The following is a 113,265-nucleotide window of genomic DNA, read 5'->3' as shown; positions in this document are numbered from 1 at the left end:
ATTTCGCGGCGGTAGCCGCCACCTGGACTGCCGGTCACCTGGTCACGACGCGCATCTTCGGCCGTGATGCCCGCGCCGGCATCGTCGGCGGCGTTTCCTCGGCCTATTCCAATGTCGTGCTGCTGGGCGCCCCTTTCATCCTCGGCATATTCGGCCCGGGCGGCTTCGAGGTGCTGTCGCTGCTGGTCTCGGTCCATCTGCCGATCATGATGATGGCCTCGATCGTGCTGTTCGAGATGTTCGGGCGCGGCCATGGGAAGACCGTCCATCCGCTGCGTATCGTGAAGAGTTTCCTGCGTCGGCTGTTCGTCAATCCGCTGATCATCGGCATTCTTGCCGGGCTTGCCTGGCGCGTCACCGGCGCTCCGCTTCCGAATTTTGTCGAACGGCTGGTCGACGCGCTGGCAGGTACGGCGGGACCGGTGGCGTTGTTTGCCATGGGTCTTAGCCTGCGCCGCTTCGGAATCTCCGGCAACGTCCGACCGGCCCTGGCGCTGTCGGCGCTGAAACTCTTCGTGATGCCGGCGCTGGTGCTGGCATTTGTGTGGCTGCTCGGCCTGCCGCCACTTACGGCGAAAGTCGCCGTGGTCGCAGCTGCGCTGCCTTCGGGCATCAATTCCTATCTCATAGCTGTCCAGTTCAACACCGGCCAGGCGCTTGCATCAAACCAGATGACCATCGCCACGGCCAGCGCGGTGCTCACCACGTCCATCTGGCTGACCGTGGTCGTTCATGTGTTTGGATAGGACCCGACAGCCAGGCGCGCTCGTTTTTGCTGGCCCAACCCCTATATGCCATCTTATGATTGCTTGCCGGGCTTTCCCTAGGTAAGAGCATGCGCCAGCGTGCGGCCCTGCACGCTCACCGAATATCGAGAAAGAACGGCCCGATCAGCGCGCCGAACGGAGGCCAGATCATGCTTCAGAAAACCAGCCATTTCATGCGCCAGGCCAACCTCATCAACGGCGCATGGGTGCAGGCCGACAGCGGCCAGACCGTCGACGTCATCAACCCGGCCACTGGGCTCAAGATCGGCACCGTGCCGAAAGCCGGCAAGGCTGAAACCCGCCGCGCCATCGAGGCGGCGGACGAAGCCTTCAAGAGCTGGCGCAAGACGACCGCGCTCGAGCGCTCGAAGCTCCTGCGCAAACTGCACGACGCGATGATGGACAATCAGGATGTGCTTGCCGAGCTGCTGACCATCGAGCAGGGCAAGTCGCTGTTCGAGTCCAAGGGCGAGATCGGCTCTGCCGCATCCTATATCCTGTGGTTCGCCGAGGAAGGCCGCCGGACTTATGGCGACATCGTGCCGTCGCCGTGGGGCGACCGCCGCATCCTGGTGACCAAGGAGCCGGTCGGCGTCATTGCCGCCATCACGCCGTGGAATTTTCCGTCCTCGATGCTGGCCCGCAAGCTCGGCCCGGCGCTGGCCGCCGGCTGCACGGCAGTGGTCAAGCCCGCCTCCCAGACGCCTTACTCGGGCCTTGCCTGGGGCGCGCTCGCAGAGGAGGTCGGCTTCCCGAAGGGCGTCATCAACATCCTGACCGGCTCGGCCGGCGAGATCGGCGACGAGATCTGCGCCAATCCGCTGGTGTCGAAGATCACCTTCACCGGGTCGACCGAGATCGGCAAAATGCTGATCCAGAAGTCGTCGGTGACCGTCAAGAAAGTGTCGATGGAACTCGGCGGCAATGCGCCGTTCATCGTCTTCGACGATGCCGACATCGACCGCGCCGTGACCGGCGCCATCACCGCGAAATACCGCAATTCCGGCCAGACCTGCGTCTGCACCAACCGCTTCCTGGTCCAGGCCGGCGTCTATGACAAGTTTGTCGAGAAGCTGGTCGCCGCCAGCAACAATCTGAAGGTCGGGTCCGGCCTCGAGGAGGGCGTGCAGCAAGGGCCGCTGATCGACGAGAAAGCGGTCGAGAAGGTCGAGGAACTGATCGCCGACGCGACGTCGAAGGGTGGCAAGGTCGTTGCCGGCGGCAAGCGCCATGCGCTCGGGGGCTCGTTCTTCCAGCCGACCGTCATCGCCAATGCAACGCCGAAGATGCGATTCATGAAGGAAGAGATCTTTGGGCCGGTCGCTCCGGTGTTCAAGTTCGAGACCGAGGAAGAGGCGATCGCGCTCGCCAACGAAACCGAATTCGGCCTGGCCTGCTATTTCTACACCGGCGATCTCGGCCGCGCCTTCCGGGTCATGGAAGGGCTGAAATACGGCATGGTCGGCGTCAATGAAGGCCTGATCACCACGCCCGAGGCACCGTTCGGCGGCGTCAAGGAATCGGGCCTCGGCAAGGAAGGCGGGCATCAGGGCATCGAGGACTATCTCGACACCAAGTATGTCTGCATCGGCGGCCTCGGGCTCTGACATTAGCCAGGGGCGGGGCAGGCGCTTGGCCTGCCCTCCTCGGACAGCCGGCGCAGAGCGGCTCAGCTTTTGGTAGAAACGCCGACCCGTTGCGCGTATTTCTGCTTACGTAACTCCGGACGGAAAACTGCCGCGCATTTTTCGGACGGATCAACGAACTGACATTTCGGGCATGGCGATGAAGGACGGCGAGGTCTTCGGCACGACGCAGACTGGCGAGGACGTACGCCGCTTTGCCATTCGCGGCGGCGGGCTGACCGCCAACATCATCGGGCTCGGCGCGATCATCCAGGATCTGCGGCTCGCCGGCCATGACGCGCCGCTGGTTCTGGGCTACGACCGTTTCGAGCCCTACGAAACCGACCGCGCCTTCTTCGGCGCGGTGGTCGGCCGCTACGCCAACCGCATCCGCGACGGCCGCTTCACCATCGCCGGCAACCGCTATCAGACCGAGCCCAACTTCCTCGGCAAGCACACGTTGCATGGTGGCTCGGAGGGATATTTCCGGCGCCCATGGACCGTCTCGCTGCATGGCCGCGATTTCGTGACGCTGACGCTGCACGACCCGGACGGCACGATGGGATTTCCCGGCGCTCTGGATGTCACCTGCACCTACCGGCTGAAGATTCCCGGCACGCTCAGCATGGAACTGACCGCGACCTGCGAGGAACCGACGCTCTGCAACCTTGCGCAGCACTCCTACTTCAATCTCGACGATGGCGGGGCCGGGGACATCCTCGACCATCGGCTGATGCTCAATGCCGGAGCCTACACTCCCGTCGATGGCGAGATGATCCCGACCGGCGTGGTGAAGCCTGTCGACGGCACGCCCTACGACTTCCGCCAGGCGCGGCCGTTGCGCATGGAAACGGAAGGCGAGCAGCTTCCCTATGATGTGAATTTCTGCCTCGCCTCCAGCCGTGGACCACTCCACCAGGCGGCCTGGGCGCAAGGCGCCAATTCCGGTGTCGAGATGGAGGTCTGGACCACCGAGCCCGGCCTGCAGCTCTATATCGGCCAGTATGTGGCCCCCGCATCGCCAGGGCTCGATGGACGCCGCTACAAACCGTTTTCGGGCTTCTGCCTCGAAGCGCAGGCCTGGCCTGACGCGCCGAACCGGCCTTATTTCCCGCAGGCCACGCTGTGGCCGGGGCAGATCTATCATCAGGTGACGGAGTTTCGTTTCCGCCTGCCTTGAGGCCTATTGAAGTCGGCCTGCGAATGGCGGCTTCCTGCGCTTCCGGTGTTGACGTGCGCTAAGTACGCTCCGCTTCGGTTCCAACAGATATCAGTGCTCAAAGGCAGCTGTCAGCGTCTCGAACGGCGCCAGCGCACCGCGCACCTGAACGACAGCGGCAGCTACCTGGTGTGCGCGTCGAGCCGCGCCGGTCGGCGCAACGCCGGCCAGCCGCGCGGCGAGATAGCCACCGTTGAAGGAATCGCCGGCGCCGGTCGTGTCGATCGGCGCCGCGACATGGACTGCCTCAACCGATTGCGATGCTTTGTTCACGGCAACCAACGCCGGCTGCTCGCCATTCTTGACGACAACCTCATTGACCAGCTTCTCGAGACGCTCGGCGGTGGCTTGCGGCGTCTCGTCTCCGAACAGCATCTGCTCGTCAGGGAAAGTCGGGAGCGCGATGTCGGTGACGGCGAGCGCTTCCAGGACTGCGGCCTGAGCCGCCTCGCGGCTTTGCCACAGCCGGGGGCGATAGTTGGGATCGAAAGCAACGAGCGAGCCAGCCGCGCGAGCCGTTGCAATAGCCGCGAGCAAAGTCTTGCGCGCCGCATCGTCCAGAATTCCCAAAGTGATTCCGGAAAAATATACAAGAGCCTGGTTTGCAAGACTTTTCGTCAATGCGGCCGGGTCGGAGGCGAGCCGCCGCGCCGCCGCATCGCTTCGCCAGTAAGTGAAGGCACGCTCGGCTCCGGTGAGGGTGATGGCGTAGAGGCCCGGCCTTGCACCGGCAATGACCGGGCTGTCGCCGATGCCGATGCCGTTTTGAGCGAAAAATTCAATCTGCTCTTTGGAGAAGGGATCATCGCCGAAGGCCGAGACATAGTTCGCGGGGCGCTCTGGAGTGAGCGCATGCAGCGCCCACAATGTGTTGAAGGTGTCACCGGCAAAGCCCATGCGCCAATTCGGGCCTGCCTGTCCCGACAGTTCAAGCATGCATTCGCCGATCGACGCGACACCTCTGGCAGCCATGTGACTCTTTTCTCCTGATGCCTTGTTGCTGTAGCTTTTTGCAATCGGCAGCGCCATGCTTGGCTGAGGCCGATTTTTGCGCCACAAGCGATTTCCCACAGGCAGGGGCGGGACGCAGCATGCGGCCCGTGACGTTATCAGCCGAAGAGGAACCGGTTTGGCATCACTATGGCGTTACACTCTCGCAGGCCTCGGTCTGGCCGCCTTGCTCGTTGGCATCCTGGCCGTGGTCTATCTGACGGCGCCGCGACCCGCGCCTGGACCGGAGACGGCGCGTTCGAAGAAGACGGCGAGCGGCCTGTTCGTCGCGAGCTTCGAACCGGAGCGTGGGGTGATCCGGCAGGGCGAGTTGCAGTCGTGGCTGCTGACGCTGAAGACCGCCGCCGGCGCGCCGGTCGAGGGTGCCGCCATCACCGTTTCCGGCGGCATGCCGCAGCACAATCACGGCCTGCCGACCAGTCCGCAGGCGACCGACTATCTGGGAGCTGGCCGATATCGCATCGACGGCGTCAAATTCTCCATGAGCGGCTGGTGGCAGCTGCGCTTCGCCATCTCGGCGGCGGCGGGATCTGATTCCGTCGTCTTCAACATCGTGTTGTGAGCGGCCGATGAGGCGTCTCGCCCGCGTCGCAAGCCTGGCCGCCCTGGCTGCGCTCGCCTTGCTTGGCGGCTGCAAGGAACCTCAGTTCAGCGATGCCGAGAAGAAGACCATCACATCGCTGGCGCTGAACACGCTGCCGGCGCCTAAGCCCGACAGCACGAACCAATATGCCGACGTGCCGGCGGCGGCCGCGCTCGGGTCGACCCTGTTCTTCGATGTCGGCATGAGCCGCGACGGCACGGTGTCCTGCTCGACATGCCACAAGATCGACCGCCAATTTCAGGACGACCTGCCGCGGGCGGTCGGCGTCGGCCACACCAACCGGCGCACCATGCCGCTCGCCGGCGTGGCGCGCGATCCATGGTTCTTCTGGGACGGACGGCGCGACAGCCTGTGGGCACAAGCGCTGACGCCGCTCGAAAACCCGCTGGAGCAGGCCGGAAACCGCGCCGCCTTCGCGCATTACATCAAGAACCGGTTCGGCGAGCGCTACGAGCGGATCTTCGGGCCGCTTCCCGATCTTTCCACCGTGCCGGCCAATGCCAGCCCGCTCGGCACTGAGGCGGAGAAGGCGGCGTGGAATGCCATGCCCGCCAACCAGGCCGACGACGTCAACCGCGTCTTTGCCAATATCGGCAAGGCGATCGCGGCCTTCGAGCGGTCGATCGAGCCTGCGCAGACGCGTTTCGACCGCTTCGCCATCGATGTCGCGACCGGCACCGAACCGCAGGGCGATGCCGCGTTTTCGCCGGAGGAAATCCTCGGGCTGAAGCTGTTCATCGGCAAGGCGAATTGCGTCACCTGCCACAACGGGCCGCGCTTCACCGATAACTCTTTCCACAATACGGGTGTGGCGCCGGTGAAGGACCTGCCTCCGGATCGCGGCCGGGTCGATGCGGTCGCGCAGGTCGCGGCCGATCCGTTCAACTGCTTCGGCAAGTTCCGTGACGGCGACGCCAGCGCCTGCCGCGAGCTGCGTTTCATGGTCAAGGATGGGCCTCAACTCGTGCGCGCCTATAAGACGCCGTCGCTGCGCGGAGCAGCCACCCGTCCACCCTACATGCATGCCGGACAGCTTGCGTCGCTCGACGAGGTGGTCGCGCACTACTCGAAGGCGCCGACGAGTGTCGAGGGGACATCTGAGATACATCCCCTTGAGCTCTCGGACCGCGAGCTGGCGGCGCTGGTGGCGTTCCTTAAGACCCTCTCGCAGTAGCCTAGCGATCCTTCACCGTCTCCATCGCCACGAAGGTCGAGGTCTGGGCGACGTGGGGCAGCGCCGAGATGCGTTCGCCGAGCACGCGGCGATAGGCGGCTATGTCGGTAGTGCGAACCTTCAGCAGATAGTCGAAGCTCGACGCCATCATGTGGCATTGCTCGATCTCCGGCACCGACTGCACCGCGCGATTGAAAGCGTCCAGCGCTGCCGAACGGGTGTCCGACAGCTTCACTTGGACAAAGGCGACGTGGCCTTCACCCATGCGCTCGCGATCGATGACCGCGCGATAGCCCTTTATGTAGCCGTCCTTCTCCAGCCGCTTCACCCGTGCCTGCACCGGCGTCTTCGACAGCCCGACCTTGCCCGCCAGCTCCGACATGGAAAGCCGGCCGTCGCGTCCGAGCGCCGACAGTATGTTGCGATCGATGCGGTCCAATTGATCTGCAGTCATCAATGTCGTGGCCGAACTGAAGGGAATTGAACGCTCATGATAGTTCAAACGGACTGCCATGTCGACTTCTTTGGACCGGCTGAAATTTCCAATTGTGCTAGCTTGCGCCATTCGGTCCGGCGCCCGCCAGATCGACCCCCAACGCTCGCCCTATGGACCCGACATGCCGCTCGATGCCATCCGCCAGCAGATCCGTTCCAACTACCTTCCCGACGAAGACGAGGCCGTGAAACGGCTCTCCGAGGCGGCAGAACTGTCGGCGGCCGACCGGAAGGCGATCTCGGCCCGGGCCGCCGATCTGGTGCGCGCGGTGCGCGGCTCTACCGATCCGAGGCTGATGGAGGTGTTCCTGTCGGCCTATGGCCTTTCGACCAAGGAAGGCGTGGCGCTGATGTGCCTGGCCGAGGCGCTGCTGCGCGTCCCCGACGCCGAGACGATGGACGATCTTATCGCCGACAAGATCGCGCCGCATGACTGGTCGTCGCATTCCGGCAGCTCGAGCTCGATCTTCGTCAACGCCTCGACCTGGGCATTGATGCTGACCGGCCGCGTGCTCGACGAAGGCGAGGGCGGTATCGAGGGCACGCTGCGCGCCATGGTGCGCAGGCTGGGCGAGCCGGTTATCCGCAAGGCAGTGGCGGCGGCGATGCGCGAGATGGGCGAGCAGTTCGTGCTCGGGCGCACCATCGCCGAGGCGGTCAAGCGCGGCCGGTCGATGACGCAGAAGGGTTATCTCTATTCCTTCGACATGCTGGGCGAGGCGGCCCGCACCGAGGCAGACGCGCTGCGCTATCACAAGGCCTATGCGGATGCGATCTCCTCGCTGGACGCCGGTTCGAACGGGCCCGACATCCGTTACAACCACGGCATTTCGGTCAAGCTCTCCGCGCTGCATCCGCGCTACGAGGTGGCGCAGAAAGAGAAGATGCTGCCGGTCATGGCCGAGCGGCTGCTTTCGCTGGCGTTGGCGGCGCGGCATTCGCGCATGGGCCTGAACATCGACGCCGAAGAAGCCGACCGCCTCGATCTGTCGCTCGACGTGATCGAACGCGTGCTGGCCGAGCCGGAACTCGCCGGCTGGGATGGCTTCGGCGTCGTCGTCCAGGCTTACGGGCCGCGCGCGGCATTCGTCATCGACTGGCTCCATGCGCTGGCGAAAAAGCATGACCGCAAGATCATGGTGCGGCTGGTCAAGGGCGCCTATTGGGACACCGAGATCAAGCGCGCGCAGACGCTTGGCCTTGCCGGCTATCCCGTCTTCACACGCAAGGCCAACACCGACGTTTCCTATCTCGCCTGTGCGAGGAAGCTGCTGTCGATGACCGACCGCATCTATCCGCAATTCGCTACCCATAATGCGCACACGGTCGCCGCCATTCTTTCGATGGCAAAGGATCGCGATTCCTTCGAATTCCAGCGCCTGCACGGCATGGGCGAGGCGCTGCACGAGACGGTGCGACAGGCCGAAAGGACCCGCTGCCGTATCTACGCGCCAGTCGGCGCGCATTCGGACCTGCTCGCCTATCTGGTGCGGCGGCTGTTGGAAAACGGCGCCAACTCGTCTTTCGTGCATCAACTGACCGATGAGGAGGTCGAGCCGGAGGAGATCGCCCGCGATCCGCTGGAGACGGTGGAAAGCCAGGGCGCGGCCGCGAATCCCGCGATCGCCCGACCGGCCGCAATCTTCGGCGGTGGACGACGCAATTCCAAGGGATACGATATCACCGATATCGTCACGCTCGCCGCGATCGAGAAGGCCAGAGCCGAGTTTGCCGGACCGGATCGCTGGCATGCCAAGCCGGTTACACGCGCTGCAGGCTATGGCGAGCAGCGGAAGATCATCAATCCGGCCAAGCCGGACGAGATCGTCGGCACGGTGCACGAGGCAGCAGCCAAGCAGGTGACGACCGCCGTGCGCATCGCGGTCGAAGCGCAGCCGGCCTGGGCAAAGCGTCCGGTCGCCGAGCGCGCCGCGATTCTCAACCGCGCCGCCGACCTTTACGAGGCCAATGCCGCCGAGTTCTTCGCGCTCGCCACCCGCGAGGCCGGCAAGTCGCTCGCCGACGGCGTCGCCGAGGTGCGCGAGGCGGTCGACTTCCTGCGCTATTACGCGGCCGAGGCGGCCGGTGCCGAGGCGGGTACCGAGGCGCGCGGGGCAATCGTCTGCATCTCGCCGTGGAATTTCCCGCTGGCGATCTTCACCGGCCAGATCGCGGCTGCGCTCGTGACCGGCAACTCGGTGATTGCCAAGCCCGCCGAGCAGACGCCGCTGATCGCCTTCCGCGCCGTGGAGATGCTGCGCCAGGCCGGCGTGCCGGAGGATGTCATCCAACTGCTGCCGGGCGATGGCCCGACGGTCGGCGCGCCGCTCACCGCTGACCCGCGCATTGCCGGCGTGTGCTTCACCGGCTCGACCGAGGTCGCCAAGCTGATCGAGAAGCAACTGGCCGACACCGCCGCGCACGACGCCATGCTGATCGCCGAGACCGGTGGTTTGAACGCCATGATCGTCGATTCCACCGCACTGCCCGAGCAGGCGGTGCGCGACATCCTGGCGTCGTCCTTCCAGAGCGCCGGCCAGCGTTGCTCGGCGTTGCGCATCCTCTATGTCCAGAAGGACGTCGAGAAGAAGATGCTGGAAATGCTGAAGGGCGCGATGGAGGCGCTGAATGTCGGCGATCCCTGGCTGATCTCGACCGATGTCGGTCCAGTCATCGACGAGGAGGCGCAAGGCTCGATCCGCGACTATTGCATCAAGAAGGGGCTGGAAGGCCGCCTCGTCGCCAAGCTGGAAGCGCCGAAGAGCGGCCGCTTCGTCGCGCCGCATGTTTTGCGGGTCAAAGGCATCGAGGAGATGGAGCGCGAGGTGTTCGGCCCGGTGCTGCACGTCGCCACATTCGATGCCGACGAGATCGATGCGGTCATTGCCGCCATCAACCGCAAGGGCTACGGCCTGACCTTCGGCCTGCACACCCGCATTGAAGGCCGTGTCCAGCACTTCGTCGACGGCATCCATGCCGGCAACATCTATGTCAACCGCAACCAGATCGGCGCCGTCGTCGGGTCGCAGCCGTTCGGCGGCGAGGGGCTGTCGGGCACCGGGCCGAAGGCCGGCGGCCCGCACTATCTGCGGCGCTTCCGCAAAGGACCGGAGGCCGGCACCGAGCTTGGCGAAGGCCACAAGGTCACTGCCACCGAGCTCGCCGACAATCTGCCGGATCCGACGCTGGGCGGCTGGTCGGCGCGGCCCGACCGCGTTGCGATCCTGCGGAAGCATTTACGTGGCAAGGGCGCCGCGGCCATCGCCGCTGCCGCCAGCCTCGATTTCGGCCAGGTCGATCTGCCGGGTCCAACCGGTGAGGCCAACACGCTGTCGCTGTCGCCGCGCGGCCGGGTGCTCTGCCTCGGTCCGGATGCCGACACCTTGCTTGCGCAAACAATCCAGGCCTTAGCCGCCGGCAATGCGGTGCTGGCGGTTGCCCCAGGCGCACCGGCGGCACTGTCGGCGCTGACCGGCAAGGGCCTGCCGCTCGCCGCGATCGACGGCCGTCCCGATCCGGTCGAGGCGCGATCGCTGAAGGTCGATGTCGTGGCCTTCTCCGGCACGCCGGAAACATCGCGCGTCGTGCGCAAGGTCATTGCCGAGCGCGCCGGCCCGATCGTGCCGGTGGTCACGGAGGTGCTCAACCCGGCCGCCTATGCGCATGAGCGCGCGGTCTGCGTCGATACGACGGCGGCTGGCGGCAATGCCAGCCTGCTTGCGGCCGCATAGCCAACTCGAACGATCTCGTTTGTCGGAGGCGCGTATCAGGCGCCTTCGACGACCGAAAAGCCCTCGAACTGGGGATGGCCGAGATAGTGCACCTTGGTGGTGCCGGCGTTGCGATGGGCGGCGCGGAAGTTCTCCGACTTGGTCCAGGCGACGAAATCTTCCTGGCTCGCCCAGACGGTGTGCGAGGCGAACAACGTATAGCCTTCGGTCTCGTTGACCGGGCCGCGCAGCAGGTGGAACTCCTTGAAGCCTTTCATTTCGGAGAGGCTGGAGTCCCGGCTTTTCCAGACATCCTCGAAGGCTTCCTCCGAGCCGTTCTGGACCTTGAAGCGGTTCATGGCGATGTACATTGAATGTTCCTTGGCGATGTTTACTGATCGGCCGTTCCGTACGGGCCTATTGGGGCTCTGAAGCGCCAGCTTGAAATCCCAATCTCCGGCGGGATGGGCGGAAAGGGGGCCTGCTGACGCACCAGGTTCAAGGCGAATTGATCGAGTTCGGGCGAGCCCGAGCTCTTGGCGAGTTGCAACTCCGTGACGCTGCCGTTGGCGAGAACCACGAAACTCACGGTGGCGTTGTTCCGGGCCTTGGTTTGCGCCGCTTTCGAAACCCGACGATTTGCCCGAGCAAGCTTGTTCGCGACCTCGCCGCTGTATCGCGACTTGGCCGCGTCGCCAGTCGCAGTGCTTGCCTTGCCTTTGCTGGCGATCGACGCTTTGACTTCTTTGCCGTCCGCAGTGCCGCGCGCGTCGGCTGTCCTGCTTGCGGAGCCGGATCCTTGTGATGCGCTCGGCCTTGCCGTTGGGATGGGCGGCTGACCCGTGTAGTCGGGTTCAGCGCTTTCCGATTGCTGGTTGGAGGCACTGCCGCCGCGCTTGTCGGAGCGGGGCTTTGAAGATCACTTCGCGTCGTTCCGGCAGCCAATATGTCAGTGGCCGCACGTGGCTGTTTGAGGGGTTGCGCTGCCGGCTGAGAGACAACGGCCGTCGATGGTCGTAGCTGAGAAGCGTTGACTGACGGTGCAGGCGGCTGAGGTCTAGCCGGTTGCGGAGGCACCAGGGAAACGTTGACCGAGCCCGGCAATTGCCCATCCGTGGCGCTGCCGACTACGCTCGAGCCCGCTCGATCGGCGCCTTCCGCGTTCATGGCGTCCTGGAAGTCCAACGTTGCGGCAGGCGCAATCAAGAACGCGGCCGCCAATGCCGCATGGAGCGAGCCCGACGCGCCGATCGCAGCACCCCATTTGAAGCTCCTCTCCGGCGCGCTTGGTCGCGCTAGAGGCTCGCCCGGAGCTGCCGTCAATTCGCTGCTGGTGTCGGAAGTTTCGGTGGTGTCCTGCATGGCGCGGGCCGAAAGCTGCCGCGACCAGTCACAAATTGTCAAATCAAGATCGCTTGCCGCAAGCGGCGGAAAGCCTCTGCCGGCCAGAGGCCAGGCGATGGCGTCGCGCGCGAATGCCGGCTCGATCCCCACCGCTTGTCAGACCCCGAAAGCGATGCCGGTCTTGGTCGAGGTCTTCAGCCTGCGCAAACAGGCTGCCGGGTCGATGCCCGAGCCGGCGCATTCGGCCGCGCTGTTGATCAGCACGCGGCTGAGCTTGCCGCAATCGGCGCTGGCAAGGTCGAAGCGCGTGACCTTTGTCTTGCCGGCGGGCAGGTCCTTGAAGTCGAGCACGGTGAGGCGGTCGACGACGCCGGCCTCGTTGAACAGCGCGATCTCGAAAGCAGCCTTGGACAGGTCGGAGCCGAGGGCGTTGTTGACCACGAAGGTCAGCCGGCAGCCCTTGTCCGAGGGCTGCGCGGCATTGAGTTCCAAGCTCAATGTCTGCACTGGGGCCGCCGCCGGCGTGGATTGGGTCCACGCCGGCGCCGGGCCAAGCGACATCGCCAGCACCGAGATCAGGAGACGAAGCGATGTCGTTGAACGTGGCATTTCCGGTCAGCCTCCAAAACGCATGGTTGCCGCCAGCTTCAGCGTGACGCCGGGTTCGTAAAGGACGGCAGTCGTGCTTCCGTTGAGCGGGTTGGTGTATTTGACGTCGAACAGATTGTCGGCGCGGAAGTCGAGCTTGAGATTGTCCGTCGCCTGGTAGCTGGCGAAGGCATTGACCAGCGTGTAGTCCTTGGCGACCGGATTGCCCTTGGGCTTGCCATTGTACTGCACTTCGCCGCCGACGGTCAGCTTGTCTTCCAGGAAGCGAAGGCCAAGCTGGCCAGTGACCTGCGAAGACGGAATCGTGGCGAGGTCGGCCCGCTCGCCTTCATACGAAATCGTGTAGCCGTCGATGATCGAGGCGGAGAGGCCGGCATAGCCCCAGCCGGCGTCGTAGACGCTTTCCAGTTCGAAACCGTCGATCTTGGCCTTGGCAAAGTTCTGATACTGGAAGCAGATCGGAATGCCGGGTCCGAATGGGCAGCCGCTGGTCGGATCGAACGCCGACAGCACGACCCCATCGATGTAGTCGTCGACATTGTTGCGGAAGTAGGCGGCCTTCAGCCTCAGCGCATCGCTGGCCTCAAGGATATCATCCTGCTTGTAATTGACGCCGAATTCGATGGTCTTGCCGGTCTCGGGCCGCAAATTGGGATTGGGAAGGAACGGGAAGGTGACACCGGCCGGATGATTGCCGCTGATGAGCGTCTCCGTGAGCGAGGGCGAGCGATAGCCTTCCGCGTAGGTGCCGTAGAACTGCAGGCCGGCCAGGCTGGGGCTTTCGAAAGGGGAGACGCCGACGGTGATGCGCGGCGACAGCCGGTCGCCGGATGTCTCGCTGTCGGAATCTTTCAGGCTGTAGCTGTCGTAACGCAGGCCGGTGATGACCTCGAGCCAGTCCCAGGTCAGCTTGTCCTGGACGTAGGCGCCGGAGACGTTGCGCTTGCCCGATGGCGTGTAGAAGCTGTCGCCGCCGGCCGTGCCGCCTGTCTCGACATCGTCGCCGACCCAGTCGCCGCCGTAGGTCAGCTCATGCGCGATGCCGGCGGTGTCGAAGCGCGACGTGTTCCAGATGTCGATGCCAGTCGTGCCGACATCGAATGTCGACAACGAGCCGGCCGGCAGCACCACGGGAAGGCCGGTAATTGGGTCGAACCGGTTCTGCGGGATCAGCGTCGTCAGGTCGAGGTCGGTCTTGTTGTAAGAGGCGTTGATGTGGAGATCGAGCCAGCTCCTGGCATCGTCGGTGATGTTGTAGCGGGCCGTGAATGTGTTGGATTTCAGGTCGACATCGTTCGCCGGAACGCCGCCGCTGGTCTCCGTCCAGCCATCGCTGGAGCCGACCCAGCCGAGCTTCAGCTCGCTGTTCTCGCTTGGGCGGATGGTGGTCTTGAGAAGCCCGCTCAGCACATCGAAGCCGGTGCCGGCGACAGTGTCGCCGCCGCCGTCCTTGTAGTCGTCGTAGTTGCGGTAGACGATGTTGCCGAGAACATCCCAGTTTTCGTTGAAGCGGTAGGCGCCGCTGGCACTGGTGGTCCAGCCGTTGCCGTTGCTCTCGTAGCGCCCGGTGACGGAGGCGGCCCAGGTCTCATCCGGCTTCAGGAAATCCTCGGCGTCCTTGGTGTCGAAGAAGACGACGCCGCCGATGGCGCCGGAGCCGTAGGTGTTGGCGACGGGACCGCGGATCACGTCGACCGATTTGACGAGTTCGGGATCGATATAGAAGGTCGATTGGGTGCCGTGGTCTGAGCGCTGAAAATCCTGCCTCGCACCGTCGACGATCACCGCGACGCGGCCGAAATCCTGCAGGCCGCGGATGTTGATGCTGGAGCTGACGCGCCGCGCGTCGGCCTGCACGGTGACGCCGGGCACACCGAGCAGCATCTCGTTCGGCGTGGTCGCCATGCGGCGCTCGAGCTGCTCCTGGTCGACGTGGCTGGCCGAAGCCAGCGACTGGATCGCGGTTTCGCCGGTGCGGCTGATGACCAGGATCTTGTCGAGCAGCGTCGTGTCGTCGGCGGCCTGCTGGTCGGCATTCTTCGTTTCAGCGGCCGGCTGGTCGGTCGCCGGCTGCGCCGCTTGTTGCGCTTTCGCAGCCGGCATGATGAGCGCGACTGCCGCTGCTCCGGCCATCAATATGGCGGTTGTCTTTGCACTCGATCGGTAGCCTGCGCCTGCGTTCGCCTGGCCCGTCCGTCCCCAATTCCCCAGCCCCATGCCCCAGCTCCAATATTCAGGCTCGCTGCTGGCTGGCACGGCGCTCGCTCGCATTTTTGATCATGTCCGGCGTCATAAATGTTGACTCATTCACTCCGGTAATGCACTGACTAATAAACATGAGTTTTATAGTCAAGAATTGAATCACCATTTTACGAGGCCGCCGCAGAAGGGGCCGGCAGAGGAAAGGGACCGACCATGAACACGCACAATCCGCATGACTTCCGCTATCGCGCGCGCCGTTCCGACGACGCGCGGGCGCGCTTCGAGCGCGTACCGATGGCGGTGCGCACCCTCTCCAGCAACACGCTGTTTCAGGGCGAACATGAGATCGGCATCGAGCATCACGGCGCGCTCTACCGATTGAAGATCACCCGCCAGGGCAAGCTGATCCTCAACAACTAGATCAGCCGGCCAAGGACGAGCAGACAACAGCAGGCAGGTGGAGACATGGATCAGCGCGTGACACTCTCGCCGGACGAGATCCGGCGGGCGCGGGAAGACAATCCGAAGATGCGCGAGCGCGATCTTGCAGCCCAACTCGGCATTTCGGAAGCCGAACTGGTCGCGGCTCATTGCGGGCATGGCGCGGTGCGCATCGAGCCGCGTGTCAGCGATCTGCTGACCGGCCTTGACGCAGTGGGCGAGGTGATGGCGCTGACCCGCAACGAAGGCGCCGTCCACGAAAAGATCGGGGTCTACGACAAGGTCGTCACCGGCAACCACAATGCCATGGTGCTCGGCGAGAACATCGACCTGCGCATCTTCCCGAAAGTGTGGGCGCATGGCTTCGCCGTCGACAAGCGGGACAGTGGTGAGATCCGCCGCAGCCTGCAGTTCTTCGACGCATCTGGCGAGGCGGTGCACAAGGTGCATCTGCGCCCCGCGTCCAATCTCTATGCCTATCAAAAATTGGTGGCGAGCCTGGAATCATCGAACCAGGAACCGACGATCGCGATTGCCGAAAGCGCTGCGGAAGGCGAGGGGGAGGCCCAAGGCCCGCTGGCCAGCATCGATGATCTGCGCGATCGCTGGAGCCGGCTGACGGACGTGCATCAGTTCTTCGGCATGCTGAAGACCCTCAAACTCAGCCGCCGCGAGGCGGTGCGTATGGTCGGCCAGGACTATGCATGGCTGCTCGACAATGACGCCGTCAGCGCCATGTTCCACCACGCAGCGGAAGGCGAGATGCCGATCATGTGCTTCGTTGGCAACCGCGGCTGCATCCAGATCCATTCCGGCCCGGTCAGGTCGGTCAAGCCGATGGGGCCATGGATCAATGTGCTCGACGACAGCTTCCACCTGCATCTCAGGACCGATCACATCCATGAAGTCTGGGCGGTGCGCAAGCCGACCAACGACGGTCATGTCACCTCGCTCGAGGCATATGACGCCAATGGCGGCATGATCATCCAGTTCTTCGGCAAGCGGCACGAAGGCGAGGGCGAGCGGGAGGACTGGCGCTTCCTCGCCGAAAACCTGCCGCGCGTTCCCAGCCCGACCGCGGCATGAGGCAGAACCCAATGCGCGTTGCTTCTCGTTCCCGCCTGACACTGGCGCCCGTACTCAGCGTGCTTCTGGCTTTCGCGGCTTTGCCGGCCAGAGCCAACGACGGTACAACAGTGTTCTCCGATCCCTCGCGGATCGCATCGATCGGCGGCTCGGTCACTGAGATCGTCTATGCGCTCGGCGAGGAGGGCCATCTCGTCGCCCGCGATTCGACCAGCTATTACCCCAAGGCCGCGCTGAAACTGCCCGATGTCGGCTATATGCGTGCGCTGTCGCCGGAGGGCGTTCTGTCGGTCAATCCGAGCGGCATCCTGGCGCTCCATGGCAGCGGGCCGAAGGAAGCGGTCGACGTGCTGAAGAAATCGAGCGTGCCCTTCATCGAAGTGCCCGAGCACTACAGCCATGACGGCATTCTCGAAAAGATCCGCATTGTCGGCAGGGCGCTCGGCGCCGACGCCAAGGCCGAGAAACTGGCGGCCGACATGGACGCGAAGCTGAAGGCCGCCGAGAAGCAGACGGCTTCAATCAAGGAGCGCAAGCGCATCCTGTTCGTGCTGTCGACTCAGGGCGGCAAGATACTGGCCGCGGGCAGCGACACGGCGGGCGCCGGCATTATCAAGCTTGCCGGCGCGATCAACGCCGTCGAGGGGTTCTCCGGCTACAAGCAGATGTCGGACGAGGCCATCGTTACCGCCCGGCCGGACGTGATCCTGGCCATGAAGAACGCCGGACGGCCGATTTCGGAAGACGAGCTGTTCGCCAACCCCTCGATCGCTTCGACACCGGCGGGTGCTGGCCGCAAGGTGATCAGCATGGATGGCGGCTATCTCCTGGGTTTCGGGCCGCGCACGGCCGAAGCCATTCATGACCTTGCGGTCGCGCTCTACGGCGATCAGGTCACGGATTGACCGGCCGTCATGGCGGACCAGTCGATCGCGGGCGCGGCGGGCAGGGTGGCGATGGCAGCCGATGGCGACCGCTCCGCGCGGGCCAGGACGGTCATCCTGCTTTTGACGCTTGCCCTTGCACTGTCCATGCTCCTGTCGTTGATATCGGGCGCTTCCGACGCGTCCGGCTTGGGTGTTGTCCTTTATTGGCTCACCGGGACCGTGCCCGCCGATCCGGCACTCGCGGCTCGTGATCAGCTGATCGTCTACGACATCCGCTTGCCGCGCATCCTCCTCGGCGTGCTGATCGGCGCCGCGCTCGCCGTCTCCGGGGCTGTGATGCAGGGATTGTTCCGCAACCCGCTTGCCGATCCCGGCCTGATCGGCGTCTCGGCCGGGTCCAGCCTCGGCGCGGTGGCGATCATCGTGCTCGGCACGACATGGTTCGCGCCCGTCACCATGGCCCTCGGCACGCTCGCCTTACCGCTGGCCGCGTTCCTCGGCGGGATGACTGTCACCTTGCTGCTTTATGCCGTCGCCACGCGTCAGGGCAGGACATCGGTTGCCACGATGCTGCTTGCCGGGCTGGCGATTGCAGCCCTCGCCATGGCGCTCACCGGCGTCATGATTTTCATGGCTGATGACCGGCAGTTGCGCGACCTGACGTTCTGGCAGCTCGGCTCGCTCGCCGGGGCGACATGGCCGAAGATCGGCACCGTCGGGCCGGCGATAGTGCTCGCGTTGGCGACGATGCCGTTCCTGTCGCGCGGTCTCAACGCGCTGGCGCTCGGCGAGGCGACCGCAGGCCATCTCGGCATTCCGGTGCAGCGGCTGAAATACACGGCAATCGTCGCCGTTTCGGCGGCGGTCGGCGCTTCGGTTGCGGTGAGCGGCGGTATCGGCTTCATCGGCATCGTCGTGCCGCATCTGTTGCGCCTCGCGATCGGTCCGGACAACCGCTACCTGCTGCCGGCTTCGGCCTTGCTCGGCGCCTCGCTGCTTCTGCTCGCCGATGCGGTCGCCCGCACCATTGTCGCACCGGCCGAACTGCCGATCGGCATCGTCACGGCCGTCGCCGGCGCGCCGTTCTTCCTATGGATCCTGCTGCGCAAGCGCGGCATCGTCGATCTGTGAGCCGCCGATGATGGAAGCACGCGGCATTTCGGTGGCACTTGGCGGCAAGCGCATCGTGTCTCATGTCGATTTCGACGCGCGGCCGGGCGAGGTGACGGCAATCGTCGGGCCGAACGGATCTGGCAAGACGACCCTGCTCAAGGCGCTGACAGGCGAGCTTGCCTATACCGGCACGGTCACGCTCAATGGCTATAGCGTGTCCGCAATGACGCCGGCGGAGGCAGCGACGCTTCGCGCCGTGCTGCCGCAATCCACGACGCTATCTTTCCCGTTCACCGTGCGCGAGATCGTTCGCCTCGGCCTGATCGGCGGGTGCCCGGGCGTGCTGCCAGGCGAGCATGCGCGCCTGCCGGAACGGGCGCTGGCGCGCGTCGATCTCGACGGCTTTGCCGGGCGCTTCTACCAGGAGCTTTCCGGCGGAGAGCAGCAACGGGTGCAGCTTGCCCGCGTGCTCTGCCAGGTGTGGGCGCCGGTGCTGGCGGGCAGGCCACGCTATCTGTTCCTCGACGAGCCAGTCTCCAGCCTCGACGTCAAGCACCAGCTCATCATCATGAACATCGCCCGCGATTTCGCCCGGCGGGGCGGCGGCGTAGTGGCCATCCTGCACGACCTCAACCTGACCGCCATGTATGCCGACCGCATGTTCGTGCTGCATCGCGGCCAACTGGCAGCCGCCGGTTCGCCCAAGGACGTGCTCAACGACGCCCTGATCGAGAAGGTGTTCGACTGCCGATTGAAGGTCGGCGCGCTGCCCGAGGCAAGCGTGCCTTTCGTGCTGCCACAATCAGCCGCGTAGGCTTGGCGGCGAGGGACGGTTTCCTGCCTTCGTCATCCACCGGCGGAGCGGCAGCGAAGCGGACGCGGAGATCGCGGGCGCGTTCCGGTTCAAGCGGCCGGGGCGCGCTGCTCCAGGAGGTCGATGCCAAGCAGGCTGCGCACGTTCGGGCGCGCCGCGATGAGGTCGGCGATCGTGTAGCGGGAGAGCACGGCGAAGAAGGCGTTGAGCGCCTCACGCAGCGCCGAATTCAAGGCGCAGCTGTCGACCAAAGGGCATTCGGCGGCGTCGTTCTCGAAGCATTCGGCCATGGCGAAGCTTTCTTCGGTGACGCGCACGACATCGAACAGCGTGATCTGTTCGGCCGGGCGGCCGAGCCTGACGCCGCCGTTCCTGCCACGCACGGTCTCGACCAGGCCGGCCTCGACCAGCGGCTGGAGGATCTTGAACAGGAACAGTTCCGACACCGAGTAGGCGGTGGCAATCTCGGGGATTCGGCTCAGCCGGTCCGTGTTGGCTGCGCAATACATCAGGATGCGCATGGCATAGTTGGTCTGGCGGGTCAGCCGCATTTCGTCCTCATGAAAGCAATCGCTTAACCGCGAATATGGCCCATAGTTTGGAATAATTCCAGACAAGCCTCGCATAATAGGTGAATTCGCTCGTCAACTTTATGTGCGTGGACACGGGAATGTTGAATACCGGGCATTTTGCGGCACGCCACCCTAGATATGGCGCAAGACTGATCAGGAGCGGCTCGACCATGTCACAATCGGTTCAGGCCAGCGTTGCCTTCGGCGGCGATACCGCCAAGCTTACCGCGCTCAGGCGCACCAAATCCGTTGCCGCAGCGGCGCTGGCGCTTTGCATCGCCGTCTTCGCGCTCGCCAAGTCCTTCCAGGGCAGCCAACCATGGCTCGGTTTCGTCGCTGCCTTCGCGGAAGCGGCGACCATTGGCGGGCTGGCCGACTGGTATGCCGTCGTTGCACTGTTCAGGCGGCCGCTCGGGCTGCCGATCCCGCATACCGCCATCATTCCTGAGAATCAGCACCGCATCGCCGACAATCTCGGCCGCTTCATCGAAGCCAATTTCCTGGCGCCGGAACCAGTGCGGGAAAAGCTCGCCGAGGTCGACTTCGCCGCTTTGGTCGCCGATTGGCTGGCCGACGCCGAACGCGCCGCCGGCCTGTCGCGGTTCGTCGCCCGGCTGGTGCCGCAAACCCTTGCGGCGGTCGAGCAGTCCGGGTTACGTGACTTCGTCACCAGCCGCATGCTTGAGCAGATCGAAAAGGTGCCTCTGGCGCCGCTCGCCGCAGAGCTTCTGTCGGCGATGACCGAGGACCGCCGCCACCAGAAGCTCTTCGACGAATTCACCAGGGTGGTCGGACGTTTCCTGAACGACGAGCAGGCCTTGGCGACGATGCGCGAAAAAATCCGCGAGGAACTGCCTTCGCTGTTCAACCTGTTTCGTGCCGATGCCTATCTCTTGAAGAAGATCGTCGCGTCCGCCGGATCGCTGCTCGAGGAGGTGCGCACCGATCCCGACCATCCGATGCGATCCGAGTTCGACCGTTTTACAACAGGATTTATCGAGCGGCTGCGAACGTCCAAGCAATATGCCAGACGCGCCGAGAAGATGAAGCGCGATTTCCTGGTCCGGCCGGAGATGAAGGCGCTGGCGGGCGACATGTGGACAAGCCTGCGGCTCTTGATCGAGCAGGACGCCAACGCGCCCAATTCGGCGATCCGCGCGCATCTCGCCAATATGTTTGTCGAGATCGGCCGCCAACTGGCCGACGATGCCCGGATCAGGGCGGACATGAACCGGGGCTTCGTCGTGGCGCTGGCATCCTTCGTGGAGAACCAGAAGAGCGGCGTGTCGAAATTCATAGCCGACCAGGTCAAGCGCTGGGACCTGGGTCAACTGACGCGGCTGATCGAGATGAACATCGGCAAGGACCTGCAATATATCCGCTTCAACGGCATGGTGATTGGCGGACTGGCCGGCCTGGTGCTGTACACGGCGGAGCGGCTCTTTCTCCTCGATTGACGCGGGCTGGGCGCGCACTATTCTCCCTTGAAGCGCATCGCGCTGACACGGATTCAGGCAATGCGCTTCAAGGCCTTGTTTTGATGCAAAACCGCTGCACACTTCTGGGCGACATGCATTGAGGCAGCGCAAGGCGGATCGGGAGGAAGTGAGATGGCCAAGCGACCGGAATCCGACTCTTTTCTGGACATGTTCAGCAGGTTCGGCCGCGACCTCAAGGTACCGAATGTCGATGTCGAGGCGATCATCAGCCATCACCGCAAGAATCTCGAAGCGCTTGAGAAATCGGTGAAAGCAGGGGCCGCCGGCGCATCTTCGATGATGTCCAGGCAGCGCGAAATGGTGCAGGAGGCGCTGCACGAGATCGCCGATATGGCGCAAAACTACAAGGTTCCTGGCAATCCACAGGACCTGGTCGCAAGGCAGGCGGAGTTTGCCAGGAAGTCTTTCGATGCGGCGTTGAGGAATGCCGGCGAGGTGGCTGAGATGGCCAGGAAATCCGGCGCCGAATCGGTCGAGATCCTGCGCGAGCGGATCAAGGAAGCAATGGCGGAAATCCGCGCCGGCTACGACAAGAAGTAGGCTGCCCCAATTTCCTGCAGGCCTCGGGATCGCCTCTGTGTGGCGGCGTTGCCGTCGCACGACCGCAAACGTCCGGTGCGGGCTAACCAAAACCCGAAGGATGAATTGACAGAGGCGGCCGGTTCGTGGACCGGGAGACGGGCAGAGCCACGGGAAGCAGGAATGACGGAAGCACGGCCGAAGACGCCGCCGACCTTCGAGCAGTTGAGGACGATGGCCGGACAGGAGATCGGCGTATCGGACTGGACGACTGTCGATCAGCACCGCATCGACCAGTTTGCCGAATGCACCGGCGACCATCAGTGGATCCATGTCGATCCGGAGCGCGCGAAACGGCAGAGCCCGTTCCGGACCACCATCGCGCACGGCTATCTGACGCTGTCGATGATCGGCGCGCTGGCGCTGGAGATGGGCATCGTGCCCGAGAACACGCAGGCCGCCTTCAACTACGGCTTCGATAAGGTGCGCTTCCTGGCGCCGGTGAAGGTGGGCGCGCGCATCAGGCTGCGCACCACGCTGCTATCCATGGAAGACCGCGGACCCGGCCAGTATCTGATGAAGGCCGCCAACACCGTCGAGATCGAAGGCGAGCAGAAGCCGGCGTTGACCGCCGAAACGCTGGTCATGATGTATGAGCGCCGCAAGCGGGCAGGGACTTAGGATCTGCTGATATTCAGGTGAAGCCGGTCTGCAAACGGCGTCTTCCTGCGCTTCCGGTGCTCACGCGCCGGCCTTCGCCGGCCGAAGCCGTCACAAGTGTCTCCGCTCTATGAAGGCTACGGCCGGCGTAGAGAAACCACCATTTTCGACTCGGCCTGACCTGAACCTCACCCGATCGACAATCCGCCAACTCTATGCAGCTTTGCGATGAGATGCTGCCATCGACTTTTCGAGCGTGCTGAAGATGCGCTGATCTCCGCATTGGGCGACGTTGAAACGCATGAAGCGGCCGGCGGTGTGCGACAGGCTGAAGGCATTGCCCGGAGCCAGGACGACATTGTCCGACAGGGCGTGGCGGGCGACGTCGGCGGCGTCGATGCCCTCGGGCAGGCGGCACCACAAGAACATGCCGGCTGGCTGGTCGATCCAGGGCGCGATACCTAACGCCTTAAGCCTGGCGGCGGTTTCGGCCGTGGCGCGCGCCAGCCGCGCGCGCAGCTGTTCGACATGTTTGCGGTAGCTCCCGTCCTTGAGCAGCGTCAGTATCAGATTCGCCGACAGTCGCCCGCCGCCGAACGTGGTGGCGATCTTGAGATCGATCAGCCCTTCTATCCAGTCGCGGGGTGCGGCGATGAAGCCGCAACGGATCGAAGCCGACAGTGTCTTGGAAAAAGAACCGATCTGCACGATGCGGCCGAGGCCGTCGAACGCCGCCAGGCGCGGCGCCGGCGTGTGCTCGAAATCGGCGAAGATGTCGTCCTCGATGATGGCGAGGTCCGCTTGATCGGCAAGCTTCAACAGCCGATGCGCCACGACCGGCGACAGGACGGCGCCGGTCGGATTGTGAAGGGCGGAATTGGTGATGTAGAGGCGCGGCCGATGCTCGGTCAGCGCCTGCGCGAACAGGTCGATATCGGGCCCGGACGGCGTCATGGGAACGCCGACGACCTTGGCCCGGTGTGCACGCAGAAGCGCATGGAAGTTGAAATAGCAGGGGTCGTCGACCAGCACGGCGTCGCCCGGCTCGAGCAGGAAACGGCACAGGAGATCGATCGCCTGTGTCCCGGATTCGGTGAGCATGATCTGGTCGGGCGAAGCCTCGAGCCCATGCGCCGAAAGGCGGCGGGCGAGCAGCTGCCGCAGCGCCGGCAGGCCGAGCGGCGTGCCGTAGTCGGCAAGCGTCGCATCGTCGGCGCGCGCCGCTCCTCGCAATGCCCGGCGCAACGCGGCCTGCGGCATCCAGGAGGCCGGCAGCCAGCCGCAGCCGGGTTTCAGCATCTCGCCGCCTGCTTCAAGCGACTGGCGCGAAACCCAGAGCGGATCGACGGCACGGTCCAGTCGCGGGCCGATCTCGGCCAGCGACAGCGGCGCGAGAGGACCGGCGGCGTAGAAGCCGGAGCCCGGCCGCGAGCGGATCGTGCCCTCGGCGGCAAGACGCTCATAGGCTTCGACCACGGTCGACTTCGACACCTGCATCATGCCGGCGAAGGCGCGGATCGAAGGCAAGCGCGCGCCAGGGGTGAGAATGCGCGCAGCAATCCGCTGCCGGATCGCTGACATGACGGTCTCGACGAGCGTTCCGCCGCCGGCATTGGGGTCGGGCGTGTCCATCTGTACTTCCCTGCATGCCATTACAGTTTTGCGCAATTGTACCCTATTGTCTCTGGCGGCACCATGGCCAGCACCGCTACGCAAGCGCAAACGGAGCGGATCATGGACAAGAGTTTGGCGGGCTGGATCAACGGCTTCATCGGCGTGCTGATCTTCAGCGGCTCGCTGCCGGCGACGCGCGTGGCGGTGACTGATTTCGATCCGACCTTCCTGACATCGGCACGCGCGGCGATTGCCGGACTGCTTGGCATCGCCCTGCTGCTGCTGTTCCGCGAGAAACGTCCGCAGCGCGGAGACCTCATCTCGCTGGTCGTTGTCGCGCTGGGTGTGGTGGTGGGCTTTCCGCTGCTGACAGCGCTGGCGCTGAAGCACGTCACCACGGCTCATTCCATCATCTTCGTCGGCCTGCTGCCGCTGGCCACCGCGATCTTCGGCGTGCTGCGCGGCGGCGATCGTCCGCGCCCGGCCTTCTGGCTGTTTTCATGCCTCGGCAGCGCCCTGGTCGCGGGTTTTGCCCTCTCCCAAGGCGTCACCGCCTCACCGATCGGTGATGGCTTGATGCTCGCCGCCATCATCGCCTGCGGGCTGGGCTATGCGGAAGGTGCGGCACTGTCGCGCCGGCTCGGCGGCTGGCAGGTGATCTGCTGGGCGCTTGCTCTGTCGCTGCCGGTCATGCTGGCACTGAGTTTTGCGACGCTGCCGCCATCCTTCGCCGGCGTCGGGTCGGGCGCATGGATCGGTCTGGCCTATGTCTCGCTGTTCAGCATGCTGATCGGCTTCGTGTTCTGGTATCGCGGGCTGGCGCAGGGCGGCATCGCCGCCGTGGGACAATTGCAGTTGCTGCAGCCCTTCTTCGGCCTGGCGCTGGCGGCGACGCTGCTGCACGAGCAGGTCAGCCCGCTGATGGTGGTCGTCACGCTCGGCGTCGTGGCCTGCGTGTTCGGCGCCAAGAAGTTTGCGAAGTAGGGGTACTGCTGTTGTTGATGCTCACTGAGGCGGCTTGCCTATGTACGCTAAACCAGGACACTCGGAAGAATCGACGACCTTCTCGCGATCCTCGTAGCGCTTGACGAATTTGCGCCCCGTCCATTCAAAATCTTGACGCACGCACACCGGATTTTCGGAAGGCTCCACCCAAGCAACTCTCATCAACCGGCTTCGCACGTAGTATTCCAAATCCAGTTGGTAGCCTCCGGGAATCCAAAAGAGTTGACCGGTGCGCAAGTCGATCATGCGAGCCGCAATGCAAGCGTTACCGCAATTGACCAGAACAACGGAGAAGTGGCCGCCGAAATCGGCACCGTGTTTCATTGCTTCGCGAATATCCGGCTTAACTGCCTGTGCCCAAGAATCATTAGGGTGAATTTGGATGTTCTTGGCAGCCTTCTTTTGAAAAATTTTCGCCGGAAAATCCTCGAACCGCAGAGTGGATTCCTTTCCCGTCCCTGGTTCATCGGAGGTCGAGGCGCTCTGACTTGGCGCTTGGGCTCCAGTGGCAAGTCCACTGTCTTGCGCCCAGGCACTGAGCGTAGGCCACAGCAACAAAAGACAAAGTAGAAAAAGTCTCATTTCCGGTCCCAGCCACGAGAATGGATGTTGTCTATCTATGCGTGCGCTTTTAGTGTAGTCAACTTAAAATTGTGTATGGGCTGACGCCGGTCGTAAAGTGATCGCGGAAAAGTTTTAATCGGATAACTACCCGAACTTCGTCACCACGCCGATGCCGATGCCTTCAAAACCGCCCATCGCCATAAGGGCTGCCGGCGCTTCCTCGAGGCTGATCCTCTTGCCGACCAACAGTTCGGGCTTCAGCTTGCCGGTGCGGATCATCTCCATCATTGCTGAATACCGATAGGCCTGCATGCCGTGGCTGCCGCGGATTTCGAGTTCGAAGGCGATCACCTTGTCCATCGGCACCTGCGGGCGAGCGTGCTCGCCGAGCATCAGCCCGACCTGAACGTGACGGCCGCGCCGGCGCAGGTTGGCGATCGAGTTGAACGAGGTGGTGGGATGGCCAAGCGCGTCCATCGACATATGCGCGCCGCCATTGGTGATCTGCTTGACCGCTTTGACCACATTGGGCGTCGTCGAGGCGTTGATCGTCGCCACCGCTCCGATCTTTCCGGCGAATTCCAGCTTCTCGTCGGTGAGGTCGATGGCGATGACATTTGCGCCCATGGCGCTGGCGATCATGATCGCCGACAGGCCGACGCCGCCGCAGCCATGCACCGCCACCCATTCTCCCGGCGTTACCCGGCCCTGATCGACGATGGCGCGGAACGAAGTGACGAAACGGCAGCCGAGACTGGCGGCGGTGGCGAACTCCATCTCGTCGGGCAGGCGCACGAGATTGGTGTCGGCATGCTCGATGCCGACATATTCGGCGTACGAGCCCCAGCCGGTGAAGCCCGGCTGGGTCTGGTGCTCGCAGACCTGATGGTTGCCCGAAGTGCATTCGAAACAACTTCCGCAGCCGACGGCGAAGGGAACGGTGACGCGGTCGCCCGCCTTCCAGCGGCTCACCTGCTTGCCGGCAGCGACGACGACGCCCGCCAGCTCATGTCCAGGAACATGCGGCAGCGTGATGCTGTCATCGTGTCCCATCCAGCCATGCCAGTCGCTGCGGCAAAGGCCGGTCGCCTCGACCTTGATGACGACGCCGTCCGCCGCCGGCTTCGGGTCGGGGACGGTCTGGATCGTCGGCACCTCGCCGAATTTCTCGTAGACGACAGCTTTCATGGAAGTGCTTTCATATGTTCAGTTCAACAAGTCTAAGTTGACGATGGGGCTTGGTCGAGAAGTGGCTGCCGCTTGCGAAACCACTCGTCGGCCTCGGCGTCCCACGGCCAGATGCCGGAGGTATTCGGATAGACGAGTTGCATGACCTGGAAATCCAGACCGTCGTAGAACCAGATGTCCCAGCCGAAATGTTCTGGATACTGGTCCGGATGAACCGAGCCGAACTGGCACTCGAAACCGCCGCCCAGGAAACCTGACGCCCTCTGTCCGATCTGGAACCTTTCGCCGTTTCTCACCCTTCGGCAATACTCGTTGATGATACTTTGGGAAAGCTCCGGTTTCAGCCCGACGACGACCAGTTCCGGAACTTCGAAATTGTGCTCAATCCCGACGGAGTAGGCGAAAGGCGGAAGCTCGTCTTCTTCCAGCACGCACAGAATGTGGCAGCCATACGCTTCGATATCGGCGAGCGTCTTCGCCTCCTTCGCGTCCTTGGCTTCTCTATTCCGCATCGATCTGGTTCTGCGGAGCCGCCTTCTGGAAGGCGGGGAGCGCCATGCAGGCGGCGTGGATGCGCGAGATCATCGGGTAGGGCGCCATGTCGACGCCGAAGCGGGCGTTGTTGGTGACCTGCGCGGCAAGGCAGATGTCGGCCAGACCGGGCTCATCGCCATGACAGAATGTGCCGGTCTCAGGCGACGAAGCCAGAATCTTCTCAAGCGGCTGGAACCCTTCGTTCACCCAGTGCCTGAACCAGTTGACGACATCCTCGTCGCCGGCGCCGAACAAGGTCCGCAGCGAGGTGAGCACGCGCAGATTGTTCACCGGATGGATGTCGCAGGCGATCATCTGCGCCAGCATCCTGACCCGCGCCCGGCCCAGCGCATCCTTCGGCAGCAGCGGCGGCTCGGGCGCGATCTCGTCGAGATATTCGATGATCGCCAGCGACTGCGTCAGAAGCCTGCCGTCGTCCAGAACCAGCGCCGGCACCAGTCCTTGCGGATTGACCGCGAGATAGGCCGGCTCGAGATGCTCGCCATGGCGCAAATGATGCGGCACATAGGTGTAGCTCAGCCCCTTCATCTCGAGCGCGATCCGCACCCGGTAGGAGGTCGAGGAGCGGTAGTAGTTGTGCAGGACAAGGTCGCTCATCGCTTCGGCTGCCCGATGGTCATCTCGATCTTGCCGATGCCGTCGACACCGCCGGTGACAGGCGGGTAGGGAATCTCGACGCCGCTATCGACGACGGCGTCGGCCGGCTTGGTGAAGGAGAAGGGCGGGTCGCGCTCGTCATTGCCGGACTCGCGCGCATGAGCGGCGTAGTTGCGGCCGACGCAGAAGATGCGCCGCACAGCAAACCGCTCGGCCGAGCCGGCGACGGCAACCGAAGCCATCGCGGGCGGCGGAAGGACGAAGTCGATCATCGGCGAGCTCTGTGTTGGCATGGATCTGTCCGCACATTCGGCCGATTTGGCCAGCCGGGCAAGGCATTAGCACGCGAAACCATATGACCCTGTCCTTTTGCCGGCAGGCGGCTTCGGGCGATGTACTGATTGGCAATAATCTGGCCATGGTGACGGGGCTATCCTGTGCCCGACGAAACCGAACCGGTGCCCGAACCCCAGCAATGACCGCCGTCAACGATCGCGCCCGCTTCCTGATCATCGACGACCACCCGCTGTTTCGCGAGGCGCTGCACAGCGCCGTGCAGATGGCCTATCCGGATGTCGACACGGTCGAGGCGCGTTCGATCGCCGAGGCGATCGATCTGCTGGCCGGCGCAAAACCGTTCGACCTGGCGCTGCTCGACTTGAGCATGCCCGATGTGCACGGCTTCGAAGGGCTGCTGCAACTCAGGACCCGCTATCCGCGCCTGCCGGTGGTGATCGTATCAGGCCATGAAGAACCGAAGATCATCTCCGAAGCGCTGTCTTATGGCGCCGCCGGCTTCATCCCGAAATCGGCGCGCAAGAGCGATCTCGCCGCCGCCATCCGCTCGGTGATGGACGGCGCTGTCTATGTGCCGGAAAACTACGAGGGGCAGCCGCCGGACCCCGACAGCACCGACCGCGCCGACATGGTGCAACGGCTGGCCAAGCTGACGCCGCAGCAATTGCGCGTGCTGCAGATGCTGCGCCAAGGCATGCTCAACAAGCAGATCGCCTATGAGCTGCAGGTGGACGAGACCACCGTGAAAGCCCATGTCTCGGAGATTTTGCGCAAGCTCAACGTCTACAGCCGAACGCAAGCGGTGATCGAGGTCTCGAAGCTGGACAATGCGGAGCTGTTTCGGGATCAGGCGGGGTTTTAGAGGTGGTTCGAAGGTGTGATGGTACCACAATTCCCCGGTAAGTTCCGGCCAAAAAGTGCACTGTCACAGTAATTCTTATTCATTACCAATTCGATTCATGACGATAACGGCTGGCTCCAGCGGTCAACAACGGATTGTCCATTCAGGTTGTGCAAAATCATCTGATGAAAAGCAGATGTATTGGCGACTACATTAAAGTACCGTTCAAATTCTTCGTCGACCTCGCTTCTAAATACATCGGCCTCCAAGATGGCATCATCGATATCGAGCCGGATTTTCGAAATAGACATTAAGTCTTGTATAAAGTAGTCGACAGTATCAACAAGATTGGCAAGGCAGTTTTTCAAGCAAATGTCATCAAAATGTTCTGCGTACTCACAAAAATTTAAAGCGCAAAATGCAGCATTCTGCGCAAAGACGCAGTCTCTTCCTGGATAAACTTCGCAATCTGGGACAGATAAAGAAATATTTTTGGATGCTTCCATCACATCGGCATTTGATGGGAAAGCTGTCGAAAGTTTGTATACTATGTTCCAAATAAGTTTCTCGTCTACCAAATTTTCCTCCTTGCAGAATCGCGCATACTCAGGAGTTATCCTTGACGAGACTAGTGCACAAAATCTGTACTTATGCTCTATCGACATCAATTTGGCTTTGCCAAAAAAGTCTTCAATCTTTTGCGAAACATTCGGCATGGATCACTACCTACTCAATTCAACAAGGCTACGCCCCGGCGCGTGGCCTCTGCGGCACATCCGCCGCAAAATGGGCGGCTTGCAGCCACGCCTAGCGGGGTCAAACCCATGCTGTCAGCTGCGTTTGGTGCATTGATCTCAGCGTGCGTTCCCGGAACTCCAACCCCCTCGACTTCATTGGCGTTCAACGCAGCTCTTTGAGCAGGTGTGAGTCTGCCTGTGCTTGATGACACGACAAATGTGCCTTCTTTCGTGGGCACAACCGCGGTTGTTCTTTTGTCTGAGAGAATTTATCAAGTTGATTCTGAATCGTGATAGACCTCTCAATGGCAATTTCTTGCGGTGAGCTAGCTGGGGTGGTGAACGCTCCAAGGAATCCGATAGTCTTACCTACAAGACCACCAGCCATCAAGGGAAACTTTCCGGGATCTAATTTCGGCAGAGATTTTTTCTTATCCAACGCCTCATCAGGTGGTTGGTTATCTTTGGTCGTCGTAACTCCATCAGCGGTTGGAACTGTTTTCCCGCTCCCTTCGCCGGTGTGAGAGGATGCCTCTAACCCTTTTCCTCCAAAGGCGTTGCTAATGGCCTCGCCGATTTTTCCAAGTGCATCACCCAGCCAGCTATGCCCATTCGGGTCGCTCTTATTGATGGGGTCGTTCTGGGCATACGCATATCGGTTGGTGCCAACACCAGGCAGCGTCGGATCCCAATCATCGGGCGAGATGAACCTTCCGAGCACCGGATCCATATACCTGGCATTGAGGTAGAGCAGTCCGGTCTCGGGATCGAAGCGCTCGCCGATGTAGCTCTTCTGCGTCTGGAAGCCTGAGTTGAGGCGCTCGCCATAGGTGGCGTAGTTGGTGGCTTCGGCGATGGCGCCTGAGTTGTCGGTGACCATGCGCACCGAGGCCAGATGATCGCGGTGCAGGAAGAACTTGGTCGCGCCGACAACCTTCATGTCCGGGTGCGGATAGCGGGTGTGGACCTCCGAGCCCGGGATTGCTGGATCGATCTCGACCGAAGCATCGGCATAGAGCGTGGTGGCGAATGAAGAGGCTTTTTTCGCTCGCGCGCCGTCAGGTCCGTAGCTCAGGTTGACGGTGTTGGATGAGAGCGTGACGGTCTTGAGCCGGTTGGCCTCGTCCCAGGTCAGCGTGCGGGTGCCGTCCGAGGTCAGATTGCCGTTGGCGCTTGCCAAGAACTTTGCAGCTTCGGCGCTCGAGAGCGTGCCAAGGACCTGATGAGCGATCTTCATGCCTCGGCCGAGTATCATGCCAACCTGATCACAGTGATGGCCAAGCGCGCGGTGGCCGCGGCGAGCGCCTGAAAGGGCGTAGCTTCGGAAAGGAAAAGGGGCGGCCGCGGCCCCTTTTCCTTTGCAGTGGGCGGCTTGGCGGGTGAGGGCGATCCAAATCACGGACTTCGCACTTGCACAAAATTATCCCGCACTGCAAAATGACCCTGGCGGGAATACAAAGGGTCCGAAGCACGCGGTCATCTGCATCGCATTCGGATCCGCAGTTGCGAAGGGATGGGCATGACCGACATCTCCGCAGCGTCTGTTGTCCTGCCACGGGCCACAGCCGACAGCGCGGCACGAACCAGGCTAGCCTATCTCGACGGCTGGCGCGGCCTGTCGATCGCGCTCGTGCTGATCGGGCATTTCTTTCCGGTACCGGGAATCAATCTCGGCGTGCTTGGCGTCGAGTTCTTCTTCGTGCTCAGCGGGCGGCTGATGGCCGAGATCCTGTTCATCGAGCGCTTCCCGCTGAAAAAGTTCTTCAAGCGGCGCTTCTCGCGCATCTATCCCGCGCTGCTGGTGTTCGTGATTGTCGCCATGATCGGGCTTGCGGGCACCTTCGTCGCCTTCAAGTGGAAGGCGGCGCTCACGGCGCTGACATTCACCTACAACTATGCCGGTATCTTGCTCAATCGGGCCGGCGCGCTCGACCATATCTGGTCGCTTTGCGTCGAGGAGCATGCCTACATCATCCTGGCGCTGGTCAGCGTCGCGGTTTCGGGACGCGCCAATGTGGTGCGGCTGCTGGTAGTGCTGTCGGCGCTTGCCATGGCCAACGGCGCCGTCTCCTACTGGGTTCTCGGCATGGACTACGAGACCAGCTACTGGCGAACGGACGTGCATATCGCCTCGATCCTGCTTTCGGCGGCGATCTGCCTGCTGAAGGCTGATGGACGGCTGCCGGCATTCCTGAAGAACCAGCATGCGGCACTGGCGGCGGCCGCGGGTGCGATCTTGCTGTTCCTCGATCCGGTGCCGACGCCGGTGCATTACCTGCTGGGCGTGCCGCTGCTCGCGCTCGCCGTCAACGTGCTCGACTTCGCAAACGGATATGTGACCGGGTTGCTGTCGTCGCGGCCGATGGTGATGCTCGGACTGTGGTCCTATTCGCTCTATCTGTGGCAGCAGCCCTTCTACAAATTCGTCTATGATCGGAACGTCGCGTCCCTCCCGATGCTGGCTGCTGTCTTCGCCTGCGCGCTCTGCAGCTATTACATCGTCGAGAAACCATCGCGCAGCTGGCTCAACCGCAACTGGTAAGCCACGGGTCAGGGTTTGCTTTGCCTCTGCGCGGCCAGATAGCGCCGCAGCCCGGCTTCGCCGCGCGGCGTGGTCCAGCGGTGATTCCAGGCGAAGGCGGGCCTGAGCAGCGGCGCCAGGAGCTTGAGGATCGGCCTCTCCACGATTACCTCCCAGGTCAGCTTCACATGTGTGCCGCTTCCCGACGGTGACAATTCAGCCCGCCACAGCCCGTCGAAATCGCCGAAAGTCTTCACCACGACCAGACGGCCCGGCTCGAGTTCGGCCGCCTCAATGATGAAGTTCAGCTCATAGGGCAGGGCGCCCCGGGCTCTGGCCCGCGCCCGCGAGCCGACGACGCCTTTGCCCTTCTTGTCGAGCGGCTCGACTTCCTTGTAGGCGTCGCCCCACCAGAGCGGCAGAAGCTCGGCATCCGAGAGGACGTCCCATACTTCCCGGGGCGTCGCTTCCGGGATGTCCCAGCTTTCGTCGAAACGGAAGACATTGCTTGGCATGATCTAGCGCCCCCAGCCAGCGGAGCAGCGAGATTAGCCCTGGCTTGTTTTGGTGGCCAGTGGCCGCTCTTCAAACCACTGGCCTGGCGTAATAGCGCACCGACTTCATGCCACCATGGATGACGGCGTCGCCGACCTCGACAAAACCGAGTGCGGCGTGGAAGGCGTCGGAAGCCGGGTTCGGGGGGTCGGCATTGACCTCACAGGTGACGATCGTGTGGCCGGCGCGCCGGGCATGCTCGAACAGATCCTCATAGAGCCGACGCGCATGGCCGCGGCCTCGCGCTTCCGCCGCCACCACCACGCGGTCGACATAGACGAAACGCGGATAGCGCTCGCGAAACCACAGGAAGTTCGGGCTGTCGTAGCCGGCATCCTGGTCGAAGCACATGATGAAGGCTTCGAGCCCGCCAATGCGACGCATGTAGAAAGCTTGCCCGAGCAGGAACGACAGCCGCTCCGGCTCCAGCCAGGACAATTCGGCGGCGTGCTCGTTGTTGAGAGCCAAAATGGCAGCCTCATCATCGGGCGAGAGGCGTTCGATCGGCTGCCGATCTGTCGATATCGTCAGTTCCGGCATCAGGCCCTCGCTGCCGCGATCGTTGCCGCAACCAGGGTCCCATCGGTCACCGTGGTGCGATACTCGCGGTCGAGATCGGTGCCGCCCATGCCGACATGCGGGTTGCGGTAGCGCATGGCGCTCGGGACGTCGGCGAGCGCGGCGAAATGCATCTCGGTCAGGCCGGTTCGCCTCAGGACCTCGCCGATGTTGCCGGGCGCCAGTCCGCCGCAGCCGAGAATGATGATGCGCTCGCCGGCCAGGCGGACGAGCTGCGCCAAGAGGTCGGCGCCTTCGAGCGCCGTGTCGCGCTGGCCGCTGGTCAGCACGCGGCCGACCTTGCAGCGGATCAGCGCCTCAAGCGCTTCGAGGGGGTCACGCGTCATGTCGAAGGCGCGGTGGCAGGTGACGTTGAGCGGGCCGGCGGCCTCGACCAGTTCGCTCATGCGCCTCTCCTCGATGGCGCCGTCCGCCGTCAGGCACCCGACAACGACACCGGCAACGCCAAGGTCGCGAAGCGTGCCGACATCGGCGAGCATCGAGCGGTATTCGGCATCGCTGTAAAGAAAATCGCCGCCGCGCGGGCGCACGATGACATGGAAGGGAATGGTCGCGGCCTGGAGGGCGGCGCGCACCGTGCCGAGGCTCGGCGTGATGCCGCCTTCCACGAGGCTGGCACAGAGTTCGACCCGGTCAGCGCCGGCCGCCTGCGCAACGAGCAGTCCGTCTATGCCTTCGACGCAAAGTTCAATCAGGGGCTTTTGGGCGTCGGTCACCAGCGTCCGTCCATGCTGCAGGGATGACCAGCCCTAGCATCGGCGTGTTGGCCGTGAAAGCCGCAACGATCGGTCCAGAATGAAACGCCCACGATGACTGTGAGCCTATTGCTGCAGGATGGTGTTCTTGGCGCCCTGCTCGACCTGGTCGATCACCAGCAGCTTGACCGGATCGGCACCGACATTGATGGCCTGGTGCCATTGTCCGATCATCTCGACAATGAAATCGCCTGTCTTGTAGGTGTTGCTGGCGCCGGTCTCGACATTGGTGACCTTAAGCGTGCCGGCTCCGACATAGGCATAGCGCGGGAAGGGGTGCTTGTGCACCGGCAGGGTCGCGCCAGGTGCGATCTGGTAGGCCGATACCTGAACCTCGACATTCTTCTGCGGCAGCGTGATCGGCTGGCCGGAGGCCGTGGTCGTCTTCGAGGCCAGCGGCGTCACCACGACCGGGGTGCCGCTGCTGTCAAGCGCAAGCGCCGAAGGTGCAAATGACGCAGCCGCCAGCAGCAGAATTGTCGATGCCAAAATTTTTCGCATGATGTCCTCCAAACGGCGGCAAGATCGCGCGGGCGGCGTTCGCACGCAAGCCTCGCGCCCGTCTTGCCGAGCTCGGCGACCCCTGATCAACGCTTGTGATGTTTCCGCGTCTGGCGCTCGGCAGTTGAGATGGATCAAGGCCAGATCGCCCCTTGCCGGATAGACCCTGGCGGCAACTTCATCGTGACCATCGATGAACCGGCGCCGACGTCGAAGCGTTGTGCCTGCGACTGGCACCTACCCGGACCCAGCGAAGGAGCCAAGCAATGACCGAACTTTCGAGCCCCAACCGCTTGTCCGAACAGGAATTGCGGGACATCGACGCCTATTGGCGTGCGGCGAACTACCTGACGGTCGGGCAGATCTACCTGCTCGACAATCCGTTGCTGCGCGAACCGCTTCGGCTGGAGCACGTCAAACCCAGGCTGCTCGGCCATTGGGGGACCTCGCCAGGCCTCAGCTTCATCTATACGCATCTGAACCGCGCCATCCGGCTGCGCGATGCCAACGTCATCTACATCTGCGGCCCCGGCCACGGCGGCCCCGCCATGGTGGCCAACACCTACCTCGAGGGAACCTACAGCGAGATCAATCCCGACATCTCGATGGACGAGGCCGGAATGAGGAAGCTCTTCCGGCAGTTCTCCTTTCCCGGCGGCATCCCCAGCCATGCGGCGCCTGATGTGCCCGGCTCGATCCATGAAGGCGGCGAGCTTGGCTATGCGCTCTCGCATGCCTATGGCGCCGCCTTCGACAATCCGGACCTCGTCGTCGCCTGCGTCGTCGGCGACGGCGAGGCGGAAACCGGGCCGCTCGCCACCGCCTGGCATTCCAACAAGTTTCTCAATCCGGCGAATGACGGCGCGGTGCTGCCGATTCTCCACCTCAACGGCTACAAGATCGCCAATCCCACGATTCTGGCCCGCATTCCGGGGGAAGAATTGCGCGCCCTGTTCGTCGGCTACGGCTATGATCCGCTGTTCGTCGAAGGCGACGATCCGGTCCTGATGCATGAACGGATGGCGGTGGTGCTCGATGATGCGCTGGACCGCATCGGCGCGATCCAGCAGGCGGCACGCAGCGGCGCGGAGGCAGTGCAGTCGCGGCCGAAGTGGCCGATGATCGTGCTGCGAAGCCCGAAGGGCTGGACCGGGCCCAAGCAGGTCGATGGACTGAAGACCGAGGGCTTCTGGCGCGCCCATCAGGTGCCGCTGTCGGGCCTGGCGGACAACCCGGCGCATCTGAAGGTGCTCGAGGAGTGGATGAGAAGCTATCGGCCCGAAGAGCTATTCGATGCCGCTGGCGCACCGGTGTCCACGATCCGCGCCACAGCGCCGCAGGGCGTCAGGCGCATGAGCGCCAACCCGCATGCCAATGGCGGCCGGCTGCGCCGGTCGCTCGAGCTGCCGAAGCTGCATCAGCATGCCGTCCCGGTCGAGCGGCCGGGCGGAGTCAAGGCAGAGGCAACCCGGGTGATGGGCTGCTTCCTGCGTGACGTGGTGGCACTGAACCAGGACGCGGCGAATTTCCGCATCGTCGGTCCGGACGAAACGGCTTCGAACCGGCTGCAGGATGTCTTCGAGGTGACGGAACGCGCCTGGATGGAAGAAATCCTGCCCGAGGATGTGCATCTCGGCAGCCGGGGCAGGGTTCTGGAGATTCTGTCGGAGCATACATGCCAAGGCTGGCTGGAAGGCTACCTGCTTACCGGGCGGCATGGCTTGTTCTCCTGCTACGAAGCCTTCACCCACATCGTCGATTCCATGTTCAACCAGCATGCGAAGTGGCTGGACGCCTGCCGCAAGCTGCCCTGGCGAAGCCCGATCGCGTCGTTGAACTACCTGTTGTCCAGCCATGTCTGGCAACAGGAGCACAATGGCTTCAGCCACCAGGATCCCGGTTTCATCGATGTGGCCCTGAACAAGAAGGCCGATGTGGTTCGCGTCTATCTGCCCGCCGATGCCAACAGCCTGCTCTGCGTGACGGATCACGTGCTGCAGACATGGAACCGCATCAACGTCATCGTTGCCGGCAAGGCCCTGTCCTGGCAATGGCTGTCGATCGAGGAAGCGAAAGTTCACTGCAGCGCCGGCGTGGGCATCTGGCAGTGGGCGTCGACCGACCGCGGAGCCGAGCCGGACGTGGTCATGGCCTGCGCCGGCGACGTGCCGACGCTCGAGACGCTGGCCGCCGTCCAGATTCTGAAGAACCACATTCCCGAGCTTAGGGTAAGGGTGGTCAACATCGTCGATCTGATGACCCTGCAGCCGAAGGAAAACCACCCGCACGGCCTGTCGGATCGCGAGTTCGACGCGCTGTTCACCCGCGATAAGCCGGTCATCTTCGCCTATCATGGCTATCCATGGACCATCCATCGCCTGACCTACCGGCGCACCAATCACGACAACATCCATGTGCGCGGCTACAATGAAGAAGGGACGACCACCACGCCCTTCGACATGACCGTTCTGAATGGTCTGGACCGCTTTCATCTCGTGCTCGGCGTGCTCGACCGCCTCTCGAAGCCGAGCGGCGCGCAGATCGCGCTCAGGCAGATGATGGACGGCAAGCTGCTCGAACACCGCGCTTACATCCGAGCGCATGGGCAGGATATGCCGGAGATCGTTGGCTGGAAGTGGCAACAGTAGCCGTCAAACGGCGCATTGAGGCGCGCTGCGGGCGTCCACGGGCAGGTGCGGGATAGAAAATGAAGGATGCGATCCTTGCCCTCAATGGGGGCTCATCGAGCCTGAAGTTCGCCGTGTTTCGACAGCGCGACGAACTTCCCCTGCTGGCGCGCGGCGGCGTGTCGTCCATCCAACACCAGCCGCGGCTGCATATCGAACAGACTGCGTCTTCGCCCGAAATCGACAGGAGCTTGGGGCAGGGACCGATCGACATCGCCAAGGCCTTCGGAGCCGTCGCTGCCTTCCTCGCCGATTACGGCATTGTGCGCCAGATCGGCAAGGTCGGGCATCGCATCGTTCATGGCGGGCTGGAATTCACCAGCGCCACGCGGCTCGACGAAGCCACGCTCGCGGCCTTGCACAAGCTTGAGCGGCTCGCGCCGATCCATCAGGCGATCAATCTCGAAATCGTCGAGCTGGCACGCCGCCTTCTGCCTGAAGCAAAACAGGTCGGCTGCTTCGACACGGCCTTCCATACGGCGCGGCCGGAACTCGCCAAACTCTACGGCCTGCCGCGTGAGATGTCGGAACAAGGCATCGTTTCCTATGGCTTCCATGGGCTGTCCTATGCCCATGTCGCCGCGAAGCTGCGCGATCGCTACGGCGCGGCCGCCGGCGGGCGGACCATCGTCGCTCATCTCGGCAGCGGAGCGAGCCTGTGCGCGATGCAAGCAGGGGTCAGCCGCGCCACCTCCATGGGCTTCTCGACGCTCGATGGGCTTGTCATGAGCACGCGTTGCGGATCGATCGATCCAGGCGTCCTCCTGCACCTGCTGCAGGAACGCAAGCTGCCGACTGATGAATTGACCACCTTGCTCTACGAGCGATCGGGCCTGCTGGGTGTCTCCGGCATTTCCGGCGACATGCAGACCCTGCTTGCCTCGAAGGAGCCCGCGGCGGCCCACGCCATCGATCTTTTCGTCTATCGCGTCGGGCGTGAGATCGGCTCGCTTGCGGCCGCGCTCGGAGGGCTCGACACGCTGGTGTTCACCGCCGGCATCGGGGAGCACGCACCCGTCATCCGGCGGAGGATCTGCGAGGCTGCCGGATGGCTTGGAGTGGCTCTCGAGGGCCAACTGAACGCGAACCGCGAAGGGATTGTCAGCGCTCCCGCTTCCCGCGTCGACATCCATGTCATTTCGGCCGACGAGGAACGTGCGGTGGCGACAGAACTGCTCAACCTTGAGGCGGTCTGAGTGTCTGCTGGCCGGTTGGCAGGAGTTATCTGCCAAGCTGGCTCAAAAATGAGCAGTCATTCACCCATTGCCTGTAGATATCCGATGCGAGGATCTCGATGCGCGGGCTGAGCAGGCGAGACGACGCCCTTCGTCTTCAGCAGGGTGAAGACCCGCGACACGGTTTCGATGGTCAGCCCGAGATAGTCGCCGATGCCGATGCGCGACATCGGCAGTTCCACCTGGCGCAGGCCGCCCTGCGGCTCTGCCATGTCGAGCAGGAGGGCCGCGACGCGCTCGATGGCGTTCTGGCGGCACGAGAAGGTGCTCCTGCGCCCGCGTCAGCCCTTCCAGGGCAAGCGGCCAAGCTGGCGTGACATGTCGGCGGCAGCGGCGATGCGGTGAACGCGGACACCGGTCGCATTGATCGCCTCGGCGAAGAAACGGTGGGTGGCGTCGGCCTCGAAGTCTCTCCGGCCAGACGGAAGGCGCTGATCTGCCTACGGCCGTCGGCGAGCAGGCGGCAGGCGCCGAATTCGACCTGGTAGACAGCACTGGCCTTTTCGCCGTCGGCGTAAATCTCGGCGCAGGCCGGGAAGAAGCTGACCGGCCGCATCGCCGTGCCTTCGAAGGCGGATCGCCCCCGACTGCCCGATCCTGCGCGATTTAATTGGAAAACTTGGCTCCCCGGGCCGGGCTATAGGAGCCAAATCGAACTGGGGAAAAAGCCTGATTATCTCAATGAAACCAACGCCTTGCGCGATGACCCTCTGCTGACCGCATTCCGCTGTTGTGGACCTCTTGCGGTGCGAATGTGTACCGCGCGGCCATAATAGTCGAGCGGCAGACAGGCGCAAGCCTCACTCGAAAGGCCCGACTGGGTCGGCCTTGGCGCTTCCCGTGAATAGCTTCATGCGAGCATTCACATCGAACAGGTAGTCCGAGCTCGTTCCCAGCACGATCCCGCAGAGCCAGAATTGATACTCGGATGGATCGCTGAACGATATTCCTTGTTCGTCAGCCCGTATGAAGCTGACCGGATAGGAGTGGACCCAGTTGGACAGGTAGGACTGATGGAACTCAAATTCCTGTACGTTCCATCCGGCCTCGCGAGCAGCACCCCGAGAGCCCTCAATGAACACCTTTTGGCCGCTACCGATTTCCTTGGCTTGCTCCGGCTGGTATCCAAGTTTGGTGGCGAGGCGCTCGATTTTGTTTTGAATGTCCTCCTTAACCGTGGCGTAGTTCTCAAAGAAGGCCTCGTCCCTCGGCTGACCAGCACGCTCTAGGGCCGTCAGAAACCGCTTCCGGTTCGTTAGGTCGTGGAGGAAAAGGATTTGTCGTCGGAGGTCCCATTGATCGGCGGTCAGCGACGGCTCGGAGATGTACTTCGTCATTAGTGAGGCATCGATAATCGCGCGGCCGAGGGTGGCGACGGAGAAGTGATCCAAGAGTGACCGGCCCTTGGGTGCAGATCGGTAATTTTCAATGAGCGAGGCCACCGACATGCAGTGCGCTATGAGCTTGGCGAACACAAAGAGCGCCCTGTTCTGGCGGCCTGTGTGGACGGTGCCAATTGCTCCGTCTGATATAGCTACGGCTTCCTGCGTCGTCGCGTAGAGCTTATCGAGGGCACCCGCCATCGACTTGAGCGCCGCCGATCGGGCCTCGTTTTTCTTGTTCATGTCCGCTCCGTCGCATCACCCAAGGGGGCGGCCCGGCCTGTTTATCCCCGGAGGAGGACTAGAGACAGGCCGAGCCCCGCCCCGCTGTTGGGAGCGAGGCGCGACAATTTTGCCCTAGCAGATGAGCACGGCCAAGCGTTGAACAAAAAAGCGGACAGCCACGGGCGCCCGGCCTGTCGCGGGGGAAGTGCGGGGGGCACAGGGCAACAGGCCGGGCCTCTACCCCGTTCGGGATGAGCGAGGCGAGCTCGTATGATGCGCCTTGTTTAGAGGGCCCGCAATAATGTACGTTAGAACTCGCTAATAGAAGGCCCGCTGCCGTGAGCGAGCGGCAACGGGCTGTCGAAACGCGGCGGCTGCATCCTGAGAGATCAACCGCCTGTCCTTACAATGAGGCGCACAAATTATGTTCCGTGATGATGGAACCTTGCCCTACGTGCATCGTTGCGGCGCCTTAGAGACCAGCTGATGACCAAGAACGACCGTAACCCTGCCCTGGAAGAGTATGTCCGGCTGCTGGTGGAAAAGACCGGCATTACGGAAGCGCAGGCGGTTGAGCTTATCTACCTACTCGGCACGAATTGGCCGTCCCTCGTTCGGGAAGCGAAGGCGATCAAGAAGGGTCGATAGGCAGTCGTCCCGGCGTTCGTATCGACGCCGCAGTGTGGCCGGTGCGGGACTGACTGGATCATCGGCGGCCCGGCCCGCTTACCATGATGGTGACACAGGATTTCGCAGGTCGGGCCATACCCAGCCTTTCAAAGGCCGAGCACATGCATTCTGCCCCGATGGCGCAACGCCTGCGAGTGCGACCATGGTCCAATAGCTGGACGCATTGGTCCCCCGATGCACAAACCGACTACTGGTGAAGGTTGAACTCCACAAACAGCTCCTTGGCGGATGCTGCTGTGACGATAAGTTCCGTGAGCTCGTCGTCGGTCTCGGTTAGGTGATGGCCTTCGTCCCGGACCCTTGCCAGAACGGCCTTGACGGATGCGATGTCGCCAGGACGGAAGCCCTCAAGGGCCGCCCACACAAGTTCCTTAGCCGAACGCTCGGGCCGATTGTCGTCGTCGTCAGTGCCCACTGCCTTCCCTCAAAGGCTCAAGAACCGATGCGCCTATCGTGTTGCGAAGTGGGCCGAATGTCAAATTGGAGGCGTTTCAAACTGACGGAAAAATCCGAGGGGTCGCACTGGATAGTTTCAGCAGCGCGGCACCCCCCGGCGGGGTCGCGGCCATGGTCACGCTTGCACCCGTGCCGATCTTCGCGGAGACAGGCCGCCCGGATGCCTCTCACGTATGTCGCGTTTTCAGTGGCTTCGAGGGTGCCGGAGGTGCCGACGCGAACGCCTCTCCACGGACGGTTTCATGTCATTTGTCAGGCACAACGAACGTTGACATTAGACAAATGAGGCTGTAGGTCGTTTGTCAGGCACAACGCCATGCAGGACAAAGTCATGAAGCACTACGTCATCTACAAGCGCGTCTCGACCGAGGACCAAGGCCGGAGCGGTCTCGGTCTGGAGGCCCAACAGCGGGACATAGACATCTTCCTGGCGAACTTCTCCGAGGTGCCCTTCGAGGTGGCCGGCACATTCACCGATGTCCTCTCGGGTGCCAGTGAGAGCCGGCCGGAGCTTGACAAGGCGCTTGCCCTCGTCCGTAGGACCGGAGCGGAGCTACTCGTGGCGAAGCTTGATCGCTTGGGCCGCAAGGTGGCCCACATTGCCAACATCATGGAAGACCGGAGGGTGCGCCTTCGGGTCGCCCAAATGCCCCATGCGGACAAGTTCCAGCTCCACATCTACGCCGCCCTGGCCGAGCAAGAGCGGGAGTTCATCTCGAAGCGCACCAAGGATGCTCTGCGGGCTGCAAAGGCTCGTGGAACGAAGCTCGGCGGCCTCCGAGACAAGACCATGGCCCGCAACGCAGCCATCCAAGAGAAGGCACGGCAAGAGGCTGGTCCGGCGATGGCTGTCATCGGTCCTATGCGAGCCGGCGGGGAGACGCTTATGGCTATCGCCGAGGCCCTGAACAGGACCGGCGTGGCGACTTCACGGGGCGGCCGGTGGACGGCCAAGCAGGTTTCCCGTGTAATTGACCGTGCCTCGTTAGGCCACACGGCAGAATAACCATGTATCAGTTCCGCCCGGATGCGGGACACTCTACCAAGCACCCGGTTTTTCCTCTGGCAAGCTTCCGGCTTTTCCTCTGGATTGCTGAATGACTTTGTTTGGCCCGTATGCGGGACAACTCAATTATTGGGTCGATTTGTGGGCACTTTATTCTCATTGATTGATGGCAGGCCGTGCGGCATCCAGTGACCGTCTCATTCAACACACGAGGACCGCAGACATGACTGACCAGACCACTACCGCCACCACTCCAGCCCACTCCAGGCAAGCAATCGTCCACCTAGCGAGAGCCATGGGCGGCCTCACGACCACCATCCGCGCCGTAGGGGCCGGCCGAGAGCTTGAAGCGCCGCGTACGCTGGAGCCGCTCGGGTGGACCAAAGACGCCCTGGCTGACTTTGATCGGCTGTCGAAGGCTTCACGCGAGGCGGCCGATGGTGACGAAGGCGGCAGCGTTGACTTGCCCGGAGCGTTGGTCTCCCGCCTCGCCCATGTCGCCGAGACTGTTTCGCAGGCCATAGAGGGGCTCGCAGCGGGAGCAGGCATCGCAGAGGCTCTCCGATACGCCATCATGGCGGACGCGCATCTCACCCAGTTCGTCCGCATGATCCCCGAGGATGAGTACGCGGGAGCCATCCGGGACGTGTGGGGCAGGGAGGCGATGCCCGTTCGGCTCCGATAGGCTTTCTTTCGTGTCCCGTTGGGGCGTTTCAGTGGCTTCGAGGGTTCGGGAGGTAGAATGTACCGTCCGGACCCTGAAGGCGATTTTTGGGGCTGACGGGACACGAAACCAATTAGCCCGTACTTTAGGAATGGCGGCCCCGGTTGTGGGTCTTACGTGATTAGGCCGCATCTTAGGAATGGTGGCCCAGTTTCAATTACGACCCACCCTAGGAATGGCGGCCCCGTTCAATTACGACTTACCCTAGGAATGCTCGTCTCCTCACGTGGTTTGAACGTATTGAGAGGGGCCGAGCCAATTACCCCTCACCCTAGGAATGGCGGCCCCGATTGTGGGTCGTAGGTGATTAGGACACACCCCAGGAATGGGCTCCGGTTCAATTACCACCTAACTTAGGAACGGTGGCCCGGTTCAATTACCCCTCACCTCAGGAATGGCGGCTCCGATTGCCCCTGATGTGATTAGGGCCTGCCTCAGGAATGGTGGGCCGGATCAATTACCCCTCCACTCAGGAATGCCCGTCTCCCTCACGTGGTTATGAACGTGTTTGAGGGAGGTCGTATCGATTGCGACTTACCTCAGGAATGGGGGCCGGTTCAATTACCACCCAACTTAGGAATGCTCGCCTCCCTCACGTGGCTATGAACGTGTTTGAGGGGCCGCCGGGTGATTACCCCCCACTCCAGGAATGCTCCCCGGTTGCACTTCACGTTATAGGCGTTCGATGTGGTGGGGTTCCGAGCGCGTTCACAAACGCTGCCTCCTCCACTCATTCTCTCTCCCCTTTCAAGCAAGGCTCCCCTCAAGGGTAGCAGCCTTCGCTCCCCCTTCAGAGACGTAGGACGCCACTCCAGGCTTCATCCAGACCACCCAATGCCACCTCCAGGCGACCTTCAGTGTCTCCATAGGTCTCCCGAGGGCGTGGCGCGGGTCGGGCAGGCTCATTCGTTCCACTCGGAGCGTCGTCCTGCGTCTCTCTTTTTTGCTTCTCGTAGTCGTCGGGGTGCTGGCCAGTCTCTCGGCCGATGCCACCGCAAGAATGCGTCTGCGTGAGGCTCTCTGTTTCATACCGTCGCGTAACACCCCAAGGCCCACTTCAGGCCCCCACGAGCGCACCTTGCTCGCCACCCTTCTCGCTAATTTTTTGGACCTCGTATCGACATGACAACCACTGCAAATGCCGGTGGCCCGACCCCGGGTCGCCCCGAGACTTACCAGACGATCCCGAATGACCACCGCCGTTGGGGAGCCCTAAGCGAGGTCGTTCTGGTTCCGATCAATGACCCCAAGCGTGGTCGAGTGCTTTTCGCAAAGGTGGAGAGGAAGTCCTTCGACAGCCTCCCGCAGCGGATCAAGAACACGCCATGGGTGATCGTCCTCGACGGCACCGCCACGGACGCCTCGCAGTTTTCAGTCCGGGCGAGGGTAGGCGCAACGCTTGTGACCATCTCTCGCGTCATCATGAACGCGAAGGCTGGCGAGTACGTCCGCAACATCAACGGCAACCGCCTTGACCTCCGCACGACCAACCTCCGGCTTCAGGGCAAGAGGGCAGGAGATCGGTACAGCAAGCGACACGACCTCGCTCTAATTCAGGAGACCCCAGCAGAATGAGCTTACTCGAAACATGTGAATGGTCGGACGACTACCGCGCCGTCGTCGCCACCATAGGCCCCCGTTACCGCGTCATAGTCGACCGTAGGGGCTTCGGATGGAACCTACAGCAGCGCCGAGCGCGAGGTGGTGGACACGGGCGCTGGTTCTCAGTCGCTTCCTTCATCATGCACCGTGAGGACCTCTCCAGACGTGCCATCCCACTCATGCACTCGGGCTACGTCAAAGACCAGGGGATTACACAGGAGATTGTGGACGCCGCCTTGGCGACCCTGCCCGAGCGGTTCTCTCCCGAGCCCACCTACGCACAGCTAACGGTCCACACCCGGCCTTACGTGACAGTGGCTCCAACTTCCTACAAGACGGCCCACAGCCGCGCTTAACCTTCCACCCCTCACACACTCTCAAACTCAACAAAGGAGCAAAGGTATCTCCACGCATACTCACGGCATCCCTGCCGCGACCCTGACCGTTGAACTGTTCGGCTCATATGCCGCTCGGCACGACGGCTACGTCCAAGACTTCAACACCCGCAAATCCCCCAAGGACCCGTTAGGCCCACTTGCCCGCCTATTGATCCGCGAAGGGTTCGACCCGTCCTCCCGAATGCATGTCGTCCGCGACGGCGTTCCGGTCTTCAAGCGAGACCGAAAGCTGTCCACGTGGGCCGGAGAGGATTGGACCGACACGCAGACCAGCGTGGCAATACGCAGGACATACGTCCCGTTCATGTCGCGTGAGGCCGTTTCAGAGGCTTCGACCACCTTGGACGAGGAAAGCACCGTCCTCGACTGAACGCCGCTCCACGACCCGTTTTTCCATCAACCACAAACCATCAGAAAAGTGAGACACACCCCTATGGCAAACTACGCCGACTTCACCGTCAACTCGGACACGGCCGCCGAGACGATCGCCACCGCCGCACAGGCCCGCAACACTCCAGCCGCCGCTCCTACCGTCCAGACCAGCCGCAAGGTACAGGTGGACACCCACGGCGACGGCCGACAGGTCACGAAAGACCTCAGCCCCCGCACCGTGGACGCCCCGCGACAGGTGCGCCCTGGCAACGTCCTCATCGGAGGCGTTGAGACCTCTATCGCGGCTGCACGAGCCGCAGGGCTGCTCCCGCCGGGTTTTGATGGGCCTGTCGGGAACACGGCCACCCCGGCAGGCACCGCACAGGCCACTTCCGCTAACGCCGCAGACAACGCTAGGGGCGCTGAAGGTGACCAGAAGGCCGCCGATGGTGCCGCGTCCGGTGACGCAACGGACCTCGCCGCGATGGTGATGGACACGCTTGCGGACGCCTTGGGCGCTGACGCTGTAGAGACCGGTATCTGGCAAGCCGCCGAGACCGGCGACTATGAGGGCAGCGTCCCGCAGGGCGTGACCGAGGACGCCGTGTCCGCGATTGTCGAGGGCTTCACTGCCCAGGCCAACGCTGTCCTTCGCAGCCTCCCCGCCGGTTCCGCCTCCGTTGGCATGTTGGAGGAGACCCTGAACGACGCGGAGCTTAGGGAAGCCCGCATGGCAACCATCCACAACGATAGGGAGAAGCTTGCCCACCTTGGCAGGACCGCTCTCGGCCGGATGGAAACCATGCCCTACCAGGACCCGCAAGGCTTCGAGGCTCTCCTGGCCGACATGCCTGCCGCCGAGCGCAAGGCTCTGTCCTTCAACGAGCAGCGGGGCCAGTGGATGGTCAAGCTTCCGGGCAAGCAGGCCATGTCCTTCGGCTCTGCCGTCCGCGCTGGCATCGTCCGGGTCGGCTAGTGCCACACAAGGACCCTCAAGCCCGCAAGGCCGCCCGCCGTCGCCACTACCTCGCCAACCGTGATCGGCTGTTGGCGGAACAGCAGGCCCGAAGGGATGCCGACAGGCAAGGCCATAGGGAGGCCGCTAGGCGACATGCGGCGGCCCACAGGGCGAGGCGCAAAGGCGGTGTCGGATGACCTCTTCCATTCGATATCCCCGCGCCCTGCTTGAGTGGCTGGCAAAGCAGCCTGCACACCTCGCCCGCCTCACGCATGATGGGCGTGGCAATTATACAGCCTTTAGGATCGACTGGCCCGACCGGCGTCACTACTTCCCCGCCGACGACCACGTTACCCCCAGCCCTGACATGGGCGGAAACGATGCCCAAGGTATGCAGCCTGCACCCCTAAAGGATGCACAGGCGCCAGCGGCGGCCGAAATGACACCGGCAGAGAAACACGCTGCTGAAGTCCGTGGCAGCTATCCCGACCTAAGCGCCTAACAAGGCAACCACAACAACCGACGAGGGCTCCGGCGCAGCGATGCACCGGGGCCTTTTTCTCGTCATCAACACCCCAATGGAGACACCATGAGTTCCAGCCTCGCCGAGGCCATCAAAAACGAAAGTCAGCGGATCGGCGCTGACCCCGAGGACTTCGCCACCGTCATGTCCTACGAAACGGGCGGCACCTTTGACATCTGGCAGAAGGGTCCGACGACCAAGTGGGGCCAGCATCGCGGCCTCATTCAGATGGGCGAGCCCCAGCGCCAGAAGTACGGCTACTACAAGGGCATGTCTGCCGAAGATGCCGTCCGCGCCTCTGCGAACTACCTGGTGGACAACGGTTTCAAGCCGGGTATGCGCCTGCTCGACATGTACTCAATCGTCAATGCCGGCGGACCCGGCCGCTACGACGCCTCTGACGAGGCCGCAGGGGGCGCTCCGGGCACCGTAAGGGACAAGGTTGAGCAGCAGATGGAAGGCCATAAGGCCAAGGCCGTGGCTCTGCTCGGGGGCGACTATGCGCCTGCCGTCGCCAATCCTTACGCGGAGACTGTCGCCCCGCAGAACACCACCGGCATCTACGACAACAGCCGAACCCCGCCGGCCCCTACGCAGGTCGAAGTCACACAGGAGAAGGCAGACGAGGCCGCCGCTGGTCCGAAGCCCTACGGCTCGTTCATTGATCAAGTGGCCGACGACATGACCGCCGACAACTACACGTCCCGGATATACCGATGGGCCACCCAAGGTGCCTACGATCCCCAGGACAAAGGCTGGTCAGAGGACGAGTGGAAGCACATCACCGAGACGCTCCCCGAGCGGTATCATGACTACGTGCTAACCGGCTCCTCGAAGTACAACCGGGACCTCCGGCTTAGGTACGCAACGGAGATGGCCGAGATCGATGCCCGCAGGACCACCGTAGGCACCGCGAGCTCGCTTACGTCCGGCTTGATCGCTGGCGTTCTGGACCCTGTTCTCCTCCCCACGCTTGTCGGCGGCCCGCTGGTTTCCGTGGGCAAGACAAGCCTCGGGTTTGCCGGAAAGGTGTTGCTGGGTGCTGCTGTCGGCGGGACGAGCAACGCCGCTCTTGAGCTGGGGGCCAAGTACGGCCTGGACGACCCCCGCGCCGATGCCGTGACCGCGTTTGGTGTCGGGGCTCTGCTGGGTGGCCTCACGGGACCGCTGGCTCACAACGCGGCCACGGTGATCGAACGGGACATGATGACCAAGACCGGGCTGGATGCCCTGGAGGCGGTCAAGCAGCGCAAGCTGTCGCAGATGCCATCCCACGAGGCACCGATGCTTGCCGACCACACAGGTTCGGCCGGCGCGGCTCGCAACACCGAACTGATCAAGCCCTTCGACCCGAACGACTGGGGTATTGACGACGAGGCGGTTGACCGGGGCTTCGGCGGTAAGGCCCGTTTCGACGTGGCCGGACAGCTCACCACAAGCGAGAACCCACGAGCCCGTCTTGCCGGCTTCGCCTTCTTCGAGGAGAGCGCCGGGACCAAGAACCACTCCGTCCTCGACGCTCCGGCCTCCGTCCGCGCAGTGGCGCTGGAAAGGAAGCTAATGGGCAACCGCAACTCGGTCTATCAGGTCGCATTGCGAGAGTATGTGACCGAGGGCTCCTCGCTGTTGAACCCCATCGCCCGAGCCCGCAAGGCCGACGAGTTCAACCGTCTCGTCAACGCCTACATGGCCGATCCCCACCCGTCACCCGACGTGAGCCCCTCTGTCATCAAAGCGGCCGGCGCTCGCAAGGCGTTCTATGACGCTTGGGCCGACGAGCTGGAGCGAGCCTTCCCCGGCCTCCAGGTCAAGCAAAAAGGCTTCTACTCGCCGAAGGTCGCGGACCACAATCGGATCTCGGAAATCGACCGAATGGTGGACGAGGAGACCATGCACAAGTTCATCGGCGAGAGCATCCGCCGGGCGCATGGGGAGATTGAGGAAAGCCTTCTGCGGAAGATGGCGAAGGGCTACTGGGCCAACATGCGAAAGGCTGGCTATGGCATCGAAGACAGCATCGCCGGGGCTCTTGGCCTCGGGGATAAGCAGGGCTTCAAAGACGCCTTCAAGCGGTCCCTGAACGAGGCCGAGGGGCTGTCGGACGAGGACTTGGACAAGGTGTACGACCTGTTCTCCGGTGTCGTGGACGAGGCTAAGAAGACCCCTGACAACTCCAAGGGTGTCGGCTACCTGAAGCGCCGGACTGTCATGGACTATGCCTACTCGGCCAACGTCCGCACCCGCGACGGCGGCTCACTGCCCCTGAAGATGGACGACGTGTTCATCCAGGACGCGGAGTTCCTGGACCACCGCTACGCCCGCACCATGTCCGGCCGCGTTGCGTTCGCGGACACCAAGATACGCGACCCCAAGACGGACCAGCTCATCTTCGACGGCATCCGCTCTGAGGCCGATCTGGAGAAGGTCAAGAACTGGGTCCGTGAGGGCTTCCATCAGATGGGTAAGCCTCTCGCCCAAGTCAGGGGCCAGATGGACAACGCCATCGAAAACCTCGACTTCGGATGGAAGCGTATCAACGGCATCCCCGTCTATGGGCAGGAGAAGGCTTACGCCCAGTGGGTTCGGCGAATGAAAGCCGTCCAGTTCATCCGCCTCATGTCCAACATGGGCCTCAATCAGGTCCAGGAGAGTTGGAAGGTCGCGGCCATGACAGGCTTCCGCGCGTCGATGCAACAGCTCCCCGCAATCCGCCGCATGGTGGACGAAAGCGGCCGTTCGGTGCCCAAGCGGGACGCTCTCCTCGCTGAGCTGGAGCACATGACGGGCATTGGCCTGGACGGCTTGGTCGGCAAGTTCGACTTCCGCCTAGCTGACGACCGGATAGGAGCAGGGGCATCCTCCAAGCTCGCTAATGGCTTAGACGTGGCGCTGGACTGGGGGCAGCGGATGACCGCCGAAGTGTCGCTTATGCGCGGCATCCACGACTATCAGCAGAAGTGGGCTGCGAAGGCCGTGGCACAGCACCTCTTGGACATGGCCCGTGATACGGCTGTGGAGGGAGGCGGGTTCGACCTTTCCCGGCTGGCCGGCAAGGGTCGGGAACGACTGGCAACCGCTGGCATCGGCGACAAGCAAGCCGAGCTGATCTTCGGCAACCTCTTGGCCCACGCCGAGCGGGACGGAGGCAAGCTCGTGTCCCTCGGGTCGAACAAGTGGGACCCGAAGGCGGTGACGGAGTTCTCCTACCTCATCAACCGCTACACCGACCGTCTCGTCCAGGCAAACGACGTGGGCGGACTGGCCCGGTGGATGAGCCACCCAGTCGCACAGCTCTTTACCCAGTTCCGAAGCTTCGTACTCGGGGCATGGGCGAAGTCCACGCTTTACAGCATCAACCACATGGACCCCCGCATGGCGGTCCTCTTGGTCGGGGAGCTGGCCTTCGGAGCCGCCACGTTCGCAGTGCGGCAGGCCCCGCAGCTTGCGACGGACGAAGGGTACGACAAGTACTTCGAGGAGACCTTGGACCCGGTGAACCTCGCAAAGAACGCCTTCGCTCGTTCAGCCACGGCTTCGGTGCTCCCGATGCTGATGGACAGTGCCTTGCTCATGACCCCGATTGGCCCGCAGTTCGGGTCCGCTCGGGCTAGTGGTGCGCCGCAGGATGCCCTGTTCGGGGCTCCGGTCCTCGACCAAGTAAGCAAGGCGCAAACGTTCGTGAGGGGTGCGGCGAATGCGGCCCTGAACGGCGAGGACATGACGCAGGCACAGGCGCGGGCCGGCTGGAATGCCTTTGTCCCGCTTGGCAACTTCCTGCCGTTCGCGGCGCTGTTCTCGCGTCTCATTGAGGATAGGCCGACCAAGTAAGAACTGACCGGGAGATGGGTTGGGGCCGCGCAAATGCGGCTCGGGCCTTCCCTCAGCGGCGGCACCCGTCTATCTTCTCCCTCACATTTTGTCGGGGAGCTTTTTTCTATGCTGTTCACTTACTCGGCGCGGATCGTATCCGTGCTCGCCTTGGTGCTTGGTGTCCTCCAGCTCGTGCTGGTTTTCGCGCTCGCAGATGAGCCCGATGGATGGGCAGACTATCTAGGCCGCGCCTCACCCGCCGCTGTTTTCGAACGGGGCATCTACGCCATACTGCTTTCTATTGCTCTCGGCACACTGTCAGAGATTAGCCTGTCGCTGCGGCGCCGGTTGAACGGGGAGAGCGTTCCGACCGATCGTGCTTGACCGGTGTCCGGCGGGGCGTTTCAGGGGCGTTTAGGTGCGACTGGTAGCTTGTACCATCTCGAACCTCGAAGCCGCTGAAACGCCCCACCAGACATAGCGCAGGGCCTATTTGCTCTCGCTCTCGACACCCAGCGCCGCCTTGAGCGCCCGTTCGGCCACCTTTAGCCTAGCCTCGTCACCCCCATAGTCCTCCCCGACGCTGCCCGATGAATGGCCGAGCACGATGTCTTGGTCTGACTTGGAGATACCAGCCAGCCGGAGCCGGTCTTTCATAAGGTGGCGAAGGGAGTGCGACGGGCCAACCTTCGGGTCATCCACGACAGTCCGGACGTGCTTGCCGAGAGCAGCGGACGCCGAGGCGGGTCCGCCTTCGCGACCATAGGCCGGGAACAGCAGACCTCCACCATTGGCCGCCTCCACAGCTTCCTTGGCGGCTTGGAACGCGGTCCCGAACAGCGGCACGTTGCGCCGCGATACCGCATTCTTAATGCGCCGCTCGTCGTGCCACTCAACCGTCATATGTGGAATGGCGTGGTCAAGGTGAACATCGGCCACCCGTAAGCCTGCCACTTCGGCAATGCGGCATCCCGTCCCCTCCATGATTTGCCATATCCGGAGAAGGTCCGGCCGAGCGTGTGACACGATACGGGCCGTGACCGCCTTTGCTTCCTTCTCCGTGTAGGGACGGCGCTTGTCCCGGTCGGGTTCGGCCTTGTCTCTGCCAGGAGCGGCTTCAAGGTTCATGAACGGGTTAGCCATGCCGGCCAGATCAAATTCCCGGATGGCGTGATTGACGACGGCGCGGACGACGTTCAAATAGCGATCGACGGATGACGCCTTGCGCCCGTCCGCCATATGGTCGCGGACCTCTCTGGCATCCTCGCGTTTGAGGCCCACTAACGTCCGATCACTCTGGAGCGCCTCGCTCACCAGCTTGAAGACGCGCTCCAACTCCATGGTCTTCTTAGCGTCATCCCCTACGCGCTCCTTAAGATACAGCTTCCGGGCATCCTCTATCGTGGGCGCAGGGCGGGACAGCTTCCCGCCGCCGGACAGGATAGCCACAGCGCGGCCTTCCACCGGGTCCTCTCTCCCTCCAGACCTCGATAGATAGCTCTCCCGGATCACGTCGGCCGCCTCGGGGTCACTGCCGGGCAGCGTACGGTCCCCAATGTGGACCATCGTGGCCGCCAGCTCTTGCGCCCGCAGCTCTGCCAGCCTGTGCAATTCCATAGGCGTGACTGTAGACAGGTCCTGCCCGCCACTACGCCGACGAGCCTCGGCCACCAGCCGCTCAAACTCTGCATTGACCTTGGGGTAGCTGCGGAGAGCTTCGCGCTCCGTATCGCCGAGGTAACGCTTGAACTCACTCTGTCCGATGAGCGGCGCTACTTCGCGGGGAAGCCTTCTGCGGTAATGCCAAGTGCCGGCTTTAGTCTGGATAACGTACTTCAATACAAGCCCCATTGTGGACCTCCGGTGTACCGGAATGTGGACCGCTAGGAAAGGCTTGGCCTTGAAAACGTTGAGAAATATGGGCTTTCGTGTGGACTTTGGCTCCCCGGGCCGGATTCGAACCAGCGACCAACCGGTTAACAGCCGGTTGCTCTACCACTGAGCTACCGGGGAACGGAGGCTCTCATGTGAGTGGCGCTGCCTATAGCAAACCCGTTTCGGCTTTGCAAAGAAGCAATTCGTAATTTTTCTGCACTTTTTCCTGCGGCCATTTGTGGCATCGTTTCGGCATGCCCACATATGAAGGGCTTCACGCCGGCAGGGAACAACGGGCCGGGCTATTGATTTCGATTCCCGATGGCTTAGGCAGCGGATGGGATATGGCATCGACATGACGGCAGCTAACGACGATCAGGAACCAGCGCGCAAGATCACGGTCTTCGGACGCGAGTTCACCATGCCGCGCTCGCGTGGCCTCAGGATTGCGTTGGGCATGGTGCTGACCGTCGGCGGCATCTTGGGTTTCCTGCCGATTCTCGGCTTCTGGATGATCCCGCTGGGCCTGCTGGTGCTGTCCTACGAATTCGCGCTGGTGCGTCGTCACAGGCGGCGCTTCGTCGTCTGGTGGGAGCGCCGGCGGCGGCCGGACTGAGAGCTTGCCATTGCAAGCCCGGCCAACTCCGACGCAAGCTGCGACACCGCCGTCGAGATCGGCCACAAGGGATTGCGATTCTTACCTGTGATGACGCACGGGAAAGCGCCCGGAATGAATTTCCGGCGCTTGACGACCTTCCACCGCCACCATATTGAGTGCGCTCGGAACGCCGGGAGCGTATGGGGCCTCGTGGCGGAGTGGTTACGCAGAGGACTGCAAATCCTTGCACCCCGGTTCGATTCCGGGCGAGGCCTCCAGATGCCCGGGCTCCCGCGCCATCGCGCCGGGAGCGAGGTTCCAGTCGAATTGAGCCGCGTCCGGTCAGCGGATTGGGCGCGGGAAGCGGATTGGTTGGGACATGAGCGCTGATTTCTCCGAACGCCGCGTGAAGATGGTCGATGGCCAGGTCCGCACCACCGACGTCACCAGCGCGCCGCTCATCGAAGCCATGCTTTCGGTGCCGCGCGAAGCTTTCGTCGGCGCCGGTCAGCGCGATCTGGCCTATATCGACGAGGACATTCGCATTTCGGACGCCGCCAACGGCACCGGCGCCCGCTACCTGATGGAACCGTCGCCGCTGGCCAAGCTGCTGCAACTGGCTGAGATCGACGCAAGCGATTCGGTGCTCGATGTCGGATGCGGCACCGGCTATTCGGCCGCTCTGCTGTCTCGAATAGCAAAATCGGTGGTTGCGCTGGAGAGCGATACGGCGCTGGCGGAGGCCGCGAGGTCGACGCTCGCAAGCCTCGGCTGCCTGAATGTGACGGTGGTGAACGGGCCGTTGCCGCAAGGGCATGCGGCCGGCGCCCCCTACGATGTCATATTCGTCGGCGGCAGCGTCCAGGAGGTCCCGGCGGAGCTTCTGAATCAATTGGCCGAGGATGGCCGCCTCGTCGCTGTCGAGGGACAGGGCAATTCCGGCGTGGCCCGTCTGTTCTTCAAAGCCGGAGGCGTTGTAACCGGGCGGCGGGCATTTAATGCGGCAATTAAGCCACTACCGGGGTTCGAACGTATCCATGCGTTCGAATTTTAAGCGATTTTGCCTTGCAGCGAAGGCATTGTCATGATCGCTTTCACCTGAACAATCGTTGCTGATTTGGTTGCCGGGCGTATTTCGGGAGGCTGGTCAGCGGGGGAACGATAAACAACGCGGCGCTGGCTGATCCAAACGGGTAGGCCGACGCGGCGTGGTTCCCATGCAAACGAATGAGGGAAATTACGTGCCGTCTGTACGCAAAACTGTCCTAGCAGCTATGCTCGTTTCCGCGACAGCGCTTTCGCCGTTGGCCGCATCGGCAGAAACCATCACCGGCGCGCTCGCCAAAGCCTATCAGTACAATTCCCAGTTGAACTCGGCCCGGGCCGGCGTGCGCGTCACCGACGAAGGCGTGGCAATCGCCAAGTCGGGCTGGCGCCCGACCATCAGGGGCTCTGCCGACGTCAATTATCAGAACACACGCGCCAGCGGCGCCAACTCGAAGCTGACCACGGGCAGCTTCGGCATCGTCATCAACCAGACGCTGTTCGACGGGTTTCAGACCAGGAACAATGTCGCCGCCGCCGAATCGCAGGTGAAGGCCTCGGTCGAGAGCCTGCGCAACACCGAGGAGAACATCCTGTTCAACGCGGCCAGCGCGTATATGGATGTGATCCGCGACCGCCAGATCGCGGTCTTGACGGAACAGAACCTGCAGTTCCTGACCGAGCAGGCGCGCGCCGCCCGCTCGCGCTTCGAGGTGGGCGAGGGCACGCGTACCGACGTGGCGCAGGCCGATGCCTCGCGCGCGACCGCCGTGGCGCAACTGAGCGCCGCGCGCGCGCAGGCGCTGGCGAGCGCGGCGACCTATCACCAGATCGTCGGTGATGAGCCGGGCAAGCTGAAGGCAGCGGCGCCGGTGGGCAGGCTGTTGCCGCCGAGCATCGACCAGGCCTTCGCCATCGCCGCGGTCGAGCATCCGGCGATCCTGTCCACGCAGCACCTCGTCGACGCGGCGGCGTTCTCCGTGAAATCCTCGGAAGGGGCGCTCCTGCCGCAGCTTTCGGCCTCTGCCGGCATTTCGGAGGATTACCTGCACCGCGATCCAGGCATAGGAACGAACGGCGATTCGACTTCTGCCAATATCGGCGCGACGCTGACCATTCCGATCTATTCGGGCGGCCGGACCTCGGCGATCGTGCGGCAGAACAAGGAATCGCTGAGCCAGGCCCGGATCGAAGTCGACGTCAGCCGCGACCAGGTGCGCCAGGCGGTGGCCTCGGCATGGACGCAATACATCGCCGCACGCCAAAGCGTGGATGCCAACCGGCAGGTGATCGCGGCCGCGCAGCTCGCCTTGAACGGCGTCATCGAGGAGCGCAATGTGGGGCAGCGCACCACGCTCGACGTGCTCAACGCGCAGAACGCGGTGATCACCGCCAAGATCAACCAGGCCGGCTCCGAGCATGATGTGGTGGTGGCAAGCTATGCCATCCTGTCGGCGATCGGACGGCTGTCGGTCGAGCGGCTCGGCCTGGCGGTCACCAAGTACAGACCGGAAGAGCACTACAATGCCGTCAAGGACAAGTGGATCGGACTGCGCACGCCGGACGGCCGCTGATCCCTTCATTCGGGCTTGCAAACAGCGCCGCGTATCAATGGATGCGCGGCGCTTTTCTTTTGTCTGTGTCGATAGGAGGCTCGCCGTCGAGCTAATCTGTTGAAATCCAACATGTCCTCAGTTTGGGGATTCTCGGATGACGATCGGTCGGTTACGCTGTCGCCATGATTCGAATCCGGTCAGGCCGGAGCGAATCGACAATGGGTCACAAAGGCGGCGGATGTGACGATGGCGACGGCAAGCAGCGCGCAGCGCGAACCTTCCATGGAAGAAATTCTGGCTTCCATCCGAAGGATCATCGAGGATAGCGACACCGGCCGCAAGCAGCCGGCCGATGCGGCTGAATTGCGCCAGGATCTGGCGCCACCGCCGACCCCGGTGCCGGTTCCCGAGATCGAGGCCTTCCGTTCCGAATTGCAGGCCGACGCCGCTCCTAAGAAGCCGGTGACGCTGGCGGAGGTTCAGGCCCAGCTCGCTGCGACCGATCCGGTCGTCGCCGTGGCGCCGCGGCCGGAACCGGCAAGGATGCCGCCCGCCCCAACGACGCTCGCCGAGGTTGGTGCAAGGGTTGCCGCCCATCCTAGCGCATCCGTGGTCACGAACAGGCCAGCAGAGCCTCCGCAAAACGCAGACAGCATCGTGGCAGACTGGCGTCGCGACGTCGCCGCTATTGGTGGGAGCGCCGCCGCCGAGAAAACCCCGACGCCGGAAGCCGCACCGGAAGTGGAGATCGAGGACGATGAGTTGCCGGAGCTGACGGCGGCCGAAACCGGCGCGTCAAGCAGCAGCGTATCGCGTGCGTCAGCAGATTCGTCATCGGTCCGCCCGTCAATTCTGTCCGAGCACACGGGCCGCCAGGTCGCCGCCGCCTTTGGTGAACTTTCAGACGCCTTCGCAAACCGCAGCAGGAAGAGCTTCGACGAAATGGCCGAGGAGATGCTGCGGCCGATGTTGCAGGACTGGCTCGACAACAATCTGCCGACGCTGGTCGAGCGGCTGGTGCGCGAAGAGATCGAGCGCGTGGCGCGCGGCGCGCAGTGACTTAGTCAGACCGTTCAAGGTGAAAGCGCCGCCTTCGGGCGGCGTTTTTGTTCTCGCCGGATGTGACGAACAGCTCTGTCGCGATAAGGCTGGGATTGCCGCCGCCCTCGGCAGGCCTATGTGAAAGAGCAGGCATCACCTGTCGCGATTGACTCGGCCAACAGCTTCCGATTTACACCGGACGCCTATCCCCGACAGCTCGGACTTCCCCCATGCTTGAAAAAAACTACGACGCCAAGACCGTCGAGCCCAAGATCGCCAAAATCTGGGAGGAGGCCGACGCCTTTCGCGCCGGCGCCGGTTCGGAGGAGGGGGCGGAGGCCTTCACCATCGTCATCCCGCCGCCGAACGTCACCGGCTCGCTGCATATGGGCCATGCACTCAACAACACGCTTCAGGACATATTGGTGCGCTTCGAGCGCATGCGCGGCAAGAACGTGCTTTGGCAGCCCGGCATGGATCACGCCGGCATCGCCACCCAAATGGTGGTCGAGCGCCAGCTCATGGAGAGGCAAATCCACCGCCGCGATCTCACCCGCGAAGAGTTCATCGAAAAGGTGTGGGAGTGGAAGGCTGAATCCGGTGGCGCGATCTTCAACCAGCTGAAGCGCCTCGGCGCCTCCGCCGACTGGTCGAGAGAGCGTTTCACCATGGACGAGGGCCTGTCCAGGGCGGTCCTGGAGGTGTTCGTCAGCCTTTACAAGGAAGGGCTGATCTATAAGGACAAGCGCCTTGTGAACTGGGACCCCAAGCTGCTGACGGCTATCTCCGACCTCGAGGTCGAGCAGCACGAAGTCAACGGCAACCTCTGGCATTTCCGCTATCCGGTCGAAGGCACGGTTTTCGATCCGGAAAACCCCAGGACTTTCATCACGGTGGCGACGACCCGTCCGGAAACCATGCTCGGCGACACGGCGGTGGCCGTCCATCCGGATGATGAGCGCTTCCGCGATCTGGTCGGCAAGAACGTCATCCTGCCGATCGTCGGCCGCAAGATCCCGGTGGTCGCCGACGAATATTCGGACCCGGAGAAGGGCTCCGGTGCGGTCAAGATCACGCCGGCGCACGACTTCAACGACTTCGAAGTCGGCAAGCGCCACAAGCTGCCGGCGATCAATATCCTGACCGTCGAGGCGACCATCAAGCTGAAGGACAACGAGGACTTTCTCGCCGGTCTTGAGCTGACGCCTGAGCGCCAGGCTGTCTGGGACGAACTCGACGGGCTTGACCGTTTCGCCGCGCGCAAGAAGGTCGTCGAACTGATGGAGGCCGGCGGCTTCGTGGAGAAGATCGAGCCGCATCGCCACACTGTGCCGCATGGCGATCGCGGTGGCGTGCCGATCGAGCCGTTCCTGACCGACCAATGGTACGTCAACGCCGCGGAACTGGCCAAGCCGGCGATTGCCTCAGTGCGCGAGGGCCGTACCAATTTCGTGCCGAAGAACTGGGAAAAAACCTATTTCGACTGGATGGAAAACATCCAGCCCTGGTGTATCTCGCGCCAGCTGTGGTGGGGCCACCAGATACCGGCTTGGTACGGGCCGGATGGCCGCGTCTTCGTCGAGAAGACCGAAGAAGAAGCGCTCGCCGCCGCGATCGAATACTATCTGGCCTTGGAAGGGCCTTGGAAGGCCTGGGTCGAGGACAAGCTTGAGAATTTCAAGCCTGGCGAGATACTCACCCGCGACGAGGACGTGCTCGACACCTGGTTCTCTTCGGCGCTGTGGCCGTTCTCGACGCTCGGCTGGCCTGACCACACTCCGGAACTCAAGACCCACTACCAGACGGACGTACTGGTCACCGGCTTCGACATCATTTTCTTCTGGGTGGCCCGCATGATGATGATGGGCCTGCATTTCATGGACGAGGAGCCGTTCCACACCGTTTATGTGCACGCGCTGGTGCGCGACAAGAACGGACAGAAGATGTCGAAGTCGAAAGGCAACGTCATCGATCCGCTCGACCTGATCGACGAGTACGGCGCGGATGCGTTACGCTTCACACTGGCGGTGATGGCGGCGCAAGGACGCGACGTGAAGCTCGACCCGGCGCGCATCGCCGGCTACCGCAATTTCGGCACCAAGCTCTGGAACGCGACGCGCTTTGCCGAGATGAACGAGGTCGCGAGGAACGACGAGTTCTGGCTGCAGGACGCCAAGCTCGCGGTCAATCGCTGGATCCTGACCGAGCTGACGCGCGCGGCACGCGCGATCACCGAGGGCATCACCAGCTACCGCTTCAACGAGGCGGCAGGGGCCGCTTATCGCTTCGTCTGGAACCTATTCTGCGACTGGTATCTGGAACTGCTGAAGCCGGTGTTCATGGGCACCGACGAGGCGGCCAAGGCGGAAAGTCGGGCCTGCGTCGCCTTCGTGCTGGACGAGATCTACAAGCTGCTGCATCCGATGATGCCGTTCATGACCGAGGAGCTTTGGGCGCAGACGGCGGGTGAGGGCATGGAGCGCGCCTCGCTGCTTTGTCATGCCGCATGGCCGTCGCCCGATTTCGAGGATGAGGAAGCGGCCGCCGACATTAATTGGCTGGTCGATCTCGTTTCCGGCATCCGCTCCGTGCGCTCCGAAATGAATGTGCCGCCGGCGGCGATCGCTCCTCTGACGGTGATCGGCGCCAACGCGCTGACCAGGGAGCGCCTGGAACACCATGCTTCGGCCATCAAGCGGTTGGCCCGCATCGGCGACATCGCGCTGGCTGACGCGGCTCCCAGGGGTTCGGCGCAGATCGTGCTTAACGAGGCGACGGTCTGCCTGCCGCTCGGCAGCCTGATCGACCTGCAGGCGGAGGCTGCGCGGCTGCAGAAGGAACTGGCCAAGGTGACCGAAGAGATCGCGCGCCTGCACAAGAAGCTTTCCAACGAAAAGTTCGTCGCCAACGCTCCGGAAGAGGTCGTCGAGGCGGAGCGCGAAAAGCTGGCCGAATATCGTGACGCTCAAGAGAAGCTTTCGGTTGCGCTGACGAGGGTTCGCGACGCTGGCTGAGGGGCCAGATTCGCAGCTCTGCGAAGCATGGTTTCCGGTGCGTTAACTGCTTCGAAAACAGGCATGCCGTTGCGTAAATTTTGACGTAAACGGAAAGTTTCGCCCCATTGTTGCCTTAATGTAACAATGCGGCCCTTTTTCTCCAAAAAAGGGCAGTTTTGCGCGATTTTCAGGCGCATTTTCCGGATTTTTCCGGCCCTTCGCTGCGGAGCGAGCTGTTTTGGACCTCAATTCGGCGGCACGCACCATGGCGAGAATACGGGCTGTCAAGACGTACATGTACAGCTAGCGAATTCGTTGTTGCACCGTTAACCCGAATTGGTTCTAGCTTGCCCCACTCGTGTTTCGGGGAGGGACTCCATGACCATCTTGCGGCTCAAGGCTCTGGCGGGGGCAGGCTGCTTTTCTATTGCTCTGATCGGCGCGGCCATGCATCCGGCGCATGCCGGCGGCCTCGAACGCGGCGGCTACGACATCGACCTTTTGTTCGATCCGGCGCCCTTCGCGACCGAAGCCGAAGCGACTTACGTGATGCCCGATCGCAAGTTCAAGAACGCGGTGGATACCGATCCGCTTGATGGCAACGTTACCGCCCTTGGAAGCACGGCCAAGGACAGTGAGAACTATTGGGTGCCGCGGATCGGCGTTAAGGCCCAGCTCGTCCCCGGCGTCGACTGCATGGTCGACTACTCCCAGCCGTGGGGGGCGCACACCTCTCCGGGCCTCTGGGCCGGCGCGCAGTCCAATATGGAAACGGACATCAAGAGCGACAACTACGCGGGCACCTGCTCGTACAAGATGGACGTCGGCAAGGGTCAGCTTCGCTTCATCGGCGGTCTGTTCTATCAGGAAGTCTACGGCTTCAAGGAAAGCCTGGTGTCGCCGCTGGTGCCCAACTTCCAGGGTACTGGCCGGGTCGACCTTTCGAGCAGCGGCTGGGGTTGGCGCGCCGGCCTTGCCTATGAAATTCCTGACATCGCCCTGCGGGCAAGTCTCGTCTACAATTCGAAAGTCAAGCTGGACAATATCTCGGGTACACTTGACCTGACCAATCTCGGACAGGGGATCACACAGATCTATGCCCCCACCGAATACATGCCGGACACGGTGGAACTGAAATTGCAGTCCGGCATCGCGCCCGGTTGGCTGGCCTTCGGTTCGATAAAGTGGGTCAACTGGAGCTTGCTGCAGAGCATCCCCATCTGCTCGCAGGCCTCGCAGGGTCTTGCCAATTGCACCACGGTCTCCCCGCTCCCGATCAGGCTGACGTCCCTCGACCTCATGTACCGCGACGGCTGGACGGTTTCGGGCGGTGTTGGCCACAAATTCAACGACCAGTGGGCGGCCGCCGGCCAACTCACCTGGGACCGCGGCACCTCGCATGGTTACGGCTCGCAGACTGACACCTGGACGCTCGGCGGCGGCGTTGCCTATACGCCGAAGCCGAACATCGAAATTCGCCTGGCCGGCGCAATCGGCGTCCTGACCAGCGGCCATTCCGGCACGCTGACCGACGAGAACGGCTATGTGGCCGGCACCGACGTCAGCTATGACTTCGGCAACGATCTGGTCACGGCGATCTCGGGCGGCCTCAAGATCAAGTTCTAAGAGTCTGAAAATTTAGAGAAAAAGGCCGGGCATGCCCGGCCTTTTTTCTTGCACGCCGCAACCCTTGATCGAGCAGCGCATCCCGGATGTTGCAGATTCGCGTCACAATGGGCGCCGGATACTATTGTGACGTTTTAGCAACAGTTTATGAACGACCCTTGCGCTAAAGGTCAGGCCGAGGAAACTGCCCATTTCCCGCCATAAACCCGGAGCAACGCAGATATGTCTCGGGATGCGTGCCAGGATGGCCAGGCGACGGGGCAGGCCGCGGGGTGTGCGGCAAGGACGAGTATGGACGCCAAGGCAATCTCCAAGGCCAAGCTGCCCAGCCGCTACGTGACCGAAGGTCCGGCGCGGGCGCCGCATCGTTCGTACCTCTACGCCATGGGGCTATCGGCCGCCGAAATCGCGCAGCCGCTGGTCGGCGTCGCCAGCTGCTGGAACGAGGCGGCACCTTGCAACATCTCGCTGATGCGCCAGGCGCAGGTGGTGAAGAAGGGTGTCGCGGCTGCCAACGGCACGCCGCGCGAATTCTGCACCATTACGGTGACCGACGGCATCGCCATGGGCCATCAAGGCATGAAGTCGTCGCTGGTGTCGCGCGAGGTCATCGCCGATTCCGTCGAGCTCACCATGCGCGGGCATTGCTATGATGCGCTGGTCGGACTCGCCGGCTGCGACAAGTCGCTGCCGGGGATGATGATGGCCATGGTGCGGCTCAACGTGCCATCGATCTTCATCTATGGCGGCTCTATCCTGCCAGGCAGCTATCGCGGCCGGCAGATCACCATTCAGGACGTGTTCGAAGCCGTCGGGCAGCATTCGGTCGGATCGATCTCGGATGCCGAGCTGCTCGAGATCGAGCAGGCTGCGTGCCCGTCCGCGGGTTCCTGCGGCGCGCAGTTCACCGCCAACACGATGGCGACCGTTGCCGAGGCGATCGGACTGGCCCTGCCTTATTCCTGCGGCGCTCCGGCCCCCTACGAGATGCGTGACCGCTTCAATTTCGCTTCCGGCGAAAAGGTCATGGAACTGATCGCCAAGAATATCCGGCCGCGCAACATCGTCACGCGCAAGTCGCTGGAGAATGCGGCAACCGTGGTCTCCGCCACCGGAGGCTCGACCAATGCGGCGCTGCATCTGCCGGCAATCGCGCATGAGGCGGGCATCAAGTTCGACCTTTTCGACGTCGCAGCGATCTTCGAGAAGACGCCCTACATCGCCGATCTCAAGCCCGGCGGCAAATATGTCGCCAAGGACATGTTCGAGGCCGGCGGCATTCCGCTCCTGATGAAGACGCTGCTGGACCACGGCTATCTGCATGGCGACTGCATGACGGTCACCGGCCGTACTTTGGCCGAAAACATGGAGCATGTTGCCTGGAATGACAGCCAGGATGTGGTCCGTCCCGCCAATCGACCAATCACCAAGACAGGTGGCGTCGTGGGATTGAAGGGAAACCTTGCTCCCGAAGGCGCGATCGTGAAGGTCGCAGGTATGTCGGAACTGACATTCTCGGGTCCGGCGCGCTGCTTCGATTCCGAGGAGGAGTGCTTCGAGGCGGTCACGCAGCGCAACTACCAGGAAGGCGAGGTTCTCGTCATCCGTTACGAGGGGCCGCGCGGCGGTCCGGGCATGCGTGAGATGCTGTCGACGACGGCGGCGCTCTATGGCCAGGGCATGGGCGGCAAGGTGGCTCTCATCACCGACGGGCGTTTTTCCGGCGCCACGCGCGGTTTCTGTATTGGCCATGTCGGGCCGGAAGCGGCCGTCGGCGGGCCGATCGGGCTCCTCAAGGATGGCGATGTGATCTCGATCGACGCCGTGAACGGTACGATCGAGGTGGCGCTTTCGGACGCCGAACTCGCGGCGCGGGCGAAGAAATGGAAGGCGCGCGAGACCGACTATCAGTCGGGCGCGATCTGGAAATACGCGCAGGCCGTAGGGTCTGCGCGCGACGGCGCGGTCACCCATCCGGGTGCTGCCAAAGAAACACACTGTTATGCGGACATCTGAGGTGTTGAGGTCATCGGTCTTGTCGGCACTGGTCGCGGTTGCGACTTTGGGCGCCGTTGGCCAGGCCATGGCCTTCGACGACAAGGTGTTCGACGACAAGACCGGCGTGAAGCCGCAGTCGAGCCCGTGGGCGGTGTTCCAGTTCGGCTTCTCCGCCTACAAGAACGGCCACAAGGACCAGGCCGTCGAGGCCTATAAATATGCCGCCGAGAACGGCCAGATCGGCGCCACCTGGAAGCTGGCGCGCATGTATGCCGCAGGCGACGGCGTGGCGCGCGACGATTACGCCGCCTTCAAGTTCTTCAGCGAGATCGTCGACCAGGATGTCGAGCCCGGCTCGCCGGAGGAGAGCTATGTCTCGGACGCGCTGGTGGCGCTCGGAGATTACCTGCGCAAAGGCATCCCTGGCAGCCCGGTGACGGAGAACGAGGTCGCGGCGCAGGAGTATTACATGCGCGCGGCCGCCAACTATCGCAATCCGAACGCCCAGTTCGAGATCGGCCAGATGTTCCTGAAGGGCGAGGGCGGTGTGAAGGCCAGCGTCAAGCAGGCCGGCCGCTGGCTCCAGCTGGCGGCCGAGAAGGGCCATGCCGGCGCCCAGGCGACGCTCGGCAACCTCCTGTTCCAGAGCGGTAAGGTCGTGCGCGGCCTGGCGATGATGACGGCGGCACTGGAACGGGCTCCGCCGGCCGATCAGACCTGGATCCGCAGTATGCAGGAAGAAGCCTTCGCCGCCGCCGGGGAGGCCGACCGCCGCACCGCGATTTCTTTGGCGGACGACATCCTGACCAAGGGCAACAACGGCGATCGGTAGGTCGCACGGACCACACGCCTGCCTGGCCTCAGCAAATCAGTTTTCGGTGGGCGCTGTCGGCACGATGTTTGGCGTCGAGATCGAGGTCGGGTGCAGTTTCGGCGGCTGTTTCTCGCCCGGACACTCGTCCTCGACCTTTGTCCAGGACGTATTGTTGAGAACCATGTCGCAACGGGCGAGGTGGCTTTCGCCGGCAATCGTCAGGCAAGCCGTCTCGCCGACCTTGAACGACTTGCCGTTGGCAAGACATGCCTGCGCGGCGAGGACCGGCGTCGGCGCGGCAAACGCCAACACAAGGCCGACCGGGCAAAGAACAAATCGCATCGCCATGAAACCCCGCAACAACGCGCATTGAACGCGCGATTTGTGGCGAGATCAGGGATGTGGCGTGAGCAGTACCGTCAGGCGGGATGAAGGCTGAGATCGATCGCCACCGGCACGTGATCGGACGGCTTTTCCCAGGCCCGCACGTGCTTTTCGACCGACGCCGAGGAAAAGCGGCTGGCGGCTTCGGGCGACAGCAGCAGATGATCGATGCGGATGCCGTTGTTCTTCTGCCAGGCGCCGGCCTGATAGTCCCAGAATGTATAAACCTCGGGAGAGTCGGTGACGGCGCGGACCGCTTCCGTGAAGCCAAGATTCTTCAGCCGCCGGAAGGCCTGCCTGGACTGCGGCTGGAACAGCGCGTCGTTCCGCCAGTTCTCTGGGAACCGGGCGTCGGCGGGCTCGGGGATGACATTGTAGTCGCCGGCCAGCACCAGAGCTTCCTCGAGCCTGAGCCGTTCCTCCGCCCAGCGCTCGAGTCTCGCCATCCATGCGAGCTTGTAGGGAAACTTCCTTTCGTCGTCGACAGGATTGCCGTTCGGCAGATAGAGCGACGCAACGCGCAGAGCACCCTTGTCGGTTGAGAAGACACCTTCGATGAAGCGCGCGTGGTCGTCGGCATCGTCGCCCGGCAGGCCGCGATTGACCTCGTCGAAGGGAAGCTTCGACAGAAGGGCAACGCCGTTGAAGCTCTTCTGGCCGTTGGTCTCCACATTGTAGCCCAGCGCCTCGATCTCGGCGCGCGGGAACTGCTCGTCGACGGTCTTGATCTCCTGCAGGCAGACGATATCCGGAGCGCTTTCGGTCAGCCAGTGGGTGAGGTTGCCGATGCGGGCGCGAACACCGTTGATGTTCCAGGTGACGATCTTCATGCGGGCCTCAATGCTGTTCCGGGGGAAGGCGTTCGACGAGGCCGATCGTATTGCCGGCTGGGTCCTTTAGAAAGGCCATCCATTCGCTTTCCCCTGCTCGACCGAACTGGCCCTCGGTGTCGCGGTGGACCAGCGCCGGCGGCGCGGTGAAGGGAATGCCGGCGGCCTTGGCCTCGGCGTGGAAGGCTTCCAGCCCGGCGATGTCGAGATAGACCGTGCCGGCCGGCACGCCGTCGGCAAAGAACAGGCGCACGTCACCTGCCATGATAAAGGCGATGCCCGGCGGATCGTAGCGCGCATGCACGCCCAGGCCGAGCACGCCCTGCCAGAAGGCGAGCGTGGTGTCGAGATCGCGCCCGGCCGACAGCGCGACCTGGCGGACCGCGCCGATCGTGGGCATCGCGGCCCTAGATGGAAAAGCTGGTGCCGCAGCCGCAGGAGGCAACGGCGTTCGGGTTTCTGATCTGGAAGGATTGACCCATCAGGTCGTCGACGAAGTCGATCACCGAGCCGCCCATATAGACCAGCGAGAGGTCGTCGATCAGGACCGTCGCGCCATCCTTCTCGATGGCGACGTCGTCATCGTTCGCAGCTTCGACGAGATCGAACTTGTAGGAGAAGCCGGAGCAGCCGCCGCCTTCGACGGAAACGCGCAAAGCCGTCTTGCCGGGCTCGGCGGCGAGGATCTTGGCGATCCGCTGCGCGGCAGCGTCGGTCATCTCGACTTTCATTGCAGTCTTGGCATCCGCGCCCATCGGCGTCACCTTGCTTTGCGTCTCAGATCATAGGTATGAAGCAGGCGGGGCCAAGTCAACTGGTGGGCAAATGGACGAGCGGCAGGGCAAGGGTGCTCTCGGCGATATCGGGTTCGGCTATCGGCCGCGCGCCGCCTATGCCTGCGATCCGGCCCATTCGCGCGGCCGGCTGTTCGATGAGCCCGAAAGCCCGACGCGCACGCCGTTCCAGCGCGACCGCGACCGGATCATCCATTCCACCGCCTTTCGCCGGCTGAAGCACAAGACGCAGGTGTTCGTCGCGCATGAGGGCGATCACTACCGCACGCGGTTGACGCATTCGATCGAGGTGGCGCAGATCGCCCGCGCCTTGGTGCGGGCGCTGCGCGGCGACGAGGACCTCGCCGAGGCAGTCGCGTTGGTCCACGATTTCGGCCACACGCCCTTTGGCCATACCGGAGAGGATGCGCTGAACGACAAGATGACCGCTTGGGGCGGTTTCGACCACAACGCGCAGTCTTTGCGCGTGGTGACGCGGCTCGAGCGGCGCTATGCCGAGTTCGACGGGCTGAACCTCACCTGGGAAACGCTGGAAGGGCTGGTCAAGCACAATGGGCCGCTGACCGATGCGCGCGGGAAGGGGCTCAAGGGTTTGGTGCCGCAAGCGATCCGCGATTATTCCGAACTGCACGACCTCGAACTCGATCGCTTCGCCGGCATCGAGGCGCAGTGCGCGGCGATCGCCGACGACATCGCCTACAACAGCCACGACATCGATGACGGTTTGCGCTCCGGTTTTCTCACTCTAAACATGCTGGAAGAGGTCGGCTTGCCGGGCTCGATCCTGGAGGGGGTGCGCGCGCGCTACCCGCGGCTCGACGACGTGCGCACTTGCCATGAGCTGATGCGCCGGCAGATCACCATGATGGTCGAGGATGTCATTGCTTCCACCGCCGCCAATATTGATCGATTCAAGCCGGACAACGCCGACGCCGTGAGAGCGGCAAATGAGACCATGGTGACATTTTCCGCCGAAATGGCGGCGGCCGAGAAGGAATTGAAGGCGTTTCTCTACAAGCACCTCTATCGTCATCCCGAAGTGATGCGCGTGCGCGTCGATGCCGATCGGATCGTCCGCGACCTATTCGACGTCTATTTCGCCGATCCGCGCGCCATGCCGGAGGGTTGGCGGGAAGGCCTCGACCGGGCGGAAGACCGGATCAAAGCCCGCAGTGTCGCCGATTTCCTGGCCAGCATGACCGACACCTACGCGCTCAAGGAGCACAGGCGCCTGTTTGACCATACGCCGGATTTAAGCTAGGGCGGGCGCGATTTGCCGGCCAAGCAGCCGGTCCTCCTGATAGCCGCAAGAAGCCCTGCTCATGAACATCTTCGCCGATTTCAACGCGCGAGTCACAAAAGCTGTCGAAGCCCTTGATCTGAAAGATAAGGATGGCGCAACGCTGGACCTGTCGCGCATTGCCGTCGAGCCGCCCCGCGACGCCAGCCATGGCGACCTCGCCACCAATGCGGCGATGGTGCTGGCCAAGCCCACCGGCCAGAACCCGCGCGTGCTGGCGGAAAGGCTGGCGGCTGCGCTGCGTGGCAACGCTGATATCGCCTCGGCCGAAATCGCCGGGCCGGGCTTCGTCAATCTGCGGCTCAAGGACGGGTTCTGGCAGGCGCATCTGGCAGCGCTGCTCGGCGAGGGCCGCGACTATGGCCGCTCCAGGATCGGCGGCGGCCGCAAGGCCAATGTCGAATATGTCTCGGCCAACCCGACCGGGCCCATGCATGTCGGACATTGCCGGGGCGCCGTGGTTGGCGACACGCTCGCCAACCTGATGGCCTTTGCCGGCTACGACGTGACCAAGGAATATGTCATCAACGATGCCGGCTCGCAGATCGATGTGCTCGGGCGCTCGGCGATGCTGCGCTATCGCCAGGCGCTCGGCGAAGAAATCGGCGAGATTCCGCCCGGCCTCTATCCGGGCGACTATCTGATCCCGGTCGGCCAGGCGCTGGCCAGCGAGTTCGGCCGCGGTCTGCTGGAGATGCCGGAAGAGGAAGCGCTGGCGATCGTCAAGGACCGCACTGTCGACGCGATGATGGCGATGATCCGCGAGGATCTGGCGCTGCTCAACGTGCACCACGACGTGTTCTTCTCCGAGCGCACGCTGCACGGCGACAATGCCAAGAAGATCCGTGCGGCGATCGCCGACCTGACGCTGAAGGGCCATATCTACAAGGGCAAGCTGCCGCCGCCAAAGGGCGAGAAGCCGGACGACTGGGAAGACCGCGAGCAGACGCTGTTCCGCTCGACCGCCGTGGGCGACGACATGGACCGGGCGCTGGTGAAGTCGGACGGCTCGTTCACCTATTTCGCCGCCGACGTCGCCTATCTCAAGGACAAGGTCGAGCGCGGCTTCGCCGACCTGATCTATGTGCTCGGCGCCGACCATGGCGGCTACGTCAAGCGGCTGGAAGCTTTGGCGCGCGCCGTTGCGGGCGATGAGGTCAAACTGACGGTTCTGCTCTGCCAGTTGGTGAAGCTGTTCCGTGACGGCGAGCCGGTGCGGATGTCGAAGCGGTCAGGCGATTTCGTCACGCTGCGCGACGTGGTGGAGGAGGTCGGCCGCGATCCCATCCGCTTCATGATGCTCTATCGCAAGAACGACGCGCCGCTCGATTTCGACTTCGCCAAGGTCACGGAGCAGTCCAAGGACAATCCGGTATTCTACGTGCAATACGCTTCGGCGCGCTGCCATTCGGTGTTCCGGCAGGCAAGCGAGCAGCTTGACGAAGCCAACTTCGACCGCAACCGCCTGGTGGGCTCGGTTTCTGCGCTGACGGACGAGGGTGAGATCGGTCTGATCCGGAAGTTGGCTGAATATCCACGGCTAATCGAATCCGCGGCCCTTGCGCTGGAGCCGCACAGGCTGGCATTCTACCTCCACGATCTGGCTTCAAGCTTCCACGCACACTGGAACCGGGGCACGGACAACCCTGACTTACGTTTTGTTAAGGTTAACGACCGACAATTGACTTATGCCAGACTAGGGCTGGTGCAGGCTGTTTCGGATGTTTTGACGTCCGGCCTGGCGCTGATAGGAGCTGATGCGCCTACCGAAATGCGTTAGGTTTGACTAAAAAACCTGTCACCTTTTGCCCACATTGCGCTGGTAAGGGCCAACCCTGCGCGACGTCCGTGGCGTCCGACTGTGTGCGAGTTCGGGAACAATAATGGCAGACAGAACCCAGCTGAGAGTAGCCGACAACAACGACATTTCCGACGATGATCCGTTCGCGGAACTGACCCGGATTATGGGTTTCGATCCGCGTCAGCCGGCCCGGCCGCAGACGCCGGCGGTCGACAAGGCTGCACCGGGAAACCAAGCCGCGGAAGAGCCCGACTTCGGGATTGATCTCGAAAAGGAGTTGATGGGCGATCTCGGCGCCGAAGAGGAGCACGCGACTGTCGCATTTGAGCCTGTCTCGAGCGCGTCGGCTCATGAAACCGCTGTTGCCGCCACGGACGAAGAGCTTGCCGCAGCCCTCGAGCAGGATTTCATTTTCGATGATGCGGCGGATCACGCCCATTTCGCCACGGGCCGCGCTCCTGAGCTGGAAGCCGACATCGCCTTCGACGATGATTTCGATCAGGCGGTCGCCAACTCGCTGGAGGTGTCGCCGGTCGAGGACGACCTTTCCATAGATCAAGACATCGCCGCTTCACTGGACGAGGGCTTCCATGCCGACCACGAAGCCGGCGCTGATCGTGGCATCGTTGAAGCCGCTGCGGCATCAGCGGCCGAAGCCGCGTTCGACGCTGATTTCGACAATGCTGTGCGGGTGTCGCTCGAGGACGAGCTGGCGTTTGACGATCGCATGCCCGAGCGGGACGCCGTGGCCACTGAAGCCGAGCTGGTCGAGGCCGAGCCCATTGCCGATCAGCCGGCTTCTGAAGACGATTTTGCAGGCCATCTCGAGGATGCGATGGCCGACGTCGAGATGGAGTTCGACCACTCGCCGGATCAGCTTCCGGAACAGCAACTGGCGGTTGACGAGGAGCAGCCGCAAACCAACGAGGTGCCTGCCGAAGTCGTACATTTCGCCGCCGCTCCGGAACCCGGCTTCGATGCCGAGCCCGCGTTCGATGCCGAACCCGCCGTTGATCCCGAACCCGTCGCCGCCCAGGAGGCTGCTGCCGATCAGGACGCCGGCGTCGACCACGAGACCGCGGCCCTGGTTGCCGAAGACGATTTCGAACTCAGCTTCCGTGATGGGCTTGCCGAGGAGCCGGAAGCTCCGGCTGTCGAGCCTGCCGCCGCAGCCCAGACGCCGTTTGCGGAAGCTCCTGCTCCAACTGCAGCAGCTTCGGTTGCGGCTGTTGAGCCTGAGATGCCGGCCGCTGAGCCTGAGATGCCGGCCGCGGCCAGCGGCGAGCGCAGCCTGGAAGACGAACTCAACGCGCTGCTGGGTGCCATGACCGCGCGGCCGATGCCCAAGGAAGCAGCCCCGACGCCACAGCCGGTTGCGCAGCCGACAAGCCACATCGTCCAGGACGTTGCACCCGCCGCCTGGGCTATCGATGGGCAGGAGCCGGCGCAGGACGAGCCGGTTGTCGAGCCGGCAGGCGACGCTGATCTCCACGCATTGCTCGCGGGCGACCTCGATCAAGACGATGCGCCAAGCGCCACCACTTCGAACCAAGCCGAACCGAGCATCGATTTCGACGACGAGGCGTTCGACGCGGCGTTTTCCAAGGGTCTCGAGCTCGATGCGCCGCGCAACGAACCTGCGCGGTCCTGGAGCCGCGTGACCCCGGTCGCGGCGCCCGAGCCCTCTTATGCCGCGCAGCCGACGATCCAGCCGGTGTTTTCGGTGCCGCATATGTCGGCTCCCTCCTATCACGAGGAATCTCTCGAGGATTATTCCGCTGCGGCTTCCGAACCTGTCTATCATGGCCATTCCACGCCAGCGCCGGAACCTGTCGAGGATTATGCTGCGCCGGCTGCGGCGACACAGTCTCGCCAGGACGACGAGGTTCCCGATGTCGAGACCATCGACGTGCCGGAGCGTGTGGTGGCGCTCGCCGACGATCTCGACATTCCCGAGCTCAATTTCGAGGAAGACCAGCCGTCGGCTCCGGCCTACGACGATCTCGACGCCGAGTTCGCCAGCCTGCTCACCGAGATGAACTCAACCGAGATCGCTGCGGCGCCCGTGCAGAGCCGCGCCTATGACGACGACTCCTACGGTTCGGGTTTCAAGACGGGCTACGATCGTCGCGAGTTGCGGGCCGAGACGCAGGCCGCCCCGGCAGCCGCTTCCCACGCCGCGGTGATGCGCGATTTCGATGCCGACGATTTGCCTGGCAGCCGCCCGGTTTCGCAGGCGGATGAGTTCGCCACGGATGAACTGGACTACGATCCGGAGCTCGACGAGGCGATCACCGTACCCGGCCTCGGCGAGAGCCAGGCTGCCAAGCCACGAGGTCGCGGCTTCATGATGGCCGCGCTTGTTGGTGCGGTGGTGATCGCCGGCGGGCTTGGCGCTCTTGCCTTCTCGTTTGGCGGCAAAGGTGGTGCCGAAGCGCCGGTGCTCGTCAAGGCCGACAATTCACCGATCAAGGTCAAACCGCAGAATCCGGGTGGCGCGGTGGTGCCGAACCAGGACAACAAGGTATATGACGCGGTGGTCAAGGGTGGCACCGCCAAGACCGCCGAGCCGGTCCAGGAAAAACTGGTCACCAACACCGAGGAACCGGTCGACGTGGCGTCGAAGGAGCCGCCGCAAAGCCGTGTCGTCGACCTTTCCCCCGACGAGAACGATGCTGCTCCTGGCAGCGGCGCCGCCGCCAACCCAGAAGCGGCAGCACCGGGGGCGGCCGCAGTGCCTGGCGCGGATGAAGCAGCGCCGGGTCCGGACGCGGTGGTGCCGGGCAAAGCTCAGGCGGCTGCGCCCGAAGGCGCCCAGCCCGCCGCTCCGGCGCCGAAGTCCGAAGACCGCATCGCCCAAGTGCTGCAGCAGGATGCCGAGTCCGAGGCCAAGGCCGATGTCGTCGCCGTGGCGCCGCGAAAAGTGAAGACCATGATGGTGAAGCCTGATGGTTCGCTGGTGCCGCGCGAGGATCCGGCTCCCGCCGCGCCGAAGGTTGCCGCGGCAGAGCCGACCGATCCGGCGCCGCAGCATGTCGCGCCGGCAGGGCAGGCCGACCCCCAGCCGACGGCGACCGTGAGCGCCAACCAATCTACCGATCAGACCGATGCCGATCAGGGCGATACGGCCCAGCCCACTGCGGCAGTGAAGCCGGTTGCTGCGCCGAAGACCGAGGCCAAGGTCCAGTCGGCCAAGACGCCCGCGAAGGTGCCCGTGGCGCCGCCGCGCCCGTCCGACCAGCCGGTCGACATCGTCGGCGAGGTCAAGCCGGACCAGGTCGCTTCCATCGACGCGGCCACTGCTTCGGCCGGCGCAGGTTCGTGGTCGATGCAGATCGCCTCCCAGCCGACGGTTGAAAGTGCGCAGTCGACTTATCAGGACCTGCAGCGCCGCTACGGCAGCGTGCTTGCCGGGCGTTCCGCCAACATCGTCAAGGCCGAGATCGCCGGCAAGGGCACCTTCTACCGTGTCCGCGTTCCTGCGAAGTCGCGCAACGACGCGATCAACCTTTGCACCAGCTACAAGGCGGCGGGCGGCAACTGCTTCGTGTCGCACTGATCAATCCAGCCTCTGACAGCCGGCGTTGCCGCGAGGCCACGCCGGCTTCTTCTTTGTGGATGGGTTTGCACGCGCGGGCGTTGGCAGGCAGGGGTGATTCCCTTTGCGCCCTCAAAGCCCTAAGCTCAGGTCCATGACCGAATCAAAATCCATGATCCTCGGCTGCGCCGGGAAATCGCTCACCCCTGAGGAAATCCGCTTTTATCAAAGCGAACATCCCTGGGGCTTCATCCTGTTTGCGCGCAACATCGGCGAACCCGAGCAGATCCGCGATCTGGTCGCGTCCATGCGCGATTGCGTCCGGCGTCCGGACGCTCCGGTCTTCATCGACCAGGAAGGCGGCCGGGTGCAGCGCCTGCGGCCGCCGCTGGCGCCGAACTATCCCGCCGGCGGAGCGCTTGGGGCGCTCTGGCGTGAGGATCGTGAAGCGGGCCGCCGCGCTGCATGGCTGCTGGCTCGCCTTCACGCCTTCGATCTTCTGCGGTTCGGCATCAGCGCCGATTGCCTGCCGGTGCTCGACGTGCCGGTGGAAGGCGCCAGCGATGTGATCGGCGCGCGCGCCTATGGCAAGGAGCCCAATGCCGTGATCGAACTGGGCCGGGCTTCCGCGGAGGGCTTGATGTCGGGCGGCGTGCTGCCGGTGATGAAGCACATTCCCGGTCATGGCCGCGCCTCTGCCGACACCCATTTCGCGCTGCCGACCGTCGATGCCCCGCTGGAAGAGCTGCGAGCGCACGATTTCGCCCCGTTCAAGGCGCTCAACGACCTGCCCATGGCGATGACGGCGCATGTCGTCTACAGCGCCGTCGACCCCGAAAATCCGGCGACGACCTCGGCCAAGGTCGTCAACGAGGTGATCCGCGGCGAGATCGGCTTCGATGGGCTGTTGATGAGCGACGACACTTCGATGAAGGCACTTTCTGGGGATTTCCCGACAAAGGCGGCCGCAATCCTTGCGGCGGGCTGCGATCTCGTCCTTCACTGCAATGGGGTTTTCGAGGAAATGTCGGGCATCGCGTCGCGCAGCAGGCCGCTCGAAGGCAAGTCTTTGCAGCGGGCAGAGCGGGCGCTGACCTATATAAGAGGCCGCGACGGGGCCGACGAAACAGCGATACGCGCGGAATTTGCCACCTATTTCGAAGCGGTGGCCTGAACCGAAAGGCAGAAAGGCAAGTGGCGGAGACATTGGACAGCAAGGCCGCGAAGGCCGCACCGATGGACCGTCTGTGGGCCGAGAATGACGATTCACGCCTTACCGGCGATCCATCGCTGGTGGTGGACGTCGCCGGCTTTGAAGGACCGCTCGATCTTCTCCTGCATCTGGCGCGCAACCAGAAGGTCGACCTTGCGCGAATTTCCATCCTGGCTCTCGCCGAGCAGTATCTGGCCTTTATCGAGAAGGTGAGGGCGCTGAGACTGGAATTGGCGGCCGACTACCTGGTGATGGCGGCCTGGCTTGCCTTCCTCAAGTCGAAGCTTCTGATCCCGAAGCAGCCCGGCGAAGAGGGCGAGAGCGGTGAGGAACTGGCGGCGGTGCTGCAGTTCCGGCTGAAGCGGCTGGAAGCCATGCGCGATGCCGCCGCGAGGCTGGTCAACCGCAACCGGCTCGGACGCGACGTCTTCGCGCGCGGCATGCCTGAAATGGTGATCGTCGAAAAGCGCAACGCCTATTCGGCCTCGCTCTACGATCTGTTGACCGCCTACGCACAACAGCGCCAGAGGCAGGCGATCAACAATGTGACGATCGCCAGGCGCGCCGTCTGGTCGCTGAAGGATGCGCGCCAGGTGCTGGCAAGGCTGGTCGGCACGTTGAGCGACTGGACCGCGTTGGACAGCTTCCTCATCGAATATCTGGCGAGCCGGGAAGAAACCCGCACGGCGGTCGCAAGTTCCTTCGCGGCGACGCTCGAAATGGTGCGCGAGGGCAAACTGGAAGTGCGGCAGGATCAGGTTTTCGCGCCAATTTACCTGCGCGGCCGCGCGCAAGGGGTCAGGGCAGTCGAGGTGGTCTCATGAGCGAACGCGCCAATGCTTCGGTCATCCCGTTCAAGGTCGAAGACGAACCCGAGGACGAGATGGTCGAACAAGGTTCCATCGAGAACCCTGCCGAACGGCTGCAACTGGCGGAGGCCGTCCGCATGGCCGAGGCGATCGTCTTCGCCAGCGCGGAGCCTGTAAGCGAGAAACAGCTCACGGCGCGCCTTCCGGAGGGGGTCAATATCGCGGCGGCAATGGCCGACCTGCAGGAGATCTATTCCAAGCGCGGGGTCAATCTGGTTCGCGTCGGCGATGCCTGGGCGTTCCGGACCGCGGGCGATCTCGCCTTCCTGATGAGCCGGGACACGGTGCAGCAGCGAAAGCTTTCGCGCGCGGCACTCGAGGTGCTGGCGATCATCGCCTATCACCAGCCGGTGACGCGTGCCGAGATCGAGGACATCAGGGGCGTCGAGACCTCGAAGGGGACGCTGGACACGCTGCTGGAGACGGAATGGGTCCGGATGCGCGGACGCCGCCGCACGCCCGGCCGCCCGGTGACCTACGGCACGACCGACGCTTTCCTCGACCATTTCGCGCTTGAGGAAATCCGCGATCTGCCCGGCATGGAAGAACTGAAGGGCGCCGGCCTGCTGTCGACGCGCATGCCGTCCAATTTCTCGATACCGCTGCCGCCGGCCGATCCCGAGGCGCTCGCAGAAGACGAAGATGCGCTGACCGATATCGACCTCGAGGAACTGGGGCTGCTGACCCCGCGCGTCACGGAAGACTGACGCAAAAAAGCCGCTGTTCGGTCGTTAACGGCAGGTGTGCGCGGATTCGTAGCAAGCTGCTCACGCCGAAAATGCGTGACATCCGCCAGCCATTTTATCAACTTCACTGCAGTTGTGTTTGAATCCCTAAGCGAAAACGCATAGATCATCGCCAGGGAAAACATTCGAGAGAGATGTGCAATGGGTTCACTATCGATATGGCACTGGCTGATCGTGCTGGTCATCGTGCTGCTGCTGTTCGGCCGCGGCAAGCTGCCGGAGCTGATGGGCGACATGGCCAAGGGCATCAAGAGCTTCAAGAAGGGCATGGCCGACGACGACACCGCCGAGGACAAGCGTACCGTCGAGCATCGCGCCGACGAGACCGTTTCGCCGGGCAAGGAAAAGGTCAGCAAAAGCTGAGCTCGGTTGTTGCTTTGTGCATGTCGTTGTCCCAAAACCGCTTCGAACTTTTGGGCGACATGCACTAGTCGGAATAAATAGCCATGTTTGAAGTCGGCTGGACCGAAATGCTGGTGATCGCGGTCGTCATGATCGTGGTCGTCGGGCCTAAGGATTTGCCCAACATGCTGCGCACCTTCGGCCGCACGACGTCGAAGTTGCGCGCCATGGCCGCCGATTTCCAGAAGCAGTTCAACGAGGCTTTGAAAGAAGCCGAACTCGACGACGTCAAGAAGTCGGTGGACACGTTGAGAGGCCTCAACCCGGCGACTGAGATCCGCAAGCAGCTCAATCCGTTCGAGCAGGCCGCGGCGGATGTTCGCGCCGGCGTCGACACGATGATGAAGCCCAAGCCCGCCGCGGATCCGGCACAGGAGGCCGCGGCGACGCCGGAAGCTGCGGAGCCGCTCAAGAACGGCGCGACCGAAATGCCCGGTATCAACGGAGCTGAGGTGACGCCGGCCACGCCAACCTTCCCGGTCATGACAGACGCTTCGGTGACCGCGCCGGTTTCGGAAATCGCCAAGCCCGCGGAGCCGGCCAAAAAGGCGGCGACATCCAAGGCGAAGACAGCTCCCGGCGTGGCGAAAGCGACAACGGCCAAGGCGCCGGTCGCGGCCGCCTCTGCAAAGGCCTCGCCGGCGGCAAAGGCTGCAACGCCAGCCAAGAAGGCAGCGCCCAAAGCAGAGCCCAAAGCGGTGGCCACGGTCAGGAAGCCAGCCGTGAAAAAGCCCTCTGATGCCAAGAAGACGGCGGGAGCCGCCAAGTGAGCGTTTCGGATCAGGAAAGAGATGAGATCGAGAAGTCCTCGGCGCCGCTGATCGAGCATCTCATCGAGCTGCGCCGCCGGCTGATCTGGTCACTCGGCGGCTTTTTCATCGCCTTTCTCGCGTGCTTCTTCTTCGCCAAGCGGCTCTTCAACCTACTGGTCATACCCTTCAAATGGGCGACACAATGGGCCGGGCTCGATCCGCATAAGGTCGAGCTGATCTACACCGCGCCGCAGGAGTTCTTCTTCACCCAGGTGAAGCTCGCCATGTTCGGCGGCATGGTCATCGCGTTCCCGCTGATCGCCACCCAAATCTACAAATTCATCGCGCCAGGCCTCTACAAGAATGAGCGCAGCGCCTTCCTGCCGTTCCTGATCGCATCGCCCATCTTGTTCCTGATGGGCGCCTCGCTGGTCTATTTCTTCTTCACCCCGATGGTGATGTGGTTCTTCCTCGCCATGCAGCAGGTCGGCACCAACGACCAGGTGCAGATTTCGCTGCTGCCGAAAGTGTCGGAATATCTCAGCCTGATCATGACGCTGATCTTCTCCTTCGGCCTGGTGTTCCAGCTGCCGGTAGTGACCAGCCTGCTGACGCGTGTCGGCCTGCTGTCGTCGAGGGGACTGGCGGAAAAGCGCAAATGGGCGATCGTCATCGCCTTCGTCGTCGCCGCGGTGCTGACCCCGCCCGATCCCATGAGCCAGATCGGCCTCGCGATTCCGACCATCCTGCTCTACGAGGTCGCCATCTTCTCCTCGCGCCTAATCGAGCGCAACCAGGAGCGCGACCGCTTGGCGCGTGAGCGGAAAGAGAGCGCAAGCACGGTCGCCGACAAGGCGCCGGACGCGTCCTCGAGCTGATCGCCACATCGGGAAAGCCGGAAAAACGCCGCAGCCGCGGCCGCCTGTCTTGCATCAATCAAGGATGCGGTTTACGCCCTCTGGCCTGAAATGCGTCGCCTCATGCGATGCGTTTCAGCTTTTGTTTTGAGCATGTCGCTGTCCCAAAATCGCAATGCATTTTTGGGCGGCATGCTTAGCCGAGGACCGACAAACCATGCTTGATATCAAATGGATTCGCGACAACCCGAAGGCTCTGGTCGAAGCGCTCGTGAAGCGCTCGTGGTCGGCCGGTGAGGCGCAGTCCACCGTCGACGAGCTGATCGCCAGGGACGAAGCGCGGCGTGCGCATCTGAGCGAATTGCAGGTCAAGCAGGAGCGTCGCAACGCCGCCTCGAAAGAGATCGGCAACGCGATGCGATCGGGCGATGCGGCGCTTGCAGAAAAGTTGAAGGCCGAAGTCAGCGAGATCAAGGCATTCATCCAGAATGGCGAGGCACGCGAGCGCGAGCTCGACAAGGCGCTGAACGACGGGCTAGCGGTGCTGCCCAACGTACCGCTCGACGACGTTCCCGTCGGCAAGGACGAGCACGACAATGTCGTCAAGCGCATCGTCGGCGAGGTGCCGCCGCGCCCGAACTGGGTGAAGGAGCATTTCGAGATCGGCGAAGCTCTCGGCATGATGGATTTCGAGCGGGCGGCGAAGCTATCCGGCTCGCGCTTCACGGTGCTGAAGAGTCAGCTCGCCCGCATGGAGCGCGCGCTCGGCCAGTTCATGCTCGACCTGCACACCGCCGAGCATGGGTATGAGGAAATCCAGCCGCCGCTGATGGTACGCGACGAGGTGCTTTTCGGCACCAACCAGCTGCCGAAGTTCGAACTGGACCTCTTCTTTACCCCGCATGGGGACGGGCGCCTGGGACTTATTCCGACGGCCGAAGTGCCGCTCACCAACCTCGTGCGCGAGGAGATCACGGCGCACGAAAGGCTGCCGCTGCGCTACACCGCGCTGACGCCATGCTTCCGCTCGGAGGCGGGCTCGGCGGGGCGCGACACGCGCGGCATGCTGCGTCAGCACCAGTTCTATAAGGTCGAGCTGGTCTCGATCACCGACCAGGAGAGCTCGCTTGCCGAGCACGAGCGCATGACCCAATGCGCCGAAGAGGTGCTAAAGCGGCTCCGCCTGCCGTTCCGCACGGTGACGCTCTGCACCGGCGACATGGGGTTCGGCGCACGCAAGACCTACGACATCGAGGTCTGGCTGCCGGGTCAGAACGCCTATCGCGAGATCTCGTCCTGCTCGGTGTGCGGCGACTTCCAGGCCCGGCGCATGGATGCCCGCTACAAGGACAAGGACGGCAAGGGCAACCGCTTCGTGCATACGCTCAACGGCTCGGGCACTGCGGTCGGCCGCGCGCTTATCGCGGTCATCGAAAACTACCAAAACGAGGACGGCAGCGTAACCATTCCTGAAGCGCTTCGGCCTTACATGGGTGGTCTCGCGAAGATCGAATCCAAATGAGCTCATGCGCATCCTGCTGACCAATGATGACGGCATCCATGCCGAAGGGCTGGCGTCGCTGGAGCGCATCGCCCGGACGCTGTCGGATGACGTCTGGGTGGTGGCACCGGAGCAGGACCAGTCCGGCTACGCCCATTCACTGTCGATCTCGGAGCCGCTCAGGCTGAGGAAGATCGGCGAAAAGCACTATGCCGTGCGCGGCACGCCGACCGACTGCGTCATCATGGGCGCGAAGAAGATACTGCCCGGGCCGCCGGATCTCATCCTGTCGGGCGTCAATTCCGGCGCCAACATCGCCGACGACGTCACTTATTCGGGCACCGTCGCGGGCGCCATGGAAGGCGCGCTGCTCGGCGTGCGCTCCATCGCCGTCAGCCAGGCTTATTCCTACGTCGGCGAGGACCGCGTTGTCCCCTACGAGACGACCGAAGCGCTGGCGCCGGCACTGCTGAAGAAGCTGATTGCGACGCCGTTGCCGGAAGGGGTGCTGCTCAACGTCAATTTTCCGAACTGCGCGCCCGACGAGATCGAAGGGACGGTCGTCACCTCGCAAGGCAAGCTGGTGCACAGCCTGTGGGTCGAAGAGCGGCGCGACGGGCGTGGCTTGCCTTATTACTGGCTGCGCTTCGGCCGCGAGCCGGTCGAAGGCAAGAAAGGCACCGACCTTCACGCGATGCGCAATCGGCTGGTGTCGGTGACGCCGCTGCAGCTTGACCTCACCGCCCATGAACTCCGCGACCAGCTGACCAAGGCGCTCTCATGAACATGGCCCTCGACGACCGCGAAGGATTTGCTGCTTTCCTGCTTCGCCTGCGCGGCCGGGGCACTGCGCCGAAGCCGCTGGTCGCCGCTTTCGAGGCGACGCCGCGGCGCGGCTTCCTGTCTGCGCAGTTCCATTCGATCGCCTGGTCGGAAGGCATGCTGCCGATCGACTGCGGCGAGGCGATCGAGGGCGCGGACCTGCAGGCGGCGGTGCTCGCGGCGCTGGCCATCGAGCCGGGAAACCGCGTGCTCGAGATCGGCACCGGATCGGGCTACACCGCTGCCGTGATGTCGCGGCTGGCCGCCCGCGTCGTCACCATCGACCGCTACAAGACCCTGACCGAACAGGCAAAGCAGCGCTTCGAGGCGCTGGGCATCAGCAACGCCATCGCGCGCCAGGCAGATGGCTCCAACGGCCTGGCCAATGAAGGGCCGTTCGACCGCATCCTCGCCTGGGCTGCTTTCGACAGCCTGCCGCGCTTTCTGCTCGACCAGTTGTCGAGCGGCGGCATCGTCATCGCGCCGATCGGCCCGGAAGAGGGCGAGCAGGTGCTGGCCAAGCTGACCAAGGTCGGCAGCCGTTTCGAACGCGAGGACATCGGCATGGTCAGGCTGCAGCCGATATTGCGAAGCGTCGCCGCGGTGATTTAGCCGGGTTGGATTCATGGGAGGCCAGCCGGCAACTGGCGGCTTCCACGCTTCCGATGCTCACGTCACGCTCCGCTCTCGTCTCCGGCTGACCTGAATCTCGGCCCACCGCCTCCGATCGAAAATGTTTTAAGAAAATTTTTGACGGATTCTAATGGGTTAACCGGCCAGTAACATTAACGCGCTTTAATCATGACCAGTTTGTACCGGGTCTGTGCGGGTTAGTGCGATGCAATTCAATGTTTTGAAGGCAAACGGACGGAATCTGGCGCGTGGCTGCGCCGTCCTCGTGATCGCCGGCGCCGCCGCCGGCTGCAGTTCCCAGGCCATGCGCTTCAACGGCGTCGACGACGTTTTCACCTCATCGACCAACAATCAGCGCGCCATCATCGACAAGCAAAATGTCGATCAGCCCTATCCGGGCGACACGGTCGCGCCGGCCCCCGTCGACGGCAGCCACACACAGTCGGTGAGTCGCTCGAGCCTCGAGCCGGTTACGGCACAGCAGTTGCCGCCACCCTCGGCGCCGGCCGCAGCGCCCGCCAAGCCGATGCGCACCGCCTCGGCGCCGACGCTCGCTCCTGCCGCGCCGCGTGTCGACAAGACGACCACCGGCACCGTCGCGCCGAAGCCGTTCAAGACCGCCGCCCCCGACGCCGTACGCAACGCAAGTGCGGCTTCGCACGCGACCGAGATTGTCGTCAGGGAAGGCGAGACCATTTCCGGTTTGGCGCGGCAATATCATGTACCGGCCGATGCGATCGTCAAGGTGAATGGCCTGGACGCCAAAAAGGGGCTGAGAATCGGTCAGAAGATCGTCATCCCCGCCTATGCCTATTCGAGAAAAGGTGAGCCCAGGGTTGCCGACGCCGCCAAGCCCGCCAACACGCCGAAGCCTGCCGGCGCGCCGGAGAAGGTCGCTGTGCTGCCGCAGCAGCCGAAGCTCAAGGATGGCAAGTCGGCTGCGCAGGTCGATGCATCCGCTGCGGCCAGCGGCTCGAAGAATGCCAAGCCCGCGCCACAGCTGGCCGACGCCAAGCCGGCCGGAGCCGGCGGCACCTATACCGTCCAGCAGGGCGACTCGCTGTCTTCGATCGCCCGCAAGACCGGTGTCGACGTCGCGGCGCTGAAGCAGGCCAACGGCATGGAGAACGGCCTGCTGAAGATCGGCCAGACCCTGAAAGTTCCTGCCGGAGGCACCGTCGCGATGGCCGCCGCCAAGCCGGCCGCGACGACCGGCGCGAAGCCGGCTGTCGATCCGGTGACGACGGCGACCACGCCGCCGCCGGCAAAGACCACGCCGTCTGAAACGCTCGCCTCCTACACACCGCCGAAAAAGGACAAGGTCATCCAGCAGGCCGAGGACGACGATGCCGTGGCGCCGGACGCGACCGGCATCGGCAAGATGCGCTGGCCGGTTCGGGGCCGCGTCATCTCCGGCTTCGGCGCCGGCAAAGACGGCGTCGACATCGCAGTGCCAGAGGGAACGCCGATCAAGGCGGCTGAGAACGGGGTGGTCATCTATGCCGGCGACGGTCTGAAGGAATTCGGCAACACCGTCCTGGTGCGCCACGAGAACGGCCTGGTCACCGTCTATGGTCATGCCAGCTCGATCGAGGTGCAGCGCGGCCAAAAGGTCAAGCGCGGCCAGGAGATCGCGGTTTCGGGCATGAGCGGCACGACGGACTCGCCGAAGCTGCACTTCGAGGTGCGCAAGAATTCGGCCCCGGTCGACCCATCGACCTATCTCGAATAGAACAAGAATAATTTGCGGGCCGCCTGACCTCCAGTCCGGCCCGCCGGCTTGCCCGTTCCGTCAGGGGCGGGCTTTTTCAATAGTTTTGCGCTGGACGAACCGTCCTTGCCGGATCAACGCTGGCCTTTCAGGCTTTCCTCGATCCGGTAAAGAAACCTTCCAGTTCGGCGAAGCCCATGGCTTCCTGCGAGAACCGGAAACTTCCCTCCGATCTCATCTCACGGGCGGCGCGGACGAAACTGCCAAAGCCAGACGTGCCAGCGCCGAGCCGACGCTGATCCGCTTGACGCCGGCATCGGCCAGTTCGCCCAGATCAAAGGTGGCGCCCGGCATGCCCATCACGATATTGACCGGTTTCGTCACGGCGCCGCAGACAGTGCGGATCACGCCGAGGTCATGCAGGCCGGGCGCATAGAGAACGTCGGCTCCAGCCTTCTCGAAAGCCTGCAATCGTCGAATGGTATCGTCCAGGTCGGGACGTCCCCACAAGAAGTTCTCGCAGCGTGCCGTCAACACGAAATCATCCGACAGCGTGCGGCATGCCTGTGCTGCCGCCTCGATCCGCTCGACCGCAAGGGTGAAGTCGTAGATCGGATCCTCGCGTCTTCCAGTATGATCTTCCAGGGAACATCCGGCCAGGCCGATGCCTGCCGCCGCCCGGATCGTTTCGGCAGCGCTCTCGGGACTGTCGCCGAAGCCTTTTTCGAGATCAGCGGAAACAGGGAGCGGCGTCGCAGCCACAATGGCCCGGCAGTGGTCCATCGTATCTTCTCTGGAAACCTGCCCTTCGGCGACGCCGAGGCAAAAAGGCCATGCCGGCGCTTGTGGTGGCCAGGGCGGTAAAACCCATGGCTGCCAGGATCCGCGCCGTGCCGGCATCCCAGGGGTTCGGGATGATGAACGCGCCTGGCTCGTGATGGAGCCTGCGAAACGCTGCGCCTTTGCTTTTCAATCGCGTTTCCCCCAACTCCTGAGTCCTGGGAAAATGGCACAATGGATGGAACAGATAAAGAACATTCAGCGCTCGACCCGGCAGGGCGGCTGCATGTTTCGATTTCTATCGGCAGCTAGTCCTTGAGCGCCTTGCCGAGTCGTCCCGCCAGGTCCTGCGTGAACTGCCAGGCGACACGGCCTGAGCGGCTGCCGCGCGTCGTCGCCCACTCGAGCGCCTCGGCGCGCAACGTTTCGGGGTGGACGGTCAGGCCGTGATAGCGGACATAGCCGTCGATCATGTCCAGATATTCGTCCTGCGAGCATTTGTGGAAGCCCAGCCACAGGCCAAAGCGGTCGGAGAGCGAAACCTTTTCCTCCACCGCTTCCGACGGGTTGATGGCGGTCGAGCGCTCATTGTCGATCATGTCGCGCGGCAACAGGTGCCGCCGGTTCGACGTGGCGTAGAAGATGACATTGGCCGGCCGCCCCTCGACGCCACCTTCGAGCGCCGCCTTCAGCGATTTGTAGGAGGTGTCGTCATGATCAAAGGAGAGGTCGTCGCAAAACAGGATGAAACGATAGGGCGCGGCCTTCAGCAGGCTCATCAGCTTCGGCAGCGTATCGATGTCCTCGCGATGGATCTCGATCAGCTTGAGCGCGCGGTCGAGCTTGTCGGAGGCATTGACTGCCGCGTGCACGGCCTTGACCAGCGACGACTTGCCCATGCCGCGCGCACCCCACAGCAGCACGTTGTTTGCCGCATAGCCGGAGGCGAAGCGTTGGGTGTTGTCGAGCAGGATGTCGCGGACCCGGTCGACGCCGCGGATCAGGCCAATGTCGACCCGATTGACCTTGCGGACCGGCTCCAGGTAGCCGGGATCGGCCTGCCAGACGAAGCAGTCGGCCGCGCCGAGGTCGGTCTGCGGCACAGGCGGAGCGGCAAGACGGGAGACTGCCTCGATCAAGCGTTCCAGCTTCTTGTTCAGGGCGTCCAGGCTGTCGGTCATCTGAGGTCTTTTTGTTCTCGCTTCTCGGGACGTGGGAGCAGCTTCCGTTGGGGCGCCGCAAGAACCAGCTTTCGGCAGCCTCCAAGGCGCTTCCCGCTGCGACGCTCTAGCACGCGGCAAACGGCTGGAAAAGCAACGGATTCGCCGGATCCCGCAGTTGCATTGGCAACTTTACCGACTATATTCCGGCCAAATTTCGCGGGGCCGCCCCGGCGGTTTGTCACCTTCCAGGAGTTTTCTTGATGTTCGTCACACCGGCATACGCCCAGGGCGTTGGCACCTCGCCAGACATGTTCGTCAGCATTTTGCCGTTTGTCCTGATTTTCGTGATCATGTATTTTCTGATCATCCGGCCGCAGCGCACGCAGCTGAAGAAGCGCCAGGAGATGCTGGCTGCGGTGCGCCGCGGCGATACGGTGGTGACCGGCGGCGGCTTCGTCGGCAAGGTGACCAAGGTGATCGACGACAATGAGCTGGAGATCGACCTTGGCGGTGGAACCAAGGTGACGGCGCTGCGCTCGACGCTCACGGACGTGCGCGTCAAGGGCGAGCCGGTGGCGAACCAGAACGCGAAGAAGTAATCCAGATCTCGCTGGCGCAACGCTGCCGCTTGTACGCCTGAACGGATAAGAACGAATGCTTTATTTCTCGCGCCTGAAGATGATCCTGATCTGGCTCGCCGTGGCCATAACAGTGATCCTCGCCGCGCCCAACCTGTTCCCGGCAAGCACGCTGGCGCAGCTGCCGAGCTGGGTGCCGAAGCGGCAGATGACGCTCGGCCTCGACCTTCAGGGCGGTTCGCACATCCTGCTCCAGATGGATCAGAACGACTTGATCAAAGATCAGCTGGAGACGACGCGCGACGAGATCAGGACCCTGCTGCGCGAAGCCAAGATCCAATATACCGGGCTTTCCGGCACCGGGCGCACCGTGCAGGTGCGCATCAACGACCAGAGCCAGCTCGATGCGGCCAAAGCTGCGCTGAAACCGATTACAAATCCGGTAAATGCCAGCCTATTCACCGGCGGTTCCGTTCAATCGATGGCACTGGATGATTCAGAGCCGGGGCTGTTGAGATTTACCGTTACGGATGCCGGTCTCAAGTACCGGACCTCGACGGCTTTGTCGCAGGCAATCGAAGTTGTCGAACGGCGCGTCAATGCGCTGGGTACTACCGAGCCGATCGTGCAGCGGCAGGGCGACGACCGCATCCTTGTCCAGGTGCCCGGTCTCCAGAACCCTCAGCGGCTTAAAGACATTATCGGCCAGACCGCCAAGCTGACGTTCCAAATGGTCGATACCTCGGTGCCGGTCCAGGATGCCATGAAAGGCCGGCCGCCGGCGGGCGATTCCATCCTGTATTCCCAGGACGATCCTCCAGTTCCCTATTTGGTGGAGAACCGCGTCATCGTGTCGGGCGAAGACCTGTCGCAGGCGACGCCGACTTATAATTCGCAAACAAACGAGCCGGTGGTTTCGTTCACATTCAATTCGCGGGGCGCCACCCGGTTCGGTCAAGCGACCCAGCAGAATGTCGGTAAACCTTTCGCCATCGTCCTCGACAATCAGGTCATTTCGGCGCCCGTCATCCGTGAGCCTATTCTCGGCGGCACGGGGCAGATTTCCGGCAACTTCACAGCAGAGAGCGCCAACGATCTCGCCGTGCTGCTGCGCGCCGGCGCCTTGCCGGCAAAGCTCACCATCATTGAAGAGCGCACGGTGGGTCCGGGCCTCGGCCAGGACTCCATCCACGCCGGCAAGATCGCGGGCGTGATCGGGTCGATCCTGGTCGTCGCCTTCATGTTCGTCGCTTACGGCTTCCTCGGTTTCCTCGCCAATGTGGCCTTGGCGGTGCACGTCGCGATGATCGTGGCGCTGCTGTCGCTGCTGGGAGCGACGCTCACCTTGCCCGGCATCGCCGGCATCGTGCTCACCATCGGCATGGCGGTCGACTCCAACGTTCTGATCTATGAACGCATCCGCGAGGAGCGGCGAAACGGCCGCTCAGTCATCCAATCGATCGACACCGGCTTCTCCAAGGCGCTGGCAACCATCGTCGATTCCAACGTCACCTCGCTGATCGCGACGGTGGTGCTGTTCTGGCTGGGCACCGGTCCGGTCAAGGGCTTCGCCATCACCTACGCGATTGGCATCCTGACCACTGTGTTCACCGCCTTCACCTTCACGCGCATGCTGGTGTCCATTTGGCTGCGTCGGGCTCGTCCGAAGGAATTGCCGCGCGCGCCGGTCACTTTCATTCCGCCGGGCACCAGGATTCCCTTCATGGGTATCCGACGCTGGACATTCGCTTTGTCCAGCCTGTTGTCGGTCCTGTCGGTCGTCGGGTTCCTGACCATCGACATCAACTACGGCATCGACTTCAGGGGCGGTTCGATAATCGAAGTGCAGTCCAAGCAGGGCGACGCCGATCTCGGCGATATCCGCAGCAGGCTGTCGGAACTCAACATCGGCGAAATCCAGGTACAGCAGTTCGGCGCGCCGAACGACGTGCTGATCCGGGTCGGCACGCAGGACGCCGGCGAGAACGCCGAGCAGACCGTCATCGACAAGGTGAGGGGCGAGCTCCAGGACCAGTACGACTTCCGCCGTGTCGAGGTGGTGGGGCCGACGGTTTCCGGAGAGCTCGCCAAACAGGGCACGATCGCCATGCTGATCGCGCTGGTCGGCATCCTGCTCTATGTCTGGTTCCGCTTCGAATGGCAGTTCGCGGTGGGCGCCATCATTGCGACGATCCACGACGTGGTGATGACGATCGGCTTCTTCGTCATAACAGGGCTGGAATTCAACCAGTCTTCATTGGCGGCGATCCTCACCATCATCGGCTATTCGCTGAACGACACCATCGTCGTCTATGACCGCGTCCGCGAGGACCTGCGCAAATACAAGAAGATGCCGCTGCCGCAGCTGTTGAACAACGCCATCAACGAGACGCTGTCGAGAACGACGCTGACGTCGGTGACCACGATCCTGGCGCTGCTGGCGCTCGTGCTGTTCGGCGGCGAGGTGATCCGATCCTTCACGCTGGCGATGCTGTTCGGCGTGGTGTTCGGCACCTATTCGTCGATCTTCATCGCCGCGCCGCTGCTGATCCTGTTCAAGTTGCGGCCGCAGGCCGCGAGCGCCGAAGGGGATAAGCCGGTGAACGGCAAGGCCGTGGCGACCTGACGCCGCAAGAGCCGGATGATTGCAGGTCTAGTCCTGACGCCGGCTCCAAATCAAAGAGATAGAGCATGATGTCGTCCGAAAACCGCACCACACTTTTCGGCATCATGCTCTAGACCCATGGTCAAAGGCATCATCATTCGCGAGGCGCATTTCCCGGGCAAGGCGCCGATCGAGGCTTATGGCAATGGCGGCTTCCGCTTTGCCGACATGTCGCATCGCGGCTCGCTTCTGTGCCTACCGTCCGGCATCCATGGCTGGGAGCCGGCCGATCCGCTGGCGCTGAAGGCGTCGGACTTCGACAAGCTTTTCGCCCAGGCCGACAGGATAGAGATCCTGCTGGTCGGCACCGGCAAGGATCTTCGGCCCTTGCCTGCCGCGTTGCGCGCAGCACTCAAGCAGGCGGGCATCTCGGCCGACCCGATGTCGACGGGAGCGGCCGTGCGGACCTACAACGTGCTGCTGGCCGAGGACCGTGCCGTGGCTGCAGCATTGATCGCCGTCGATTGAATGGCGGGCTCATCCAACCTCGTCATGGAGGCGGTACGTGCCGCTGACCATGACCGCTATCTTTCGGCTCTCTACGCGCCAGCCGACAAACGCGACGCGCTGCTCGCGCTCTATGCCTTCAACGCTGAGATCGCCGGCGTGCGCGACCGCATCCACGAGCCGTTGCCGGGCGAAGTCAGGCTGCAGTGGTGGCGCGACGTCATCGCGAGCGAAGATGGGGCTGATACCGGTCACCCGACCGCCGATGCGCTGAAGGCGACGATCACCGCCAACCGGCTGCCCAAGGCCGCCTTCGAGAACATGCTAGATGCGCGCATCTTCGATCTTTACGACGATCCGATGCCGTCGCGGACCGACCTCGAAGGTTACTGCGGGGAAACGGCCGCCGCACTCATCCAACTGGTGGCGATGGCGCTCGATCCGATAGCCGCGCCTGGCTTTGCCGAATTCGCGGGCAGGGCAGGCTGCGCACAGGCCATCACCGGCTTGCTGCTGTTGTTGCCGCTGCATCGTCGGCGTGGACAGTGCTACGTCCCGGCCGACATACTGGCGGCCGCCGGCTCTTCGCCGGAAGAGTTCGTCAAGGGGGAGGGCGGGGCCGCGGAGCAGCGAGCAGCGGCCGCGATGATCGCGCTGGCGCGGGACCACCTCAGCGCCTTTGAGAAGGGCGCGCCAGCGCTTCCCGTGTCACTGCGCCCCGCCTTCCTTCCGCTGGCGCTCACACGCGGCTATCTCGACAAGATGGAAAAGACCGGCCGGTCGCCACTCGACGGCGCTGTGGTGCTCTCGACCTTGCGGCGGCACTGGCTGCTCTTGCGTCACGCAATGCGAGGTTGGGCAGGTCTTTGACCCATCCCATCAGGACGGTTCGCCATTGCCACGCACCAGCGCTTCATAATCGCGGCCGCCATGGAGGACATTAACGATGCGTACGACGTCGCTATCGACGATTAGGCAATGACGGCGGAATGCTCGAACGGAACTGTCCTTAGTCCCGGCATGATATCGTCACGCGGCGTCCGCCGCGAGGCGCGTTGCTGATGCTCTGGCAGCGGTCCTCAATATGCAGGACTGTCCAACCGCAATCGAAAGGCCTATTCCGCCGCTTGCGCCCGCGGAGGCAGCCCCAGCCACTCACGGCAATCGGACAGAGCGCGCGCCGTGATCGCGCGGCGTTTGGTAACCGTCTTGTCCTTGCCGCGCAGGCGCTTGCCCTCGATCCTGGGTGCTTCCACCGGAGGGAACAGGCCGAAATTAATGTTCATCGGCTGGAAGGAACGCTTGCCCGGCTCGTCATCCGACACGAGGTGGCCGCCGATGATGTGGTTGAGCAGCGCGCCGAAAGCCGTTGTGAGGGGCGGCAGCGACAGTGCTTGGCCGAGCCGCTCGGCGGCGGCGAAACGGCCGGCGAGCAAGCCGATTGCCGCACTCTCGACATAGCCTTCGCAGCCGGTGATCTGACCGGCGAAGCGCAGGCCAGGACGCGATTTCAGTTGCAGCGACGGATCGAGCAGCGTCGGCGAGTTGATGTAGGTGTTGCGGTGCAAGCCGCCGAGACGCGCGAACTCGGCATTCTCGAGCCCCGGAATGGTGCGGAAGATGCGCACCTGCTCGGCATGCTTCAGTTTGGTCTGGAAGCCGACCATGTTGTAGAGCGTGCCCAGCGCATTGTCCTGGCGAAGCTGCACGACCGCATAGGCCTTGACCGAGGGATTGTGGACATTGGTCAGGCCCATCGGTTTCATCGGTCCATAGCGAAGCGTCTCGACGCCGCGCTCGGCCATCACTTCAATCGGCAGGCAGCCGTCGAAATAGGGTGTGCCTTCCCAATGCTTGAACTCGGTCTTTTGCCCCTCCAGCAGAGCCGCCACGAAGGCGAGATACTGCTCCTTGTCCATCGGGCAGTTGATGTAGTCCTTGCCGGTGCCGCCGGGGCCGACCTTGTCGTAGCGCGACTGGAACCAGCAGGTCGTCATGTCGATCGTATCGAAATGCACGATCGGCGCGATGGCGTCGAAGAAGGCGAGCGCGTCGGCGCCGGTGGCTTCGGCGATCGACTGCGCCAACGAAGGCGCCGTCAACGGACCGGTGGCGACGATCGCCTGGTCCCAGTCCTTGGGCGGCAGGCCGGGCACTTCCTCGCGCTGGATGGTGATCAGCGGATGCGCCTTGATTTTGGCAGTGACCGCATCGGAAAAGCCGTCCCGGTCTACGGCAAGCGCGCCACCCGCAGGCACCTGGTGCGCATCGCCGGCACTCATGATCAGCGAGCCGGCGAGCCTCATCTCGGCATGCAGCAGTCCGACGGCGTTGGCCTCGGCATCGTCGGAGCGGAAGGAGTTGGAACAGACGAGTTCGGCCAGCCCATCGGTCTTGTGCGCGTCGGTGCCGCGCACCGGCCGCATTTCATGCAGCACGACGGGGACTCCGGCCTCGGCGATCTGCCATGCCGCTTCGGAGCCGGCGAGGCCGCCGCCGATGACGTGGACGGGATTTTTCTCCATGAGCGCCGCAATAGTCGCTTAGCGCAGCGATTGCAATTGCCGGCCGCGAGAAGTGGATCTGGGAAAACGCGCCAAAAAACACAACACCCGCCGGGGGAGGAGGTCCGGCGGGTGTCGTTTTGTTGGTCGATCCTCGGGAGGAGGTGAAGATCGGCCTATTCGTCATTGCCGGGGAGGAGGTCGGCTTTGACGAAATTCCTTTTTGCCTGGAAGACGAACTGCGTTCGCTTCGGGAACAACGCCCGCCGGGGGAGGAGGTCCGGCGGGCGCCGTTTCGATGGTCAGCCCCTGGGAGGAGGTAGGGGTTGACCGTATCCGTCAGGGTCGGGGAGGAGGTCGACCCTGGCGAAATTCCTCTTAGACCGCCTTGCGGGCGATCATCTTGATCTCGTCGCGAACGATGCCGAGATCATTGAGCTGGCGGTTCGAAAGCCGACCCAACTCGGTAACCGTGTCGCGATAAACGCGCCAGTTGCGGTAGCTGCGGATCAGGTTCATGGTCTTGTCACTCTTCAAAACTGGTTCGGACCATTCGCGGTCCGAAGCGGATTAGACCGCCTTGCGGGCGACGTAATGAATGTCGCTGCGGCTGATGCCGAGGTCGGTCAGTTCACGGTTCGACAGGCGGCTCAGTTCCGAGACGGTGTCCCGGTAACGGCGCCAGTTGCGGTAGTTGCGGATCAGGTTCATGGTAGTGCTCGTTTCGTCTTTCGTTCGGATTATTCCGTCTGCGTACGAACAGGAAATAAGTGGGGTCATATCGGTTTAAAAGTGCCATTGGCGCATGGCAGCAATGCAAATTGTGCATTGCACCATTAACGGCCATTCACGCTTGGGACACAAAGAAGACAGAATCGGAAAATGCCGCAACGTCAACGGCTTGAGACACGCGGCTGAAAAAAAGACCGAGCTTGGGGGAAACGCATGGCGGGCTATGCGGCTAGGGTGAGGGCGGATATCGTCCGATGGCAGGAAGCGGGCCTGCTCGATGGGGCGACGGCCGACGCATTGACGCGCGACATTGCCGCCAAGGAGCGGGGCTCGCTCAGTTTCGGCTCGATCCTTGCGATGATGGCGGCACTTCTGTTCGGCGCCGCCGTCCTGATCTTCGTCGCCGCCAACTGGGAAGCCATTCCGCGTCTCGCACGGGTGGTGGCGCTGTTTGCCGTCATCCTCGGCGGCTATGTCGGCGGCGCGATGTTGAAGACACGCGATCATCCGGCAATCGGCGAGGCGCTGTGGATCGTTGCCGCGGCGGCCTTCGGCGGCTCGATCGCGCTGATCGGCCAAATGTATCATCTGTCGGGCGACGAGGCGTCGGCACTGGTCACCTGGTGCGGCGGCACGGCCCTGGCGGCGATCGCATTGCGTTCGAACCCGCTCACCGTGGCCGCAGTCGGCCTTGCCGACGCCTGGCTGGTCCTCAAGGGATTCGGGTTTTACTGGCGTGCGGGCTTTCCGCATTTCTTCATCGCCATGGCGATCGTTCTGTTCGCAATCTCATTCTGGACGCGCAGCCGGGCGGCGCGCCACCTGATCATCCTGTCGACCATACTTTATCTCCTGCTCCTCGGGATGGAGCATGACGTGTTGCGGGTTTCCGTGCCGCTGGCGATCGTCTCGGCGGGGGTGTTCGCGGCATCAGTCTATGCGGCCGATCCCGTCGACCGGATCGTACAGCTTGGCGGCCGGCTACCCTTGCACGCCTTGGCCGGCTTCCTCGCCGGCATCGCCATGGTCCAGTTCGAGGTCGCCGACGAAAGCACTTACAACAGCGGCTTCGGTGTGGCTTCCATCATAGCCTTGGCCGGCATCGTAGCGGCGATCATGCTGGGCGGCGCCAAGAGCCGCGGACTGCGCTGGCTGGCCTATGCCGGCTTCGCCTTCGAACTCGCCATCATCTATGTGGTGATGCTGCAATCGATGCTCGGCACCGCCGGCTTCTTCCTGGCGGCGGCCGTGCTGCTCGGCGTGCTGGCGCTCGCAATCATCCGCATCGAGAAGCGCATGAGAGCACCAGCCGGGGGAGGAGCAGCGGCATGAGCGGCAAAAGACTGATCATCTCCGCGCTGGTGCTGGCGCTTGTCCAGACCGGCTTCCTCAGTTGGATCATCGCCGGCCGCGCGGCGATGCTACGCCATGGCAAGGAAGTGGTCTTGAAGGTCGAGCCGGTGGACCCGCGCGATCTGCTGCGCGGCGACTACATATCGCTCGGCTATGACATATCGCGGATCCCGGTAAAGCTCATCGCCAACATTCCGCAAGGCAAGTTCTCGAGTGACGACACCTCGATCGTGGTGCGGCTGAAGAAGGGTGCCGACGCCTATTGGCAGCCGGCGGCGGCATGGTTCGGCCAGGCACCGACGCCGGCGGCTCCGGACGAGGCCGACATAAGAGGACACGTCGCCGAGGGGTGGGATCTGCGTTCGCCCGACATGACGATCACGCCGGAATACGGGATCGAGCGGTTCTATCTGCCGGAAGGCGAGGGCATGGCGATCCAGAACGACATGCGCGTGCGGCCGTTTGGCATCAAGCTGGCGCTCTCGGCCAACGGCACGGCGCAGATCAAGGCGCTGATGGATGGCGACAGGATTCTGTTCGAGGAGCCGCTCTATTAGAGTATAGGGTTAGAGTATAGGGTCTCGGCGTCGGCGCAACGGTCGGCGTTAACGGTGGTCCCGGTTATCGCTGAACACTGCTGTCTCTGCGATAATTTTTGGATAAGCACCGATCGAAATCGTGTAGCTGAAGTTTGCTGCGCCTTTTTCCTGCTTGTGTATCGAGGGGCTGCGCACAACCCAGTCATAGACGCCCGAGACCTTGCAGCGATCGTCAGCGCAGGTGACCACAATGCTGTCATTGCGGACGCTATATCCGCGTTCAGGCCAACGCCGGTAGTAGCTCCTCTTGCCCTGAATGATCGAACCCAGATTCGTCAACTTGCCATAATACTCAACCGTGGGAGCGTAGGACGCCTGGGCTTGAGCAAGAGCGAAATCGTCGTTGTCGCCATGATGCTCGATGAGATCCCTGATGAAGGCGACCGCAACGCTTTCCGGCTGTTGCACGGCATCTGGTGCGCGAGCAGGCGCGGGCGCCGGGTTTACCCTCGTAGACAGCTGCGATGTATCTGCGGGCGATTGGTCCGCTGTGGCATTGGTCACCCGCAACTCAGCCATTTCGCTGGCCGACAGGTATCTTATGTCATGCTGGTCATAGCTCGAAGCCAATTCCATCAGGCTGGGATCCACTCCCATCTCGATGACATAGGATATGATTGCGGCCGTTCCGAGCTGGACACGGGCCGCCGCTTCTTCGATGGACATCCCGTCCGCCGGTTTCAAAAAAGCCCGATGAACGCCGATAGAACCCGGTTCTGCAACCCGGTGGACGCCGCCCAAGAAAGCCAGTGAACAGGCCGAAGCGCACTGCAATTGGTGAACCTGAAGGATCCAACCCTGCCGCGCGGATCATACGCCCTAGACGCATCGCACTGCCGACGTTGCCGCCGGGGGAGTTGAATACAATTACCCTGGCCCCGCTGCTCGCAACCGCGTTGCCAAAGGCGTTCACGGGCTCATTGGCGCCAAATTCACCGGAGACAACAAGCATGGGCTGCCCGCCTGGAGAGGTAGCCGGAGTGAACTCCAGAGCCTCACCCTGACACGTCGCTGCCAAGACAACTGACCCAATCCCCAGAACCAGAGAAACTGCGCGCACAACCTGACAGAGCCCCAACCCGCCTGTTGCAACTAAGAACCTGTTATCGGACTATTTCAAGTGTATCGGAAACGCAAAAGCGAATTGTCTTCGCGAACGTAAGGACTTGCTTGCGCCGCCAGGAGTTGATGGCTCCGATCTTTCCCAAGGCTTCGGCGAGGCCCCTTCGTCCATCCATCTTCAGGTGGCCTGCCACCCGAAGCTCGAAGAGCGAAGGGTGGTGCGGATGAAGGGACTCGAACCCCCACGCCTTTCGGCACTGGAACCTAAATCCAGGGCGTCTACCAATTCCGCCACATCCGCGTTCCCCCGGCAATCCCATGTAGTCATCATTCTGTCAATGTCGGGGTCCAAATGGCCGACATTCGGCTAATCGCGAAGATGGTTGAAAATTAGGCTCGCCTGTGACAAAAGGCGTGTCGAATGTGACGGGACGCGACGATCCGCTTCTGTAGAATGTGAAAAGAAGTAGGAAAAACAAAGACTTATTCACATTTTGGATGCGTAGTTCAGGAGAGTTTGAGCCGCTCGGCGGTCAAATCACCCGGTTCCGTACCAAAAGCCATTTCCGGCAAGATTGTACCGGCAGGCTGTAAACGGGTGAGCCCGTTTGGCAGCCTCATTGGTGAAAACAAAGGTTTTAGGATGCAGGTCACCGAAACGCTCAACTCCGGTCTCAAGCGCGAGATCAAGATCACCGTGCCGGCCGGTGACATGGAAGCCAAGCTGATGGCCCGGCTCAACGATGCGCGCGGCAAGGTGCGGATCAACGGCTTCCGCCCCGGCAAGGTCCCGGTGCAGCACCTGCGCAAAGTCTACGGCAAGTCGTTCATGGCCGAGGTCGTCAACGAGATCCTCAATGACTCGACCCGCTCGATCATCTCGGGCCGCGGCGAGAAGGCCGCCATGCAGCCCGAAGTGATCATGACCGAGGACGAGAAGGAGGCCGAGAAGATCCTGGCGGGCGGCGCCGACTTCGAATTCAGCCTCAATTACGAAATCATCCCGGCAATCGAAATCAAGGATTTTTCCGACATCAAGGTGACGCGTCAGGTCTACGACGTGCCGGAGTCGGAGATCGACGAGCAGGTCAAGCGCGTGGCGGAGTCGGCCCGCGGCTACGAGCCGAAGACCGGCAAGGCCGCCGAAGGCGACCGCGTGACCATCGATTATGTCGGCAAGATCGGCGGCGAGGCTTTTGCTGGCGGCGCCGGCACCGACCAGCCGCTGGTGCTCGGCTCCAAGGAGTTCATTCCGGGCTTCGAGGACCAGTTGATTGGTGCCAAGGCCGGCGACGAGAAGCTGGTCACGGTCACGTTCCCGGAAAACTACCAGGCCGCGCATCTCGCCGGCAAGGAAGCCACCTTCGACGTGACCGTCAAGGAAGTGGCGAAGCCGGGCGAACTCGAGATCAATGATGAGACGGCCAAGAATCTCGGCCTGGAATCGCTCGAGCGACTGCGCGAGATTGTGCGCGGCCAGATCGAAAACCAGTTCGGCTCAATGACCCGTCAGAAGGTGAAGCGTCAACTGCTCGACCAACTCGACGCGTCTTATTCGTTCGAGGCGCCGTCGAAGCTCGTCGAGGCCGAGTTCAACAACATCTGGGCCCAGGTCAATCGCGACCTCGAGGCGGCCGGACGCAGTTTTGCCGACGAAGAGACGACGGAAGAAGAGGCGCGTGCCGAATATATGCGCCTGGCCGAACGCCGCGTGCGCCTCGGCCTCGTGCTTGCCGAGATCGGCGAGAAGGCCGGCGTGAGTGTGTCCGATGAGGAATTGCAGCGTGGCCTCTTCGAACAGATCCGCCGCGTCCCGGCCAACCAGCAACAGGAAGCCTTCGAGTTTTACCGCAACAATCCAGATGCGCTGAATTCGTTGCGCGCGCCGATGTTCGAAGAGAAGGTCGTCGATCACCTGCTCGGCCAGATCTCGGTCACCGACCTCAAGGTCAGCAAGGAAGAGCTGATGGCTGACGACGAGGAAGCAGAAAGCAAGTCCAAGGCAAAGCCGGCCAAAAAGGCTGCGTCGAAGAAGGCCGAGGCCAAGGCAAGTGAAGCGGCCGAGGAGACAGAGGAGCCCAAGAAGAAGGCCGCTCCGAAGAAGAAGGCCGCCAAGGACGCCGAGTAAAGGTTCAGCAAGCTGATTTCAAAAGGCCGCCCAAGAGGCGGCCTTTTTTGTTGCCAGCTGCTATCATTGTGGCAAGGCGGCAACACGACCAAGTTCAGATGCTTGCCCGCCGCTGGAGATACCGGACGTTGATGATTATCTGCGCGATAATGCGTTTCGCAGGTCGTTGGAGGCACCGGTGGGGCTGGCATTCAATATGAGGGGCGTGGTCGCGGCCGCAGCGTTCTTGGTTGCCACCGCGGCCCAGGCCGGGCCCGATCTCGGCGATTGGCGCATCGATACCGGCAGCGACGGCCAGGTCACGGCTTCGCTCCATGCTACCAACAAGCTGCTCACCGGCGGCGGTGCGCTGGGCTACAGCCCTGTGCTGACGCTGGCCTGCCGCACTGAGGGCGAGCCGCGCTGGAGCGAATGGCTGCAGCTTAGCGACGCCGTATCGGCCAGCCGCAAGATTACCATGTCGGTCATGGTCGACGACGGCAGGAAGTTCGATGAAAGCTGGTCAGTAGGGCCGCGCGGCAGGATGCTGGTCCGGGAGGGAGCCGACGGCATCAGACGGCTGGCATCGGCGAGCCGGCTTTCACTTTCGTGGCGCTTTGGCCTGCTTTCGGGGCGGGGCGAGGCCGATTTCGAGCTGGCCGGACTGTCCGAGGCGGTCGGCCGGATGGCTGCGAGTTGCAACACCGATCCGCCCTGAGCCGGTCGGGCTTCGCGTTGCGCGGAGCGGGCTCAGGCTACCCAACAAGCTTTTGTTTGATGCACGTCGTCCCAGAACCGCTGCACACCTCTGGGTCAGAAGCATTAAACCTCGGCAAATCTTGGCTTTTCCTACCCGGGCGCCAAATTCCATGGTATGTAGGTAACGCAGTTCCACTGGGGAGATGCGGATATTCCGCTCTGCTGTGAAGGGCGCATGCCACCGCGATTGGCACGCGCACCAACGGCGATCAGAAAAGGAAATGCCATGCGCTCGATCGCGTTCTTTGCCATCATCCCTGCTGTCGTCTTCATTGTGCATCCGTCACAGGCACAGGATGCTGCGGCAGGTGAGAAGGTCTTTGTAAAATGCAAAGTCTGCCACGTTGCGGACGAGGACAAGAACAAGGTCGGGCCATCGCTGCATGGCGTGATCGGCCGGACCGCCGGCACACATCCGGATTTCAAATATTCCGAGGCGATGATCGCAGCCGGCAAATCCGGCGTGAAATGGGACGAAGCCACGCTGGCCACCTATCTTCATGATCCCAAGGCGATGGTCAAAGGGACGAAAATGGCGTTTCCAGGCCTCAAGCAGGATGAAGACGTGGCCAACGTCATTGCCTATCTGAAGCAATTCTCCAACTAGTCGACTGTTCCTGCCTCATCGTTGGTAGCGCAATGTCGGTGAAGGAAAGCGACCTTAGAGACACGCGCGTCGGCCTTTCGGAAGCGACGGCTGCCGATTTCTTCGCGCTGCTGAAACCGCGCGTCATGGCCCTGGCCGTTTTCACCGCTTTCGTCGGTCTCATGGTGGCGCCTGCTGGGATCAATCCGATCATCGCCATTATCGCGATCGGTGCGATCGCCGTGGGCGCCGGGGCGGCCGGCGCCCTCAACATGTGGTACGACGCGGACATCGACGCCTTGATGTCGCGCACGTCCAAGCGGCCGGTGCCGTCCGGCCGCGTCGCGCCAGGCGAGGCGCTCGGCTTTGGGCTGGTGCTTTCGGCGCTTTCGGTCATGACGCTTGGCGTGCTCGTGGATTGGCTTGCCGCGTCGCTCCTGGCTTTCACCATCTTCTTCTATGTCGTGATCTACACGATGTGGCTGAAGCGCTCGACGCCGCAGAACATCGTGATTGGCGGAGCGGCGGGGGCGCTGCCACCCGTCATCGGCTGGGCGGCTGCCACCGGCGAGGTCGGCAGCGAAAGCCTCATCCTTTTCCTGATCGTGTTCCTCTGGACGCCTCCACATTTCTGGGCGTTGGCGTTGTTCAAGATTGGCGACTACGCCGCCGCCGGTGTCCCCATGATGCCGAACGTAGCCGGCCAGGCTTCGACGAAAAGACAGATCCTGGTTTATGCGCTGCTTCTTGCGCCGGTCGGCGTGCTGCCGTGGCCATTTGGATTTGCCAGCGGGTTTTACGCAATCGCCTCGGCTGTATTGGGCGGCGGCTTCATCTGGCGTGCCTGGAAGGTTCTGGCCGCTCCGGACCAGGACATGAGGCCGGCGAAAGCGCTGTTTGCCTATTCGATCGTCTACCTTTTCGCGCTGTTCGCGATGCTGCTCGCGGACACGATCGTTATGCGGCTGGCAGCGAACTGACGGCCTGCGCGAGGTCGCCCGGAACTCAGGCCGGCAATTTTCGCGCCATGCCGTCGACCTAGGCCGGCAGCGAATAGAAGCCCAGCACCAGCAGGGCGATTATGCCGATCCCCAGTATGAGAAGCGTCCTTGAGTCCATGACCTTCTCCTTCGGCTTCAAATAATATCCAAGAAAGGCCTTGCCTGCCAGCATCCCTGCGAGCCATGCGTGCTTTGCGCAGCTCGTCGACAACGCGCGACAAATGCCATGCAGAAGCGTATATTGGCACCGGTGCAGGTCGCGGTTTGCGTGGCCACCCATGCCAAACGGCAGCACCATCGGCCGCGACCTTTGCCGGACCTGGTCTGGAGGAATGGTCATGGCTAATTTCCATGTGATTGCAGGTGCCAGCGAGACGCTGGAGCACACGAAAGTCCGGAAAATCGGTGTGTCCGATCTTTTCGACGCACTCAGGCGCGGTGTGGACGATTTCATGGTGAAGCCGTCCCATATCGTGTTTCTATGCCTGATCTACCCCCTTGTCGGGGTGGTGCTTGCGGTGTGGACTTCCGGCGCCAATGCGTTGCCGCTGCTGTTTCCGCTTGTATCGGGCTTTGCGCTGATCGGTCCCTTCGCGGCGATCGGCCTCTACGAGATCAGCCGCAGACGCGAAGCCGGACTGGACGCATCCTGGCGCCACGCATTCGAAGTCCGGAACTCCCCGGCGCTGCCAGCAATCGCCGCGGTCGGGATCATGCTGTTTGCCATCTTCATCACGTGGCTTTTGACGGCCAAGCTTTTCTACGAGCAGTTGTTCGGGCCCGAGCCTCCGGCGTCACTGTCCAGCTTCATCGACCAGATATTCGCGACCGGACGCGGCTGGACGCTGATCATCCTCGGACATGCCATCGGCTTCGTCTTCGCCGTGGTGGTGCTATGCACAACCGTCGTGGCTTTCCCGCTGCTGCTCGATCGTGACGTAGGTGCCTACGAAGCCATTCACACCTCTGTGCGCGTGGTGCTGGCGAACCCGATCGTCATGGCGGTCTGGGGCTTGATCGTCGCTGTCGGATTGATCATCGGCTCGCTGCCGGTGTTCGCGGGGCTGGCGGTTGTTCTGCCTGTCCTCGGTCACGCAACCTGGCATGTCTACCGCAAGGTGGTGGAGCCGCCGGCCGCCCCCAGACCGGCGAGCTGAGCGGTCCCTGCCTCGAACGCATCGGCGGGTGGGCCGGTGCGTTCAGTAGGCCGGGTGACTGAACCGCGCCTGGCGCGCGCCGGTGGTCAGGTTGTGGAAATCCTTGCCGCTGACATGCACCAGCGTCTTGTGATCGCCGCCCTCGAAATAGATATCGGCCGCATTGCCCAGGCTTTCGTCCAGAATCACTGGCACGTCATAGGCCGCGCCGATCGGCGGAATGGCACCGACGTCGCAATCATCGAAGAGCGAGACCACCTCGTCTTCGGAAGCCAGCCCGAGGCGCTTGTCCATGACATCCTGCAGCTTGCCGAGCTCGATCCTGTGGGTGCTTGGGACAACCGCCAGCGCATAGCCAAGCTCGTGGTGAACGACCACCGACTTGGCCATCATGCTGCCCGGCACATGCGCGGCAATGGCGGCCTGCCTGCTGGTGGACGTGCGGTGATGCGCGACGGTGTCGTACGGGATGCCCTTGCCGTCGATAAAATCCCTCAGTCTGTTTGCTATCGTCATTTTTCGCGTCCTTTTGCTTGGGTTCACGACGCATGCGCAAACGAGGGCGATCACTCTCGTGCCCCGGTTGCCACACCAGGAAAACTGGATCGACTGCCTATCGTTTCAAGGCGCCGGCATTCGCGGTCCCGGCCGCCGCGAACGGATTCGAACCGCGGTCAGGGGCCCGGCCCGAAAAACGCTATACGGGTCAGAAGCGTGTAGTCGGCTTCGAAGACCATCATCGTCACGAAAACCAGCACCAGTATCGGCGGCAGGATGATCGCATACATCATTGCCAGCCGCTCCCAGGCCATGTGCATGAAGACGGCGACGATCAGGCCCGCCTTGAGCATCATGAAGATCAGGATCAGCGACCATCTCAGATAGCCATGGAGGCCGAAATAGTCGACCAAGTAGGAGCAGGTGCTGAGAATGAACAGCCATGCCCAGACCACAAGATAGAGCTTGATCGGGTGCTCCTGATGCGTGTCGGACTTGGAGACGGCCACTGCATCATGGGTGGTGTGCAGCGTGTGTTGTCCCAGACCGTTTGCGGTTGCTTCAGCCATGTCTGCCTCTCACCAAAGATAGAAGAAGGCGAAGATGAACACCCAGACCAGGTCGACGAAGTGCCAGTAGAGTCCCATGATCTCGACATTCTCGTAGCGGCCCCGGCGGCTGGTGAAAAAACCAGGCCGGCCGACGTCGAAGTCGCCGCGCCAGACCTTTCGCGCCACGATGATCAGAAAGATGACGCCAATCGTGACGTGGGTGCCGTGGAAGCCGGTGATCATGAAGAAGCACGAACCGAATTGCGCGGCGCCCCAGGGATTGCCCCATGGCCGTACCCCTTCGGTGATCAGCTTGGTCCATTCGAAGGCCTGCATGCCGACGAACGTCGCGCCGAGCGCTGCGGTCAAGAGCATCAGGATCGCGGTCTTGCGGCGGTCGCGGCGGTAGCCGAAATTGACCGCCATGGCCATGGTTCCGCTGCTCGAGATCAGCACGAAGGTCATGATGGCGATCAGGATCAGCGGGATCTCCGAACCGCCAATGCGCAGCGCGAAGACCTCGCTCGGGTTGGGCCAGGGCACGCGCGTGGACATGCGGGCGGTCATGTAGGAGAGCAGGAAGCAGCCGAAGATGAAGGTGTCGCTGAGCAGAAAGATCCACATCATGGCCTTGCCCCAGGACACGTTCTTGAATGCTCTCTGATCCGACGCCCAGTCGGCGACGATGCCGTGCCAGCCCTCGGGCCGATCCATCTGGCCGCTATGCGTCACTGTCGTCTCAGCCATCGCCGGTCTCCTAGGTCAGCAGCTGTCGGCAAATGTCGATGAAGGTCGCGGCCCAGCCGGCGAGCAGGGCAAAGATGGCCAGCCAGACGAAAAGCAGGAAATGCCAATACATGGCGCAGAGCTCGACGCTGAGGCGGAGCCTCTCGGGCCGTGCTCCGTTCCACGCGCCGATGCTCGTCCTGCCCAGGCCGACCAGACCGCCCACGATGTGCAGGCCATGCATTCCGGTGATCAGGTAGAAGAAGCTGTTGGCCGGGTTGGAGGCCAGCCAGTAGCCGTCTGCGGTCAGCTGCCGCCAGGCCATCAGCTGGCCGGCCAGGAAGGCGAGCGCCGTCAGCCCGGCGGTTGCCAGCCCGAGCCTGACCATATCCAACTGACCTTTGCGCGCGGCGACCACCGCGCATTGGAGAGCGATGCTGCTCAGCACCAGGACGCCGGTGTTGAGCCAAAGCAGGCGCGGCAGCGGCAGCGGCCGCCAGTCCGACAGGCCCATCCGCATGAAATAGGCACTGGTGAACAGCGAGAACAGGCAGCCGACGACGGCGAGGAAGACCCCGAGCCCGATTTTGGCGGTGGGCAGGGCGGACCGCTCGAGGCCGACGTAGTCCCCGGCCAGGCCTTGCTCCAGCCACGGCTTGGCCGTCAGCCGCTGGTGCGAAAGCCACCAGCCGGCAAAGCCGGCGATCACCAGCAGGAAGACCAGGATGACGCTCATGCCGGTTCCTTGGTCGGGCCGAAGTCGCCCGGGACGTTTTGTGGAATGAAGTCCTCCTTGGCGCCCGGCACGCTGTAGTCGTAGGCCCAGCGGTAGACGATCGGCAGTTCCTTGCCGAAATTGCCGTGAGCCGGCGGCGTCTGCGGCGTCTGCCACTCGAGCGTCGTGGCCCGCCAAGGATTGCCGCCTGCCTCGCGCCCGTGGCGGATGCTCCAGATCAGGTTGAACAGGAAGACCATCTGGGCGAAGCCGACCATGAAGGCCATGATGCTGATGAACGAGTTCAGATGGTGGGCTGACTCCGTCATTATCGTCATGTCCGTCAGTTCGGCGTAGCGCCGCGGCACACCCATCAGGCCGATATAGTGCATGGGGAAGAAGATCAGGTAAGCGCCGAGGAATGTGACCCAGAAGTGGAACCTGCCGAGCGTCTCGTCCAGCATCCGTCCGGTGACCTTTGGATACCAGTGGTAGATTGCGCCGAAGATCACCAGGATCGGCGCGACACCCATCACCATGTGGAAATGGGCGACGACGAACATCGTGTCCGATAGGGGGACGTCGACGACGACATTGCCGAGGAACAGCCCGGTCAAGCCGCCATTGACGAAGGTGACGATGAAGGCGAGCGCGAAAAGCATCGGGATGGTGAGGTGGATGTCGCCGCGCCACAGCGTCAGCACCCAGTTGTAGACCTTGATGGCGGTGGGAACGGCTATGATCAACGTCGTGGTGGCGAAGAAGAAGCCGAAATAAGGATGCATGCCGCTGACATACATGTGGTGCGCCCAGACCACGAAGCTCAGGGCGCCGATGGCGATGATCGCCCACACCATCATCCGGTAGCCGAAGATGTTCTTGCGCGCATGCGTGCTGATCAGGTCTGACACGATGCCGAAGGCCGGAAGGGCGACGATGTAGACTTCCGGGTGACCGAAGAACCAGAACAGATGCTGGAACAGGATCGGGCTGCCGCCATTGTGCTGCAACTGCTCGCCCATCTCGACGATCGCCGGCATGAAGAAGGAGGTGCCGAGCAGGCGGTCAAGCAGCATCATGACACAGGCGACAAACAGGGCCGGGAAGGCAAGCAGCGCCATGACCGTGGCGGTGAAGATGCCCCAGACGGTGAGCGGCAGGCGCATCAGGGTCATGCCGCGGGTGCGGCCCTGCAGCACCGTCACCACATAGTTCAGGCCGCCCATGGTGAAGCCGATGATGAACAGGATGAGGGAAGAGAGCATCAGGATGATGCCCCAGTCCTGGCCTCCCGGCGTTCCGGTCATGATCGCCTGCGGCGGATAGAGCGTCCAGCCGGCGCCGGTCGGACCGCCCGGCGCGAAGAAGCTCGCCACCAGAACGAGCACGGCGAGCAGATAGACCCAGTAGCTCAGCATGTTGACATAGGGAAAGACCATGTCGCGGGCGCCCACCATCAGCGGAATGAGGTAGTTGCCGAAGCCACCGAGGAAGAGGGCGGTGAGCAGGTAGATCACCATGATCATGCCGTGCATGGTGATGAACTGGTAATAGGCCTCCGGGGTGATGAAGTCGAAAGTGCCGGGAAAGCCGAGTTGCAGGCGCATCAGCCAGGACAGGACCAGGGCCACAAGGCCGATTGCCGTCGCCGTTGCCGAATACTGCACCGCGATGACCTTGGCGTCCTGTGAAAAGACGTATTTCGTCCACCAGCTGTGCGGATGGTAGAGTTCCATCTCGCCCACTTCGGCGGGTGGAACGGCATCGGCGGGTGTGACGTCGACCATGGGAGCACCTCCGTGCCCTGTTCAGCGGGCCTCGACAGATTCGACTTTTGCCGCGACGTCCAAACCGGACGCCACCTTCTTTCCCGGCAACTGGTTCGCCGAGCCTGTTTGCTGCGGCGCCGACAATTGCGCAAAAGTCTGCTGCTGGCCGAGCCAGGCCAGATAATCCTGCTCGCTGTCGACCATGACCACGCCATGCATCAGCGGATGTCCCTGGCCGCAGAGCTCGGCGCACAAGACTTGGAAGGTTCCGGTTCTGGTTGGAGTGAACCAGAAATAAGTGACGGATCCCGGGATCATATCCATCTTGGCGCGGAATTCCGGGATGTAGAAGTCATGCAGCACGTCGATCGAACGCAGCAGCACCTTGACCGGCTTGCCGACCGGCAGGTGCAGGTCGGCGGCCTCGACCACGACGTCGTCCTGGCCGTTGGGATCCTTGGGCGCGATGCCTAACGGGTTCTCAGCCGTCACGTCGCGCGTGTCCGAAGTGCCGAGCTTGCCGTCCTTGCCTGGCAAGCGGTAGCTCCACTGCCATTGCTGGGCGATGACCTCAATTTCTGTCGCATCGGTTGGAACGTTGACGAAGCGGCTCCAGACAAACAGACCTGGAACCAGCAAGGCGGTGACACCGACCGCGGTGACGATCGTCAGCCACGATTCGAGCCGCTTGTTTTCCGGCTCGTATACAGCGCGATTGCCTTCCCGATGGCGGAAGCGGAAGACGCAATAGGCCATAAAGAGCACGACAGCCGAAAAGACGACGCCGGTGATCCAGAAGCTGATGATGATGGTGTGGTCGATATAGTCCCAATTCGAGGCAATGGGCGTCCACCACCATGGGCTCAGGAAGTGGAACAACACCGAGCCCACGACGACCAAAACGAGTACAAGCGCAACGGCCATGTCCCGTTCCTCCGGGCATTCGCGACGCACGAAACATCCGCGAAAGCCAGAGCGCATCATGCTCGATTTCCAGTTGAAATTCCAGAGCCGACTGTCTGAAGGGGAAAACGTTGCTGCGGCGCTGCTGTATCGCCTGCAGCAGCTATGAGATGTCCAGCCGCAATATTGGGCGCAAGGCTTTCAACTCGGCTTGCATCTCGGCGATCATCCAGGCGCAGATATCGGAGACGACGGGCCGTACCGGCCGCGAGCGCGGCGCAACCAGTTGATGGATCCGACCCGTATTGATCTGTCGGTCCGACGCCGGGACAAGTGTTCCCTGGAGCAATGCTCTCGAAACGTTGCTCAGCCAGCCGAGCGCGACGCCTTCGCCGTTCATCGCCGCTTGGAGGACGACAGCATAATCAGAGAATTCGAGCCGCTTTGCCTTGCTGATCTTGCGATCGGCAACGCTGCCCCAGGCGTCCAGCCACTGCAACCTGGCGTCTGTGAGATGAAGCAGGACATGACCCTGGCCGTCCGATTCATGCATCAGCCGACCGTGGGCCGACAAATAGGACGGGCTGCACACCGGAACGATGATTTCCGGTGAGAACGGCCAGCTGTGATAGTGCATGTCGTCATCGGCCAGAATTCTTGTAGCAAGGTCGACATTCTCGGCAGGTCCTCGCAAAACGCCCGCAATGAGTTCGAACCTCAGGTCCACATCTGGAAACCTCGTGTTGAACACACCCAATCGCGGAACGAACCAATGCGTTACCAGCGAACTCGAAAGTGAGAGTGTAACCACCGGTCTTGCAGCGCTGTTCTGCTTGAATCTCCGGATCACTTCCGCGATGCCGTCGAATCCTTCCCGTACAGCCGAATAGAGCGCACGGCCGTCGGCGGTCACGGTCAATCCAGTCGGCCCTCGGGCGAAAAGAGCGACACCAAAATCAGCCTCGAGCTGGGCAATGCTGCGGCTGATGGAAGGTTGCGTGACGTTGAATTCTCGGGCGGCGGCCGTAAAGCTTCCCAGACGGACAGCCGCCTCAAACACAAGAAGTCCGCGCGCGCAGGGAACGAGTTTCGCGAAACCAGCCATACGTCCAGCGTATAGCTACCCCAAGAATTTTCAAGCTTTCTCAATCTTTCAAAATGGCGGACCATAACTCCCATGAATGGCTCGGAGTGGACATGAACATCACGTCGCCTCAGGCAGGGGAGACAAGCACTGATCCGATACTCCAGCCGTTTCACCTAAAAGGTCTGATGCTGCGCAACCGCATCGTCAGCACCAGCCACGCTTCGATGCTCGACGATGGTGGCCTGCCGCTCGAACGCTATCAGCGCTACCATGAGGAGAAGGCGCGCGGCGGCCTGGCCATGACGATGGCGGGCGGCTCAGCGATGACGTCAGCTGACTCGAGTTGGGGCGGCGGTCAGCTGGACATTTCGAGCGATCGCATCGTGCCGCATCTGCAATCGCTGTCGCAGCGGGTCCATCGCCACGGCGCGGCCGTCATGTGCCAGGTGTCGCATCTCGGCCGGCGCGCAACTGCCTATGCCGGCAATTGGCTTGCACCGGTCGCGCCATCGCGCGTTCGCGAGACGCGAAACCGGAATTTTCCGAAGGAGATGGATGCGGCGGACATCAGCAGGATCGTCAACGATTATGCAAATGCTGCCAGACGCTGCCGTGAGGGCGATCTCGACGGCATCGAAACGGTCACCGGCGGGCATCTGATCGGTCAATTCCTTTCGCGCAGGACCAACAGGCGGACGGATGGCTTCGGTGGGTCGCTCGAAAACCGCGCGCGCTTCGGCCTCATGGTGCACGAGGCGATCCGTCGCGCGGTGGGTGACGACTTCGCTGTCGGCATCCGGTTCGTCATCGACGAGGCGGTCGACGACGGTTCGGATTTCGAGGAATGCCTAGCCTTCGCCAGACTGTTCGAGCGGGAAGGCCATATCGATTTCTTCAATTGCATTTTTGGCCGCATGGACACCGACCTGGCGCTGGCCGAGGAGAACATGCCCGGCATGTTCAGCCGGAGCGCGCCGTTTCTGCCGCTGGTCGGCCAGTTCAAGCGGGAAATCAGGCTGCCCGTCATCCACGCCGGGGGCATTCGCGACATTGCCACCGCGCGGCATGCCATCCGCGAGAACCTTGTCGACCTGGTCGGCATGACGCGGGCGCATATTGCCGACCCGCATATCGTCAACAAGGTGATGCGGGGAGAAGAAGACCGCATCCGCCCATGCGTCGGCGCCTCCTACTGCCTCTACAAGAAGGTGCATTGCATTCACAACCCGGCCAGCGGCCACGAAACGACCGTCAGCCACGTCATCAGCCGAGCCGAAACGCCAAGACGCGTGGTTGTGGTCGGCGGTGGCCCGGGCGGAATGGAAGCGGCCAGGGTCGCCGCCGAGCGCGGGCACCACGTGACCCTGCTCGAAGCCGGCGCGCGGCTTGGCGGCCAGGTGCTCGTCGCGGCCTCGGCCTCCGATCGCAAGGATCTGATCGGCATCGTGGACTGGCGCAGCGATGAACTCGCCCGCCTTGGCGTCGATATCCGCCTCAACGCCTATGCGGATGCGGAAGTCGTGCTAGCCGCGAAACCTGAAGCGGTGATCGTCGCCACCGGAGGCATTCCCGATCTGGAATGGCTGGATGGCGCCGAACACTGCGACAGCGTCTGGGACGTGCTGACGGGCGTCGTGCCGGCGAAGGACGATGTGCTTGTCTATGACGAGACCGGACGCCAGGCCGCCGTTTCCTGCGCCCTGCATTTGGCCAGACTGGGCCATGCGGTCAGCCTGGCCATCGTGGACGATACGCTGGCGGTCGAGACTCCCTATCCAGATCGGGTAAGTTTCCGCAAGCGCATATCGGAACTCGGCATCCGGATCGTCAGCGATGTCCGCCTGGTTCGGGCGGTGCGCCAATCAAGCGGAATCGTCGCCAGATTTCGCCATGAGCTCACCGGCAGGGAAATTGAGATGAGCACGGCCCAACTCATCGTCGAGCGTGGCACGGCACCGGTAGAGGACGTCTATCAGGAATTGCGCCCCCGCTCCTCCAATGACGGCGTCACCGACATCGCGCTCATGACGGGAGCAAGCACGGAGGGCGGCGAAAATCCCCCAGCTGCAGGATCGTTCATACTGCACCGCATAGGAGACGCGGTCGCGAGCAGAGATATCTACTCGTCAATCTATGAGGCCTATCGACTCTGCTCGCGCTTGTAGACAGCACAGGGCCTCCGCATCTCTTCTCGGGCTTTGGCCTACGAGGGCGGTCGATGGAGCCTTTGAATTAGATCAGGAGCAGGCCCTTCATCGACGCATTGCCTTTGCGGCCGATAATGATGTGGTCATGCACGGCAATGCCGAGCGGCTTGGCCGTATCGATGATCTGCTTGGTCATCTCGATGTCCGCGCGGGAAGGGGTGGGATCCCCAGACGGATGGTTGTGCACCAGGATGATCGCGCTGGCGGAGAGTTCGAGCGCGCGCTTGACGACCTCGCGCGGATAGACCGGCGTGTGGTCGACGGTGCCGGTCTGCTGCACCTCGTCGGCGATCAGCCCGTTCTTCTTGTCGAGGAACAGGATGCGAAATTGCTCGCGGGCCTCGAACGCCATGGCCGAGCGGCAATAGTCGAGAAGTTGCGGCCAGTTGGACAGCACCTCGCGGCCGCGCACTTCGCCGCGCGCCATGCGCTGCGCGGTGGCCGCGATCACCTTGAGATCGGTCGCCACCGCCGGGCCGATGCCTTTCACCTCCTCGAGCAGGGATGCCGGCGCGCCGAGCACCTCGGCGAGCGAGCCGAAGCGGGCGATCAGCGCCTTGGCGATCGGCTTGGTGTCGACGCGCGGGATCAGCCGGAAAAGCAGGAGCTCGAGCAGCTCGTAGTCGGGCAGAGCATCCGGGCCGGCCGAAACGAAGCGTTCGCGCAGGCGATCGCGGTGGCCGTGATAATGCGGCTTCTCCGCCTCTGCAGTGCTTTTCTGTGATTTCTGCGGTGGCGAGCTCCAGGCCTCGGAAAAGAACGCCCGCTCGTTATCGGTCTTTCCCATTGCCGCCTGTCCCTCCGAGCTTCCGTTGAAGCCTAGGCCGGCAGGCCAGGACGGTCGAGCTTTTTCGGCGACAGCGTGAATATCTCGCAGCCGGTGTCGGTGACGCCGATGGTGTGCTCGTATTGCGCCGACAGCGAGCGGTCGCGCGTCACCGCCGTCCAGCCGTCCGACAGCACCTTCACATGCGGCCGGCCGAGATTGATCATCGGCTCGACGGTGAAGATCATGCCGGGCCGCATCTCGACGCCTTCGGCGGCGGTGCCGTAGTGCAGGATGTTTGGGGCGTCATGGAATAGCTGGCCGACGCCGTGGCCGCAGAAGTCGCGGACCACCGAGCAGCGCTCGGCCTCGGCATAGGTCTGGATCGCCGCGCCGATGACGCCGGTACGGGCGCCGGGCCTGATCGCGGCAATGCCGCGCATCAAACATTCGTAAGTCACTTCGAGCAGGCGTTCGGCGGCGCGCTTGATCGTGCCAACCGGGTACATGCGCGAGGAATCGCCGTGCCAGCCGTCGAGGATGAAGGTCACGTCGATGTTGACGATGTCTCCGTCCTTCAACGGCTTGTTATCGGGAATGCCGTGGCAGACGACATGATTGATCGAGGTGCAGGACGACTTGGTGTAGCCGCGATAGTTGAGCGTGGCGGGCAGGGCGCCATGATCCATGCCGAACTCGAAGACGAAGCGGTCGATGGCCTCGGTGGTGACGCCGGGCTTCACCATCGGCACAAGCTCGTCGAGACAGCGCGCAGTGAGGTCGCAAGCCTTGCGCATGCCAGCAAAGCCGTCCTCGCCATAGAGGCGGATCTGGCCGGTGTTTCTCAGGGGAGCCGTAGCGGCGTCGAGGTAAGTGACCATTTGTCCGTTTTTGCCGGGTGTGGCTGCTGAAGCGAGCCGATGCTGAAATCTCCCCAGATTTGGCACCGGAAGCCGCAACGTTCAAGGACGAAGTGCCCGCAGAACGGAATGCCGCGACTTTCTTCAGTCCATCGCCTGGGCGAGTCCCCGTACCCGCGCGATATCGGCCGCGCATGGCAAGGACGGCCGCGCTCATTCTGGGCGCGGGCTTTGCCCGGCCGTCGGCCCATGTGCTGATGCGCCGCATGGCCTTTCAAGCCGTGGAAGCCGGGCTCCGGTTGATCGCACTGACGTCACATTCCTGGGTCAGAAACCCAAAGCGTCGCGCTGAAACGGGGTTCAGGCGACGCGCTTTGGTTTTGTGGATGCATATGCCGCCCCAGAACCGCCGCACGCCTCCGGATGCCATGCATTGCAAGTTTTCAGAATGAATGACGTTCTCACGCGACGATCGTTCGGGAGACAGGGAATGGACAGACTGCAATTTCAGGTGCCGGTGCGCATTACGTCCACGCCCGGCCTGCCTGTCGAGGAAATCTACAGCGTCGAGCAGGCGCTTGATTTCCTGCAGAACTGGCCGGCGCGCCGGCAAGGCAAGGTCCACGAAGCCGCCTTCAACGCCTGCTTCGGGGCGACGGTCGACGTCGTCAGCACAGAGGACGCCTGCCGCGCATTCATGGCTTTCTGCCGTGTCAGCGGCCTGCTCGCCAGGGACATGATGATTCCCGGCAAGCGCGGCGGCGGCAAGGCATTTCGCCAAGCGCGCGCCATGCATTCAAGCTGAACTTGGTATTCCATCCTTGGCTGCATTCTGCGAGCTAGGCGTGGCCCGCCACGTGGCCTAGCTGCTGCCGGCATCTAGCCCGTGGCGCGTGGCGCCCGCGCGATAGCAAGGATGACGCGTGCGACGGCAATCCCGATGACGCCCGCTGCCGCTTTGAGAAGCGCATCAGTGAGGCGCGCATGCCGGCCTGGATCAAAGGCTTGGAGGAATTCCAATACGCCGGCGACGGCGCAGACAAACAGCAATGTCTGCAGCAATCGGGCGGGGAACCCGAAGGCTAGGGCGATCCCCAAGAGGACGTAAGCCAAGCCACGTTCGACATTCGCATCACCGAGGTGAGGCCGCATCTGGATCGGTGAGAGCGTCGCGAAGGTGATCGCCACCAACAGCATAAGCGCGACAAAACGGGAGATCGAGGTCATGCCCGCTCATACAGGAGCGCGAGATGTTTGTCGAAGACCTTGAAAAGACTGGTACGCCCAAGGGGAATCGAACCCCTGTTACCGCCGTGAAAGGGCTTCTAAGCCGTCTAGCGCCGTCCAGCCGAATTTTCTGAAAGCCTTGCACCATAAGGGTTTGCGTCCTGTTATGTTTGTGCTTGTCCAATAGCATCTAAGCCGGTATATTGGACAAATAGTTGGACACGACAGGCGGGAACATCATGGCCAAACGAGTTCGGGACGCAACGTTAGACAGCAAGGATGCGCGCAAGAAGCTCAAGCCGCGCGGCAAGCCCTATTACCGCAGCATCGGGCCCGGCCTTCATGTCGGCTATCGCAAGGGCAAAGACGCCGGCCGCTGGGTGGTGCGGATGTATGTCGGAAACCAGGACTACCGCGTCGAGACGATCGCTGATGCGGACGACCAGTTGGACGCGAATGGCTCGACCACCCTGACGTTCTGGCAGGCGCAGGACAAGGCGAGGGAAGTCCACAAGGCCATGTCTGGCGACGGCGGCAAGGTGGCTGGCGTCTACACGGTCAAGGATGCGATCGACGATTACCTCCTGTGGATGGAAGGCAACCGCAAATCATCTAGGGATGCTCGCTGGCGCGCCGAGGCGCTGATCCTTCCCGAACTTGGCGAAATCGATCTTGCCAAGCTCGACGCCAAGCGGATTAGGAAATGGCATAGCGGGGTCGCAACAACCGCGCCGCGTGTACGTACAAAGGCCGGGAAGGAACAAAGGTTCAGAGAACTCGGGGAGGACTCGGAATCGGTTAGGCAGCGTCGTGCAACGGCCAATCGCGTTCTCACGACGCTTAAGGCCGCGCTCAATTATGCCTGGAGGGAAGGGAAGGCGGCTTCCGATCGGGAATGGCGGCGCGTCGAGCCGTTCGAAGACGTCGAGAGCGCCCGCGTCCATTATCTCTCGATCGCCGAGGCTCAGCGGCTTGTGAACGCCGCATCGGGCAAGTTCCGGGATCTCGTACAAGCCGCGCTGCAGACAGGTGCTCGCTATAGCGAACTCGCTCGCCTTAAGCGCGAAGACTTCAACGCCGACGTGTCAACGTTGACGATCCGCGAGAGTAAATCTGGGAAGGCGCGTCACATCATCCTGACCGACGAGGGCGCCGACCTGTTCACACAACTGGTGCGCGGCAAGAATCGCGGCGATTTGATCCTGACGACGGAGGCCGGCGGCATTTGGGAGAAGTCTCACCAGTTCCGGCCGATGAAAGAGGCCTGCAAGAACGCCAAGATATCGCCGGCCATCGGCTTCCATGGCTTGCGTCATACCTGGGCGAGCCTCTCGGTCATGAATGGAATGCCGCTAATGGTGGTGGCGAAGAATCTGGGGCACACAGACACTCGGATGGTGGAGAAGCATTACGGGCACCTGTCGCCGTCCTACATTGCCGAAGCGGTGAGGGCTGGTGCGCCGAGGTTCGGCACCGTCAAGGCTGACAACGTGGCTCAGATGGGAGGCGCATGATGGTGAACTTTGTCCCACCCGGGCATGTGGAACTGCGAACCGTCATCCAGGAGCACGGCGGCGACGTTGAGGCCGTTCGGAGGAAGCTTTTCAGCGGTGAGCTGGAGGCTGTGCGATATGATGAGTACGCCGGACGCCGCTATCAGATATTCCCCGACGACTGGTCACAACTCGCCGCGACGTACTGGCTGGAGACGGGACGATGGAGCACTTCGGCACTCGATCATGTCCGTGAACCGATCTTGGTTGTCAAACCGAAGGAAGAGGCACAAGCGGCGGTGCCATCGCTGGATGGCATCTATCTATCCCCCTTTATGGTGGTGATGATCGAGGCCATCAAAAAATTTGACATCCAACCAGATCGGCCGCCGCCCCTAGTGAAAACGCTTGAGCGGGACTGTCAGGAATTCTGTGCGCGAGGCCGGTTTCGTCACTGGCCGACGAACCTTTCGCCGAAGACGACGGCGAACTGGGTCTTGGCCTCGAACCACTCGCGCGGCGGTCGTTTCCATTCCTCGGC

Annotated in this window: 104 protein-coding genes, 3 tRNA genes and 4 pseudogenes (1 of these 111 only partly in view); 64 read left to right on the top strand and 47 right to left on the bottom strand. The window is 62.9% G+C overall.

What is annotated here, in order from left to right; genetic code table 11:
• The 3 genes from EN818_RS22865 to EN818_RS22855 all read left to right on the top strand — a co-directional run.
• Positions 1-746: the 3' portion of an AEC family transporter gene (locus EN818_RS22865; RefSeq protein WP_095807139.1), read on the top strand. Its footprint begins 205 nt before the window's first position; 746 of the gene's 951 nt are visible here — the last part of the coding sequence; the start codon falls outside the window, past its left edge; the stop codon is at positions 744-746.
• A 170-nt stretch (positions 747-916) separates the two neighbouring features.
• Positions 917-2,374: an NAD-dependent succinate-semialdehyde dehydrogenase gene (locus EN818_RS22860; RefSeq protein ID WP_095807259.1), complete on the top strand. Its 1,458-nt coding sequence runs from the start codon at positions 917-919 to the stop codon at positions 2,372-2,374.
• Positions 2,375-2,546: 172 nt separating this feature from the next.
• On the top strand, positions 2,547-3,572 hold the full coding sequence (locus EN818_RS22855; RefSeq protein WP_095807140.1) for an aldose epimerase family protein: 1,026 nt from the start codon (positions 2,547-2,549) through the stop codon (positions 3,570-3,572).
• 90 nt (positions 3,573-3,662) lie between these two features.
• On the opposite strand, the gene EN818_RS22850 is transcribed toward EN818_RS22855, so the two are convergent.
• On the bottom strand, positions 3,663-4,583 hold the full coding sequence (locus EN818_RS22850; protein ID WP_095807260.1) for a sugar kinase: 921 nt from the start codon (positions 4,581-4,583) through the stop codon (positions 3,663-3,665).
• Between the two features lie 157 nt (positions 4,584-4,740).
• Here EN818_RS22850 and EN818_RS22845 point away from each other — a divergent pair, with 157 nt between their 5' ends.
• Together EN818_RS22845 and EN818_RS22840 are read left to right on the top strand one after the other, a co-directional pair.
• On the top strand, positions 4,741-5,184 hold the full coding sequence (locus EN818_RS22845; protein WP_095807141.1) for a FixH family protein: 444 nt from the start codon (positions 4,741-4,743) through the stop codon (positions 5,182-5,184).
• A gap of 7 nt (positions 5,185-5,191) precedes the next feature.
• Complete coding sequence (locus tag EN818_RS22840; RefSeq protein ID WP_095807142.1) at positions 5,192-6,400, top strand: cytochrome c peroxidase; 1,209 nt, start codon at positions 5,192-5,194, stop codon at positions 6,398-6,400.
• 1 nt (position 6,401) lies between these two features.
• Here EN818_RS22840 and EN818_RS22835 read toward each other — a convergent pair whose 3' ends face one another.
• On the bottom strand, positions 6,402-6,854 hold the full coding sequence (locus EN818_RS22835) for an Lrp/AsnC ligand binding domain-containing protein (protein WP_095807143.1): 453 nt from the start codon (positions 6,852-6,854) through the stop codon (positions 6,402-6,404).
• Positions 6,855-7,017: 163 nt separating this feature from the next.
• On the opposite strand from EN818_RS22835, the gene putA reads away from it, so the two are divergent.
• Positions 7,018-10,626, top strand: a complete 3,609-nt coding sequence (gene putA / locus EN818_RS22830) for a bifunctional proline dehydrogenase/L-glutamate gamma-semialdehyde dehydrogenase PutA (RefSeq protein WP_095807144.1) — start codon at positions 7,018-7,020, stop codon at positions 10,624-10,626.
• A gap of 35 nt (positions 10,627-10,661) precedes the next feature.
• On the opposite strand, the gene EN818_RS22825 is transcribed toward putA, so the two are convergent.
• From EN818_RS22825 to EN818_RS22810, 4 genes are all read right to left on the bottom strand, one after another.
• The gene (locus EN818_RS22825; RefSeq protein ID WP_095807145.1) at positions 10,662-10,976 is read right to left on the bottom strand and encodes an antibiotic biosynthesis monooxygenase; all 315 of its coding nucleotides are present in this window, start codon (positions 10,974-10,976) and stop codon (positions 10,662-10,664) included.
• 20 nt (positions 10,977-10,996) lie between these two features.
• The gene (locus EN818_RS33775; RefSeq protein WP_245454888.1) at positions 10,997-11,335 is read right to left on the bottom strand and encodes an energy transducer TonB; all 339 of its coding nucleotides are present in this window, start codon (positions 11,333-11,335) and stop codon (positions 10,997-10,999) included.
• Between the two features lie 770 nt (positions 11,336-12,105).
• Positions 12,106-12,558, bottom strand: a complete 453-nt coding sequence (locus EN818_RS22815) for a hypothetical protein (protein WP_095807146.1) — start codon at positions 12,556-12,558, stop codon at positions 12,106-12,108.
• 6 nt (positions 12,559-12,564) lie between these two features.
• Positions 12,565-14,775: a TonB-dependent hemoglobin/transferrin/lactoferrin family receptor gene (locus EN818_RS22810; RefSeq protein WP_129553893.1), complete on the bottom strand. Its 2,211-nt coding sequence runs from the start codon at positions 14,773-14,775 to the stop codon at positions 12,565-12,567.
• 198 nt (positions 14,776-14,973) lie between these two features.
• Here EN818_RS22810 and hemP point away from each other — a divergent pair, with 198 nt between their 5' ends.
• Genes hemP through EN818_RS22785 form a run of 5 tightly spaced genes read left to right on the top strand, consistent with a single transcriptional unit; the run spans position 14,974 to position 19,101 of the window.
• Complete coding sequence (hemP, locus tag EN818_RS22805) at positions 14,974-15,180, top strand: hemin uptake protein HemP (protein WP_095807147.1); 207 nt, start codon at positions 14,974-14,976, stop codon at positions 15,178-15,180.
• 45 nt (positions 15,181-15,225) lie between these two features.
• Positions 15,226-16,287 (top strand): hemin-degrading factor, encoded by a 1,062-nt coding sequence (locus tag EN818_RS22800; RefSeq protein ID WP_095807148.1) that lies wholly within the window; start codon positions 15,226-15,228, stop codon positions 16,285-16,287.
• Between the two features lie 11 nt (positions 16,288-16,298).
• Positions 16,299-17,192, top strand: a complete 894-nt coding sequence (locus EN818_RS22795; protein ID WP_245420401.1) for a hemin ABC transporter substrate-binding protein — start codon at positions 16,299-16,301, stop codon at positions 17,190-17,192.
• Positions 17,193-17,201: 9 nt separating this feature from the next.
• Entirely contained in the window at positions 17,202-18,305 is a 1,104-nt protein-coding gene (locus tag EN818_RS22790; protein ID WP_095807150.1) for an iron ABC transporter permease, read from the top strand.
• Positions 18,306-18,312: 7 nt separating this feature from the next.
• The gene (locus EN818_RS22785) at positions 18,313-19,101 is read left to right on the top strand and encodes a heme ABC transporter ATP-binding protein (RefSeq protein ID WP_095807151.1); all 789 of its coding nucleotides are present in this window, start codon (positions 18,313-18,315) and stop codon (positions 19,099-19,101) included.
• A gap of 89 nt (positions 19,102-19,190) precedes the next feature.
• Here EN818_RS22785 and rirA read toward each other — a convergent pair whose 3' ends face one another.
• Positions 19,191-19,652 (bottom strand): iron-responsive transcriptional regulator RirA, encoded by a 462-nt coding sequence (rirA, locus tag EN818_RS22780; protein ID WP_095807152.1) that lies wholly within the window; start codon positions 19,650-19,652, stop codon positions 19,191-19,193.
• A gap of 191 nt (positions 19,653-19,843) precedes the next feature.
• On the opposite strand from rirA, the gene EN818_RS22775 reads away from it, so the two are divergent.
• From EN818_RS22775 to EN818_RS22765, 3 genes are all read left to right on the top strand, one after another.
• Positions 19,844-21,130, top strand: a complete 1,287-nt coding sequence (locus EN818_RS22775; RefSeq protein WP_095807262.1) for a DUF445 domain-containing protein — start codon at positions 19,844-19,846, stop codon at positions 21,128-21,130.
• A gap of 153 nt (positions 21,131-21,283) precedes the next feature.
• Entirely contained in the window at positions 21,284-21,712 is a 429-nt protein-coding gene (locus tag EN818_RS22770; RefSeq protein WP_095807153.1) for a phasin family protein, read from the top strand.
• Positions 21,713-21,874: 162 nt separating this feature from the next.
• On the top strand, positions 21,875-22,372 hold the full coding sequence (locus tag EN818_RS22765) for a MaoC family dehydratase (RefSeq protein ID WP_095807154.1): 498 nt from the start codon (positions 21,875-21,877) through the stop codon (positions 22,370-22,372).
• 192 nt (positions 22,373-22,564) lie between these two features.
• Here the strand turns inward: EN818_RS22765 and EN818_RS22760 are convergent, their stop codons facing one another.
• Positions 22,565-23,983, bottom strand: coding sequence for a PLP-dependent aminotransferase family protein (locus EN818_RS22760; protein ID WP_095807155.1), 1,419 nt, complete (start codon positions 23,981-23,983; stop codon positions 22,565-22,567).
• 102 nt (positions 23,984-24,085) lie between these two features.
• On the opposite strand from EN818_RS22760, the gene EN818_RS22755 reads away from it, so the two are divergent.
• Positions 24,086-24,949: a DMT family transporter gene (locus EN818_RS22755; RefSeq protein ID WP_095807263.1), complete on the top strand. Its 864-nt coding sequence runs from the start codon at positions 24,086-24,088 to the stop codon at positions 24,947-24,949.
• 21 nt (positions 24,950-24,970) lie between these two features.
• Here EN818_RS22755 and EN818_RS22750 read toward each other — a convergent pair whose 3' ends face one another.
• The 5 genes from EN818_RS22750 to EN818_RS22730 all read right to left on the bottom strand — a co-directional run bounded on the left by EN818_RS22750 (position 24,971) and on the right by EN818_RS22730 (position 28,146).
• Positions 24,971-25,552: a hypothetical protein gene (locus EN818_RS22750; protein ID WP_095807156.1), complete on the bottom strand. Its 582-nt coding sequence runs from the start codon at positions 25,550-25,552 to the stop codon at positions 24,971-24,973.
• A 126-nt stretch (positions 25,553-25,678) separates the two neighbouring features.
• The gene (locus EN818_RS22745) at positions 25,679-26,722 is read right to left on the bottom strand and encodes a zinc-dependent alcohol dehydrogenase family protein (RefSeq protein ID WP_095807157.1); all 1,044 of its coding nucleotides are present in this window, start codon (positions 26,720-26,722) and stop codon (positions 25,679-25,681) included.
• A gap of 32 nt (positions 26,723-26,754) precedes the next feature.
• Complete coding sequence (locus EN818_RS22740) at positions 26,755-27,234, bottom strand: DUF4262 domain-containing protein (RefSeq protein ID WP_095807158.1); 480 nt, start codon at positions 27,232-27,234, stop codon at positions 26,755-26,757.
• On the bottom strand, positions 27,224-27,874 hold the full coding sequence (gene maiA, locus EN818_RS22735; protein WP_095807159.1) for a maleylacetoacetate isomerase: 651 nt from the start codon (positions 27,872-27,874) through the stop codon (positions 27,224-27,226). Before maiA ends, EN818_RS22740 begins: the two co-directional genes overlap by 11 nt.
• Positions 27,871-28,146 (bottom strand): fumarylacetoacetate hydrolase family protein, encoded by a 276-nt coding sequence (locus tag EN818_RS22730; protein ID WP_280952448.1) that lies wholly within the window; start codon positions 28,144-28,146, stop codon positions 27,871-27,873. Before EN818_RS22730 ends, maiA begins: the two co-directional genes overlap by 4 nt.
• Before the next feature lie 203 nt (positions 28,147-28,349).
• Between EN818_RS22730 and EN818_RS22725 the strand changes: the two genes are divergently transcribed.
• Entirely contained in the window at positions 28,350-29,033 is a 684-nt protein-coding gene (locus EN818_RS22725) for a response regulator transcription factor (protein WP_095807160.1), read from the top strand.
• Positions 29,034-29,128: 95 nt separating this feature from the next.
• On the opposite strand, the gene EN818_RS22720 is transcribed toward EN818_RS22725, so the two are convergent.
• Together EN818_RS22720 and EN818_RS32820 are read right to left on the bottom strand one after the other, a co-directional pair.
• The gene (locus EN818_RS22720) at positions 29,129-29,728 is read right to left on the bottom strand and encodes a hypothetical protein (protein ID WP_129553897.1); all 600 of its coding nucleotides are present in this window, start codon (positions 29,726-29,728) and stop codon (positions 29,129-29,131) included.
• A 184-nt stretch (positions 29,729-29,912) separates the two neighbouring features.
• Entirely contained in the window at positions 29,913-30,629 is a 717-nt protein-coding gene (locus EN818_RS32820; RefSeq protein WP_245420407.1) for an RHS repeat-associated core domain-containing protein, read from the bottom strand.
• Positions 30,630-30,918: 289 nt separating this feature from the next.
• On the opposite strand from EN818_RS32820, the pseudogene EN818_RS34485 reads away from it, so the two are divergent.
• Positions 30,919-31,058: pseudogene (locus tag EN818_RS34485) on the top strand (carbon monoxide dehydrogenase); the annotation flags it as partial.
• A 210-nt stretch (positions 31,059-31,268) separates the two neighbouring features.
• Positions 31,269-32,291 (top strand): acyltransferase, encoded by a 1,023-nt coding sequence (locus EN818_RS22705; protein ID WP_095807264.1) that lies wholly within the window; start codon positions 31,269-31,271, stop codon positions 32,289-32,291.
• 8 nt (positions 32,292-32,299) lie between these two features.
• Here the strand turns inward: EN818_RS22705 and EN818_RS22700 are convergent, their stop codons facing one another.
• The 4 genes from EN818_RS22700 to EN818_RS22685 form a co-directional block, all read right to left on the bottom strand.
• The gene (locus tag EN818_RS22700; RefSeq protein ID WP_095807162.1) at positions 32,300-32,785 is read right to left on the bottom strand and encodes an SRPBCC family protein; all 486 of its coding nucleotides are present in this window, start codon (positions 32,783-32,785) and stop codon (positions 32,300-32,302) included.
• Positions 32,786-32,855: 70 nt separating this feature from the next.
• On the bottom strand, positions 32,856-33,365 hold the full coding sequence (locus EN818_RS22695; protein WP_165350024.1) for a GNAT family N-acetyltransferase: 510 nt from the start codon (positions 33,363-33,365) through the stop codon (positions 32,856-32,858).
• A complete protein-coding gene (locus EN818_RS22690) occupies positions 33,365-34,120 on the bottom strand; it encodes a copper homeostasis protein CutC (RefSeq protein ID WP_245420402.1) in 756 nt (251 codons plus the stop codon). Before EN818_RS22690 ends, EN818_RS22695 begins: the two co-directional genes overlap by 1 nt.
• Before the next feature lie 105 nt (positions 34,121-34,225).
• Positions 34,226-34,660, bottom strand: coding sequence for a cupin domain-containing protein (locus EN818_RS22685; RefSeq protein ID WP_135905100.1), 435 nt, complete (start codon positions 34,658-34,660; stop codon positions 34,226-34,228).
• Positions 34,661-34,926: 266 nt separating this feature from the next.
• Between EN818_RS22685 and EN818_RS22680 the strand changes: the two genes are divergently transcribed.
• Positions 34,927-37,308 (top strand): phosphoketolase family protein, encoded by a 2,382-nt coding sequence (locus tag EN818_RS22680; protein ID WP_095807164.1) that lies wholly within the window; start codon positions 34,927-34,929, stop codon positions 37,306-37,308.
• A 59-nt stretch (positions 37,309-37,367) separates the two neighbouring features.
• Positions 37,368-38,543, top strand: coding sequence for an acetate/propionate family kinase (locus EN818_RS22675; protein ID WP_135905098.1), 1,176 nt, complete (start codon positions 37,368-37,370; stop codon positions 38,541-38,543).
• Positions 38,544-38,568: 25 nt separating this feature from the next.
• Here the strand turns inward: EN818_RS22675 and EN818_RS22670 are convergent.
• Positions 38,569-39,138, bottom strand: a pseudogene (locus EN818_RS22670) (helix-turn-helix domain-containing protein); the annotation flags it as partial.
• Positions 39,139-39,382: 244 nt separating this feature from the next.
• Positions 39,383-40,207 carry a hypothetical protein gene (locus EN818_RS22665; RefSeq protein WP_135905096.1) on the bottom strand — a complete coding sequence of 275 codons (825 nt, stop codon included), beginning with the start codon at positions 40,205-40,207 and terminating at the stop codon, positions 39,383-39,385.
• 468 nt (positions 40,208-40,675) lie between these two features.
• On the opposite strand from EN818_RS22665, the gene EN818_RS32815 reads away from it, so the two are divergent.
• Positions 40,676-40,837, top strand: coding sequence for a hypothetical protein (locus EN818_RS32815; RefSeq protein WP_189523816.1), 162 nt, complete (start codon positions 40,676-40,678; stop codon positions 40,835-40,837).
• A 229-nt stretch (positions 40,838-41,066) separates the two neighbouring features.
• Here EN818_RS32815 and EN818_RS22660 read toward each other — a convergent pair whose 3' ends face one another.
• Positions 41,067-41,294 carry a hypothetical protein gene (locus EN818_RS22660; protein ID WP_135905094.1) on the bottom strand — a complete coding sequence of 76 codons (228 nt, stop codon included), beginning with the start codon at positions 41,292-41,294 and terminating at the stop codon, positions 41,067-41,069.
• Positions 41,295-41,666: 372 nt separating this feature from the next.
• Between EN818_RS22660 and EN818_RS22655 the strand changes: the two genes are divergently transcribed.
• The 6 genes from EN818_RS22655 to EN818_RS22630 all read left to right on the top strand — a co-directional run bounded on the left by EN818_RS22655 (position 41,667) and on the right by EN818_RS22630 (position 51,112).
• Positions 41,667-42,341, top strand: coding sequence for a recombinase family protein (locus tag EN818_RS22655; RefSeq protein ID WP_135905092.1), 675 nt, complete (start codon positions 41,667-41,669; stop codon positions 42,339-42,341).
• Positions 42,342-42,564: 223 nt separating this feature from the next.
• Positions 42,565-43,026, top strand: a complete 462-nt coding sequence (locus tag EN818_RS22650) for a hypothetical protein (protein WP_135905090.1) — start codon at positions 42,565-42,567, stop codon at positions 43,024-43,026.
• Positions 43,027-44,187: 1,161 nt separating this feature from the next.
• Complete coding sequence (locus EN818_RS22645; RefSeq protein ID WP_135905088.1) at positions 44,188-44,640, top strand: hypothetical protein; 453 nt, start codon at positions 44,188-44,190, stop codon at positions 44,638-44,640.
• A gap of 858 nt (positions 44,641-45,498) precedes the next feature.
• Positions 45,499-46,413, top strand: coding sequence for a hypothetical protein (locus EN818_RS22640; protein ID WP_135905086.1), 915 nt, complete (start codon positions 45,499-45,501; stop codon positions 46,411-46,413).
• Between the two features lie 571 nt (positions 46,414-46,984).
• The gene (locus EN818_RS22635) at positions 46,985-50,746 is read left to right on the top strand and encodes a hypothetical protein (RefSeq protein ID WP_135905084.1); all 3,762 of its coding nucleotides are present in this window, start codon (positions 46,985-46,987) and stop codon (positions 50,744-50,746) included.
• Between the two features lie 108 nt (positions 50,747-50,854).
• A complete protein-coding gene (locus tag EN818_RS22630; RefSeq protein WP_135905082.1) occupies positions 50,855-51,112 on the top strand; it encodes a hypothetical protein in 258 nt (85 codons plus the stop codon).
• 105 nt (positions 51,113-51,217) lie between these two features.
• On the opposite strand, the gene EN818_RS22625 is transcribed toward EN818_RS22630, so the two are convergent.
• Together EN818_RS22625 and EN818_RS22620 are read right to left on the bottom strand one after the other, a co-directional pair.
• Positions 51,218-52,579 carry a site-specific integrase gene (locus EN818_RS22625; protein ID WP_135905081.1) on the bottom strand — a complete coding sequence of 454 codons (1,362 nt, stop codon included), beginning with the start codon at positions 52,577-52,579 and terminating at the stop codon, positions 51,218-51,220.
• An 87-nt stretch (positions 52,580-52,666) separates the two neighbouring features.
• Positions 52,667-52,741 (bottom strand) — tRNA-Asn (locus EN818_RS22620).
• Between the two features lie 217 nt (positions 52,742-52,958).
• Between EN818_RS22620 and EN818_RS22615 the strand changes: the two genes are divergently transcribed.
• The 9 genes from EN818_RS22615 (at position 52,959) to EN818_RS22575 (ending at position 64,294) form a co-directional block, all read left to right on the top strand.
• The gene (locus EN818_RS22615) at positions 52,959-53,219 is read left to right on the top strand and encodes a PGPGW domain-containing protein (RefSeq protein WP_095807267.1); all 261 of its coding nucleotides are present in this window, start codon (positions 52,959-52,961) and stop codon (positions 53,217-53,219) included.
• A 186-nt stretch (positions 53,220-53,405) separates the two neighbouring features.
• A tRNA-Cys gene (locus EN818_RS22610) sits at positions 53,406-53,479 on the top strand.
• Between the two features lie 101 nt (positions 53,480-53,580).
• Entirely contained in the window at positions 53,581-54,255 is a 675-nt protein-coding gene (locus tag EN818_RS22605) for a protein-L-isoaspartate O-methyltransferase (protein ID WP_095807166.1), read from the top strand.
• A 187-nt stretch (positions 54,256-54,442) separates the two neighbouring features.
• A complete protein-coding gene (locus EN818_RS22600; RefSeq protein ID WP_095807268.1) occupies positions 54,443-55,819 on the top strand; it encodes a TolC family outer membrane protein in 1,377 nt (458 codons plus the stop codon).
• Positions 55,820-56,047: 228 nt separating this feature from the next.
• Positions 56,048-56,860 (top strand): PopZ family protein, encoded by an 813-nt coding sequence (locus EN818_RS22595; RefSeq protein ID WP_095807167.1) that lies wholly within the window; start codon positions 56,048-56,050, stop codon positions 56,858-56,860.
• Positions 56,861-57,072: 212 nt separating this feature from the next.
• Positions 57,073-59,856: a valine--tRNA ligase gene (locus tag EN818_RS22590; protein WP_129553898.1), complete on the top strand. Its 2,784-nt coding sequence runs from the start codon at positions 57,073-57,075 to the stop codon at positions 59,854-59,856.
• Between the two features lie 360 nt (positions 59,857-60,216).
• On the top strand, positions 60,217-61,464 hold the full coding sequence (locus EN818_RS22585) for an OmpP1/FadL family transporter (protein ID WP_095807169.1): 1,248 nt from the start codon (positions 60,217-60,219) through the stop codon (positions 61,462-61,464).
• Positions 61,465-61,755: 291 nt separating this feature from the next.
• Positions 61,756-63,480 (top strand): dihydroxy-acid dehydratase, encoded by a 1,725-nt coding sequence (gene ilvD / locus EN818_RS22580; protein WP_095807170.1) that lies wholly within the window; start codon positions 61,756-61,758, stop codon positions 63,478-63,480.
• The gene (locus EN818_RS22575) at positions 63,467-64,294 is read left to right on the top strand and encodes a tetratricopeptide repeat protein (protein ID WP_095807171.1); all 828 of its coding nucleotides are present in this window, start codon (positions 63,467-63,469) and stop codon (positions 64,292-64,294) included. Before ilvD ends, EN818_RS22575 begins: the two co-directional genes overlap by 14 nt.
• Positions 64,295-64,330: 36 nt before the next feature.
• Here EN818_RS22575 and EN818_RS22570 read toward each other — a convergent pair whose 3' ends face one another.
• The 4 genes from EN818_RS22570 to erpA all read right to left on the bottom strand — a co-directional run bounded on the left by EN818_RS22570 (position 64,331) and on the right by erpA (position 66,245).
• Positions 64,331-64,624, bottom strand: coding sequence for a hypothetical protein (locus tag EN818_RS22570; protein ID WP_095807172.1), 294 nt, complete (start codon positions 64,622-64,624; stop codon positions 64,331-64,333).
• Positions 64,625-64,695: 71 nt separating this feature from the next.
• Entirely contained in the window at positions 64,696-65,490 is a 795-nt protein-coding gene (gene xth / locus EN818_RS22565; RefSeq protein WP_135905079.1) for an exodeoxyribonuclease III, read from the bottom strand.
• 7 nt (positions 65,491-65,497) lie between these two features.
• A complete protein-coding gene (locus EN818_RS22560; RefSeq protein WP_095807174.1) occupies positions 65,498-65,890 on the bottom strand; it encodes a VOC family protein in 393 nt (130 codons plus the stop codon).
• Between the two features lie 7 nt (positions 65,891-65,897).
• A complete protein-coding gene (erpA, locus tag EN818_RS22555) occupies positions 65,898-66,245 on the bottom strand; it encodes an iron-sulfur cluster insertion protein ErpA (protein ID WP_095807175.1) in 348 nt (115 codons plus the stop codon).
• A gap of 70 nt (positions 66,246-66,315) precedes the next feature.
• Between erpA and EN818_RS22550 the strand changes: the two genes are divergently transcribed.
• The 13 genes from EN818_RS22550 to EN818_RS22490 all read left to right on the top strand — a co-directional run bounded on the left by EN818_RS22550 (position 66,316) and on the right by EN818_RS22490 (position 82,450).
• The gene (locus EN818_RS22550; RefSeq protein WP_095807176.1) at positions 66,316-67,545 is read left to right on the top strand and encodes a deoxyguanosinetriphosphate triphosphohydrolase; all 1,230 of its coding nucleotides are present in this window, start codon (positions 66,316-66,318) and stop codon (positions 67,543-67,545) included.
• A 61-nt stretch (positions 67,546-67,606) separates the two neighbouring features.
• Positions 67,607-69,364, top strand: a complete 1,758-nt coding sequence (gene argS, locus EN818_RS22545) for an arginine--tRNA ligase (RefSeq protein WP_129553899.1) — start codon at positions 67,607-67,609, stop codon at positions 69,362-69,364.
• A gap of 103 nt (positions 69,365-69,467) precedes the next feature.
• On the top strand, positions 69,468-72,944 hold the full coding sequence (locus EN818_RS22540) for an SPOR domain-containing protein (protein ID WP_095807178.1): 3,477 nt from the start codon (positions 69,468-69,470) through the stop codon (positions 72,942-72,944).
• 133 nt (positions 72,945-73,077) lie between these two features.
• Positions 73,078-74,097, top strand: coding sequence for a beta-N-acetylhexosaminidase (gene nagZ / locus EN818_RS22535; RefSeq protein ID WP_095807179.1), 1,020 nt, complete (start codon positions 73,078-73,080; stop codon positions 74,095-74,097).
• A gap of 62 nt (positions 74,098-74,159) precedes the next feature.
• Positions 74,160-74,960, top strand: a complete 801-nt coding sequence (locus EN818_RS22530) for a ScpA family protein (protein WP_095807180.1) — start codon at positions 74,160-74,162, stop codon at positions 74,958-74,960.
• The gene (gene scpB, locus EN818_RS22525) at positions 74,957-75,712 is read left to right on the top strand and encodes an SMC-Scp complex subunit ScpB (RefSeq protein ID WP_095807181.1); all 756 of its coding nucleotides are present in this window, start codon (positions 74,957-74,959) and stop codon (positions 75,710-75,712) included. The genes EN818_RS22530 and scpB overlap by 4 nt, the downstream gene beginning before the upstream one ends.
• A gap of 180 nt (positions 75,713-75,892) precedes the next feature.
• On the top strand, positions 75,893-76,114 hold the full coding sequence (locus EN818_RS22520) for a twin-arginine translocase TatA/TatE family subunit (RefSeq protein WP_095807182.1): 222 nt from the start codon (positions 75,893-75,895) through the stop codon (positions 76,112-76,114).
• Positions 76,115-76,197: 83 nt separating this feature from the next.
• Positions 76,198-76,923 (top strand): Sec-independent protein translocase protein TatB, encoded by a 726-nt coding sequence (gene tatB / locus EN818_RS22515; RefSeq protein WP_095807183.1) that lies wholly within the window; start codon positions 76,198-76,200, stop codon positions 76,921-76,923.
• Positions 76,920-77,783, top strand: a complete 864-nt coding sequence (gene tatC, locus EN818_RS22510) for a twin-arginine translocase subunit TatC (RefSeq protein WP_095807184.1) — start codon at positions 76,920-76,922, stop codon at positions 77,781-77,783. Before tatB ends, tatC begins: the two co-directional genes overlap by 4 nt.
• A gap of 196 nt (positions 77,784-77,979) precedes the next feature.
• Complete coding sequence (serS, locus tag EN818_RS22505; RefSeq protein WP_095807185.1) at positions 77,980-79,284, top strand: serine--tRNA ligase; 1,305 nt, start codon at positions 77,980-77,982, stop codon at positions 79,282-79,284.
• Positions 79,285-79,288: 4 nt separating this feature from the next.
• Positions 79,289-80,047: a 5'/3'-nucleotidase SurE gene (gene surE / locus EN818_RS22500; RefSeq protein WP_129553900.1), complete on the top strand. Its 759-nt coding sequence runs from the start codon at positions 79,289-79,291 to the stop codon at positions 80,045-80,047.
• Positions 80,044-80,697 (top strand): protein-L-isoaspartate(D-aspartate) O-methyltransferase, encoded by a 654-nt coding sequence (locus EN818_RS22495; RefSeq protein ID WP_095807187.1) that lies wholly within the window; start codon positions 80,044-80,046, stop codon positions 80,695-80,697. Before surE ends, EN818_RS22495 begins: the two co-directional genes overlap by 4 nt.
• A gap of 226 nt (positions 80,698-80,923) precedes the next feature.
• Complete coding sequence (locus EN818_RS22490; RefSeq protein ID WP_095807188.1) at positions 80,924-82,450, top strand: peptidoglycan DD-metalloendopeptidase family protein; 1,527 nt, start codon at positions 80,924-80,926, stop codon at positions 82,448-82,450.
• Positions 82,451-82,577: 127 nt separating this feature from the next.
• Here the strand turns inward: EN818_RS22490 and EN818_RS22485 are convergent.
• Positions 82,578-83,402 (bottom strand): annotated as a pseudogene (locus EN818_RS22485) (isocitrate lyase/phosphoenolpyruvate mutase family protein).
• A gap of 115 nt (positions 83,403-83,517) precedes the next feature.
• Complete coding sequence (locus EN818_RS22480; protein ID WP_095807189.1) at positions 83,518-84,390, bottom strand: ATP-binding protein; 873 nt, start codon at positions 84,388-84,390, stop codon at positions 83,518-83,520.
• A 242-nt stretch (positions 84,391-84,632) separates the two neighbouring features.
• On the opposite strand from EN818_RS22480, the gene yajC reads away from it, so the two are divergent.
• The 4 genes from yajC to EN818_RS22460 all read left to right on the top strand — a co-directional run bounded on the left by yajC (position 84,633) and on the right by EN818_RS22460 (position 88,932).
• Positions 84,633-84,971, top strand: a complete 339-nt coding sequence (gene yajC, locus EN818_RS22475) for a preprotein translocase subunit YajC (protein ID WP_095807190.1) — start codon at positions 84,633-84,635, stop codon at positions 84,969-84,971.
• A gap of 55 nt (positions 84,972-85,026) precedes the next feature.
• Positions 85,027-87,576 carry a protein translocase subunit SecDF gene (gene secDF, locus EN818_RS22470; RefSeq protein ID WP_095807191.1) on the top strand — a complete coding sequence of 850 codons (2,550 nt, stop codon included), beginning with the start codon at positions 85,027-85,029 and terminating at the stop codon, positions 87,574-87,576.
• 117 nt (positions 87,577-87,693) lie between these two features.
• The gene (locus EN818_RS22465; protein WP_095807192.1) at positions 87,694-88,083 is read left to right on the top strand and encodes an Mth938-like domain-containing protein; all 390 of its coding nucleotides are present in this window, start codon (positions 87,694-87,696) and stop codon (positions 88,081-88,083) included.
• A complete protein-coding gene (locus EN818_RS22460; protein ID WP_165350025.1) occupies positions 88,084-88,932 on the top strand; it encodes a phytoene/squalene synthase family protein in 849 nt (282 codons plus the stop codon).
• Positions 88,933-88,941: 9 nt separating this feature from the next.
• Here EN818_RS22460 and EN818_RS33765 read toward each other — a convergent pair.
• The 4 genes and pseudogenes from EN818_RS33765 to EN818_RS22445 all read right to left on the bottom strand — a co-directional run.
• A pseudogene (locus EN818_RS33765) lies at positions 88,942-89,146 on the bottom strand (type II toxin-antitoxin system RelE/ParE family toxin); the annotation flags it as partial.
• Between the two features lie 31 nt (positions 89,147-89,177).
• Positions 89,178-90,587 (bottom strand): methylenetetrahydrofolate--tRNA-(uracil(54)-C(5))-methyltransferase (FADH(2)-oxidizing) TrmFO, encoded by a 1,410-nt coding sequence (gene trmFO / locus EN818_RS22455; protein WP_095807193.1) that lies wholly within the window; start codon positions 90,585-90,587, stop codon positions 89,178-89,180.
• A gap of 357 nt (positions 90,588-90,944) precedes the next feature.
• Entirely contained in the window at positions 90,945-91,085 is a 141-nt protein-coding gene (locus EN818_RS22450; protein WP_095807194.1) for a DUF1127 domain-containing protein, read from the bottom strand.
• Between the two features lie 51 nt (positions 91,086-91,136).
• Entirely contained in the window at positions 91,137-91,277 is a 141-nt protein-coding gene (locus EN818_RS22445; RefSeq protein ID WP_006335194.1) for a DUF1127 domain-containing protein, read from the bottom strand.
• Between the two features lie 234 nt (positions 91,278-91,511).
• Here EN818_RS22445 and EN818_RS22440 point away from each other — a divergent pair, with 234 nt between their 5' ends.
• Together EN818_RS22440 and EN818_RS22435 are read left to right on the top strand one after the other, a co-directional pair.
• The gene (locus EN818_RS22440) at positions 91,512-92,630 is read left to right on the top strand and encodes a DUF2157 domain-containing protein (RefSeq protein WP_095807195.1); all 1,119 of its coding nucleotides are present in this window, start codon (positions 91,512-91,514) and stop codon (positions 92,628-92,630) included.
• Positions 92,627-93,208 (top strand): GDYXXLXY domain-containing protein, encoded by a 582-nt coding sequence (locus tag EN818_RS22435; RefSeq protein ID WP_095807196.1) that lies wholly within the window; start codon positions 92,627-92,629, stop codon positions 93,206-93,208. The genes EN818_RS22440 and EN818_RS22435 overlap by 4 nt, the downstream gene beginning before the upstream one ends.
• 48 nt (positions 93,209-93,256) lie before the next feature.
• Here EN818_RS22435 and EN818_RS22430 read toward each other — a convergent pair whose 3' ends face one another.
• Together EN818_RS22430 and EN818_RS22425 are read right to left on the bottom strand one after the other, a co-directional pair.
• Positions 93,257-93,916, bottom strand: a complete 660-nt coding sequence (locus tag EN818_RS22430) for a hypothetical protein (protein ID WP_129553901.1) — start codon at positions 93,914-93,916, stop codon at positions 93,257-93,259.
• Positions 93,917-94,528: 612 nt separating this feature from the next.
• Positions 94,529-94,613, bottom strand: a tRNA-Leu gene (locus tag EN818_RS22425).
• 342 nt (positions 94,614-94,955) lie between these two features.
• Between EN818_RS22425 and tig the strand changes: the two genes are divergently transcribed.
• From tig to EN818_RS22405, 4 genes are all read left to right on the top strand, one after another.
• Positions 94,956-96,440 carry a trigger factor gene (gene tig, locus EN818_RS22420; protein ID WP_129553902.1) on the top strand — a complete coding sequence of 495 codons (1,485 nt, stop codon included), beginning with the start codon at positions 94,956-94,958 and terminating at the stop codon, positions 96,438-96,440.
• Between the two features lie 178 nt (positions 96,441-96,618).
• A complete protein-coding gene (locus tag EN818_RS22415; RefSeq protein WP_245420403.1) occupies positions 96,619-97,137 on the top strand; it encodes a hypothetical protein in 519 nt (172 codons plus the stop codon).
• A 267-nt stretch (positions 97,138-97,404) separates the two neighbouring features.
• A complete protein-coding gene (locus EN818_RS22410; protein ID WP_095807199.1) occupies positions 97,405-97,785 on the top strand; it encodes a cytochrome c family protein in 381 nt (126 codons plus the stop codon).
• Positions 97,786-97,817: 32 nt separating this feature from the next.
• On the top strand, positions 97,818-98,744 hold the full coding sequence (locus tag EN818_RS22405; RefSeq protein WP_095807200.1) for a heme o synthase: 927 nt from the start codon (positions 97,818-97,820) through the stop codon (positions 98,742-98,744).
• 58 nt (positions 98,745-98,802) lie between these two features.
• On the opposite strand, the gene EN818_RS22400 is transcribed toward EN818_RS22405, so the two are convergent.
• Positions 98,803-99,063: a hypothetical protein gene (locus tag EN818_RS22400; RefSeq protein ID WP_095807201.1), complete on the bottom strand. Its 261-nt coding sequence runs from the start codon at positions 99,061-99,063 to the stop codon at positions 98,803-98,805.
• Positions 99,064-99,103: 40 nt separating this feature from the next.
• On the opposite strand from EN818_RS22400, the gene EN818_RS22395 reads away from it, so the two are divergent.
• On the top strand, positions 99,104-99,922 hold the full coding sequence (locus EN818_RS22395) for a DUF2189 domain-containing protein (RefSeq protein ID WP_095807270.1): 819 nt from the start codon (positions 99,104-99,106) through the stop codon (positions 99,920-99,922).
• A 42-nt stretch (positions 99,923-99,964) separates the two neighbouring features.
• Here EN818_RS22395 and EN818_RS22390 read toward each other — a convergent pair whose 3' ends face one another.
• The 7 genes from EN818_RS22390 to EN818_RS22360 all read right to left on the bottom strand — a co-directional run bounded on the left by EN818_RS22390 (position 99,965) and on the right by EN818_RS22360 (position 106,189).
• Entirely contained in the window at positions 99,965-100,438 is a 474-nt protein-coding gene (locus EN818_RS22390) for an aminoacyl-tRNA deacylase (RefSeq protein WP_095807202.1), read from the bottom strand.
• A gap of 158 nt (positions 100,439-100,596) precedes the next feature.
• On the bottom strand, positions 100,597-100,989 hold the full coding sequence (locus tag EN818_RS22385; RefSeq protein ID WP_095807203.1) for a cytochrome C oxidase subunit IV family protein: 393 nt from the start codon (positions 100,987-100,989) through the stop codon (positions 100,597-100,599).
• 9 nt (positions 100,990-100,998) lie between these two features.
• Complete coding sequence (locus tag EN818_RS22380; RefSeq protein ID WP_095807204.1) at positions 100,999-101,718, bottom strand: heme-copper oxidase subunit III family protein; 720 nt, start codon at positions 101,716-101,718, stop codon at positions 100,999-101,001.
• A 10-nt stretch (positions 101,719-101,728) separates the two neighbouring features.
• Positions 101,729-102,433 (bottom strand): cytochrome c oxidase subunit 3, encoded by a 705-nt coding sequence (locus EN818_RS22375; protein WP_095807205.1) that lies wholly within the window; start codon positions 102,431-102,433, stop codon positions 101,729-101,731.
• Positions 102,430-104,199, bottom strand: a complete 1,770-nt coding sequence (gene ctaD / locus EN818_RS22370; protein ID WP_095807206.1) for a cytochrome c oxidase subunit I — start codon at positions 104,197-104,199, stop codon at positions 102,430-102,432. Before ctaD ends, EN818_RS22375 begins: the two co-directional genes overlap by 4 nt.
• 21 nt (positions 104,200-104,220) lie before the next feature.
• On the bottom strand, positions 104,221-105,105 hold the full coding sequence (locus tag EN818_RS22365) for a cytochrome c oxidase subunit II (protein WP_095807271.1): 885 nt from the start codon (positions 105,103-105,105) through the stop codon (positions 104,221-104,223).
• Between the two features lie 142 nt (positions 105,106-105,247).
• The gene (locus tag EN818_RS22360; RefSeq protein WP_095807207.1) at positions 105,248-106,189 is read right to left on the bottom strand and encodes a LysR substrate-binding domain-containing protein; all 942 of its coding nucleotides are present in this window, start codon (positions 106,187-106,189) and stop codon (positions 105,248-105,250) included.
• 92 nt (positions 106,190-106,281) lie between these two features.
• Between EN818_RS22360 and EN818_RS22355 the strand changes: the two genes are divergently transcribed.
• A complete protein-coding gene (locus tag EN818_RS22355) occupies positions 106,282-108,336 on the top strand; it encodes an NADH:flavin oxidoreductase (RefSeq protein WP_095807272.1) in 2,055 nt (684 codons plus the stop codon).
• 67 nt (positions 108,337-108,403) lie between these two features.
• Here EN818_RS22355 and radC read toward each other — a convergent pair whose 3' ends face one another.
• Together radC and map are read right to left on the bottom strand one after the other, a co-directional pair.
• Positions 108,404-109,165: a DNA repair protein RadC gene (radC, locus tag EN818_RS22350; RefSeq protein ID WP_095807208.1), complete on the bottom strand. Its 762-nt coding sequence runs from the start codon at positions 109,163-109,165 to the stop codon at positions 108,404-108,406.
• A gap of 32 nt (positions 109,166-109,197) precedes the next feature.
• Positions 109,198-110,025: a type I methionyl aminopeptidase gene (gene map, locus EN818_RS22345; RefSeq protein ID WP_095807209.1), complete on the bottom strand. Its 828-nt coding sequence runs from the start codon at positions 110,023-110,025 to the stop codon at positions 109,198-109,200.
• A gap of 469 nt (positions 110,026-110,494) precedes the next feature.
• Here map and EN818_RS22340 point away from each other — a divergent pair, with 469 nt between their 5' ends.
• Positions 110,495-110,809, top strand: a complete 315-nt coding sequence (locus tag EN818_RS22340; protein ID WP_095807210.1) for a DUF982 domain-containing protein — start codon at positions 110,495-110,497, stop codon at positions 110,807-110,809.
• A gap of 74 nt (positions 110,810-110,883) precedes the next feature.
• Here the strand turns inward: EN818_RS22340 and EN818_RS22335 are convergent, their stop codons facing one another.
• Complete coding sequence (locus tag EN818_RS22335; RefSeq protein WP_095807211.1) at positions 110,884-111,231, bottom strand: VanZ family protein; 348 nt, start codon at positions 111,229-111,231, stop codon at positions 110,884-110,886.
• A gap of 239 nt (positions 111,232-111,470) precedes the next feature.
• On the opposite strand from EN818_RS22335, the gene EN818_RS22330 reads away from it, so the two are divergent.
• Both EN818_RS22330 and EN818_RS32810 read left to right on the top strand, forming a co-directional pair.
• Positions 111,471-112,745, top strand: a complete 1,275-nt coding sequence (locus EN818_RS22330) for a site-specific integrase (protein WP_135905075.1) — start codon at positions 111,471-111,473, stop codon at positions 112,743-112,745.
• Positions 112,742-113,265, top strand: a 524-nt coding sequence (locus EN818_RS32810) for a hypothetical protein (RefSeq protein ID WP_189523817.1), incomplete at its 3' end; no start/stop codon positions are given. The genes EN818_RS22330 and EN818_RS32810, both read left to right, overlap by 4 nt.

The sequence above is a fragment of the Mesorhizobium sp. M3A.F.Ca.ET.175.01.1.1 genome (assembly GCF_004791945.1).
Taxonomy (GTDB): Bacteria; Pseudomonadota; Alphaproteobacteria; order Rhizobiales; family Rhizobiaceae; genus Mesorhizobium.
The sequence above is the reverse complement of the archived record's forward strand: the minus strand, read 5'-3'. Positions and strand labels throughout refer to the sequence as shown.

Excerpts from the sequence above, each read along its gene's own strand:
- EN818_RS22860 (WP_095807259.1), top strand. The coding sequence starts at position 917 with ATGCTTCAGAAAACCAGCCATTTCATGCGCCAGGCCAACCTCATCAAC.
- EN818_RS22855 (WP_095807140.1), top strand. The coding sequence starts at position 2,547 with ATGGCGATGAAGGACGGCGAGGTCTTCGGCACGACGCAGACTGGCGAG.
- EN818_RS22850 (WP_095807260.1), bottom strand. The coding sequence starts at position 4,583 with ATGGCTGCCAGAGGTGTCGCGTCGATCGGCGAATGCATGCTTGAACTG.
- EN818_RS22840 (WP_095807142.1), top strand. The coding sequence starts at position 5,192 with ATGAGGCGTCTCGCCCGCGTCGCAAGCCTGGCCGCCCTGGCTGCGCTC.
- EN818_RS22835 (WP_095807143.1), bottom strand. The coding sequence starts at position 6,854 with ATGACTGCAGATCAATTGGACCGCATCGATCGCAACATACTGTCGGCG.
- putA (WP_095807144.1), top strand. The coding sequence starts at position 7,018 with ATGCCGCTCGATGCCATCCGCCAGCAGATCCGTTCCAACTACCTTCCC.
- EN818_RS22825 (WP_095807145.1), bottom strand. The coding sequence starts at position 10,976 with ATGTACATCGCCATGAACCGCTTCAAGGTCCAGAACGGCTCGGAGGAA.
- EN818_RS22815 (WP_095807146.1), bottom strand. The coding sequence starts at position 12,558 with ATGCCACGTTCAACGACATCGCTTCGTCTCCTGATCTCGGTGCTGGCG.
- EN818_RS22810 (WP_129553893.1), bottom strand. The coding sequence starts at position 14,775 with ATGGGGCTGGGGAATTGGGGACGGACGGGCCAGGCGAACGCAGGCGCA.
- hemP (WP_095807147.1), top strand. The coding sequence starts at position 14,974 with ATGAACACGCACAATCCGCATGACTTCCGCTATCGCGCGCGCCGTTCC.
- EN818_RS22800 (WP_095807148.1), top strand. The coding sequence starts at position 15,226 with ATGGATCAGCGCGTGACACTCTCGCCGGACGAGATCCGGCGGGCGCGG.
- EN818_RS22795 (WP_245420401.1), top strand. The coding sequence starts at position 16,299 with ATGCGCGTTGCTTCTCGTTCCCGCCTGACACTGGCGCCCGTACTCAGC.
- EN818_RS22790 (WP_095807150.1), top strand. The coding sequence starts at position 17,202 with ATGGCGGACCAGTCGATCGCGGGCGCGGCGGGCAGGGTGGCGATGGCA.
- EN818_RS22785 (WP_095807151.1), top strand. The coding sequence starts at position 18,313 with ATGATGGAAGCACGCGGCATTTCGGTGGCACTTGGCGGCAAGCGCATC.
- rirA (WP_095807152.1), bottom strand. The coding sequence starts at position 19,652 with ATGCGGCTGACCCGCCAGACCAACTATGCCATGCGCATCCTGATGTAT.
- EN818_RS22775 (WP_095807262.1), top strand. The coding sequence starts at position 19,844 with ATGTCACAATCGGTTCAGGCCAGCGTTGCCTTCGGCGGCGATACCGCC.
- EN818_RS22770 (WP_095807153.1), top strand. The coding sequence starts at position 21,284 with ATGGCCAAGCGACCGGAATCCGACTCTTTTCTGGACATGTTCAGCAGG.
- EN818_RS22765 (WP_095807154.1), top strand. The coding sequence starts at position 21,875 with ATGACGGAAGCACGGCCGAAGACGCCGCCGACCTTCGAGCAGTTGAGG.
- EN818_RS22760 (WP_095807155.1), bottom strand. The coding sequence starts at position 23,983 with ATGGACACGCCCGACCCCAATGCCGGCGGCGGAACGCTCGTCGAGACC.
- EN818_RS22755 (WP_095807263.1), top strand. The coding sequence starts at position 24,086 with ATGGACAAGAGTTTGGCGGGCTGGATCAACGGCTTCATCGGCGTGCTG.
- EN818_RS22750 (WP_095807156.1), bottom strand. The coding sequence starts at position 25,552 with ATGAGACTTTTTCTACTTTGTCTTTTGTTGCTGTGGCCTACGCTCAGT.
- EN818_RS22745 (WP_095807157.1), bottom strand. The coding sequence starts at position 26,722 with ATGAAAGCTGTCGTCTACGAGAAATTCGGCGAGGTGCCGACGATCCAG.
- EN818_RS22740 (WP_095807158.1), bottom strand. The coding sequence starts at position 27,234 with ATGCGGAATAGAGAAGCCAAGGACGCGAAGGAGGCGAAGACGCTCGCC.
- maiA (WP_095807159.1), bottom strand. The coding sequence starts at position 27,874 with ATGAGCGACCTTGTCCTGCACAACTACTACCGCTCCTCGACCTCCTAC.
- EN818_RS22730 (WP_280952448.1), bottom strand. The coding sequence starts at position 28,146 with ATGATCGACTTCGTCCTTCCGCCGCCCGCGATGGCTTCGGTTGCCGTC.
- EN818_RS22725 (WP_095807160.1), top strand. The coding sequence starts at position 28,350 with ATGACCGCCGTCAACGATCGCGCCCGCTTCCTGATCATCGACGACCAC.
- EN818_RS22720 (WP_129553897.1), bottom strand. The coding sequence starts at position 29,728 with ATGCCGAATGTTTCGCAAAAGATTGAAGACTTTTTTGGCAAAGCCAAA.
- EN818_RS32820 (WP_245420407.1), bottom strand. The coding sequence starts at position 30,629 with ATGGTCACCGACAACTCAGGCGCCATCGCCGAAGCCACCAACTACGCC.
- EN818_RS22705 (WP_095807264.1), top strand. The coding sequence starts at position 31,269 with ATGACCGACATCTCCGCAGCGTCTGTTGTCCTGCCACGGGCCACAGCC.
- EN818_RS22700 (WP_095807162.1), bottom strand. The coding sequence starts at position 32,785 with ATGCCAAGCAATGTCTTCCGTTTCGACGAAAGCTGGGACATCCCGGAA.
- EN818_RS22695 (WP_165350024.1), bottom strand. The coding sequence starts at position 33,365 with ATGCCGGAACTGACGATATCGACAGATCGGCAGCCGATCGAACGCCTC.
- EN818_RS22685 (WP_135905100.1), bottom strand. The coding sequence starts at position 34,660 with ATGCGAAAAATTTTGGCATCGACAATTCTGCTGCTGGCGGCTGCGTCA.
- EN818_RS22680 (WP_095807164.1), top strand. The coding sequence starts at position 34,927 with ATGACCGAACTTTCGAGCCCCAACCGCTTGTCCGAACAGGAATTGCGG.
- EN818_RS22675 (WP_135905098.1), top strand. The coding sequence starts at position 37,368 with ATGAAGGATGCGATCCTTGCCCTCAATGGGGGCTCATCGAGCCTGAAG.
- EN818_RS22665 (WP_135905096.1), bottom strand. The coding sequence starts at position 40,207 with ATGAACAAGAAAAACGAGGCCCGATCGGCGGCGCTCAAGTCGATGGCG.
- EN818_RS32815 (WP_189523816.1), top strand. The coding sequence starts at position 40,676 with ATGACCAAGAACGACCGTAACCCTGCCCTGGAAGAGTATGTCCGGCTG.
- EN818_RS22655 (WP_135905092.1), top strand. The coding sequence starts at position 41,667 with ATGAAGCACTACGTCATCTACAAGCGCGTCTCGACCGAGGACCAAGGC.
- EN818_RS22650 (WP_135905090.1), top strand. The coding sequence starts at position 42,565 with ATGACTGACCAGACCACTACCGCCACCACTCCAGCCCACTCCAGGCAA.
- EN818_RS22645 (WP_135905088.1), top strand. The coding sequence starts at position 44,188 with ATGACAACCACTGCAAATGCCGGTGGCCCGACCCCGGGTCGCCCCGAG.
- EN818_RS22640 (WP_135905086.1), top strand. The coding sequence starts at position 45,499 with ATGGCAAACTACGCCGACTTCACCGTCAACTCGGACACGGCCGCCGAG.
- EN818_RS22635 (WP_135905084.1), top strand. The coding sequence starts at position 46,985 with ATGAGTTCCAGCCTCGCCGAGGCCATCAAAAACGAAAGTCAGCGGATC.
- EN818_RS22630 (WP_135905082.1), top strand. The coding sequence starts at position 50,855 with ATGCTGTTCACTTACTCGGCGCGGATCGTATCCGTGCTCGCCTTGGTG.
- EN818_RS22625 (WP_135905081.1), bottom strand. The coding sequence starts at position 52,579 with ATGGGGCTTGTATTGAAGTACGTTATCCAGACTAAAGCCGGCACTTGG.
- EN818_RS22615 (WP_095807267.1), top strand. The coding sequence starts at position 52,959 with ATGACGGCAGCTAACGACGATCAGGAACCAGCGCGCAAGATCACGGTC.
- EN818_RS22605 (WP_095807166.1), top strand. The coding sequence starts at position 53,581 with ATGAGCGCTGATTTCTCCGAACGCCGCGTGAAGATGGTCGATGGCCAG.
- EN818_RS22595 (WP_095807167.1), top strand. The coding sequence starts at position 56,048 with ATGGCGACGGCAAGCAGCGCGCAGCGCGAACCTTCCATGGAAGAAATT.
- EN818_RS22590 (WP_129553898.1), top strand. The coding sequence starts at position 57,073 with ATGCTTGAAAAAAACTACGACGCCAAGACCGTCGAGCCCAAGATCGCC.
- EN818_RS22585 (WP_095807169.1), top strand. The coding sequence starts at position 60,217 with ATGACCATCTTGCGGCTCAAGGCTCTGGCGGGGGCAGGCTGCTTTTCT.
- ilvD (WP_095807170.1), top strand. The coding sequence starts at position 61,756 with ATGGACGCCAAGGCAATCTCCAAGGCCAAGCTGCCCAGCCGCTACGTG.
- EN818_RS22575 (WP_095807171.1), top strand. The coding sequence starts at position 63,467 with ATGCGGACATCTGAGGTGTTGAGGTCATCGGTCTTGTCGGCACTGGTC.
- EN818_RS22570 (WP_095807172.1), bottom strand. The coding sequence starts at position 64,624 with ATGGCGATGCGATTTGTTCTTTGCCCGGTCGGCCTTGTGTTGGCGTTT.
- xth (WP_135905079.1), bottom strand. The coding sequence starts at position 65,490 with ATGAAGATCGTCACCTGGAACATCAACGGTGTTCGCGCCCGCATCGGC.
- EN818_RS22560 (WP_095807174.1), bottom strand. The coding sequence starts at position 65,890 with ATGCCCACGATCGGCGCGGTCCGCCAGGTCGCGCTGTCGGCCGGGCGC.
- erpA (WP_095807175.1), bottom strand. The coding sequence starts at position 66,245 with ATGGGCGCGGATGCCAAGACTGCAATGAAAGTCGAGATGACCGACGCT.
- EN818_RS22550 (WP_095807176.1), top strand. The coding sequence starts at position 66,316 with ATGGACGAGCGGCAGGGCAAGGGTGCTCTCGGCGATATCGGGTTCGGC.
- argS (WP_129553899.1), top strand. The coding sequence starts at position 67,607 with ATGAACATCTTCGCCGATTTCAACGCGCGAGTCACAAAAGCTGTCGAA.
- EN818_RS22540 (WP_095807178.1), top strand. The coding sequence starts at position 69,468 with ATGGCAGACAGAACCCAGCTGAGAGTAGCCGACAACAACGACATTTCC.
- nagZ (WP_095807179.1), top strand. The coding sequence starts at position 73,078 with ATGACCGAATCAAAATCCATGATCCTCGGCTGCGCCGGGAAATCGCTC.
- EN818_RS22530 (WP_095807180.1), top strand. The coding sequence starts at position 74,160 with ATGGACCGTCTGTGGGCCGAGAATGACGATTCACGCCTTACCGGCGAT.
- scpB (WP_095807181.1), top strand. The coding sequence starts at position 74,957 with ATGAGCGAACGCGCCAATGCTTCGGTCATCCCGTTCAAGGTCGAAGAC.
- EN818_RS22520 (WP_095807182.1), top strand. The coding sequence starts at position 75,893 with ATGGGTTCACTATCGATATGGCACTGGCTGATCGTGCTGGTCATCGTG.
- tatB (WP_095807183.1), top strand. The coding sequence starts at position 76,198 with ATGTTTGAAGTCGGCTGGACCGAAATGCTGGTGATCGCGGTCGTCATG.
- serS (WP_095807185.1), top strand. The coding sequence starts at position 77,980 with ATGCTTGATATCAAATGGATTCGCGACAACCCGAAGGCTCTGGTCGAA.
- surE (WP_129553900.1), top strand. The coding sequence starts at position 79,289 with ATGCGCATCCTGCTGACCAATGATGACGGCATCCATGCCGAAGGGCTG.
- EN818_RS22495 (WP_095807187.1), top strand. The coding sequence starts at position 80,044 with ATGAACATGGCCCTCGACGACCGCGAAGGATTTGCTGCTTTCCTGCTT.
- EN818_RS22490 (WP_095807188.1), top strand. The coding sequence starts at position 80,924 with ATGCAATTCAATGTTTTGAAGGCAAACGGACGGAATCTGGCGCGTGGC.
- EN818_RS22480 (WP_095807189.1), bottom strand. The coding sequence starts at position 84,390 with ATGACCGACAGCCTGGACGCCCTGAACAAGAAGCTGGAACGCTTGATC.
- yajC (WP_095807190.1), top strand. The coding sequence starts at position 84,633 with ATGTTCGTCACACCGGCATACGCCCAGGGCGTTGGCACCTCGCCAGAC.
- secDF (WP_095807191.1), top strand. The coding sequence starts at position 85,027 with ATGCTTTATTTCTCGCGCCTGAAGATGATCCTGATCTGGCTCGCCGTG.
- EN818_RS22465 (WP_095807192.1), top strand. The coding sequence starts at position 87,694 with ATGGTCAAAGGCATCATCATTCGCGAGGCGCATTTCCCGGGCAAGGCG.
- EN818_RS22460 (WP_165350025.1), top strand. The coding sequence starts at position 88,084 with ATGGCGGGCTCATCCAACCTCGTCATGGAGGCGGTACGTGCCGCTGAC.
- trmFO (WP_095807193.1), bottom strand. The coding sequence starts at position 90,587 with ATGGAGAAAAATCCCGTCCACGTCATCGGCGGCGGCCTCGCCGGCTCC.
- EN818_RS22450 (WP_095807194.1), bottom strand. The coding sequence starts at position 91,085 with ATGAACCTGATCCGCAGCTACCGCAACTGGCGCGTTTATCGCGACACG.
- EN818_RS22445 (WP_006335194.1), bottom strand. The coding sequence starts at position 91,277 with ATGAACCTGATCCGCAACTACCGCAACTGGCGCCGTTACCGGGACACC.
- EN818_RS22440 (WP_095807195.1), top strand. The coding sequence starts at position 91,512 with ATGGCGGGCTATGCGGCTAGGGTGAGGGCGGATATCGTCCGATGGCAG.
- EN818_RS22435 (WP_095807196.1), top strand. The coding sequence starts at position 92,627 with ATGAGCGGCAAAAGACTGATCATCTCCGCGCTGGTGCTGGCGCTTGTC.
- EN818_RS22430 (WP_129553901.1), bottom strand. The coding sequence starts at position 93,916 with ATGTCCATCGAAGAAGCGGCGGCCCGTGTCCAGCTCGGAACGGCCGCA.
- tig (WP_129553902.1), top strand. The coding sequence starts at position 94,956 with ATGCAGGTCACCGAAACGCTCAACTCCGGTCTCAAGCGCGAGATCAAG.
- EN818_RS22410 (WP_095807199.1), top strand. The coding sequence starts at position 97,405 with ATGCGCTCGATCGCGTTCTTTGCCATCATCCCTGCTGTCGTCTTCATT.
- EN818_RS22405 (WP_095807200.1), top strand. The coding sequence starts at position 97,818 with ATGTCGGTGAAGGAAAGCGACCTTAGAGACACGCGCGTCGGCCTTTCG.
- EN818_RS22400 (WP_095807201.1), bottom strand. The coding sequence starts at position 99,063 with ATGGTGCTGCCGTTTGGCATGGGTGGCCACGCAAACCGCGACCTGCAC.
- EN818_RS22395 (WP_095807270.1), top strand. The coding sequence starts at position 99,104 with ATGGCTAATTTCCATGTGATTGCAGGTGCCAGCGAGACGCTGGAGCAC.
- EN818_RS22390 (WP_095807202.1), bottom strand. The coding sequence starts at position 100,438 with ATGACGATAGCAAACAGACTGAGGGATTTTATCGACGGCAAGGGCATC.
- EN818_RS22385 (WP_095807203.1), bottom strand. The coding sequence starts at position 100,989 with ATGGCTGAAGCAACCGCAAACGGTCTGGGACAACACACGCTGCACACC.
- EN818_RS22380 (WP_095807204.1), bottom strand. The coding sequence starts at position 101,718 with ATGGCTGAGACGACAGTGACGCATAGCGGCCAGATGGATCGGCCCGAG.
- EN818_RS22375 (WP_095807205.1), bottom strand. The coding sequence starts at position 102,433 with ATGAGCGTCATCCTGGTCTTCCTGCTGGTGATCGCCGGCTTTGCCGGC.
- ctaD (WP_095807206.1), bottom strand. The coding sequence starts at position 104,199 with ATGGTCGACGTCACACCCGCCGATGCCGTTCCACCCGCCGAAGTGGGC.
- EN818_RS22365 (WP_095807271.1), bottom strand. The coding sequence starts at position 105,105 with ATGGCCGTTGCGCTTGTACTCGTTTTGGTCGTCGTGGGCTCGGTGTTG.
- EN818_RS22360 (WP_095807207.1), bottom strand. The coding sequence starts at position 106,189 with ATGGCTGGTTTCGCGAAACTCGTTCCCTGCGCGCGCGGACTTCTTGTG.
- EN818_RS22355 (WP_095807272.1), top strand. The coding sequence starts at position 106,282 with ATGAACATCACGTCGCCTCAGGCAGGGGAGACAAGCACTGATCCGATA.
- radC (WP_095807208.1), bottom strand. The coding sequence starts at position 109,165 with ATGGGAAAGACCGATAACGAGCGGGCGTTCTTTTCCGAGGCCTGGAGC.
- map (WP_095807209.1), bottom strand. The coding sequence starts at position 110,025 with ATGGTCACTTACCTCGACGCCGCTACGGCTCCCCTGAGAAACACCGGC.
- EN818_RS22340 (WP_095807210.1), top strand. The coding sequence starts at position 110,495 with ATGGACAGACTGCAATTTCAGGTGCCGGTGCGCATTACGTCCACGCCC.
- EN818_RS22335 (WP_095807211.1), bottom strand. The coding sequence starts at position 111,231 with ATGACCTCGATCTCCCGTTTTGTCGCGCTTATGCTGTTGGTGGCGATC.
- EN818_RS22330 (WP_135905075.1), top strand. The coding sequence starts at position 111,471 with ATGGCCAAACGAGTTCGGGACGCAACGTTAGACAGCAAGGATGCGCGC.